The 112,211-nt window shown below is 67.1% G+C and carries 93 protein-coding genes, 2 tRNA genes and 1 pseudogene; 50 read left to right on the top strand and 46 right to left on the bottom strand.

Annotated elements, in window-relative coordinates; genetic code table 11:
* The 4 genes from polA to E1J61_RS05265 all read left to right on the top strand — a co-directional run.
* Positions 1-1,982: DNA polymerase I (gene polA / locus E1J61_RS05280; RefSeq protein WP_133093097.1), on the top strand; the 1,982-nt coding region annotated here is incomplete at its 5' end.
* A 166-nt stretch (positions 1,983-2,148) separates the two neighbouring features.
* A complete protein-coding gene (locus E1J61_RS05275) occupies positions 2,149-3,474 on the top strand; it encodes an NAD(P)/FAD-dependent oxidoreductase (RefSeq protein ID WP_133093096.1) in 1,326 nt (441 codons plus the stop codon).
* Between the two features lie 109 nt (positions 3,475-3,583).
* On the top strand, positions 3,584-4,462 hold the full coding sequence (locus tag E1J61_RS05270) for a dienelactone hydrolase family protein (RefSeq protein WP_133093095.1): 879 nt from the start codon (positions 3,584-3,586) through the stop codon (positions 4,460-4,462).
* Positions 4,463-4,655: 193 nt separating this feature from the next.
* Positions 4,656-5,468 (top strand): ZIP family metal transporter, encoded by an 813-nt coding sequence (locus tag E1J61_RS05265; protein ID WP_218959477.1) that lies wholly within the window; start codon positions 4,656-4,658, stop codon positions 5,466-5,468.
* Positions 5,469-5,481: 13 nt separating this feature from the next.
* On the opposite strand, the gene E1J61_RS05260 is transcribed toward E1J61_RS05265, so the two are convergent.
* From E1J61_RS05260 to E1J61_RS05250, 3 genes are all read right to left on the bottom strand, one after another.
* Positions 5,482-6,339 (bottom strand): sulfurtransferase, encoded by an 858-nt coding sequence (locus E1J61_RS05260; RefSeq protein ID WP_133093093.1) that lies wholly within the window; start codon positions 6,337-6,339, stop codon positions 5,482-5,484.
* A 43-nt stretch (positions 6,340-6,382) separates the two neighbouring features.
* Positions 6,383-7,306 carry a DMT family transporter gene (locus tag E1J61_RS05255; RefSeq protein WP_133093092.1) on the bottom strand — a complete coding sequence of 308 codons (924 nt, stop codon included), beginning with the start codon at positions 7,304-7,306 and terminating at the stop codon, positions 6,383-6,385.
* Between the two features lie 168 nt (positions 7,307-7,474).
* Positions 7,475-8,578, bottom strand: coding sequence for an aromatic ring-hydroxylating dioxygenase subunit alpha (locus E1J61_RS05250; RefSeq protein WP_133093091.1), 1,104 nt, complete (start codon positions 8,576-8,578; stop codon positions 7,475-7,477).
* Positions 8,579-8,969: 391 nt separating this feature from the next.
* Between E1J61_RS05250 and E1J61_RS05245 the strand changes: the two genes are divergently transcribed.
* The 4 genes from E1J61_RS05245 to folE2 all read left to right on the top strand — a co-directional run bounded on the left by E1J61_RS05245 (position 8,970) and on the right by folE2 (position 13,198).
* Positions 8,970-9,281 carry an exodeoxyribonuclease VII small subunit gene (locus E1J61_RS05245; protein WP_133093090.1) on the top strand — a complete coding sequence of 104 codons (312 nt, stop codon included), beginning with the start codon at positions 8,970-8,972 and terminating at the stop codon, positions 9,279-9,281.
* Complete coding sequence (locus E1J61_RS05240) at positions 9,278-10,162, top strand: polyprenyl synthetase family protein (RefSeq protein WP_133093089.1); 885 nt, start codon at positions 9,278-9,280, stop codon at positions 10,160-10,162. Before E1J61_RS05245 ends, E1J61_RS05240 begins: the two co-directional genes overlap by 4 nt.
* A gap of 43 nt (positions 10,163-10,205) precedes the next feature.
* Positions 10,206-12,122, top strand: coding sequence for a 1-deoxy-D-xylulose-5-phosphate synthase (gene dxs / locus E1J61_RS05235; protein ID WP_133093088.1), 1,917 nt, complete (start codon positions 10,206-10,208; stop codon positions 12,120-12,122).
* A 272-nt stretch (positions 12,123-12,394) separates the two neighbouring features.
* Entirely contained in the window at positions 12,395-13,198 is an 804-nt protein-coding gene (folE2, locus tag E1J61_RS05230; RefSeq protein ID WP_133093087.1) for a GTP cyclohydrolase FolE2, read from the top strand.
* Positions 13,199-13,264: 66 nt separating this feature from the next.
* On the opposite strand, the gene tsaD is transcribed toward folE2, so the two are convergent.
* Positions 13,265-14,299 (bottom strand): tRNA (adenosine(37)-N6)-threonylcarbamoyltransferase complex transferase subunit TsaD, encoded by a 1,035-nt coding sequence (gene tsaD, locus E1J61_RS05225; protein WP_133093086.1) that lies wholly within the window; start codon positions 14,297-14,299, stop codon positions 13,265-13,267.
* Between the two features lie 156 nt (positions 14,300-14,455).
* Here tsaD and E1J61_RS05220 point away from each other — a divergent pair, with 156 nt between their 5' ends.
* The 6 genes from E1J61_RS05220 to E1J61_RS05195 all read left to right on the top strand — a co-directional run bounded on the left by E1J61_RS05220 (position 14,456) and on the right by E1J61_RS05195 (position 21,857).
* On the top strand, positions 14,456-15,715 hold the full coding sequence (locus E1J61_RS05220; RefSeq protein WP_133093085.1) for an NAD(P)/FAD-dependent oxidoreductase: 1,260 nt from the start codon (positions 14,456-14,458) through the stop codon (positions 15,713-15,715).
* Between the two features lie 256 nt (positions 15,716-15,971).
* Positions 15,972-16,421 carry a GatB/YqeY domain-containing protein gene (locus E1J61_RS05215; RefSeq protein WP_133093084.1) on the top strand — a complete coding sequence of 150 codons (450 nt, stop codon included), beginning with the start codon at positions 15,972-15,974 and terminating at the stop codon, positions 16,419-16,421.
* Positions 16,422-16,622: 201 nt separating this feature from the next.
* The gene (gene dnaG / locus E1J61_RS05210) at positions 16,623-18,443 is read left to right on the top strand and encodes a DNA primase (RefSeq protein WP_133093083.1); all 1,821 of its coding nucleotides are present in this window, start codon (positions 16,623-16,625) and stop codon (positions 18,441-18,443) included.
* 201 nt (positions 18,444-18,644) lie between these two features.
* A complete protein-coding gene (rpoD, locus tag E1J61_RS05205; RefSeq protein ID WP_133093082.1) occupies positions 18,645-21,188 on the top strand; it encodes an RNA polymerase sigma factor RpoD in 2,544 nt (847 codons plus the stop codon).
* Between the two features lie 10 nt (positions 21,189-21,198).
* Positions 21,199-21,277, top strand: a tRNA-Ile gene (locus E1J61_RS05200).
* A gap of 226 nt (positions 21,278-21,503) precedes the next feature.
* Positions 21,504-21,857 carry a DUF1428 domain-containing protein gene (locus E1J61_RS05195; RefSeq protein ID WP_029045558.1) on the top strand — a complete coding sequence of 118 codons (354 nt, stop codon included), beginning with the start codon at positions 21,504-21,506 and terminating at the stop codon, positions 21,855-21,857.
* Positions 21,858-22,534: 677 nt separating this feature from the next.
* On the opposite strand, the gene E1J61_RS05190 is transcribed toward E1J61_RS05195, so the two are convergent.
* A complete protein-coding gene (locus tag E1J61_RS05190; RefSeq protein ID WP_133093081.1) occupies positions 22,535-22,753 on the bottom strand; it encodes a hypothetical protein in 219 nt (72 codons plus the stop codon).
* 264 nt (positions 22,754-23,017) lie between these two features.
* Between E1J61_RS05190 and E1J61_RS05185 the strand changes: the two genes are divergently transcribed.
* Positions 23,018-24,514 carry a DEAD/DEAH box helicase gene (locus E1J61_RS05185; RefSeq protein WP_195427340.1) on the top strand — a complete coding sequence of 499 codons (1,497 nt, stop codon included), beginning with the start codon at positions 23,018-23,020 and terminating at the stop codon, positions 24,512-24,514.
* Between the two features lie 37 nt (positions 24,515-24,551).
* Here E1J61_RS05185 and gluQRS read toward each other — a convergent pair whose 3' ends face one another.
* The gene (gluQRS, locus tag E1J61_RS05180) at positions 24,552-25,457 is read right to left on the bottom strand and encodes a tRNA glutamyl-Q(34) synthetase GluQRS (RefSeq protein WP_133093079.1); all 906 of its coding nucleotides are present in this window, start codon (positions 25,455-25,457) and stop codon (positions 24,552-24,554) included.
* Between the two features lie 10 nt (positions 25,458-25,467).
* Positions 25,468-26,388 (bottom strand): LysR family transcriptional regulator, encoded by a 921-nt coding sequence (locus tag E1J61_RS05175; protein WP_133093078.1) that lies wholly within the window; start codon positions 26,386-26,388, stop codon positions 25,468-25,470.
* A gap of 161 nt (positions 26,389-26,549) precedes the next feature.
* Between E1J61_RS05175 and E1J61_RS05170 the strand changes: the two genes are divergently transcribed.
* Positions 26,550-27,248 (top strand): pirin family protein, encoded by a 699-nt coding sequence (locus tag E1J61_RS05170; protein ID WP_133093077.1) that lies wholly within the window; start codon positions 26,550-26,552, stop codon positions 27,246-27,248.
* A gap of 166 nt (positions 27,249-27,414) precedes the next feature.
* Positions 27,415-28,407, top strand: coding sequence for a CobD/CbiB family protein (locus E1J61_RS05165; RefSeq protein WP_133093076.1), 993 nt, complete (start codon positions 27,415-27,417; stop codon positions 28,405-28,407).
* 33 nt (positions 28,408-28,440) lie between these two features.
* On the opposite strand, the gene E1J61_RS05160 is transcribed toward E1J61_RS05165, so the two are convergent.
* Genes E1J61_RS05160 through E1J61_RS05150 form a run of 3 tightly spaced genes read right to left on the bottom strand, consistent with a single transcriptional unit; the run spans position 28,441 to position 31,030 of the window.
* On the bottom strand, positions 28,441-28,746 hold the full coding sequence (locus tag E1J61_RS05160; protein ID WP_133093075.1) for a putative signal transducing protein: 306 nt from the start codon (positions 28,744-28,746) through the stop codon (positions 28,441-28,443).
* Between the two features lie 32 nt (positions 28,747-28,778).
* On the bottom strand, positions 28,779-29,786 hold the full coding sequence (gene rsgA / locus E1J61_RS05155; RefSeq protein ID WP_133093074.1) for a ribosome small subunit-dependent GTPase A: 1,008 nt from the start codon (positions 29,784-29,786) through the stop codon (positions 28,779-28,781).
* The gene (locus E1J61_RS05150; RefSeq protein ID WP_133093073.1) at positions 29,783-31,030 is read right to left on the bottom strand and encodes a M48 family metallopeptidase; all 1,248 of its coding nucleotides are present in this window, start codon (positions 31,028-31,030) and stop codon (positions 29,783-29,785) included. Before E1J61_RS05150 ends, rsgA begins: the two co-directional genes overlap by 4 nt.
* A 96-nt stretch (positions 31,031-31,126) precedes the next feature.
* On the opposite strand from E1J61_RS05150, the gene orn reads away from it, so the two are divergent.
* Both orn and E1J61_RS05140 read left to right on the top strand, forming a co-directional pair.
* The gene (gene orn, locus E1J61_RS05145; RefSeq protein ID WP_133093072.1) at positions 31,127-31,795 is read left to right on the top strand and encodes an oligoribonuclease; all 669 of its coding nucleotides are present in this window, start codon (positions 31,127-31,129) and stop codon (positions 31,793-31,795) included.
* Between the two features lie 115 nt (positions 31,796-31,910).
* Positions 31,911-32,792 (top strand): AEC family transporter, encoded by an 882-nt coding sequence (locus E1J61_RS05140; protein WP_133093071.1) that lies wholly within the window; start codon positions 31,911-31,913, stop codon positions 32,790-32,792.
* A 52-nt stretch (positions 32,793-32,844) separates the two neighbouring features.
* Here E1J61_RS05140 and mog read toward each other — a convergent pair whose 3' ends face one another.
* On the bottom strand, positions 32,845-33,492 hold the full coding sequence (gene mog, locus E1J61_RS05135; protein ID WP_133093070.1) for a molybdopterin adenylyltransferase: 648 nt from the start codon (positions 33,490-33,492) through the stop codon (positions 32,845-32,847).
* Positions 33,489-34,094, bottom strand: a complete 606-nt coding sequence (gene yjgA, locus E1J61_RS05130; RefSeq protein WP_276609583.1) for a ribosome biogenesis factor YjgA — start codon at positions 34,092-34,094, stop codon at positions 33,489-33,491. Before yjgA ends, mog begins: the two co-directional genes overlap by 4 nt.
* 66 nt (positions 34,095-34,160) lie before the next feature.
* Between yjgA and pmbA the strand changes: the two genes are divergently transcribed.
* Entirely contained in the window at positions 34,161-35,528 is a 1,368-nt protein-coding gene (gene pmbA, locus E1J61_RS05125; protein ID WP_133093068.1) for a metalloprotease PmbA, read from the top strand.
* 47 nt (positions 35,529-35,575) lie between these two features.
* Here the strand turns inward: pmbA and ilvA are convergent, their stop codons facing one another.
* The 4 genes from ilvA to E1J61_RS05105 all read right to left on the bottom strand — a co-directional run bounded on the left by ilvA (position 35,576) and on the right by E1J61_RS05105 (position 39,509).
* Positions 35,576-37,165: a threonine ammonia-lyase, biosynthetic gene (ilvA, locus tag E1J61_RS05120; RefSeq protein WP_133093067.1), complete on the bottom strand. Its 1,590-nt coding sequence runs from the start codon at positions 37,163-37,165 to the stop codon at positions 35,576-35,578.
* A 215-nt stretch (positions 37,166-37,380) separates the two neighbouring features.
* Positions 37,381-37,881 carry a dihydrofolate reductase gene (locus E1J61_RS05115; RefSeq protein ID WP_133093066.1) on the bottom strand — a complete coding sequence of 167 codons (501 nt, stop codon included), beginning with the start codon at positions 37,879-37,881 and terminating at the stop codon, positions 37,381-37,383.
* Positions 37,878-38,672, bottom strand: a complete 795-nt coding sequence (locus E1J61_RS05110) for a thymidylate synthase (protein ID WP_133093065.1) — start codon at positions 38,670-38,672, stop codon at positions 37,878-37,880. The genes E1J61_RS05115 and E1J61_RS05110 overlap by 4 nt, the downstream gene beginning before the upstream one ends.
* Positions 38,673-38,804: 132 nt before the next feature.
* A complete protein-coding gene (locus E1J61_RS05105) occupies positions 38,805-39,509 on the bottom strand; it encodes a TerC family protein (RefSeq protein WP_133093064.1) in 705 nt (234 codons plus the stop codon).
* Between the two features lie 526 nt (positions 39,510-40,035).
* Here E1J61_RS05105 and egtD point away from each other — a divergent pair.
* Positions 40,036-41,142 (top strand): L-histidine N(alpha)-methyltransferase, encoded by a 1,107-nt coding sequence (egtD, locus tag E1J61_RS05100; protein ID WP_133093063.1) that lies wholly within the window; start codon positions 40,036-40,038, stop codon positions 41,140-41,142.
* A 154-nt stretch (positions 41,143-41,296) separates the two neighbouring features.
* Positions 41,297-42,556 carry an SUMF1/EgtB/PvdO family nonheme iron enzyme gene (locus E1J61_RS05095; protein WP_133093062.1) on the top strand — a complete coding sequence of 420 codons (1,260 nt, stop codon included), beginning with the start codon at positions 41,297-41,299 and terminating at the stop codon, positions 42,554-42,556.
* A gap of 83 nt (positions 42,557-42,639) precedes the next feature.
* Here E1J61_RS05095 and E1J61_RS05090 read toward each other — a convergent pair whose 3' ends face one another.
* From E1J61_RS05090 to E1J61_RS05070, 5 genes are all read right to left on the bottom strand, one after another.
* Positions 42,640-44,538 carry a DEAD/DEAH box helicase gene (locus tag E1J61_RS05090; protein ID WP_133093061.1) on the bottom strand — a complete coding sequence of 633 codons (1,899 nt, stop codon included), beginning with the start codon at positions 44,536-44,538 and terminating at the stop codon, positions 42,640-42,642.
* Positions 44,539-45,397: 859 nt separating this feature from the next.
* A complete protein-coding gene (locus tag E1J61_RS05085) occupies positions 45,398-45,640 on the bottom strand; it encodes a hypothetical protein (protein WP_133093060.1) in 243 nt (80 codons plus the stop codon).
* A gap of 115 nt (positions 45,641-45,755) precedes the next feature.
* Positions 45,756-46,028: a hypothetical protein gene (locus E1J61_RS05080; RefSeq protein WP_133093059.1), complete on the bottom strand. Its 273-nt coding sequence runs from the start codon at positions 46,026-46,028 to the stop codon at positions 45,756-45,758.
* 91 nt (positions 46,029-46,119) lie between these two features.
* Entirely contained in the window at positions 46,120-46,389 is a 270-nt protein-coding gene (locus E1J61_RS05075; protein ID WP_133093058.1) for a hypothetical protein, read from the bottom strand.
* A gap of 50 nt (positions 46,390-46,439) precedes the next feature.
* The gene (locus E1J61_RS05070; protein ID WP_116320898.1) at positions 46,440-46,709 is read right to left on the bottom strand and encodes a hypothetical protein; all 270 of its coding nucleotides are present in this window, start codon (positions 46,707-46,709) and stop codon (positions 46,440-46,442) included.
* Positions 46,710-47,135: 426 nt separating this feature from the next.
* Between E1J61_RS05070 and E1J61_RS05065 the strand changes: the two genes are divergently transcribed.
* Positions 47,136-49,187 (top strand): serine/threonine protein kinase, encoded by a 2,052-nt coding sequence (locus tag E1J61_RS05065; protein WP_133093057.1) that lies wholly within the window; start codon positions 47,136-47,138, stop codon positions 49,185-49,187.
* A 50-nt stretch (positions 49,188-49,237) separates the two neighbouring features.
* Here E1J61_RS05065 and E1J61_RS05060 read toward each other — a convergent pair whose 3' ends face one another.
* The gene (locus tag E1J61_RS05060) at positions 49,238-50,383 is read right to left on the bottom strand and encodes a formylglycine-generating enzyme family protein (RefSeq protein ID WP_371702885.1); all 1,146 of its coding nucleotides are present in this window, start codon (positions 50,381-50,383) and stop codon (positions 49,238-49,240) included.
* Positions 50,384-50,733: 350 nt separating this feature from the next.
* Here E1J61_RS05060 and E1J61_RS05055 point away from each other — a divergent pair, with 350 nt between their 5' ends.
* From E1J61_RS05055 to E1J61_RS05010, 10 genes are all read left to right on the top strand, one after another.
* Complete coding sequence (locus E1J61_RS05055; protein ID WP_133093055.1) at positions 50,734-51,159, top strand: DUF4399 domain-containing protein; 426 nt, start codon at positions 50,734-50,736, stop codon at positions 51,157-51,159.
* Positions 51,160-51,204: 45 nt separating this feature from the next.
* A complete protein-coding gene (locus tag E1J61_RS05050; RefSeq protein WP_133093054.1) occupies positions 51,205-51,639 on the top strand; it encodes a DUF4399 domain-containing protein in 435 nt (144 codons plus the stop codon).
* 332 nt (positions 51,640-51,971) lie between these two features.
* Positions 51,972-52,241: a hypothetical protein gene (locus E1J61_RS05045; protein ID WP_133093053.1), complete on the top strand. Its 270-nt coding sequence runs from the start codon at positions 51,972-51,974 to the stop codon at positions 52,239-52,241.
* 57 nt (positions 52,242-52,298) lie between these two features.
* A complete protein-coding gene (locus E1J61_RS05040) occupies positions 52,299-52,562 on the top strand; it encodes a hypothetical protein (RefSeq protein ID WP_133093052.1) in 264 nt (87 codons plus the stop codon).
* Between the two features lie 234 nt (positions 52,563-52,796).
* The gene (locus E1J61_RS05035; protein WP_165971429.1) at positions 52,797-54,224 is read left to right on the top strand and encodes an efflux transporter outer membrane subunit; all 1,428 of its coding nucleotides are present in this window, start codon (positions 52,797-52,799) and stop codon (positions 54,222-54,224) included.
* Positions 54,225-54,496: 272 nt separating this feature from the next.
* Positions 54,497-57,133 (top strand): FHA domain-containing protein, encoded by a 2,637-nt coding sequence (locus tag E1J61_RS05030; RefSeq protein WP_133093050.1) that lies wholly within the window; start codon positions 54,497-54,499, stop codon positions 57,131-57,133.
* Positions 57,130-58,509: an HlyD family efflux transporter periplasmic adaptor subunit gene (locus tag E1J61_RS05025; protein ID WP_133093049.1), complete on the top strand. Its 1,380-nt coding sequence runs from the start codon at positions 57,130-57,132 to the stop codon at positions 58,507-58,509. The genes E1J61_RS05030 and E1J61_RS05025 overlap by 4 nt, the downstream gene beginning before the upstream one ends.
* Positions 58,510-58,602: 93 nt before the next feature.
* On the top strand, positions 58,603-59,355 hold the full coding sequence (locus E1J61_RS05020; protein WP_133093048.1) for a peptidylprolyl isomerase: 753 nt from the start codon (positions 58,603-58,605) through the stop codon (positions 59,353-59,355).
* Positions 59,336-62,476: a peptidase domain-containing ABC transporter gene (locus E1J61_RS05015; protein WP_240745890.1), complete on the top strand. Its 3,141-nt coding sequence runs from the start codon at positions 59,336-59,338 to the stop codon at positions 62,474-62,476. The genes E1J61_RS05020 and E1J61_RS05015 overlap by 20 nt, the downstream gene beginning before the upstream one ends.
* Complete coding sequence (locus E1J61_RS05010; RefSeq protein ID WP_133093047.1) at positions 62,473-63,825, top strand: sigma-54-dependent Fis family transcriptional regulator; 1,353 nt, start codon at positions 62,473-62,475, stop codon at positions 63,823-63,825. Before E1J61_RS05015 ends, E1J61_RS05010 begins: the two co-directional genes overlap by 4 nt.
* A gap of 29 nt (positions 63,826-63,854) precedes the next feature.
* Here E1J61_RS05010 and E1J61_RS05005 read toward each other — a convergent pair whose 3' ends face one another.
* On the bottom strand, positions 63,855-64,631 hold the full coding sequence (locus E1J61_RS05005) for a PP2C family serine/threonine-protein phosphatase (RefSeq protein ID WP_133093046.1): 777 nt from the start codon (positions 64,629-64,631) through the stop codon (positions 63,855-63,857).
* 81 nt (positions 64,632-64,712) lie between these two features.
* Positions 64,713-65,006, bottom strand: a complete 294-nt coding sequence (locus E1J61_RS05000; RefSeq protein WP_133093045.1) for a hypothetical protein — start codon at positions 65,004-65,006, stop codon at positions 64,713-64,715.
* Between the two features lie 376 nt (positions 65,007-65,382).
* Here E1J61_RS05000 and E1J61_RS04995 point away from each other — a divergent pair.
* Positions 65,383-65,457: transfer RNA gene (locus tag E1J61_RS04995), tRNA-Arg, on the top strand.
* Positions 65,458-65,533: 76 nt separating this feature from the next.
* On the opposite strand, the gene E1J61_RS04990 is transcribed toward E1J61_RS04995, so the two are convergent.
* Together E1J61_RS04990 and E1J61_RS04985 are read right to left on the bottom strand one after the other, a co-directional pair.
* Positions 65,534-67,213, bottom strand: coding sequence for a 4-hydroxyphenylacetate 3-hydroxylase N-terminal domain-containing protein (locus E1J61_RS04990; RefSeq protein WP_133093044.1), 1,680 nt, complete (start codon positions 67,211-67,213; stop codon positions 65,534-65,536).
* 570 nt (positions 67,214-67,783) lie between these two features.
* A complete protein-coding gene (locus E1J61_RS04985) occupies positions 67,784-68,116 on the bottom strand; it encodes a multidrug efflux SMR transporter (RefSeq protein ID WP_133093043.1) in 333 nt (110 codons plus the stop codon).
* Between the two features lie 252 nt (positions 68,117-68,368).
* Here E1J61_RS04985 and E1J61_RS04980 point away from each other — a divergent pair, with 252 nt between their 5' ends.
* Positions 68,369-68,878 (top strand): hypothetical protein, encoded by a 510-nt coding sequence (locus tag E1J61_RS04980; protein WP_133093042.1) that lies wholly within the window; start codon positions 68,369-68,371, stop codon positions 68,876-68,878.
* A gap of 144 nt (positions 68,879-69,022) precedes the next feature.
* Here E1J61_RS04980 and E1J61_RS04975 read toward each other — a convergent pair whose 3' ends face one another.
* Entirely contained in the window at positions 69,023-69,916 is an 894-nt protein-coding gene (locus E1J61_RS04975; RefSeq protein WP_133093098.1) for an amino acid ABC transporter substrate-binding protein, read from the bottom strand.
* A gap of 606 nt (positions 69,917-70,522) precedes the next feature.
* Here E1J61_RS04975 and E1J61_RS04970 point away from each other — a divergent pair.
* Positions 70,523-72,454, top strand: a complete 1,932-nt coding sequence (locus E1J61_RS04970; RefSeq protein WP_133093041.1) for an ATP-binding cassette domain-containing protein — start codon at positions 70,523-70,525, stop codon at positions 72,452-72,454.
* A gap of 972 nt (positions 72,455-73,426) precedes the next feature.
* Here E1J61_RS04970 and E1J61_RS04965 read toward each other — a convergent pair.
* Positions 73,427-74,638, bottom strand: a complete 1,212-nt coding sequence (locus E1J61_RS04965; RefSeq protein ID WP_133093040.1) for an MFS transporter — start codon at positions 74,636-74,638, stop codon at positions 73,427-73,429.
* Between the two features lie 344 nt (positions 74,639-74,982).
* On the opposite strand from E1J61_RS04965, the gene E1J61_RS04960 reads away from it, so the two are divergent.
* The 3 genes from E1J61_RS04960 to parC all read left to right on the top strand — a co-directional run bounded on the left by E1J61_RS04960 (position 74,983) and on the right by parC (position 80,265).
* Positions 74,983-76,974, top strand: a complete 1,992-nt coding sequence (locus E1J61_RS04960) for a DNA topoisomerase IV subunit B (RefSeq protein ID WP_133093039.1) — start codon at positions 74,983-74,985, stop codon at positions 76,972-76,974.
* Positions 76,975-77,040: 66 nt separating this feature from the next.
* On the top strand, positions 77,041-77,853 hold the full coding sequence (locus tag E1J61_RS04955) for a lytic transglycosylase domain-containing protein (protein ID WP_133093038.1): 813 nt from the start codon (positions 77,041-77,043) through the stop codon (positions 77,851-77,853).
* A gap of 69 nt (positions 77,854-77,922) precedes the next feature.
* Entirely contained in the window at positions 77,923-80,265 is a 2,343-nt protein-coding gene (gene parC, locus E1J61_RS04950) for a DNA topoisomerase IV subunit A (RefSeq protein WP_133093037.1), read from the top strand.
* 64 nt (positions 80,266-80,329) lie between these two features.
* Here the strand turns inward: parC and E1J61_RS04945 are convergent, their stop codons facing one another.
* Positions 80,330-82,159: an ABC transporter ATP-binding protein gene (locus E1J61_RS04945; protein ID WP_133093036.1), complete on the bottom strand. Its 1,830-nt coding sequence runs from the start codon at positions 82,157-82,159 to the stop codon at positions 80,330-80,332.
* 181 nt (positions 82,160-82,340) lie between these two features.
* The gene (locus E1J61_RS04940; protein ID WP_133093035.1) at positions 82,341-84,023 is read right to left on the bottom strand and encodes an L-lactate permease; all 1,683 of its coding nucleotides are present in this window, start codon (positions 84,021-84,023) and stop codon (positions 82,341-82,343) included.
* 409 nt (positions 84,024-84,432) lie between these two features.
* On the opposite strand from E1J61_RS04940, the gene E1J61_RS04935 reads away from it, so the two are divergent.
* On the top strand, positions 84,433-85,086 hold the full coding sequence (locus tag E1J61_RS04935) for a LysE family translocator (protein WP_133093034.1): 654 nt from the start codon (positions 84,433-84,435) through the stop codon (positions 85,084-85,086).
* Between the two features lie 36 nt (positions 85,087-85,122).
* On the opposite strand, the gene E1J61_RS04930 is transcribed toward E1J61_RS04935, so the two are convergent.
* The 7 genes from E1J61_RS04930 to E1J61_RS04900 all read right to left on the bottom strand — a co-directional run bounded on the left by E1J61_RS04930 (position 85,123) and on the right by E1J61_RS04900 (position 90,638).
* Positions 85,123-85,767, bottom strand: coding sequence for a glutathione S-transferase family protein (locus tag E1J61_RS04930; protein ID WP_133093033.1), 645 nt, complete (start codon positions 85,765-85,767; stop codon positions 85,123-85,125).
* Positions 85,768-85,800: 33 nt separating this feature from the next.
* Complete coding sequence (locus E1J61_RS04925) at positions 85,801-86,991, bottom strand: PLP-dependent aminotransferase family protein (protein ID WP_133093032.1); 1,191 nt, start codon at positions 86,989-86,991, stop codon at positions 85,801-85,803.
* An 84-nt stretch (positions 86,992-87,075) separates the two neighbouring features.
* Positions 87,076-87,531 (bottom strand): RidA family protein, encoded by a 456-nt coding sequence (locus tag E1J61_RS04920; RefSeq protein ID WP_133093031.1) that lies wholly within the window; start codon positions 87,529-87,531, stop codon positions 87,076-87,078.
* A 15-nt stretch (positions 87,532-87,546) separates the two neighbouring features.
* Complete coding sequence (locus E1J61_RS04915) at positions 87,547-88,470, bottom strand: DMT family transporter (protein ID WP_135705597.1); 924 nt, start codon at positions 88,468-88,470, stop codon at positions 87,547-87,549.
* A gap of 93 nt (positions 88,471-88,563) precedes the next feature.
* Positions 88,564-89,211 carry a LysE family translocator gene (locus E1J61_RS04910; RefSeq protein ID WP_133093029.1) on the bottom strand — a complete coding sequence of 216 codons (648 nt, stop codon included), beginning with the start codon at positions 89,209-89,211 and terminating at the stop codon, positions 88,564-88,566.
* Entirely contained in the window at positions 89,208-89,921 is a 714-nt protein-coding gene (locus tag E1J61_RS04905; protein ID WP_133093028.1) for an alanyl-tRNA editing protein, read from the bottom strand. The genes E1J61_RS04910 and E1J61_RS04905 overlap by 4 nt, the downstream gene beginning before the upstream one ends.
* A gap of 39 nt (positions 89,922-89,960) precedes the next feature.
* Positions 89,961-90,638 carry a VOC family protein gene (locus E1J61_RS04900; protein ID WP_133093027.1) on the bottom strand — a complete coding sequence of 226 codons (678 nt, stop codon included), beginning with the start codon at positions 90,636-90,638 and terminating at the stop codon, positions 89,961-89,963.
* 84 nt (positions 90,639-90,722) lie between these two features.
* On the opposite strand from E1J61_RS04900, the gene E1J61_RS04895 reads away from it, so the two are divergent.
* The 4 genes from E1J61_RS04895 to E1J61_RS04880 all read left to right on the top strand — a co-directional run bounded on the left by E1J61_RS04895 (position 90,723) and on the right by E1J61_RS04880 (position 95,551).
* Complete coding sequence (locus E1J61_RS04895; RefSeq protein ID WP_133093026.1) at positions 90,723-92,261, top strand: PLP-dependent aminotransferase family protein; 1,539 nt, start codon at positions 90,723-90,725, stop codon at positions 92,259-92,261.
* Positions 92,262-92,399: 138 nt separating this feature from the next.
* Positions 92,400-94,301, top strand: a complete 1,902-nt coding sequence (htpG, locus tag E1J61_RS04890) for a molecular chaperone HtpG (protein ID WP_133093025.1) — start codon at positions 92,400-92,402, stop codon at positions 94,299-94,301.
* A gap of 59 nt (positions 94,302-94,360) precedes the next feature.
* The gene (locus E1J61_RS04885) at positions 94,361-94,864 is read left to right on the top strand and encodes a DNA-deoxyinosine glycosylase (protein WP_133093024.1); all 504 of its coding nucleotides are present in this window, start codon (positions 94,361-94,363) and stop codon (positions 94,862-94,864) included.
* A gap of 249 nt (positions 94,865-95,113) precedes the next feature.
* A complete protein-coding gene (locus E1J61_RS04880) occupies positions 95,114-95,551 on the top strand; it encodes a universal stress protein (RefSeq protein WP_133093023.1) in 438 nt (145 codons plus the stop codon).
* Here E1J61_RS04880 and E1J61_RS04875 read toward each other — a convergent pair.
* Positions 95,542-95,835, bottom strand: coding sequence for an HPr family phosphocarrier protein (locus E1J61_RS04875; RefSeq protein ID WP_133093022.1), 294 nt, complete (start codon positions 95,833-95,835; stop codon positions 95,542-95,544). The two genes, E1J61_RS04880 and E1J61_RS04875, sit on opposite strands and share 10 nt — an antisense overlap.
* A 162-nt stretch (positions 95,836-95,997) precedes the next feature.
* Here E1J61_RS04875 and E1J61_RS04870 point away from each other — a divergent pair, with 162 nt between their 5' ends.
* From E1J61_RS04870 to E1J61_RS04860, 3 genes and pseudogenes are all read left to right on the top strand, one after another.
* Positions 95,998-97,128 (top strand): PLP-dependent cysteine synthase family protein, encoded by a 1,131-nt coding sequence (locus E1J61_RS04870; protein WP_133093021.1) that lies wholly within the window; start codon positions 95,998-96,000, stop codon positions 97,126-97,128.
* A 111-nt stretch (positions 97,129-97,239) separates the two neighbouring features.
* Positions 97,240-97,990 (top strand): annotated as a pseudogene (locus E1J61_RS04865) (tetratricopeptide repeat protein).
* Positions 97,991-98,036: 46 nt separating this feature from the next.
* Positions 98,037-98,921 (top strand): spermidine synthase, encoded by an 885-nt coding sequence (locus E1J61_RS04860; RefSeq protein WP_133093020.1) that lies wholly within the window; start codon positions 98,037-98,039, stop codon positions 98,919-98,921.
* Between the two features lie 126 nt (positions 98,922-99,047).
* On the opposite strand, the gene E1J61_RS04855 is transcribed toward E1J61_RS04860, so the two are convergent.
* Positions 99,048-100,673 carry an ABC transporter substrate-binding protein gene (locus E1J61_RS04855; RefSeq protein ID WP_133093019.1) on the bottom strand — a complete coding sequence of 542 codons (1,626 nt, stop codon included), beginning with the start codon at positions 100,671-100,673 and terminating at the stop codon, positions 99,048-99,050.
* A gap of 135 nt (positions 100,674-100,808) precedes the next feature.
* Here E1J61_RS04855 and E1J61_RS04850 point away from each other — a divergent pair, with 135 nt between their 5' ends.
* A complete protein-coding gene (locus E1J61_RS04850; protein WP_133093018.1) occupies positions 100,809-101,486 on the top strand; it encodes a tRNA (guanosine(46)-N(7))-methyltransferase TrmB in 678 nt (225 codons plus the stop codon).
* A gap of 63 nt (positions 101,487-101,549) precedes the next feature.
* Here the strand turns inward: E1J61_RS04850 and E1J61_RS04845 are convergent, their stop codons facing one another.
* From E1J61_RS04845 to E1J61_RS04820, 7 genes are all read right to left on the bottom strand, one after another.
* The gene (locus E1J61_RS04845; RefSeq protein WP_133093017.1) at positions 101,550-102,752 is read right to left on the bottom strand and encodes a DUF2863 family protein; all 1,203 of its coding nucleotides are present in this window, start codon (positions 102,750-102,752) and stop codon (positions 101,550-101,552) included.
* Between the two features lie 108 nt (positions 102,753-102,860).
* Entirely contained in the window at positions 102,861-103,010 is a 150-nt protein-coding gene (locus E1J61_RS37325) for a hypothetical protein (protein ID WP_165971428.1), read from the bottom strand.
* Between the two features lie 203 nt (positions 103,011-103,213).
* Entirely contained in the window at positions 103,214-105,931 is a 2,718-nt protein-coding gene (acnA, locus tag E1J61_RS04840) for an aconitate hydratase AcnA (RefSeq protein ID WP_133093016.1), read from the bottom strand.
* Positions 105,932-106,222: 291 nt separating this feature from the next.
* Positions 106,223-106,798: a hypothetical protein gene (locus E1J61_RS04835; RefSeq protein WP_133093015.1), complete on the bottom strand. Its 576-nt coding sequence runs from the start codon at positions 106,796-106,798 to the stop codon at positions 106,223-106,225.
* A 167-nt stretch (positions 106,799-106,965) separates the two neighbouring features.
* Positions 106,966-108,147 (bottom strand): 2-methylcitrate synthase, encoded by a 1,182-nt coding sequence (gene prpC, locus E1J61_RS04830; protein ID WP_133093014.1) that lies wholly within the window; start codon positions 108,145-108,147, stop codon positions 106,966-106,968.
* Positions 108,148-108,191: 44 nt separating this feature from the next.
* Positions 108,192-109,172 carry a CoA ester lyase gene (locus tag E1J61_RS04825; RefSeq protein WP_133093013.1) on the bottom strand — a complete coding sequence of 327 codons (981 nt, stop codon included), beginning with the start codon at positions 109,170-109,172 and terminating at the stop codon, positions 108,192-108,194.
* A 126-nt stretch (positions 109,173-109,298) separates the two neighbouring features.
* Positions 109,299-110,282, bottom strand: a complete 984-nt coding sequence (locus tag E1J61_RS04820; protein ID WP_133093012.1) for a malate dehydrogenase — start codon at positions 110,280-110,282, stop codon at positions 109,299-109,301.
* 431 nt (positions 110,283-110,713) lie between these two features.
* On the opposite strand from E1J61_RS04820, the gene E1J61_RS04815 reads away from it, so the two are divergent.
* Both E1J61_RS04815 and sdhC read left to right on the top strand, forming a co-directional pair.
* The gene (locus E1J61_RS04815) at positions 110,714-111,667 is read left to right on the top strand and encodes a GntR family transcriptional regulator (protein ID WP_133093011.1); all 954 of its coding nucleotides are present in this window, start codon (positions 110,714-110,716) and stop codon (positions 111,665-111,667) included.
* 281 nt (positions 111,668-111,948) lie between these two features.
* The coding region (sdhC, locus tag E1J61_RS04810; RefSeq protein WP_133093010.1) for a succinate dehydrogenase, cytochrome b556 subunit at positions 111,949-112,211 on the top strand (263 nt) is incomplete at its 3' end.

Here is a 112,211-nt window from a genome sequence, read left to right as displayed (position 1 = left end):
CCTGGCTGCGCGAAGCCACGGGAGAACGCTTACCTGACGCGCGCGCGCAGGCCCGCGCCCGCGCGGCCGCGGCGCCGGCGCCGGCGCAGGGCGGCCTGTTCGATGCGCCGGCGGCGGCCACCGGCAATGTGGTCGAGGCAACGGAAGAGAGCGCGCCCACCGAGATCCGCCACGAGACGGTCACCACCCAAGGCATGCTGGAAGACTGGATGCGGCGCATCGAGGCCGCGCCGCTGGTGGCGATCGATACCGAGACCGATTCGCTCGATCCCATGCAGGCGCAGCTGGTGGGCATCTCGTTGTCGGCGACGCCGGGCGAAGCCTGCTACATCCCCGTGGCGCACCGCGGCCCGGACGTGGCCGGCCTGCCCGAGCACGGGCAGCTCTCGCGTGAATTCGTGCTGGAGCGCATGCGCGCCTGGCTCGAGGACGCCAGCCGCCCCAAGCTCGGCCAGAACCTGAAATACGACATCCACGTCTTCGCCAACCATGGCGTGACGCTGCGCGGCGTGGCGCACGACACCATGCTGCAGAGCTACGTGCTGGCCTCGCACCGCAACCACGGCATGGACAGCCTGGCCGAGCGGCTGCTCAACCTGAAGACCATCACCTACGAAGAGGTGTGCGGCAAGGGCGCCGGCCAGATCGGCTTCGACCAGATCGACCTGGCGCGCGCCACCGAGTACGCCGCCGAAGACGCCGACGTGACGCTGCGCCTGCATCGCAAGATGTTTCCGCAGGTGGAAGCGGCCGCAGGGTTGCGCCGCGTGTATGAAGAGATCGAGATGCCGGTCTCGGTGGTGCTGCAGAAGATCGAGCGCAACGGCGTGCTGATCGACGCCGAACGCCTGGCCGCGCAGAGCGCCGAGCTGGGCCAGCGCATGCTGGCGCTGGAGCAGTCCGCGTACGAGGCCGCGGGCCAGCCGTTCAACCTGGGCTCGCCCAAGCAGATCGGCGAGATCCTGTTCAACCAGATGAAGCTGCCGGTGGTGAAGAAGACCGCCAGCGGCGCGCCGTCGACCGACGAAGAGGTGCTGCAGAAGCTGGCCGAGGACTACCCCCTGCCCAAGCTGCTGCTCGACTACCGCGGCCTGGCCAAGCTCAAGTCCACCTACACCGACAAGCTGCCCAGGATGGTCAATGCGCGCACCGGCCGCGTGCACACCAGCTACGGGCAGGCCACCGCGGTGACGGGCCGGCTGGCATCGACCGAGCCCAACCTGCAGAACATCCCGGTGCGCACCGAGGAAGGCCGCCGCATCCGCGAAGCCTTTATCGCCGAGCCGGGCAGCGTGATCGTGTCGGCCGACTACTCGCAGATCGAGCTGCGCATCATGGCCCATATCTCGGGCGACGAGAACCTGCTGCGCGCCTTTGCCAACGGCGAGGACATCCATCGTGCCACGGCCGCCGAGATCTTCGGCGTGGAGCGCCACGCGGTCGGCAGCGAGCAGCGCCGATACGCCAAGGTCATCAACTTTGGCCTGATCTATGGCATGAGCGCGTTCGGGCTGGCCAGCAACCTGGGCATCGAACGCGACGCGGCCAAGCACTATATCGACCGCTACTTCATGCGCTACCCCGGCGTGGCGCACTACATGGAAGAAACCCGGCAGACCGCGCGCGAGCAGGGCTATGTCGAGACCGTGTTCGGCCGCCGGCTGTGGCTGCCCGATATCAACGGCGGCAGTGGCCCGCGCCGCCAGGCCGCCGAGCGCGCCGCCATCAATGCGCCGATGCAGGGCACGGCCGCCGACCTGATCAAGCTGTCGATGATCGCGGTGCAGGGCTGGCTGGAGCGCGACGGGCTGCAGACGCGCCAGATCATGCAGGTGCACGATGAACTGGTGCTGGAAGTGCCCGAGCATGAGCTGGAACTGGTGAAGGCGCGCCTGCCGGAGCTGATGTGCACGGTGGCGCAGTTGCGCGTGCCGCTGGTGGCCGAGGTGGGCAGCGGCGCCAACTGGGAAGAAGCGCACTGAAAGCGCAATGAAGTTGAGCTGACAACCTTCGCCCCCCCCGCGTTTGCATGGCGGTATCGATTGAAGCGACTGCTGAGTCGTGTTATGCGGCTTGCCATGTATGCTGCAATGCAGCAGACTGTGGCCATGCCTCAGGCACGGATTTCACAATACGCACGGGTAGACCATGACAGAAGCAAAGGCGCACCGCATCGTTGTCGTCGGCGGCGGGGCAGGAGGGCTGGAACTGGTAACCAGGCTCGGCGACAAGCTTGGCAGGAAGGGAACGGCGCAGGTGGTCCTGGTGGACCGCTTGCCTACCCACATCTGGAAACCGCTGCTGCATGAAGTTGCCGCCGGCAGCATGGATCCCAACACGCACCAGCTCGAATACGCGGCGCAGGCGCGCTGGCACCATTTCGAGTTCCAGCAGGGCGAGCTGACCGGCATCGACCGCGCGCGCAAGACCATCGCCGTATCTGCCTGCAATGACCAGGACGGCGCCGAGCTGCTGCCCGCGCGCGAGTTGCCGTATGACACGCTGGTGCTGGCGATCGGCTGCGTCACGCATTTCTTCGGCGTGCCGGGCGCCGCCGAGAACGCCATCGCGCTCGATACCGTGGCGCAGGCCGAACGCTTCCGCAAGCGCCTGATCGCCGCCTGCGTGCGTGCGCAGAACGGGCGCGGGCGCATCGGCGAGGACGGCCGTCCGCGCGTTGACGTGGCCATCATCGGGGCCGGCGCCACCGGTGTCGAACTGTCGGCGGAGCTGCGCAACACCGCGCACGTGCTCAGCGCCTATGGCCTGCACCGCCTCGACCCGCGCCGCGACGTGCGCATCCACGTGGTCGAGGCCGGCCCGCGCATCCTGCCGGCGCTTTCGGAGCGCGTCTCGGCCGAGACCGCCAAGCTGCTGAAGAAGCTCGATGTCGATGTCTTTACCAGCGAGCGCGTGACCGAGGTCACGCCGCAGGCCGTGCTGACCGCCAGCGGCAAGACCATCGATGCCGACCTGACGGTGTGGGCCGCGGGCATTACCGCGCCGCAGGTGCTGGCCATGCTGGGCCTGCCGACCAGCCGCCAGGGGCAGATCGTGGTCGGCCCGACGCTGCAGAGCGAGGGCGATCCCGACATCTTTGCCTTCGGCGACTGCGCCAGCTGCCCGTGGCCGGAGAAGCAGACCTCGGTGCCGCCGCGCGCGCAGGCGGCGCACCAGCAGGCGACCTTCCTCTACCAGGCGCTGTGCGCGCGGCTCGAAGGCAAGCCGCTGCCGTCGTTCGCTTTCAAGGATTTTGGCTCGCTGGTGTCGCTGGGGCACTTCAGCGCGGTGGGCAGCCTGATGGGCGGGCTGATCGGCGGCTCGATGTTTATCGAAGGACTGATGGCGCGCGTCATGTACACCTCGCTGTACCGGATGCACGTGATGGCGCTGCACGGCGCGGTCGGGATGGCGCTGGACACCGTGTCGCACTGGCTGCGCAGCAAGACCAGCCCGCGGGTGAAGCTGCACTGAGGCAGCACTGGGAACATCGTGCAGGCATGAGCACGAAGCGTCATGTCTGCTTAGAATCGGTGGCTGGCGATTTTTGGCGCGCCAGCCACCCATGTTCCTGGAGACACGCATGCTCAAACCCGAAGTGGAAAGCCTCGTCCCCGGCCAGACCTTCGACCGCCGCGGCTTCGTCAAGATCGCGCTCGGTTCCGCCTTTGCCGCGGCTGCCTTGCCGGTGATGGCCCAGCAAGCCATCAAGACCGATTTCGCCGGCCTGACCGCGGGCGAGGTCGCGATCCCGTCCGGCGGCTTCAGCATGCCCGCCTATCGGGCCCAGCCGGAAGGCAAGAAAAACCTGCCGGTGGTGCTGGTCGTCAGCGAGATCTTCGGCGTGCACGAATATGTCGCCGATATCTGCCGGCGCTTCGCCAAGCTCGGCTACCTGGCGATCGCGCCCGAACTGTTCGCGCGCCAGGGCGACCCGCAGAGCTTCGGTTCCATCCAGGAACTTCAGCGCGAGGTGATCGCCAAGGTCTCGGACGTCCAGGTCATGGGCGACCTCGACGCCGCGGTGGCATGGGCGGGCGCCAATGGCGGCGACCGGTCGCGGCTCGGCATCACCGGCTTCTGCTGGGGCGGCCGCATCACCTGGCTGTTCGCGGCGCACAGCCGGCAACTGAAGGCCGGCGTGGCCTGGTACGGCCAGCTGTCGCCCGAGCCGACGCCGCTGAAGCCCAAGAACCCGATCGACCTTGTCGGCCAGCTGCATGCGCCGGTGCTCGGACTCTACGGCGGCAAGGACACCGGCATCCCGCTGGAGCATGTGGAGAAGATGAAGGCGGCGCTGGCGGCGTCGGCCGACCGGGCCGCCAAAGGCTCGCGCTTCGTGGTCTATCCCGAGTCCGGCCATGCTTTCCATGCCGACTACCGGCCCAGTTACCGCGAAGCGGACGCCAGGGACGGCTGGCAGAAGGCGCTGGCCTGGTTCAAGCAGCACGGCGTGGCGTGATCCGTTCGGGGTGGCCCGGCCGACAGCAGGATTGCAAAGTCCCGGCGGATACGTACAATGCGGCCTTTGAGTTATTGCAACATTGTTGCGTTAGCCGCCCGGCGCAATGCGGGCGGAACGGCGGAGCTGCTTGCTGGATGGCTGAAAGGCCGCCAGCGTCGCCACCTGGGAGCCCATCATCCATTCGACGCTTTTGTATATCCTGCTCGCCGCCACGATCTCGGGCGTGGGCAGCATCTTCGGGGCGGCGCTGCTGTCGCTGACGGTGGCGTCCCGCGTGGTCGAGCGCATGGTGAGCTTCTCGGTGGGCGTACTGCTCGCCACGGCGCTGCTGCATTCGCTGCCGGAGGCGTTCGAGTCCGGCGCCGACCCGCGCGCGCTGTTCGGCACGCTGCTGGCGGGGCTGCTGGGCTTCTTCCTGCTGGAGAAGATCTCGCTGCTGCGCCACTCGCACCACCACGAGGGCGACGGGCACCACCACCATCACGGCCATGACCGCGAAGAGGCGGGGCGCAGCGGCCTGACCATCCTGGTGGGCGATACCTTCCACAACTTTGCCGACGGCATCGTGATCGCGGCGGCCTTCCTGGCTGACCCGCATATCGGCGTGGTCACCGCGCTGGCCATTGCCGCGCACGAAATCCCGCAGGAAGTGGGCGACTTCATCGTGCTGCTCAACGCGGGGTTCTCCAAGGCGCGCGCCTTCGCCTTCAACCTGCTGTCGAGCGTGGCGGCCATCGCCGGCGGCCTGGTCGGGTACTTCCTGCTCGACGAGATGAGCGGCTGGATCCCCTACGTGCTGGTGATCGCCGCCAGCAGCTTCCTCTATATCGCCGTCAGCGACCTGATGCCGCAGATGCAGCGCAAGCCGCGCTGGCGCGAGTCGGCGATCCAGGTAGTGCTGGTGGCGGCGGGGATTTCGGCGATCGTCTTTATCACCAACGGCGTGCACGAGCGGCACGGCCACGCGCACGGCAGCGCCGCGCCGGTGGCCACTTCGCACTGAGGGGCCGCTCGCGTCAGGCGGCGCCGGTCGCCACCGGGCGCGCCGGATCAGCGCACCATTCGCTCCACGAGCCCGGGTAGAGCGCCGCGCCGCCCAGGCCGGCTGCTTCCAGCGCCAGCAGGTTGTGGCAGGCCGTCACGCCGGAGCCGCACTGCATCACCGCCTGAGCGGGCGCGCGCTGGCCCAGCACCGCGCCAAACTCGGCGCGCAGCGTTTCCGGGGACTTAAAGCGACCTTCGGCGTCGAGGTTGTCCTTGAAGAAGCGGTTGACCGCCCCGGGGATACGGCCGCCGACCGGATCCAGCGTTTCGTTCTCGCCGCGGAAGCGGTCGGGCGCGCGTGCGTCGACCACCAGCAGCGCGGCGCGGCCGAGGTTGTCGAGCAGGTCGGCGGCGTCCACCGTCGGCACCAGCGACTCGCGGCGCGAAATCTTGCCGGGAAACTCCGGCTCCGGGGTGGCCTCATGCTCCAGCGGCATGCCTGCCTTGACCCAGGCGTCCTTGCCGCCATCCAGCACCGCGACCTCGTCATGGCCGATCCAGCGCAGCAGCCACCACAGCCGCGCGGCGAACATGCCGCCCTGCGCGTCGTAGGCCACTACCGGGGTGTCGTCTTCCACGCCCAGCGCCTGCAGCCGCGCGACGAAGTCGTCGGCATCGGGCAGGGGGTGCCGGCCGTTGCTGCCGGTCTTGCGGCCCGACAGTTCGTTGTCCAGGTGCAGGTAGAACGCGCCCGGCAGGTGGCCGACGTGGTACGCCTCGCGCCCGGCGGCGGGGTTGGACAGGTCGAAGCTGCAGTCGATCACGACGCAGCGGCCGTTGCCGGCCAGCAGCGCCTGCAGTGCGGTGACGGAAATCAGCGGTTTCTGCATGGGAATCCTGTAGCGAGCGAAGGGAACGAAAGCTTAACGGATGCTACACCTCGGGATGCACTTCCGCCTCGGGCGACTTGACCGGCGTGGCCGGTGTCGGCTTGGCGTCGGTGCCCTGGCGCGCGCGCATCAGCGTGGTGGCAATGCCGCTGGCAATGATCAGCCCCATGCCCAGCCACGACAGCCAGTTGAGCTTGTCGGACCAGATCAGCATGCCCCACACACTGGAAAAGACGATGCCGGCATATTGCAGGTTGGCGGTCAGAAGGGTGTTGCCGCGCTTGTAGGCGCGCGTCATCGCGGTCTGGCCCAGCGTCGCCAGGATGCCGATGGCCAGCAGCAGGCCAACGCCATACCAGGTATGCGGGCTGACGCCGGAAATCAGCATCCAGGCCAGGCCGGCGATCATGCCGACCAGCGAGAAATAGAACACGATGCGGCCCTCGGGCTCGCCCAGCTGGCCGAGCTGGCGTACCTCGACGTAGGCCAGCGCGGTGAAGACCCCGGAGATCAGGCCGACCAGGCCGCCGGTGAGCTGGTCCTTGCCGACCGAGGGCTGCAGCAGGCAGATCACGCCGGCGAAGGACAGCAGGATCGCCAGCACCAGGCGCCGGTCGGCATTGCCGGCGGTGCCGGCCAGGGCGGCGCTGGCGCCGAGGATCAGCGCGATCCACACCGGCGACATGTAGTTCAGCGTCATCGCCGTCGCCAGCGGCAGCAGCGTGATCGAGGTGAACCACAGCATCAGCGCGGTCACGCCGAACACGCTGCGCTTGATATGCGACAGCATGTAGGGCGTGCGCACCGGCACGCCGCGCGACGACAGCAGCACCCACATGATGACCACGCTGATCAGCCCGCGGTAGAACACGATCTCGCCGGTGGTGTAAAGGTCGGATGCCAGCTTGACGCCCACCCCCATCAACGAGAACGAGAAGGCGGCGAACAGCATCCAGAGCGATTGCATGGCGGGGGCGGAGCGTGGAGTGGCGTGGTGTTGCGGGGACTTGCGAAAGGCGCGGGCGGCGACGCCGCCGGCATTGCGGAGCAATGATTCTATCAGCGCACATCGCGCCCTAAAGCAAAACGGACCGCCGTGGCGGTCCGTGATGGCGCAAGCCGTGCGGTTATCGCACTAGCCCTGGTATGACATGGCGCGGCGATACCACTCGTGGAAGTGCTGCATGCCGTCTTCCATCGGCGACTGGTACGGCCCGACCTCGCTGGTGCCGCGCTTCAGCAGCGCCAGCCGGCCGGCATCCATGCGCTCGGCGATCTCGTCGTCCTCGACGCAGGTTTCCATATAGGCGGCGCGCTCGGCCTCGACAAACTCGCGCTCGAACAGCGCGATTTCCTCGGGATAGTAGAACTCCACCACATTGCGGGTCTTGCGCGGGCCCAGCGGGTGCAGCGTCGAGATCACCAGCACGTTCGGGTACCACTCCACCATGATGTTGGGGTAGTAGGTCAGCCAGATCGCGCCGTGCTTGGGCAGCACGCCGTTGTTGAAGCGCAGCACCGCGTCGTGCCATTTCTGGTACGTCGGGCTGCCGGGGCGCTTCAGGCCCGCGTGCAGGCCCACGGTCTGCACGCTGTGCCATTCGCCGAACTCCCACTTCAGGTCGTCGCACGAGACAAAGCTGCCGAGCCCCGGGTGGAACGGCACGACGTGGTAATCCTCCAGGTAGACCTCGATAAAGGTCTTCCAGTTGTAGTCACAGTCATGCACTTCGACGTGGTCGAGCATGTAGCCGTCGAAGTTCAGGTCCTGCGCCACGCCCAGCCTGGCCAGGTCGGCGCGCACGTCGCGCTTGCCGTCGAACAGCAGGCCGTTCCAGTTCTGCAGCGGCGAGCGCTTCAGGTGCAGGCATGGCTGCTGGTCGAAATGCGGCGCGCCGAGCAGTTCGCCCTTGAGGTCGTAGGTCCAGCGGTGCAGGGGGCAGACGATGTTCTGCTTGTTGCCGCGGCCATTGAGCATGATGGCCTGGCGGTGGCGGCACACGTTGGACATCAGTTCCACGCCGGCGGCATTGCGCACCAGCATGCGGCCCTCGTCCTCAGCCTTGAGCGTGTGGTAGTCGCCGACCTCGGGAACCATCAGTTCGTGGCCGACGTAGCCGGGACCTTGCCTGAACAGCAGTTCCAGTTCTTGTTGGTGCAGCGTTTCGTCGAAGTAGACGCCGACGGGCAGTTGCGTATCAGCCGGCGCCAGCTTAAGCGCGGTGCTGAGATTGGACATTATCCCCACTCCCAGATGAACAGGTGAAAGCAGTGAACAACCCAACCATCGAAAATTGAATCGATTTGGGAAAGACAGCCGCGGGTTGGCGAGGATGCGTCAGACCCTCGCGGCGAACGGGGGATTGTACCCGAGCCAAAAAGTTAAGGGACTGATTTTTTTGCCTTTTTAGCGAAAAAGTCGACCCGGGTCGTCATCGGGGTGCCGTACCGGCCGCATTCGGAAAGACGACCCAAGCGCACAAGTCACATATGCCCCGGCTGCACTCCGTCGGCACGCGGTTGGCGTCCACTCCCGCATGCTCAAGGATGGGGCAAGCGCCGGCTTTGGCGTAAAATCCGGGCTTCATCATCCGGGTTTTGCCCCCGGCGCCATATTCTCAGGGCCCTACATGCCAAAGACGACGACCGCTGCGGTCCAGACCGAAGACACCACCACGGCCTCCGTGCCGCCCGCTTCCTATGAAGCGGCGATGGCCGAACTCGAGACCCTGGTGGCCAGCATGGAGAGCGGCGAACTGCCGCTCGAGGCCTCGCTGGCGGCCTACCGCCGCGGCGCCGAGCTGGTGCGCTACTGCCAGCAGAAGCTGGAGCGCGTCGAGCAGCAGGTCAGGGTGCTGGAGGGCGAGGTACTGAAGCCGCTCGCCGGCGAAGGCAACGGCGGCAACGGGATCAATGGCGCGCAGGGGGCGGACGAGGCATGACCGATTTCGCCCAGTGGATGCAGGGGCAAAGCGCCCGTACCGAAGCCGCACTGCAAGCAGCGTTGCCAGATGCCAACACCGTGCCGCATACGCTGCACGAAGCGATGCGCTATGCTGCACTGAGCGGCGGCAAGCGCGTGCGGCCGCTGTTAGTGCACGCTGCCGGCGAGGTCAGCGGGGCCGACCCCGCCGCCTGCGATGCCGCGGCCTGCGCGGTGGAGATGATCCACGCCTACTCGCTGGTCCACGACGACATGCCGTGCATGGACGACGATGACCTGCGCCGTGGCCGGCCTACCGTGCACAAGGCCTACGACGAGGCCACTGCGCTGCTGGTGGGCGACGCGCTGCAGACCCAGGCCTTCATCGTGCTGGCCGGCGCCGAGGTGCTGACACCCGCGGCACGGCTGAAGCTGGTGGCGGAGCTGGCGCAGGCGTCGGGCTCGACCGGCATGGCCGGCGGCCAGGCGATCGACCTGCAGAACGTGGGCCGCGCGATGACGCGCGACGCGCTCGAGGCCATGCACCGGATGAAGACCGGTGCGCTGCTGCGCGCCAGCGTGCGCATGGGCGCGTTGTGTGGCGAAATCGACGCCGGCGGGCTGGCCGAGCTGGACAAGTATGCGGCGGCGGTGGGATTGGCGTTCCAGGTGGTTGACGATATTCTGGACGTCACCGCGGATACCGCCACGCTGGGCAAGACCGCCGGCAAGGACGCCGCGCACGACAAGCCGACCTACGTGTCGCTGATGGGGCTGGCAGCGGCGCGCGACCTGGCCGGGGCGTTGCGCACCGAGGCGCATGCAGCGCTGGCCGGCTTCGGCAGCCGCGCAGCCCGCCTGGCCGACCTGGCGGACCTGATCGTGCTGCGCACACACTGAAATGACGAGCCGGACGAAAGAAACCGGTGGCCGAACGGAAATCATGACCTACGCACTCCTCAAGAAGATTGACGCCCCCGCAGACCTGCGCAAGCTCGACCGCCGCGAACTCCAGACGCTTGCGGATGAACTGCGCGCCTACGTGCTGGAGTCGGTCTCGCAGACCGGCGGCCACCTGTCTTCGAACCTCGGCACGGTCGAGCTGACCATCGCGCTGCACTACGTCTTCAACACCCCCGATGACCGGCTGGTGTGGGACGTGGGCCACCAGAGCTACCCGCACAAGATCCTGACCGGGCGCCGCGAGCGCATGGGCACGCTGCGCCAGTGGGGCGGCATCTCGGGCTTCCCGCGCCGCAGCGAGAGCGAGTACGACACCTTCGGCACCGCGCATTCGTCGACGTCGATCTCGGCAGCGCTGGGCATGGCGCTGGGCGCGCGCACGCTTGGCGAAAAGCGCGTCTCGGTGGCGGTGATAGGCGACGGCGCCATGACCGCGGGCATGGCCTTCGAGGCGCTGAACAACGCCGGCGTGTACAAGGACCTGCCGCTGGTGGTGGTGCTCAACGACAACGACATGTCGATCTCGCCGCCGGTGGGCGCACTCAACCGGCACCTGGCCCGGCTGCTGAGCGGCCAGTTCTATGCCGCCACCAAGAAGGGCATCGAGAAGGTGCTGTCGGTGGCGCCGCCGGTGCTGGAATTCGCCAAGCGCTTCGAGGAACACGCCAAGGGCATGATGGTGCCGGCGACGCTGTTCGAGGAATTCGGCTTCAACTACATCGGCCCGATCGACGGCCACGACCTGAACTCGCTGGTGCCGACGCTGCAGAACATCCGCGAGCGCGCGCTGGAAGGCGCGGGCCCGCAGTTCCTGCACGTCGTGACCAAGAAGGGCCAGGGCTATAAGCTGGCCGAGGCCGACCCGATCCTGTACCACGGCCCGGGCAAGTTCAACCCCGCGGAGGGCATCCGCCCGGCCGCCAAGCCGGCGCGCAAGACGTATACGCAGGTGTTCGGCGACTGGCTGTGCGACATGGCCGCCGCCGACAAGCGGCTGGTCGGCATCACCCCGGCGATGCGCGAAGGCTCGGGCATGGTCGAGTTCGAGAGGCGCTTCCCGGACCGCTACTACGACGTCGGCATCGCCGAGCAGCACGCGGTGACCTTCGCCGGCGGCCTGGCCTGCGAGGGCCTGAAGCCAGTGGTGGCGATCTACTCCACCTTCCTGCAGCGCGGCTATGACCAACTGATCCACGACGTGGCGCTGCAAGGCCTGCCGGTGGTGTTCGCGCTGGACCGCGCCGGCCTGGTCGGCGCAGACGGCGCCACCCATGCGGGTGCCTACGATATCGCCTACCTGCGCTGCATCCCCAACATGATGGTGATGACGCCGTCGGACGAAAACGAGTGCCGCCAGCTGCTGACCACGGCGTTCCACCAGGATTGCCCGACCGCGGTGCGCTATCCGCGCGGCACCGGCCCGGGCGCGGCAATTGCCGCCGAACTCGCCGGCGTACCGGTCGGCAAGGGCGTGGTGCGCCGCGAAGGCGCTGCGCGCGCCGGCCAGCGCGTCGGCTTCCTGGCCTTCGGCTCGATGCTGCATCCGGCCCTGGGCGCCGCCGAGGCGCTGGATGCGACCGTCGCCGACATGCGCTTCGTCAAGCCGCTCGACGTGGAACTGGTCAAGCGCCTGGCCGCCGGGAACGACTTCCTGGTCACGGTGGAAGAGGGCAGCGTGATGGGCGGTGCGGGCAGCGCCGTGCTTGAGGCGCTGGCCGAAGCCGGCATCGATATCCCGGTGCTGGTGCTGGGCCTGCCCGACCGCTTCGTCGACCATGGCGACCCGGCCTACCTGCTGCAGCAGTGCGGGCTCGACGCGGCCGGCATCGAGCGCTCGGTGCGGCAGCGCTTCGGCCTGGACCAGCCCAAGGTCTCGGTCGCTTCGCGCGTGGCCTGACCGCTGCCGGAGTGATCCCCGGCGGCTGGCCGGGATCACCTGTGCCGGCCAGGGGGATTTGGCCCTCGGTAACGAGTGCGTCCAAATTCCCTTAAACTCCCCCTTTTTGTGTTCGCAGCTGCGGGTCGGCGCGCCCTGTGCCGGGTCCCGTGGTTTCACACTCGTTGCGCGGCATGGATGGACTGCGAAAATGCCGCGACCGTAAGGACCTGTGCCAAGCGCTCAAATGCTCAAGCGCTCAAACGCTGGTGCAGCCCTGGAGGAAACCGTAGATGAATGACATCAATCCCGCCTTCGTAATGCCCGACGTCCAGTCGAGCCTCGACACCCGCCAGATCCCCATCCAGCGCGTCGGTGTCAAGGGCGTGCGATATCCCGTGACCCTGAAGACCCCGGCCGGCATCATGCCGAGCGTGGGTACCTTCAACCTCGACGTGCACCTGCCGGCGGACCAGAAGGGCACGCATATGTCGCGCTTCGTCGCGCTGCTGGAAGAAGAGCGCGCGCCGCTGGAGCTGGCCAGCTTCCGCCTGCTGCTCGGCAAGATGCTGGAAAAGCTGGAAGCCGAGGCGGGCCGCATCGAGGTCACCTTCCCGTACTTCATCAGCAAGATCGCGCCGGTGTCGGGCGTGGAGTCGCTGCTGGACTATGAGGTCACGCTGACCGGCGAAGTGCGCAACGGCCAGACGCGCGTGTTCCTGAAGGCGATGGTGCCGGTGACCAGCCTGTGCCCGTGCTCGAAGAAGATCTCGCAGTACGGCGCGCATAACCAGCGCTCGCATATCACGATGGACGTGGAACTGGCTGCGGAACTGCCGGTGGAAGCGCTGGTGCGGATGGCCGAGGAAGAGGCGTCGTGCGAACTGTGGGGGCTGCTCAAGCGCCCGGACGAGAAGTTCGTCACCGAGCGCGCGTACGAGAACCCCAAGTTCGTCGAAGACCTGGTGCGCGATATCGCGATGCGGCTGAATGCGGATGACCGCATCGTGGCCTATGTGCTGGAGGCGGAGAACTTCGAGTCGATCCACAACCACAGCGCGTATGCGGTGATCGAGCGGGACAAGCGGGTGAACTGATCCCCCAAGTTGCTGAAACGAAGAAGCCACCGCACGCGGTGGCTTCTTCCTTTGGCGAGGGAACCGTCAGGCCGCGGACGGCAGCCGGATATCCGCCAGGTCCCACCTCGGCGTCACGCCATAGCCGTACTCGCGCCGCGCCAGTTCCGGCGCCGCCTGCAGGCGCATCGCGCCGGCAAATGCAATCATCGCGCCGTTATCGGTGCAGAACGCCAGGTCCGGGTAATACACGTCGACCTTGCGCTGCCTGCCGAGCAGGTCCAGCCGCTCGCGCAGCTGCCGGTTGGCGCCGACGCCGCCGGCCACCACCAGCCGCTTGTGGCCGGTCTGCTTCAGCGCCGCGAACGACTTGGCCGCCAGCACATCGACGATCGCATCGACAAAGGCGCGCGCCAGGTTGGCGCGGTCCTGCTCGCAGGTATTGGACAGCTTGCGGGTTTGCGTCAGCACCGCGGTCTTCAGCCCCGCGAAGGAAAAATCGAGATTGCCCGAATGCAGCATCGGCCGGGGCAGCGCGAACGCGCCGGGCGTGCCGAACTCGGCCATTCGTGATACTTCCGGCCCGCCGGGATAGCCCAGGCCGAGCAGCTTGGCGGTCTTGTCGAAGGCCTCGCCGGCGGCATCGTCCAGCGTCTCGCCCAGCAGCGTGTAATCGCCGACGCCGCGCACGTCCATCAGCTGGGTATGCCCGCCGGACACCAGCAGCGCCACGAACGGGAACGGCGGCGGCTCGCGCGTCAGCAGCGGCGACAGCAGGTGGCCTTCGAGGTGGTGCACGCCGACCATCGGCACGTTCAGCGCAAAGCCCAGCGCATTGGCGACCGAGGCGCCGACCAGCAGCGCGCCGGCAAGACCCGGCCCCTGGGTAAAGGCGATGGCGTCGATGTCCCGGCGGGTGCGGCCGGCATCGGCCAGCACCTGTTCGAGCAGCGGCAGCACACGGCGGATATGGTCGCGCGAGGCAAGTTCGGGGACCACGCCACCATAGTCGCGGTGCATGGCGATCTGCGAATGCAGTGCATGCGCCAGCAGGCCGGCCTCGGTGTCGTAGAGGGCCAGCCCGGTTTCGTCGCAGGAAGATTCGATGCCGAGGACAAGCATGAGGAAGAAGCCAAAGGCCGCAGCGAAAGGCGAAACGGCCGTCGAAACAACAGGTTGCAGGAAGCGCGCAGGGTAGCACAGCGGCGGGCAGCGTGCTTTTCGCTACAATCTGCCCTTTCTTGAGCGGTGGCAACAGATGGATTGGCGAGGCAAGCAATGAGCGGGGCGACGGGAACCCGGACGGGCCGGTATGACGTGGCCGTGCTGGGCGCGGGCGCGGCCGGCATGATGTGCGCCGCCGTCGCCGGCCAGAACGGCGCCAGCGTGGTGCTGGTCGATCACGCGACCAAACTGGCCGAGAAGATCCGCATCTCCGGCGGCGGCCGCTGCAATTTCACCAACCTGCAGGCGGGGCCGGCCAACTACCTGTCGTCCAATCCGCACTTCTGCCGCTCCGCGCTGGCGCGCTATACCCCGCAGGACTTCCTCGACCTGATGCGCCGCCACGGCATCGCCTGGCATGAGAAACATCGCGGCCAGCTGTTCTGCAATGACAGCGCCGAGGACGTGATCGCCATGCTGCGCGCGGAATGCGACACCGGCCGGGTACGCTGGCAGACCGGCTGTGCGGTAGCGGAAGTCCGCCGCGAGGGCGATGACTTCGTGTTGCTGACCTCCGCCGGCACGATCCGCGCAGGCGCCCTGGTGGTGGCAACCGGCGGGCTGTCGATCCCCAAGATCGGCGCCACCGACTTCGGCTACCGCATCGCGCGCCAGTTCGGGCTGGGCATCGTCGAAACCCGGCCGGCGCTGGTGCCGCTGACTTTCGACGGCAAGGACTGGACCCCGTTCGCGCCGCTGGCCGGCGTGTCTCTGGAGGTGGATGTCGCCACCGGCAACGGCAAGACGGCGGGCGCGTTCCGCGAAGACCTGCTGTGGACGCACCGCGGGTTGTCCGGGCCGGCGGTGCTGCAGATCTCGAGCTACTGGAAGCCGGGCACGCCGATTGCCATCGACCTGTTCGACGGAGAAGACGCCGCGGCCTGGCTGCTGGAGCAGAAGGGCGGCAGCCGCAAGCACCTTGGCAACCTGCTGGCGCAGCGGCTGCCGGCGCGGCTGGCCGACGCATGGTGCGCCGCCGCTGGCGTGGATGCCGCCATGCCGCTGCACGATGTCACGGACAAGGGACTGCGCAAGCTTGGCGCATCGCTCAACGGCTGGCGCATTGTGCCGTCGGGCACCGAAGGCTATCGCAAGGCTGAGGTGACGATCGGCGGCGTCGATACGCGCGCGCTGTCCTCGGCCACGATGATGGCGCGCGAGGTGCCGGGGCTCTACTTCATCGGCGAGGTGGTCGATGTGACGGGCTGGCTGGGCGGCTACAACTTCCAATGGGCCTGGGCGTCCGCCGTCGCGGCAGGCAAGGCGGTGGCGGAGGCCAGCCGCAGCGCTGCCGCGGGACAGTCAGTGGCCTGACCGCCGATCCTGTTTGTACTCAGGGCCCGCTTTTTCCGTGCCCGTTGCGCGCCACTTCCGTGCTCGGGGCTTGGTGCTACAATCCAGAACTTCGTAAAGCCGCTATCCCGAAAATCGAAGCTGTTCTGAACCGGGCCTCGCGCTTGCACCAACCCGCTGTGGCGCCACGCTTCGGCGGGTTTTTGCGTTATGGGCCTTGCAGTGGGCGGCTCTCGCCGCCACCTGTGAGTGTCCGCACACTTTCTGGAAGATCACGATGTCCCTCAAAGCCCGTATCAGCGAAGACATGAAGACCGCCATGCGCGCCCGCGAAACCGAGCGCCTCGGCACCATCCGCCTGCTTCTGGCCGCGATCAAGCAGCGCGAGGTCGACGAGCGCACGGAACTTGACGATACCGCCGTGCTGGCCGTGGTCGAGAAGCTGATCAAGCAGCGCAAGGATTCAATCTCCCAGTTCCAGCAGGCCGGCCGCAACGACCTGGCCGACAAGGAACTTGCCGAAGTCGAGGTGCTGAAGGTCTACATGCCCGCCGCGCTGTCCGAGGCCGAAGTCGCCGCCGAAGTCCAGCAGGCGGTCGCCGCCACCGGGGCTGCCGGCCCGCAGGACATGGGCAAGGTCATGGGCGTACTCAAGGGCAAGCTCGCCGGCCGTGCCGACATGACGGCCGTGTCGGCGCTGGTCAAGGCAGCGCTGGCTCCGAAGTAAGTGCTGATTTAATCAGATATAGGCGTGATGCGCGCCGGATCGTCGGGATTCGGCGTAAATGCACGGAGTTGATAAACATTGCGGGCGGCCTGAGCGCGCTGCACTACAATATTCCGATAGCAACCGGGCGCAGCACCGGTCACGCATTCCTAGAAATTGCCTCCCGTCGCGGGACGGCCAAGCCTCAGGACGGTCAGTCGGGTGATTCCGCAATCCTTTATTCAGGACCTGCTCAACCGTGTCGACATTGTCGATGTGGTGGGCATGTATGTGCAGCTGAAGAAGGGCGGCGCGAATTTCATGGGGCTGTGCCCCTTCCATAACGAGAAATCGCCGTCGTTCACGGTTTCGCCGACCAAGCAGTTCTACCACTGCTTCGGCTGCGGCGCCCATGGCTCGGCCATCGGTTTCCTGATGGAGTACTCCGGCCAGTCCTACCCGGAGGCGGTGCGCGAGCTGGCGCAGTCGGTCGGCATGACCGTGCCGGAAGAGCGCGACCGGCTGCCGCCGGGGCAACGCGCCGAACAGCAGGCCCGCTCGGTGGCGCTGTCCGACGCCATGACCCGCGCGACCGACTTCTACCGCCGCCAGCTGCGCACCGCGCCGCAGGCGATCCAGTACCTGAAGGGGCGCGGGCTGACCGGCGAGATCGCCGCGCAGTTCGGCCTGGGCTATGCGCCGGACGACTGGCAGGGGCTGGAAGCGGTGTTCGGCAGCTATCGCGACGACAATATCGCCGCGCCGCTGGCCGAATCGGGCCTGCTGATCGAAAGCGACAAGCGCGACCCCGACGGCAAGCCGCGGCGCTATGACCGCTTTCGCGACCGGATCATGTTCCCCATCCGCAACACCAAGGGAGCCGTGATCGGCTTCGGCGGCCGCGTAATGGGCCAGGGCGAGCCCAAGTACCTGAACTCGCCGGAAACCCCGCTGTTCAGCAAGGGGACCGAACTATACGGCCTGTTCGAGGCGCGCCATGCCATCCGGGAAACCGGATACGTATTGGTGGTCGAAGGGTATATGGACGTCGTGGCACTGGCCCAGCTCGGTTTTGCCAATGCCGTCGCTACCCTCGGCACGGCGTGCACCCCCGTGCACGTGCAGAAGTTGCTGCGCCAGACCGACGCGGTGGTGTTCTCGTTCGACGGCGATGCCGCCGGCCGCCGTGCGGCGCGAAGGGCACTCGAAGCCTGCCTGCCGCACGTGGCCGACAACAAGACCATCCGCTTCCTGTTCCTGCCGGCCGAGCACGATCCCGACAGCTATGTGCGCGAAGAGGGCACCGAAGCCTTTGCCACGCAGGTGCGCAATGCCATGCCGCTGTCGCGCTTCCTGCTGCAGTCGGTGACCGAGGAGCTTGACCTGCGCCAGCCCGAGGGCCGGGCCCGCGCCCAGTACGAGGCCAAGCCGCTGCTACAGGCGATGCCCGCCGGCGGCCTGCGGCTACAGATTGTGCGCGAACTTGCCGATGCCACTGGTACGACACCTGCCGAGATCGAGGCTATCTGCGGCTTGCGCAGCGATCCGGCCCGCGTGGGCCGTTTCGAGAAGCCGCGCCCGCGGGCAAGGCGGCAGGCGCCCACCGGCCTGGAGCAGCGCGTGATCCAGTTGCTGATGTGCTATCCGGCACTGTCCGCCCGGCTCGACGAAGACGCGCGCGCCTTGCTGCTGGATGGCGAGGGCGGCACAGGCGGAGAGAGCGAAGTGCTGACGCACCTGGTGTCGACATGCGATGGCCTGAAGGGCGAGGTGAATTTTGCGGCATTCAGCGAGCAGCTGGCCCAGTCGCCATATGCCGAACTGTACGCGGCAGCGCGCACCGCCGTGCTGAAGGAAGAGATCGAAGAGGCGCCTGCCACGCAGGAGTTCGATGCCGCCATCACCAAGCTGCTGGCAGAGCCGTTGCGGCGCGAACTTGACATGCTGCAGGCCGAAGTCGTGGCAGGGACCGCCGATGAGGCGGCCAAGCAACGCATGCGCTGGCTGGTGGGCGAGATCCACCGGCGGCGTCAACTTGGCTGAAGCGCGGCGGCGCGACGGCTATCAACCGGGAGGCAGGTTCAGGCGTTGGATGAGGGACTAGGCCGGCACCGCCGAGCTTAAGCCTTGATTTTTCAGGTGAAAACCTCACCTGACAGGAAGCTGGCTATCCGTGGCGTGCTACAATAGCCGGTTTGGATTGCGAAATCTTTCTTCCCAGTTCTGGTGAAAGTGAGCGTGCCAATGGCAAAGGCCAAAGCAACCGAAAAGGTTACAACGAAGGCTCCCCAATCAGGGAGCGGCAAGGCGTCTGCGAAAACGACGGCGGCGAAGACATCGACCGCGCCAGTCAGGACACCAGCCCGGTCTGCGCCATCCAAGTCCGTGCGTAGCGCGCAAGCGCCCGCCGTGACCACTCCTGCCAGGACTCGCACATCCAAGGAAACACAGGCCTCGACTTCGGCACGCGAGGGCGCCAGTACGAGCGGCAAGGTTGCCGTGTCTGCACCAGTGAAAGGCAAGAGTATCACCGTGGCGAAACAGCAGAATACCGAAGTCGAGAGCAAGCGAGCGGCAGCAGCCGGCGCCAAGAGCGGGGCCGCCAAGGCGGACAGCACCGCGACGGCATCCAAGGCGCGCACCGCGACCCCTGCATCCGTTGCATCCGAGCGTCCCGCTGCCCCGGCAATCAAGCCGGAGCCGAAAAAGCGCGGCCGCAAGCCCAAGGCCGAGATGCAGCACGACGACAGCACAACAGACGACGTGACTGAAGAGTTTTACGAGAACGACGTGCGCGCTGCGACGCCCGCAGCCGCGCCGAAGACCGAAAAGCAGAAGGCCAAGGACCGCAAGGCCAAGGAAAAGGCGCTGCTCAAGGAGTTCGCCTCGACCCAGCAGGGGACGGAAGAGGAGCTCGAGCTGCGTCGCCAGAAGCTCAAGGCGCTGATCAAGCTCGGCAAGTCGCGCGGCTACCTGACCTACGCGGAGATCAACGATCACCTGCCGGACGACATGGTCGATTCGGAAACGATCGACACGCTGGTCGCAACGCTGAACGACATCGGCATCGCCGTCTACGAACAGGCGCCGGATGCCGAGACGCTGCTGCTCAATGACAACGCGCCGTCCGCCACCAGCGAGGAAGAAGCCGAGGAAGAGGCCGAGGCGGCCCTGTCCACGGTTGACTCCGAGTTCGGCCGCACCACCGACCCGGTGCGCATGTACATGCGTGAAATGGGCACGGTCGAGCTGCTGACCCGCGAGGGCGAAATCGAAATCGCCAAGCGCATCGAAGCCGGCCTGAAGGACATGGTGATGGCGATCTCGGCATGCCCGGTCACCATCTCCGAGATCCTGGCCCACGCCGAGCGCGTGGCCAACGACGAGATCAAGATCGACGAGTTCGTCGACGGCCTGATCGACCCGAACGCCGATGAAGCCCCGGAAGCCCCCTCGGCCCCGGCGGCGGCGTCCGAAGACGAGGAGGAAGGCGACGAGAACGACGACGAGGAAGGCGACGAGGAAGACGACGACGAAGGCGGCGCCGGCGCCGGTGCCTCCGCGCGCCAGCTGGAAGAGCTGAAGCAGAACGCGCTGGAAAAATTCCGCGTGATCGCCGAGCAGTTCGACAAGATGCGCCGTGCCTTCGAGAAGGAGGGCTACAAGTCCAAGCCTTACGTCAAGGCCCAGGAAGCCATCCAGGCCGAACTGATGGGCATCCGCTTCACCGCCCGCAATGTCGAGCGCCTGTGCGACACGCTGCGCGGCCAGGTGGACGAAGTGCGCAAGCTCGAGCGCTCGATCCTGAATATCGTGGTCGACAAGTGCGGCATGCCGCGCTCGGAATTCGTCGCCCGTTTCCCGGGCAACGAGACCAACCTCGAGTGGATCAACACCGTGGTGGCCGATGGCAAGGGCTACAGCGCCATCGTCGAGCGCAACGTGCCGGCCGTGCATGAGCTGCAGCAGAAGCTGATCGATCTGCAGTCGCGCGTGGTGCTGCCGCTGAAGGAACTGAAGGGCGTCAACCGCAAGATGGCCGAGGGCGAGCGTCGAGCCCGCGAAGCCAAGCGCGAGATGACCGAGGCCAACCTGCGCCTGGTGATCTCGATCGCCAAGAAGTACACCAATCGCGGCCTGCAGTTCCTCGACCTGATCCAGGAAGGCAACATCGGCCTGATGAAGGCGGTGGACAAGTTCGAATACCGCCGCGGCTACAAGTTCTCGACGTATGCCACGTGGTGGATCCGCCAGGCCATCACGCGCTCGATCGCCGACCAGGCGCGCACCATTCGTATTCCGGTGCACATGATCGAGACGATCAACAAGATGAACCGCATCTCGCGCCAGATCCTGCAGGAAACCGGCAATGAACCGGATCCGGCAACGCTGGCCGAGAAGATGGAGATGCCGGAAGACAAGATCCGCAAGATCATGAAGATCGCCAAGGAACCGATCTCCATGGAAACGCCGATCGGTGACGACGACGACTCCCATCTGGGCGACTTCATCGAGGACACCAACACGCTGGCCCCGGCCGAAGCGGCGCTGCACGGCTCCATGCGCGACGTCGTCAAGGACGTGCTGGACTCGCTGACGCCGCGCGAAGCCAAGGTGCTGCGCATGCGCTTCGGCATCGAAATGAGCACCGACCATACGCTGGAAGAGGTCGGCAAGCAGTTCGACGTCACGCGTGAACGGATCCGCCAGATCGAGGCCAAGGCACTGCGCAAGCTGCGCCACCCGAGCCGCTCCGACAAGCTGAAGAGTTTCCTGGAAGGCAACTAAACGCTTCCAAGGGCCTCTAGCTCATGCCTGGTTAGAGCAGCGGACTCATAATCCGTTGGTGCCGTGTTCGACTCACGGGAGGCCCACCAATGCTGTTAAAGAAGGGGTTACGGTGAATGCCGTAACCCCTTTTTTGCTTTGTCGCCAGTGACTTCCAGAAGCCCGCATGTGGCAACGCCGCTTCCAATGGCCAGCACACCACACGTTGAGGTGCAGGGCGCGATCCCTGGAGGAACCTCGGCCCGTGTAGCGATGGACTAAGGTAGTCGGATGCAACCCGTTCGCACCCGTTCAACCCGAAGAGGAGTCAAATCCATGTCCTATATCGACGGATTCTTGCTGGCCGTGCCGCAGGCCAATCGCGAAACCTACCGCCAGGTGGCGCAGAAGGCCGCAGCGGTGTTCAAGGAGCACGGCGCGCTGAAGGTGGTGGAATGCTGGGGCGATGACGTGCCGGAGGGAAAGGTGACGTCCTTCACCATGGCGGTCAAGCGCAAGGACGATGAAGCGGTGGTGTTCTCCTGGATCGTGTGGCCGTCAAAGGAGAAGCGCGACACCGGCATGAAGGCGGCGATGGAAGACCCGCGTCTGAAGGAAGGGATGGACCCGATGCCGTTCGACGGTCAGCGGATGATCTACGGCGGCTTCGAGGTGATTGTCGACGAGTAAGGTCGCAGGGCGCCGTCGTAACGAGCACCGCGCCGGCGTGGCAGCGCCGGCGCCAGGCATGCCGGTTCAGATCAGGTGGAAGACCATGCCCAGGGCGATTGCGCCGCCCAGGGTTTCCACTGCTGCGAGGGCGAGAAGGTTCTTCAGTACGAATGCGTCTTCTTTTTTCGTCACCATGGTCTGTCTCCCGGTCATTGGAATCGTCTTGGTGCTCCATTGACTGCGGCGATGTGCCGCGTTGGCTGTGCCGTATCAATGTGATACCAGTAGACCCCATGCGCGGCGCGACCGGAAGCTGGCGGAAACCCGCTCGGAGAAAACCCCGATTCCTGGCTGGGCGAGTGCGAGTGATGATTGACAGGCTTTACAGGTGACGCCAGGCGCGCGCCGCCCGGCGCTCTGTTGTCGGCCGTACGAAAACCCACATTTGGGTGATGTGGGCCTTGGCGCGATCGGACAAGATCACCGCGTGGGTAATCGGAAGGTTGCCCCGCTACCACTTGAGCCCCGCTGCCCTCCCCGGCACCGGGGCTTTTTCCTTGCCAGGCGGCCAGCTGGACCCATGGCAGGCCTCATGTGCGGCGGCTACACGAAGTGGGGCAAGATGATCCAGGACAACGGCATCCGCGGCGACCGAGTCACCTGGACGCCGCGCCGGTGGTGGACGGATCTCCCTGTCAGGCCGCCTGCTGTGCAGGCTGGGCCGGCTGACTCGCCGGCCGCGCCGGCAAGGGCAGGACGGTGGCCAGGCCTAGGAACTGGCTCGAAGTGCGCAGGAACTGCTGGCAGGTCTGGCGGAATTGCTCGAAGTCCATATTGGTCTCGGTGGTCGGAAGGTGGCGTCCGCGCGGCCGGTTCTGGCTCGCCTTGTCAACGGTGCCGCCGGCATCATCCATTGCCGATGTGACAGTTTCTTGAAATCGCCCCGGCGGGGGCCGCGCAGTGTCGCGGCGCCTGCACGCCCGCCCCATGCTGGTCACTCTAGCGGCAGAAATGCTAAAATTTAAGTCTTTGATTCTCTTGGCCAAAAGCTGCAAGCCCTGTGCAAGCGGCATGGCCGCGCCGGCGCCTCCCCGGTGTCAGCCGAGAGCCAGGGCGAGATGAGTTCCAGACGCGTATCCGTTTGTGCCGGGTTCGCCTCCCGCCAGACACCGATACCCATGACCACTACGACCGCACCAGAACCCACCACCGCCGGGCAGACCGCGGTGCAGACCTTCGAAAGCTTTGGCCTGGACGCGCGCATCCTGCGTGCCTTGTCCGACCAGGGCTACACCACGCCCACGCCGATCCAGGCACAGGCCATTCCCGTCGTGCTGCTCGGCAAGGACGTGATGGGCGCCGCGCAGACCGGCACCGGCAAGACCGCCGGCTTCGCGCTGCCGATCATCCAGCGCCTGTTGCCGCTGGCCAATGCCAGCGCCTCGCCGGCGCGCCATCCGGTGCGCGCGCTGATGCTGACGCCCACGCGCGAACTGGCCGACCAGGTCTACGACAACGTCGCCCGCTACGCCAAGCACACCGACCTGCGCAGCACGGTGGTGTTCGGCGGCGTTGACATGAATCCGCAGACCGACGCCCTGCGCCGCGGCGTCGAGATCCTGGTGGCCACGCCGGGCCGCCTGCTCGACCACGTGCAGCAGAAGTCGGTCAACCTGTCGCAGGTGCAGATGCTGGTGCTGGACGAAGCCGACCGCATGCTCGACATGGGCTTCCTGCCGGACCTGCAGCGCATCATCAACCTGCTGCCGGCACAGCGCCAGACGCTGCTGTTCTCGGCCACGTTCTCGCCGGAAATCAAGCGGCTGGCCGCCAGCTACCTGAAGCAGCCGGTCACCATCGAAGTGGCGCGCAGCAACTCGACCAACGAGAACGTGCGCCAGGCGGTGTACCAGGTCGAGGACGGCCACAAGCAGGCCGCGGTGGTGCACCTGCTCAAGCAGCGCGCCGAGCAGTCGCAGTCGCGCCAGTGCATCGTCTTCGTCAACAGCAAGATCGGCTGCTCGCGGCTGGCGCGGCACCTGGAGCGCGAGGGCATCAACGCCGCCGCGATCCATGGTGACAAGACCCAGACCGAGCGCATGCAGACGCTGGACGGCTTCAAGAGCGGCACCATCGATGCGCTGGTCGCCACCGACGTGGCGGCGCGCGGGCTCGATATCCCCGACATGCCATGCGTGATCAACTTCGACCTGCCGTTCAGCGCCGAGGACTACGTGCACCGTATCGGCCGCACCGGCCGTGCCGGCGCCAGCGGCGATGCGCTGTCGATCTACGTGCCGGGCAACGATGAGCGCCTGTTGTCCGATATCGAGAAGCTGATCAAGCGCAGCATTCCGCGCGGCAAGCTGGAGGGTTTTGACCCGACCGGCGAGAAGTCGCGCCAGGACGAGGCAGAGCGCCGCCGCCAGCGCAGCGACCTGCGCCGTGCGCGCGGCAGCGGCGACGAGGAGCGGCCGCGCCGCCACGAGCACAGCGGCAGCCGCCAGGTGTTCCGCCCTTCCGACGATCCGTTCTTCTCGCGCCCGTACGAGCCCAGCGCAAGCAGCTCGCAGGTCAAGCCGTCGGAGGAAATCGCCGCCGCGCTGAGCCGTGGCCGCCAGGCGCCCAAGCGCCCGGTCGCGGCGCTGCTGGGCGGCGTGCCGCGCAAGTCCTAAGTCCTGATTGGGCGACCCGCCCGAGGCGGCCTGCGGGTCAGGCCGCCGCCATTCGCTGGCGCCAGTCCTCCGTGGCGCGCGCCAGCCAGTCCCGCACATTGCCTTCGTGGTTCGCCAGTCCCAGGTTCATGCCGGCCTGGCGCAGCGCCTCCAGAGGAGCGCCGGTGTCGATCGCCTGCGCGCCGCTCTGCTTGCTCAGCTTTTCCCCGATCTCGTTGACCACCACCGGCACGTGCAGGTAGCTCGGCGTGGGCAGGTCCAGCAGGTGCTGCAGGTGGATCTGCCGCGGCGTCGAGTCAAGCAGGTCGGCGCCACGCACGATATGCGTGATGCCCTGCAGGCCATCATCCACCACCACCGCCAGCTGGTAGGCCCACAGCCCGTCGGCACGGCGCAGCACGAAGTCCCCCAGCTCGGTCTCGAGGTCCTGGCACTGGCGCCCCTGCCAGCGGTCGTCGAAGCAGATCGTGGCGGCCGGGCCGTCCGGCACGCGCACGCGCCACGCGCGCGGCAGCTTGCCGTTCAGGCCATGACGGCAAGTGCCGGGGTAGCCCAGCGTCTGGTGCCGCTCGCGCACGTGCACCAGCGAATCGGCGATTTCCTTGCGCGAGCAGCCGCAGGGGTAGAGCTGCCCGGCGGCATCGAGCCGGCGCAGCGCCTCGGCGTAGTGCGTCTCGCGCCGGCTCTGCCACACGGGCGGCTCGTCCGGCGTCATGCCCAGGCGCGCCAGCGTCTGCAGGATGTCCTGGTCGGCGCCGCGCACGCAGCGCGGCATGTCGATGTCCTCGATACGCACCAGCCACTGGCCGCCGTGCGCGCGCGCATCCAGCCAGCTGGCCAGCGCGGTGACCAGAGAGCCCATATGCAGCGGGCCGGTCGGCGAGGGGGCAAAGCGGCCGCGGTAGCCGGCCGCCGAGGCAAACATTGCAGCCGTCACTGCCATGCGGACACCCTCAGCCGGCGAGTTCGGGTTGCAGCAGCAGTGCCTGCGCCAAGCGCGGGTCTTCCAGCTTGCCGGCCCACCACTGCAGCGCCTTGCCGCGGTTGCTGGTGCGCCACGCCACCTTGAAGTTGCCCGGGGCGCGCACCTCGACGGTCTCGCGCGCCTGCAGCACGCCGCTCTCGATATGCGGCTGCGCCATCGGCGCCGGCAGCCAGCCGCAGCCCAGGCCCCGGATCTGCGCTTCCAGCTTGTCGCGCATGGTCGGCACCACCAGCACGTCCTGGCCGGCCAGCACGCCATGGGTGCGCGCGGGCAGGTTGCGCGAGGTATCGCCCACCGCGACGATGCGGTGCCTGGCGATCTGGATGGTGGTGAGCGGGCCTTCCTCGGTGGCCAGCGGATGGTGCGCCGCCACCGCGAACACGAACGGCATCGTACCCAGCGGGCGGATCTGGAAGCCCTGCGTGCTGGGCGCGTCGTAGGCGCCGCCGATCACCAGGTCGGCACGGTTGCTGACCAGCGCGTCCCAGGCGCCGCCCAGCACTTCCTTGGCGAAGCGCAGCCGCGTGGCAGTGTTCTCTGCATAGAAGTCGTGGACCACCGGCAGCAGCGCGCGGAAATTGATCAGGTCGTCCACCACGATGGTCAGCGTGGCTTCCCAGCCGGTGGCCAGCCGCTTGACGCGGCGCGCCAGGTCGTCGGCGGCGTGCAGCAGGTGGCGGCCTTCGTCGAGCAGTGCGCGTCCGGCCGGGGTCAGCTCGGCGCGGTGCCGGCGCCGGTCGAACAGCAGCACGTCCAGGTCTTCTTCCAGCTTGCGCACCACATAGGTCAGCGCGGAGGGCACCTTGCCCATCTCGTGGGCGGCGGCGGCGAAGCTGCCCTTGCGCTCGATGGCGTCCAGGACTTCGAGGGATTCGAGTGAGAGTGGCATATTCAGAAAAACTGAATGAGTGCTTCTAAGGCGGTCCCCGTAAATATACGCGTCGGGGCCTAAACTTCCTAGCATCAACAACGCAATACATGCCATCCAGCGGTCCCAGGCAGTTCGGATGCCGGTGGCGACACGGATACAGGCCAAGGAGGGCCATCAAAATGATTGAAATCAGAAAGTCTGCAGAGCGCGGTTATGCGGATCACGGCTGGCTGAAGTCCTATCATTCGTTCTCGTTTGCCGACTACTACGATCCGCAGCATGTGCAGTTCGGGCCGCTGCGCGTGATCAACGAGGACCGCGTCGCGCCGGGCATGGGCTTCGGCACGCACGGCCACCGCGACATGGAGATCATCAGCTACGTGCTCGAAGGCGAACTGGCGCACAAGGACAGCATGGGCAACGGCAGCGTGATCCGTCCGGGCGACGTGCAGCGCATGAGCGCCGGCACCGGTGTGCGGCACTCGGAGTACAACCACGCCGCGCACGATACGACCCACTTCCTGCAGATCTGGATCATGCCTGCGCAGAATGGCATCGAGCCGGGCTACGAGGAAAAGCACTTCGAGGCGGCCGACAAGCGCGGCAAGCTGCGCCTGGTGGCCAGCCAGGACGGCGCCGACGGCTCGGTGGTGGTGCACCAGGACGTGCGCCTGTACGCCGGGCTGCTCGATGGCGAGGAGGCCGCCACGCTGGCCCTCGCGCCGGGTCGCCGCGCCTATGTCCATGTCGCGCGTGGCCGCGTGCTGGTCAACGGCAAGGCGCTGGAAGCGGGCGATGCGGCCAAGCTGGAGTCGGTCGGCGAGGTCGCGCTGTCTGGTGGCGATGACGCCGAGGTGCTGGTGTTCGACCTGCCCTGACCATCACGCGTAGATTCGCTTGAATATCCTGCCCGCCAACCGGCGGGCTTTTGCTTTTTGTGTCGCAACGGGTAGGGTCAGGTACCGCTGTGCTATCTTCTCGCTATGCATTGCGCCTGCGCCGGCACATCGGGCGGGGCGCCCCCCTTGGAACACCCGTACCAAGATGACCTTTGTTTCTATTCTCCTGGCGCTGATCGCCGAGCAGTTCCGCGCCCTGGGCCGCAACAACCCGATCCACGAGATCGTGCGCGCGCTGGGCGACCGCGCCGAGCATGCCTTCGATACCGGCCGCCCCCGCGATGCGGCGCTGGCGTGGTTCACCGTGGTGCTGCCGCTGACGCTGGCAGTGGTCGTGGTGCACTACCTGCTCGCATCGATCAGCGTGGCGCTGACGCTCGCCTGGAACGTGCTGGTGCTCTACATGACGCTGGGCTTCCGCCAGTTCAGCCACTACTTCACCGATATCCATGAGGCGCTGAACCGCGACGACGTCCATACCGCGCGCACGCTGCTGCATGAGTGGACCGGCATCGACACAGTCGATATGCCTGTCACCGAGATCGTGCGGCACACGCTGGAAGCGGCGATCATCGCCGTGCACCGGCATGTGTTCGGCGTGTTCTTCTGGTTCCTGGTGCCGATCGGACCCGGCGGCGTGGTGCTGTACCGCGTCGCGGAATACCTCGGCCGCCACTGGAACGAGCCGTCGACCGAACGCAGCCCCGCGCTGGGCCGCTTTGCCGCGCGCGCGTTCTACTTGCTCGACTGGATCCCCTCGCGCCTGACCGCAATCGGCTTTGCCATCGTGGGCAATTTCGAGGATGCGGTGTATGCGTGGCGCAACCATGCGCGCAAGTGGAACGATGCGGTCAACGGCATCCTGCTCGCCAGCGGCGGCGGGGCGCTGGGCGTGCGCCTGGGCACGCCGCTGGCCGAGGACGATTCCACAGTGGTGCTGCGTACCAGCGCGGTCGGCCCGGCGGTGGACTATGCGCCGGGCATGGAAGAGGACAACGGTCCTGAGCCGTCGGCGCCGGAGTTCGGCGCCGAGCCAGGCGTGCGCACGCTGCAGTCGGCTGTCGGGCTGGTATGGCGTGCGGTGGTGCTGTGGATGCTGCTGCTCGCCATGGTGTCGCTGGCGCTGTGGGTGGGCTGATACCGGCGTCGTATATGAAAGGGCCGCCCGGCGCTAGTCGCGCGCCGCGCCGCAGCGCCAGCAGGCGCCAAATTGCGCCTCATGCCATTCGTGGCAGTGGCGGCATTGCCAGCTTGGCCCTGGCACCGGGTTCGCGGCGGCATTGAGGGCTGCCCACGCCTGCGCTTCCATGTCGTCATCGAGCAGCCAGACCTGCGGCGCACTTTCCCGGAATGGGATCTCGCCGGTGGCGCCACCCAGCCAGGTGTTGCGTAGTTCTGCCCGGATGCCGGCGGCCCGCAGCACATTCTGGCAATGGGCGGCGTGAACCAGCGAGGTGGCGTACAGCAGCAGTTTCATGGCGACTCACCGGTTACCCAGGCGCATTCACCTTACCACGGCTTCTGCTGGCTGGACTCGTGCAGCAGCTGCGCGTAGAGCTGGTGGCGGCGCTCGGCGATCGCGCCCGACGCCACTGCCGCCAGCACGCCGCAGCCGGGTTCGTTGGTGTGGTGGCAGTTGTAGAAGCGGCACGCCGTCAGCAGCGGACGGAACTCGGGGAAGGCGCGTTCCAGCATGCCTTCGCTCAGGTGGTACAGGCCGAATTCCTGGAAACCGGGCGAGTCGATCAGCGCACCATGGCGCCCGTCGACCATGCCCCAGTCCGCCGGCAGGTGATACAGCCGCGTGAAGGTGGTGGTGTGCTTGCCGGAATCAAGCTTGGCCGAGATCTCGCGCGTCTGCGCATCCACCCCGGGAATCAGCAGGTTCAGCAGCGACGACTTGCCCATGCCCGACTGGCCGATCAGGATGCTGGACAGCCCCGCCAGCCGCGGTTGCAGCGCCGCCAGCGCCTGTTCCGGGTTGGCGCGCACCGACAGTTCCAGCGTGTCATAGCCCAGCTCGCGGTACAGCGCCAGGCGCCGGCGCGCCTCGTCCAGCCGCTCGGGCAGGTCGGTCTTGTTGAGCACGATCAGGGGCCGGATCTCCAGCGCCTCGGCCGATACCAGCGCACGTCCCAGCAAGTCTTCGGAAAAGCCCGGCTCGGTCGCCAGCACGATGATGACCTGGTCGATATTGGCCGCCAGCAGCTTGGACTTGAACTGGTCGGAACGGTGCAGCAGGTTCTTGCGCGCCTGGACCCTGGTGATCACGCACTGGTCCGCCGCGGCGCGCTCGACGCTGACATGGTCGCCGACGGCGCTGTCGCTCTTCTTGCCGCGCGGGAAGGCATGCATGCGCGTGCCGTCGGCCAGCTCGACGACGTAGTGCCGGCCGTGCGCGGCGATGATCAGTGCGGGCTCGGCGCTTGTGCCTGCATTTGTGCCTGCATTTGCGCGTGCATTCGCGCCGGCATTATTGGCGCCGCCGGTGCCGCGGTGTCGGGAGGTACGGCTCATGCGTTCGCCAGCAACCGGTCGATCCGCTGCGCGGCGGGCGGATGCGAGTAGTAGAAGGCGCTGTAGAGCGGATCGGGCGTGAGGGTCGAAGCGTTGTCCTTGTACAGTTTCACCAGTGCCGACACCAGGTGGCCGGCGTTGGTCTGGTCGGCGGCGAAGGCGTCGGCCTCGAATTCATGGCGGCGCGACGACTGGCTCGACAGCGGCCCCAGCAGGAAGGTGAACACCGGCAGCGTCAGGAAGAACAGCACCAGTGCCAGCGCATGGTTGGATACGCCCAGGTTGGGCGCCACGCCGAGGCCCGTGTAGAACCACGTGCGCGTTGCCAGCCAGCCCAACAGCGCCAGGAATACCAGGCTCAGCGCAAAGGTGACGGCGATGCGCTTGGCCACGTGGCGGCGCTTGAAGTGGCCGAGTTCGTGCGCCAGCACCGCCTCGATCTCGTCGCCCGACAGGCGCGCCAGCAGCGTGTCGAAGAAGACGATGCGCTTGGCCGCGCCGAAGCCGGTGAAGTAGGCGTTACCGTGCGCGCTGCGCTTGCTGCCGTCCATCACGAACAGGCCCTTGCTGGCAAAGCCGCAGCGCTGCATCAGGCCCTCGATGCGCTGGCGCAGCGATTCGTCGGCCAGCGGCTCGAACTTGTTGAACAGCGGCGCGATAAAGGTCGGGAACACCACCAGCAGGAACAGGTTGAAGCCCATCCATACCAGCCACGTCCACAGCCACCACAGCGAGCCGGCGCGTTCCATCAGCCACAGCACCGCCAGCAGCAGCGGCAGGCCCAGCACGCTGGCGACCGCCAGCATCTTGACCATGTCGGCCAGCCACAGGCCGAAGGTCATCTTGTTGAAGCCAAAGCGCTCCTCGATGCCGAACTGGCCATAGAGCGCGAAGGGCAGGTCGACCAGCCCCCCGATCACCGCCACGCTGGCGACCAGCGCCACGCCATACGCATAGCCCGGGCCGAAGGTCTCCAGCCAGAACTGGTTGAGCCACTGCAGCCCGCCCAGCATGGTGAAGCCGATCAGCACCGCGGCGCCTGCCAGCACTTCAAGCATCGACAGCCGGGTGCGGGCGACGGTGTAGTCGGCCGCCTTCTGGTGCGAGGCGAGCGAGATGGTGTCGGCAAACCGCGCCGGCACCGCGTTGCGGTGCTGTGCCACATGGCGCACCTGGCGCGCGGCCAGCCAGAGCTTGGTCAGCACCATCAGCACCAGCGCGGCGAGGAAGACAAAGGTGAACATCGGCAAGAGCCTTGGAACGGATATGCGAGAATTATAAGTTGTTCGCGTCCGCCTCCGCCGCGGACGCTTCCCCAAATCCCTTTCTCAGCAGTCCCGATGACCACCCACGCCACCGCCAAATCCGTCAAGAGCGAACACAACCTGATCTGGCTCGATATGGAAATGACCGGCTTGCAGCCGGATACCGACCGCATTATCGAAGTGGCGATCGTCATTACCGACTCCGAGCTCAATATCCTGGCCGAAGGCCCGGTGCTGGTGATCCACCAGAGCGACGCCGTGCTCGACGGCATGGACAACTGGAACAAGGGCACCCACGGCCGCTCCGGCCTGATCGACAAGGTCAAGGCGTCCACGCTGACCGAGGAGCAGGCCGAGGCCGAGCTGCTGGCCTTCCTCAAGCGCTGGGTGCCGGCCGGCAAGTCGCCGATGTGCGGCAACTCGATCTGCCAGGACCGCCGCTTCATGGCGCGCTACATGCCCAAGCTGGAGGCGTTCTTCCACTACCGCAACCTGGACGTGTCCACGCTCAAGGAGCTGTGCAAGCGCTGGGAGCCGGTCATCCACAAGGGCTTCGTCAAGCGCCAGCTGCACACGGCGCTGGCCGACATCCTGGAATCGGTGGAAGAGCTGCGCTACTACCGCACGCACTTTATCCGTCACACGCCGCCGGGCGCACCGGCCGCCGCTACTCCGGCCGCCGCTACTCCGGCTGCTGATACTCCGGCTGCTGATACTCCGGCTGCCGACACCCCGGCGCAATAAGCCGACGCTAATAAGCCGGCGCTAATAAGCCGGCTTCGCGGCCTCCGACAACAACAACCAACCACCACCGACGGGGCGCGCGCTGCCCTCCCGGGCACCTCCCGTCGAGCCTGCCATGTTCGAGCGCATCGTATCCATCATCACGCCGGTCATCCTGATCATCCTGGTCGGGTGGCTGTACGGGCGCAAGGCCCACCCGGACATGGCCGGGATCAATCGCGCCACCCTCGATGTGATCGCGCCGCTGCTGGTGGTGTCGGCTTTTGTCAGCAAGGACTTCGTGCTGGCAGACCAGCTGGCGCTGCTGGTCTGCGCGGTGGCGGTGGTGCTCGGTTCGGGCGTGCTGGCGTGGGCGGTGGCGCGGCTGCTCAAGGTCGATCCGCGTACCTTCGTGCCGCCGATGATGTTCAACAACTGCGGCAACATGGGCTTGCCGCTGTCGGTCTTTGCCTTCGGCCACGCCGGGCTGGCCCCGGCGGTGGCGCTGTTCGCGGCGTCGAACCTGATGCACTTCACCCTCGGCCTGAAGATCGTCAACCGGCATGCGTCGATGGCACAGATAGCGCGCAACCCGATGGTGCTGGCCACGGTGGCCGGTGTCGGGCTGTCGCTGGCGCGGCCCTGGTTCACCTTGCCGGACCCGGTCTACCAGTCGGTCAAGCTGCTGGGCGATGCCACTGTGCCGCTGATGCTGTTCGCGCTGGGCGTGCGCATGAAGGACGTGAGCCTGCGCAACTGGGGCATGGGCGTGGTGGGCGCGGTGGCGTGCCCGCTGACCGGCGTCGCGGTGGCGCTGCTGCTGGCGCAGTGGGTGCCGCTGACGGAACTGCAGCGCGGGCTGCTGTTCGTTTTCGCGGCGCTGCCGCCGGCGGTGCTGAACTTCCTGATCGCCGACCATTTCCGGCAGGAGCCCGACCAGGTCGCGTCGATCGTGCTGCTCGGCAATATTGCCGCGGTGGTGTTCGTGCCGCTGGGGTTGTACCTGGGATTGCGCTGAGGCGCGGGATGGCTGCCGCCGGCAGGCGCCGGCGGCGCGGTTGGGGTGTGACTTACGCAGCAGGCTTGACGCGCACCGCGTTTTTCGGCCGCCAGGCCTTGACCACGGCCTCGTCGGTTTCCATGTAAGGCCCGCCGATCAGGTCGATGCAATACGGCACCGCGGCAAAGATGCCTTGCACCACCGGCTTGCCGTCGGCATCGCGCAGGCCTTCCAGCGTCTCGCGGATGGCGCGCGGCTGGCCGGGCAGGTTGATGATCAGCGCGGCGCGGCTGGCGGTCTCGCGGATCACCGCCACCTGGCGCGACAGGATCGCGGTCGGCACGAAGTGCAGGCTTACTTGCCGCATCTGCTCGCCGAAGCCCGGCATTTCCTTGGTCGCCACGGCCAGCGTGGCCTCCGGCGTGACATCGCGCCGCGCCGGGCCGGTGCCGCCGGTGGTCAGCACCAGGTCGCAGCCGGCCACGTCCACCAGCTCGATCAGCGTGCGCGAGATCTGCGCCTGCTCATCCGGGATCAGCCGCTCCACCGCCTGCCACGGCGTGGTCAGCGTGCGGCCGAACCACTCGCGCAGCGCCGGGATGCCTTCATCCTGGTAGGTGCCGGCCGAGGCGCGGTCCGAGACCGAGACAAAGCCGACGACGAGTTCGTCGGGATGGTTGCGGGATACCGGCTGCGTCGACTGCGTGGTCTGGGTCATGCCTCGGGCTCCGGTGAAGGGGCTGCGTCGGTGGAGGCAGCGCCGTCCTTGGCGTCGAGCGCTGCCTTGATGGCCTGGAACAGTTCGCGGAAGTAGCGCGGCGGCTTGGCCTGCTCCTTCTCCTTGCGTGCGTTGCGGATGATGTTGCGCAGCGACTGCACGTCGGCGACCGGGTGCTCGCCGAGGAAGCGCGTCAGCGCCGCGTCGTCGGCCAGTAGCAGCTCGCGCCAGCGCTCGATCAGGTGCATGCGGGCGGTCTCGGCCTTGCTGGTGCCCTTGAAGCCTTCCAGCGCGGCGCGGATCGCATCGACCTCGTCGTCGTCCAGGCCGCGCATGACCTTGCCCACGAACTGCATCTGGCGGCGCTTGCCTTCATGGCTGGTGATGCGGCGGGCCTCGTGGATGGCGTCGGCCAGCGACTCGGGCATGGGCACGCGCGCCAGCCGGTCCTTGGGCAGCGCTTCCAGCTCGGCGCCAAGGTCCTGCAGGGCGGTCATGTCGCGCTTGCGCTGCGACTTGCTTTTCGGTTCGTCGTCTTCAGGCTCCGGCGAAAACGCGCCGGGGAAGCGCGAGCCTTGGGAATTACGGGAATTTCGCGTCATGACCGGCATTTTATCTTGCTATGATTCCCGCTTGGACTTTTGATGACCCCCAGGCACGGATCCCCCATGGACCAGATCGCAGAACAGACCGCGCATTTCACCTACACCCAGGCCCAGCTCAGCGAGATGGCCGCCGATGTGCTGCGTGTGGCACGCGAGCTGGGCGCAACGGACGCCGCCACGGAGATCTCCGAAGGCAGCGGCCTGTCCGTATCGGTGCGCAAGGGGCAGGTGGAAACGATCGAGCAGAACCGCGACAAGGTGGTCGGCGTCACGGTCATGATCGGCAAGCGCCGCGGCAATGCCAGCACCTCGGACTTCTCGCCGGCCGCGCTGCGCGCCACTGCCGAGGCAGCCTACAACATCGCCCGCTTCACCGCGGAAGACGAGTGCGCGGGCCTGGCCGAGGAAGAGCTGCTGGAGCGCTCGCCGCAGGACCTGGACCTGTTCCATCCGTGGACCATCGATGCCGAGGCCGCCATCGACATCGCCACCCGCGCCGAGGCCGCCGCCTTCGCGGTGTCGCCGCGTATCCGCAACAGCGACGGCGCCAGCGTGTCGGCGCAGCATTCGCAGTTCGTGCTGGCGACCACGCGCGGTTTCTCGGGCGGCTATCCGTATTCGCGCCATTTCATCTCGTGCGCGCCGATCGCCGGCAGCGGCAGCGGCATGCAGCGCGATGACTGGTACTCGTCCAAGCGCGCGCCGCTGGCACTGGCCAACCCCGAGGACATCGGCCGCTACGCCGCCGAGCGCGCGCTGGCGCGGCTGCAGGCGCGCAAGCTGTCCACGCGCCGCTGCCCGGTGCTGTTCGAGGCGCCGCTGGCCGCCGGCCTGCTGGGCGCCTTTGTGCAGGCGGTGTCGGGCGGCGCGCTGTACCGCAAGTCCACCTTCCTGTGCGATACGCTGGGCAAGGCCGTGTTCGCGCCGCACGTGCAGATCCACGAGCAGCCGCACACCCCGGGCGCGATGGGCAGCGCCCCGTTCGACGAAGAAGGCGTGCGCACGCGCGAGCGCGACGTGGTGCGCGACGGCGTGGTGCAGGGCTACTTCCTGTCGACCTATTCTGCGCGCAAGCTCGGCATGAAGACCACCGGCAACGCCGGCGGCTCGCACAACCTGACGCTGCACAGCAACCTGACCGAGCCTGGCGACGACTTCCCGGCGATGCTGCGCAAGCTCGGCACCGGCCTGCTGGTGACCGAACTGATGGGGCAGGGCGTCAACTACGTCACCGGCGATTATTCGCGCGGCGCGTCGGGCTACTGGGTCGAGAACGGCGTGATCCAGTACCCGGTGGAAGAAATCACCATTGCCGGCAATATGGCCGAGATGTTCCAGCAGATCGTTGCGATCGGCGCCGATTCGCTGATCCGCGGCACCAAGGAAACCGGCTCGATCCTGATCGAGCAGATGACCATCGCCGGCAACTGATCGGCACTGACCGACTGGCGAGCCGCCTGCGGGCGGCTCGCTTGCGTTTACGCGAGGAACATGCGGTACGCCGGGTTGTCGCTGACTTCCTGCCACGGATAGCCCAGCGTGGCCAGCCGCTCGCGGAAAGCCTGCACCTGGCCGTCGGTCACCTCGTCGGTCACCTGAATGCCGGCCAGCACCGATCCCGTATCGCCGCCCTGGTTGCGGTAGTGGAACAGGCTGATGTTCCAGTCCGGCGCCAGCGCCGACAGGAACGCCATCAATGCTCCCGGCTTCTCTGGAAATTCAAAGCGGAACAGGCGCTCGCCGCGCGCCAGCGGCGAGCGGCCGCCGATCATATGCCGCACATGCTCCTTGGCCACCTCGTCGGCGGTCAGGTCGATCGCCGGGAAGCCGTCGGCGTGCAGCGTGTCGAGGATCTCCGCCGCCTCGCCGGAGGCGCGCAGCTGCATGCCGACAAAGACGTGCGCGGCCTGCGCATCGGCGATCCGGTAGGTGAACTCGCTGATCTGCCGGTCCCCAACCCGGGCGCACAGGCGGCGGAACGCGCCGCAGGCCTCGGGCAGCGTGACGCCGAACATGGCTTCGCGCGCGTTGCCCAGTTCGGCGCGGTCGGCGACGAAACGCATGCGCTCGAAGTTGATATTGGCGCCGGAGGTCACCGCCACCAGCGTCTGATTGCGCAGGCCCTCGCGCGCGGCGTACTGCTTGGCCGCTGCAACCGCCAGCGCGCCGGCGGGCTCCAGCACGCTGCGGGTGTCCTCGAACACGTCCTTGATCGCCGCGCACAGCGCGTCGGTGTCGACGGTGACGATCTCGTCCAGATAGCGCCGGCACAGCCGGAAGGTTTCTGCGCCGACCAGCTTGACCGCGGTGCCGTCCGAAAACAGTCCCACTTCCTCCAGTTCGACGCGCCGCCCCGCGCGGAGCGATTGCGCCATCGCGCACGAGTCCTCCGTCTGCACGCCGATGACCCTGATCTCCGGCCGCACCGCCTTGACGTAGGTGGCCACGCCCGCGGCGAGGCTGCCGCCGCCGATCGGCACGAAGATCGCGTGGATCGGGCCGCGGTGCGCGTTGAGGATTTCCGCCGCGACGGTTCCCTGGCCGGCGATGACATCGGGGTCATCGAATGCCGGGATGAAAGTCAGTCCGTGCTCGGCCTGCAGCTGCATCGCATGACGGTAGGCGTCGGTATAGGAGTCGCCGGCCTGCACCACCTCGACGGTGGGCCCGCCGTGCGCGCGCGCTGCGTCGACCTTGACCTGCGGCGCCGTGGTCGGCACTACGATCAGCGCGCGCACGCCGAGCCGCGCCGCGGACAGCGCCACGCCTTGCGCATGGTTGCCGGCCGAGGCGGTGATGACGCCGCGCCGCAGCGCTTCCGGGCTGAGGTGCGCCATCTTGTTGTAGGCGCCGCGCAGCTTGAACGAGAACACCGGCTGGGTGTCTTCGCGCTTGAAGTAGACCTGGTTGTGCAGTCGCGCGGACAGGTGCCTGGCAAAGTCCAGCTCCGTCTCGCGCGCCACATCGTAGACGCGCGCGGTCAGGATGCGCTTCAGGTAGGCGTGATGGTCGGCGGAGGTGGCGACTTCGGTGGCGACTTCGGTGGTCGCTTCGGCAGTGGCTTGCATGGAGTGGCTCCGGGATTCATTGTCGATTGCCCTGGAGCCGGAAAACAAAACACCCGCCTGCAGGGCGGGTGTTTGCGGAAATCTGGTTCTGGACGCGCGTTAACCCACCATTCGGAGAATGGTGCGAATAATTCGCGCGATGGGGAGGTGACGGCGGTCCATGGGGCAGACTTTGGGCGATGCGGCGGGATTTGTCAATGCCGGGGGCATCCGGCTCAGGACTCTTCCGAAGGCGGCCGATCGTAGGTGACGAACGCATAGTCGAAGCCGTTGGCCTCGGAATGATGCGTCTCGCGCGCGGTTTCCAGCCATTGCGTGCGGTCGATCGGCGGGAAGAAGGCGTCGCCTTCCACGTCGGCATCGATTTCGGTCACGACCAGCCGGTCGGCGCTTGGCATCGCCTCGGCATACAGCTGCGCGCCGCCGATCAGGAAGATCTGGTCGACGCCCACGCACAGGCGCTGCGCGTCTTCCAGCGACGTTGCCACCTCGGCGCCTTCGATGCGCAGGTCCGGGTTGCGGCTGACCACGATATTGCGCCGGCCCGGCAGCGGGCGGCCGATCGAGTCCCAGGTCTTGCGGCCCATGATCACGGGCGCGCCCATGGTGGTGCGCTTGAAATGCGCCAGGTCTTCGGGCAGGCGCCACGGCAGCGTGTTGTCGCGGCCGATGGTGCCGTTGCGGGCCTTGGCGACTACCAGCGTCAGGATCGTCATACGGCCACCGGTGCCTTGATGGCGGCATGCGACTGGTAGCCGTCCAGTTCGAAGTCTTCGTAGCGGTAGTCGAAGATGCTGTCGGGCTTGCGCACGATCTTCAGTCGCGGCAGCGGCAGTGGCTCACGCGCCAGCTGGGTCTGCACCTGCTCGAAGTGGTTGTTGTAGATGTGGCAGTCGCCGCCGGTCCAGATAAAGTCGCCCACTTCCAGCCCGGCCTGCTGCGCGATCATGTGCGTCAGCAGCGCATAGCTGGCGATATTGAAGGGCACGCCCAGGAAAATATCGGCGCTGCGCTGGTACAGCTGGCACGACAGCTTGCCGTCGGCCACGTAGAACTGGAAGAACGCGTGGCAGGGCGGCAGCTTCATGCGCGGGATATCGGCCACGTTCCAGGCCGACACGATCAGCCGGCGCGAGTCCGGGTTCGCGCGGATCTGCGCCATCAGGTCGGTGATCTGGTCGATATGGCGGCCATCCGGCGCCGGCCACGAGCGCCACTGCGAGCCGTACACCGGGCCCAGTTCGCCGTTCTCGTCGGCCCATTCGTCCCAGATGCTGACGCCGTTTTCCTGCAGCCAGCGCACGTTGGTCGAGCCCTGCAGGAACCACAGCAGTTCCAGGATGATGGACTTCAGGTGCAGCTTCTTGGTGGTCACCACCGGGAAGCCTTCGCGCAGGTCGAAGCGCATCTGGTAGCCGAACACCGAGCGCGTGCCGGTGCCGGTGCGGTCGGCCTTGTCGGTGCCATGCTCGTACACATGGCGCATGAAGTCGAGATACTGTTTCATCGGCGCGGGGCAGGGGATGTGACGCGGGCGCTGGGACCCGCAAAGCAGGCATTTTAAAGCAAGAAGGGCCACCCTTCCGGGCGGCCCTTCCTTCAGCGGGCCGGGGCGGCTGCCCCGGCACGGCGGCAAGCCTTAGTGGCTGCCAGCCGGTTCCTGCTGGTCGCGGCGCTTCTGCACCAGGTAGCCGGCACCCAGCACGCCGCCGATGATCAGCACGTACAGGCCCCAGTTGACCACCGGGTTGGCCTCGAAGAAGGCCTTGACCAGCGGCTCGTGCACGATCATCTTGACCGCCGTGAACGCCAGCACGCCCGCGCCCACGTAGATGATGGCCGGGAAGCGCGACATCAGCTTAAGCACCAGGCTCGAGCCCCACACCACGATGGGGATGCTGATCAGCAGGCCCAGCACCACCAGCAGGAAGCTGCCGTGCGCGGCGCCGGCCACGGCCAGCACGTTGTCCACGCCCATCACCGCATCGGCGATGATGATGGTCTTCATCGCGCCCCACAGGGTCGCGGCGCCCGAGCCGTGCCCTTCTTCACCGCCTTCGTCGGAGAGCAGCTTGTAGGCGATCCACACCAGCGCCAGGCCACCGACCAGCAGCAGCCCGGGGATCTTCAGCAGCCAGACCACGCCGATCGTCATGGCCGAACGCACCACCACGGCACCGATGGTGCCCCAGATGATGGCCTTCTTTTGCAGGTGCGGGGGCAGGTTGCGTGCCGCCAGTGCGATCACGATGGCATTGTCGCCGGCCAGCACCAGGTCAATGACGACAATCGACAGCAGCGCCGTCAGGAACTGCATCGTGAACAGATCGGTAAACCACTCCATGAACTCTCCTCAGGGTACAAAACAGCGCAAACGCGCACGCTTAACGTTGGTTCGCCTGGATTCGCGGAGCACGGGGCATGGGGGGCGCCTTTGCAAACCATGAAGTCCAGGTTGCAAAGGTCTTGCTCGACCACAAGCGCGGTATGCGCACCGGTGGTCAGCACAACCGGGGACGGAATCCCGGAATGACGATTGTGCTAAGGGCATCAGGCCCCGGAGCTACTCCCCTTTGAGGGTCGCGGGCCACTGAGGCCGCGCTGGGCGGCATTATAAACGAACTATTGCCGGTGTGGCTTATTGGGGGAGATACCGACTCAAGTTGCGGCGTGTGCTGCATCATGCCCATCCTGGCATGCAACGGTGCGCAATCCGCCGGATGCACCTATCCTTGAAGCTCGGCTCCGCCCGATGCGCGCCGGACAGCACAGGGGCGGGTTGCGGAGACCGGCGCGCACGACATGCACAGCGCGACCTTGGGGAATACGCAGTGAAGCAGTGACCATTCGCGACCACACAAGGAAACGTCATGCCGGCTGTCCAGAACCCGCCGAACGCCTCTTCCCAGCAGACCCCGCAGACCAATTCCCGCAACCACCACCACAACGGCCATGCCGTATCGCCGGCGCCCGGTGCCCAGCCCGCGCTGGTCGCACTGGCCAACGGCCCCGCGTACCGTCCGTCGCCGCAGCCCGAGTTCGTGCAGCAGTATTGCGAGGACAGCGGCGCCCTGCGCCGGCAGCTGCTGGCCGGGCTGTGCGCCGAGCCGGCCGCGATCAGTCCCAAGTTCTTCTACGACGTGCTCGGTTCGCGCCTGTTCGAGGCGATCACCGACCTGCCCGAGTACTACCCGACGCGCACTGAGGCGGCCATCTTTGCCAGCGCCGCCCCCGCCATCGCGGCACGCGCCGGCAGCGGCTGCGTGCTGGTGGACCTGGGCGCCGGCAATTGCGAGAAGGCCGCGCGCCTGTTCGGCAGCCTGCGTCCGGCACAGTACGTGGCCCTCGATATCTCGGTCGATTTCCTGCGCACGACGCTGTCGGCGCTGCAGCAGCAACATCCCGGCATCCCGATGCTGGGGCTGGGCGCCGACCTGTGCGCGCCGTTCGACCTGCCGCGCAACGTCAGGCGCGGCAGGCGGCTGTTTTTCTACCCGGGCTCGAGCATCGGCAATTTCTCCCCGATGGAAGCGCTGGCGCTATTGCAGCGGCTGCGCGGCGCGGCAGGGCGCGGCGATGGCGTGCTCATCGGCGTCGACCTGCACAAGGATGAGGCGGCGCTGGTGTCCGCCTACGACGATGCGCTGGGCGTCACCGCCGCCTTCAACCGCAATATGCTGCGCAACGTGAACCGGATCGTCGGCACCGACTTCGAGCTGGCGGACTGGCGCCATGTGGCCAGCTTCGACCGCGAGGCGTCGCGCATCCAGATGCACCTGGCGGCATGCCGCGACGTGCGCGTGCAGTGGGAGGGCGGGGCGCGCGAGTTCGGCGCGGGCGAGCGCATCCATACCGAGGATTCGTACAAGTACAAGCCTGACGATTTCGCGCTGCTGCTCGAAGCGGCCGGGTTTGAGGACCCGGTCTGCTGGACCGATCCGCGCGGCTGGTTCGCGGTGTTCCACGCGCGCGGCTGAGCCTGCCGGCCCTGCCCCGGGTTGCCGCCGGGCTGCTCCGGGCAGGGCCGGCAGGTGGTGTCATAATGGCCGCACCGGCGTGCGCTGCAGGCTGCACGCCGGTGCGGCCATTGCCTTCCCACTCCATCTAACTGCGAACTGCGCGGACTTGTCGATGAGCGGCTTTCCCATGCTTCCCGATCTCTATTTCACCGGCGGCAAGGCGGCCTGGTCCGACCCGCGCCGGCTGCCGCGCGAAGGCCTGGCGCAGGCGCTGGTCGAGACGCGCAACCGCACGCTGGCATGGCTGGCTGCGTTCGGCCAGACCCGCCGCGCCTGGGATGTGCCGCGCCAGTACGATGCCGACCCGCCGCTGTGGACGCTGGGCCATGTCGCCTGGCATGCGGAGTGGTGGTGCCTGCGCGGCGTGCGCCAGGTTGACCGCGGCGGCGTGCCGGTGCCGGTGGCGTCCGAGCCTGCGCTGCTCGATGGCGCCGACGAATGGTTCGATCCCGACCGCATCGGCCCGGACGAGCGCTGGGAAGTCACGCTGCCCGACGTGGCCGTGGTCAAGCGCTATGCCGCCGATGTGCTCGACGGCTTGCTGCGCCGCGTGGCATTGCTGCCCGACGACAGCGACCTGACCCTGTACCCGTACCGCCGCGCGCTGTTCCATGAAGATGCGCAGGGCGAAGGGCTGGCCGCGCTGCTGCAGGCGCTCGGCATGGCGCCCGCGGAATCGGCGCCCGCCGCCGGCAGTGCCCGGCTGGCCGGGCAGGGCGGCACGCTGCAGTTCCCCGGCGGGCGCTTCACGCTGGGCTGGAGCGAGCCCGACGGCTTTGCCTGGCCCGACGAACTGCCGCCGCAGCCGACCTATGTGCCGGCCTTCGAGATGGATGTCGCGCCGGTCAGCAACGCGCAGTTCCTGGAATTCATCGAAGACGGCGGCTACGAGCGGCCCGCGTGGTGGTCGGCGTCGGGCCGCCAGTGGCTGATGACGCAGGAGCGCTCATCCCCGCGCTACTGGTCACGCCACCCTGACTCGCGCCAATGGATGGTGGAGCGCTTCGGCACGCTGCGCACGCTCAATCCCGACGAGGTGGTGCGCCACGTGACGCTGTTCGAAGCACAGGCGTGGTGTGTGTGGGCCGGCCGGCGCCTGCCGGCGGAATCGGAATGGGAGCTGGCAGCCACGCAGAACCGCGGGCTGCAATGGGGCGCGTTGCGCGAGTGGACGGCGACGCCGTACGAGCCTTACGCGGGCTTCAACGCGGCGCCGTCGGACGGCGAGTTTGTCGGCCGCTTCAGCACGCACCAGGCGGTGCGCGGCGTATCGTTCGCCAGCCCGTCGCGGCTGCGCCATGCGCGGGCGCGCTGGGCGCTGCTGCCGGAGGATGACCTGGCGTTCGTCGGCTTCCGGACCTGCGCGCTGTAGCGTCTTTCGCGCGCATGCAAAAAGGGCACCCTCGGGTGCCCTTTTTGCTGCCGGTGGCAAGGTGCGCTCAGCGCACCGGCCCATCAACGCTCGTAGCGCGAGCGGCTGTTGCGGTTGCCGCCATTGCCACCGTTGCCACCATAACCGCCGCCAAAGCCGCGGTTGCCGTCACGGTTGCCGAAGCTGCGGCCTTCGCCGTTGCCGCGGTAGCCGCCGCCGTTGCGGTTGTCGTCGCCGAAGCTGCGGGCGCCATCGCGGTTGCCGAAGCCGCCGCGGTTGTCGTCGCCGAAGCTGCGGCCGCCTTCGCGGTTGCCGAAGCCACGGGCGCCGTCGTTGCCGCCGCGGTAGCCACCATTGCCGCCCTGGCCACGGTAGCCGCCTTCACGGTTGCCGAAGCCGCCGCGGTTGTCGTCGCCGAACGGGCGCGCGCCTTCCGTGCGGTTGCCGAAGCCGCGGCTTTCGCCGCCGAACTTGCGCTCGCCAAAGCTGCGCTCGCCGCCGTTGCCGCCGAACTTGCGGTCACCGAAGCTGCGTTCGCCGCCACGGTAGCCGCCGCCATTGCCACGGAAATCACCACGGCCGCCCGGCTTGCCGCCGAAGTTCGAGCGCGGCTTGGGCTGGCGGCGCGGTTCCAGGCCTTCGATCACCGAAGCGTCGACGCGCTGGTTGGTAAAGCGCTCGATGCGGCGCCACTGGAACACGTCGCCGTGGTTGACCAGGTTGATGGCGATGCCCGAGCGGCCCGCGCGGCCGGTGCGGCCGATGCGGTGCACGTAGTCCTCGGCCTGCTTGGGCAGGTCGAAGTTCACCACGTGGGTGATGTCGGGCACGTCGATGCCACGTGCGGCCACGTCGGTGGCCACCAGGATGCGCAGGTTGCCGCGGCGCAATGCGGTCAGCGTGCGGTTGCGCGCGCCCTGGGTCATGTCGCCGTGCAGCGCGCCGGCGGCAAAGCCGGTGTCGGACAGGCGCTCGGCCAGCGAGTCGGCATCGCGCTTGGTCGCGGTGAAGACGATGGCCTGCTTCAGGCCGACATCGCGCAGCAGGTGGTCAAGCAGGCGCTCCTTGTGCGACATGTCGTCGGTGTAGTGCAGGCGCTGCTCGATATGGCTCTGGTCGGCGCGGGCCGCGGCGATCTCGATGCGTTGCGGATCCTTCAGCTGGCGCGAGGCGAGCTGGGCGATGCGCGCATCCAGCGTAGCCGAGAACATCAGCGTCTGGCGAGAAGCCGGCGTGGCGTTGACGATGGCGTCGATGTCGTCGGCAAAGCCCATGTCGAGCATGCGGTCGGCCTCGTCGAACACCAGCATCTGCAGTGCCGACAGGTCGATGCGGCCGGCGTCGATATGATCGAGCAGGCGGCCCGGCGTCGCCACCAGGATGTCAGGCATCTTGGACAGCGCGGCCAGCTGCTTGGGGTAGGGCATGCCGCCCAGGATGCTGGCGCAGACGATGCGGCGCAGGTTGCGGCCGTACTTGGCGGCGGCTTCGGTCACTTGCAGCGCCAGTTCGCGCGTCGGGGTCAGCACCAGCAGTGCGGGCTGGGCCGGCGACGGACGGGGGCGCTTGCCCTTCATGCGCTTGGCGGGTTCAGTCGAGCGCTGCGGCGCCGGCATTTCACTGATGCGCTGGATCGCGGGCAGCATGAATGCGGCGGTCTTGCCCGAGCCGGTCTGGCTCGACACCAGCAGGTCGCGGCCGGCCAGGAAGGCGGGAATGGCCTGGGCCTGCACCGGAGTCGGCGTGTTGTAGTTCAGTTCGGAAAGCGCGCGCAGGATGGCCGCGTCGAGGCCAAGCCTGGCAAAGCCGCTTTCGGTCGCAGCGGTTTCAGTGGCGGCCTGGGCTTCGGCTGCCGGGCTGCCGTTGAGCATGGCGTCGAGCTTGTCGAGCGGGCTCTCGATAATCTGGGCAGCGTCGGAAGTGATCGAAGCGTCGGTCGCGGAGGCAATAGCTTGCTCCGCACGAAGGTCGTGCTGGGTCATGTCGTAATGATCAAATAAATGCATGGCACCCCGAACGCAGAATGGGGTGGGCGCAGTGCAAAGTCTTAAAAAGGCTTCGGCGCCAATCGGTGAGGCCGTTACGACAGACACAGCTGGCAGTACGGCGGCAGGCAGGGCGTTGGCTGGTTCCGCTGGGCGGTCCGGCCATGTCCCTGGCAGGCAAACAGCTCAGGTTTCAGGCTGTTCAACAGGATCGGAGACGAGGCGACGTCAGGTGAGCGGTGCGTTCTGCTGGGCGGCTGGCGCAAACAACAACTAGGCGTCCGGCAGCGAGGAAACAGAGCTTGGGAGGGCAGCGGATTCGCCGCGGCATTGAGGTGAAGCCGGTGCCGGGCGGTTGGCGGATCTCACAGTTGCGAAACTCACGGCGCGGATTATAGCAGAGTGAGAAAATTTTGTTGCACTGCGAAAACGTAACCAGATATGTCAGCCTGGCGTCACCTGCATGCGCCGCTGGCGACACCCTGGCGCGCCGCAGGCGCCGGCCGGGTTGAAAGGCCGCGGCCCCTGCCTATACTGGAGGCGCGAGCACACAGGATGCCCGCACGGGGCGGACGAAAAACGTTCCCGCTTTGACCTCCTCCAGCGGCATTGGGCCGCTGCTAGCGGCAAGCATTGCGGTCATTGCCCCAAGCGCCAGTCTTCCTGCGACTCTCCGGGTGGTCCGGATGGGCGTCCGCTTCATGGGCGGAATCATGGGAAGCCTGCCTGGCAAAGAATGACCGAACTGTTGACCGCGTGACCGAGAAGGTCCGGGCCCGTCCGCAACCAAGCCCGCCAGTGACTGGCGGGCTTTTCATTTGATCGACCGCTTCTCTCTACCCGTTGCCGCCCGCGCTTAGCCGCCCGTCCCCTTGTCTGCAGGTTTTCGGGGCAACCGGCCCAGCGGGACTTCCCGCGGCATCACGTGGCGATTGCCGGGCAGGCCGCCCGGGTAATCGACGATGCGCGCCGGTCCGCTGCGCCGCAGCCCATGCCATCCCTGGCCGCCGGCGGTGCGCCCGCCGCCCAGGATGGCGGTCATGGCCTGCCGGTCGAGATCCACGCTGTCGGACAAATCCTTGATGACGATTACTGCCATGGCTGTCTCCGGTAATGCGGCGCCACGGCCATGCGGCCGCGGGACCGCTTCAGTATAGGCGGCGGCCCGCGGTGCACTCGCGGGCCGGCCGCCGCTCCCCGTATTACCCAGGCGCTCAGACCGCGGCGAAGTTGCCGGCCCATTGCGACGGGTTGACATCGACGCTCACAGGGCCTGCGCCGTGGCCGACGAAGCTGTTGTTGAGCGTGTTGACATTGATGCTCTGCAGCTGGGCGATGTTCTGGTTGACGTTGACGGTCACGTTGGCCAGCGGGCCGACGTTGCCGACACCGCGGGTGAGCCAGGAATTGCCGCCGCGCACGGCGCGCAGCGAGGCACGGTCGAGGTCTTTGCTGACGGCGAGGTCGCGAACGATGATGGATGACATGATGGCGCTCCTTCAGGTGATTCGATGAGGGTTCCGGAGCGGCTGGCGCGGGGCTTGCATATGGCCACCGCGCGCCGCGGCCGTGGCTGGATCAGCCGTAGATGTTGTTGGTGGCGTTCTGGTTGGTGTGCACGTTCGACTTGACGTGATCCAGGAAGGCCGAGCCGTTGCCGTTCAGGTTGGTAACGGTCTGCATCTGTGCGATCGACTGCTTGGCGTCGATGCTGCCGTCGAACGCCAGCTTGATCGGCGCGTAGACGGCGGCGAAGGGCAGGTAGGCGAGGCCGCCGCGCACGGCGTGCATGCGCTTGCTGTCGAGGGTTTCGGCGGCGGACAGGTCTTTGATGGTCAGCGTGGTCATGATGGTCTCCGGGTCTCGGTATGTGTGAGTGGGCAGCTATGGCGCGGGGCTCAGCCGTAGATGTTGTTGGTGGCGTTCTGGTTGGTGTGCACGTTCGACTTGACGTGGTCCAGGAACGCGGAACCGTTGCCGTTCAGGTTGGTGACAGACTGCATTTGCGCGATTTCCTGCGTGGCGGTGATGCTCTTGTCGATCGACAGCTTCAGCGGCATGTACACCGCGGCGAACGGCATGTAGGTCATGCCGCCGCGCACGGCTTGCATGCCCTTGCGGTCCAGGGTTTCGGCGGAGGACAGGTCCTTGATGGTCAGCGTGGTCATGATGGTCTCCAGTGGCGGAAGGTATTGCGTTTGGGTTTGGATTCGAGCATCGGGTTGGTGTCGCGCTCGGTTGGGATATCGCAGGGAGCGTGCCAGCGCCGCAGCCGGCTGCGCGCGGCGCGCGCAAATGCCTGAAAACAAGGGGTTTTTGACGGGCATGTCGGCTTTCCGGCACCGGTCGTGTGCGCCATTGCGGGCCACTGGATGGCGGTGCCGGGCCAACATGTGTGGCGCCGGTGTTGGCCCCGCAGTGACAGTCGGCGCCGATCGCGGCCGACGAATGCCGGCGCCGCACGCGCACGGCGTTGCGTGCCGGCAGCGCAGCGCAAGCGCACGGATTGCGCATGCCATGGGTGCGCACTAGTATCCATCGAAGACAGGGCAATTTCGCACTGCACACAGCGCGGGCAACCCTGCCCGAAAACCATGTCAGGGCGAGCCGTGGCCAGTCTTAAAGACCTGATCCGAAAGTTCCAGAGCGGCGGACTGTCCGACGACGAATTCGTTGCGTCGTTCGAGACTGCGCTGGCCCAGGACCCCACTTCGCCCAGCCAGGCGGCGCGCGTGGTCATCGAGGAAAACACCCGATTCCCGTTCCCGCCCGCGGTCTATGCCGAAGTGATGCGGCGCATCGAGCGCCGCAGTGCGACCCAGTACGAGGGCGTTACCGAAGCCACGCGCATGGCCACCGGGCCGCAGACAGGTTCGCTCTACGCGACCTCACCCGAGGCCGGCACCTTGCCGCCGGCGGCACATGCCAAGGGCGTGGGCGATACGCTGAACGGCCGCTTCGTGCTGGAAGAGTGCCTGGGCGTGGGCGGCATGGGCACGGTGTACAAGGCGCTCGACCTGCGCAAGCTGGAGGCGTCCGACCGCAAGCCCTATATCGCCATCAAGGTGCTGAACCTGCAGTTCAGCGGCCATCCCAAGTCGCTGATCGCGCTGCAGCGCGAGGCGCGCAAGGCGCAGACGCTGGCGCACCGGAATATCGTTACCGTTTACGACTTCGACCGCGACGGGCCGGTGGTCTTCCTGACCATGGAATACCTGTCGGGCAATTCGCTCAACCACGTGCTGAAGGCGCCCGGCTTCAGCGGCATGCCGATGGCGCGCGCCATGCCCATCATCAACGGCATGGGCAATGCACTGGCCTATGCGCACGAGCGCGGCTTCGTGCACTGCGACTTCAAGCCTGCCAACGTGTTCCTGACCGACAGCGGCGAGGTCAAGGTGATCGACTTCGGCATCGCGCGCGGCTTCCTGCCGCCGGCTGACGAGTCCGACCGCACCGTGTTCGATCCCGGCTCGCTGGGCGGCATGACGCCGGCGTATGCGAGCCCGGAGATGTTCGAGCACCGCGAGCCAGACCCGCGCGACGATATCTACGCGCTGGCCTGCGTGACCTACGAACTGATCACAGGCAAGCACCCGTACCAGCGCATGTCGGCCAACCAGGCGCGCGAGGCGGGCGTCAAGCCGCCGCAGCCGCCGCAGCTCAGCCGCACGCAGTGGAAAACGATGCGCGAGGCACTGTCGCTGAATCGCGCCACGCGCACGCCAACCGTCGCGCGTTTCCTGCATGGCATGAGCGCGGTGCCGATGACCACGCCGTCGCAGCGTTCGCCGATGATGATCGGCGGTGTCGCCGCCGTGCTCGCCGGGGTGTCGGCGATCGGCTACTACGCCTGGCATGCGCAGCGGCAGCCCGCCACGGCGCCGGCCGAGACGCGTGCGGAGGCGCCCCCCACGCAGCCTGTCACACCTCCCGCGCCGCCACCAGAAGCGCCAGCGCCGGCGCGCCCAGCGGTGTTTTCCATGGCCGAGGTTACCAAGGCGCTCGCCGCCGTGCCGTGTTCGCTGCTCAACGCCAGCGAAAAGGCCCATACGCTGCGCGTGCGCGGCTTCCTGGCCGAAAGCGTGGGGCCGGCGCGCCTGCGCGAGCAGTTGGCGAAGTTGCCCGGCGTGAAGGGCGTGACCGTCGAGACGCAGCCGCTTGCGGATGACAAGTGCGAGGTGGCGAAACTGGTCGCGCCGTACTGGTCAGGCAATCGCGAAGGCGGCACCGCCTCGTCGTTGCGGTTGCGTGGCAAGAGCTCGCAGCTGACCGATGGCTCGCCGCTGGTGCTGGAGCTGCGTACGCCGGCGCAGGAGTCCTATGTCTACGTCGATTACTTCGCGGCCGACGGCAAGGTCGCGCACATGGTGCCCAGCTCGCGGGTGTCCGCCCACCAGGCTCCGGCAGGGCACCAGGCGACGATCGGCGAAGGTGGCGCCTGGGTTGTGTCGGCCCCCTTCGGCACCGAGCTGGTGGTGCTGCTGACGACGCCGGTGCCGCTGTTCGAAGGGCGCCGCACGGAGGTGGAAGGGCAGCAGGATTACCTGCGCGCGCTGGAAAAGCCGCTGGCGCAGATGGCGCGCACCTATGGCAACGACCGCATCAGCGCGGACGTAGTGCAGATCTCGACGCGTGCGCGCTGACGGGCGCACGCGTTGGCTTGCGCTTCACCGACGGGCTTCGTGCGCGCACGCTATTTCATGTCGCGCGCCACGCGGAAGCCGTTCTGCGACTGCCGCACGCTCGGGCTGTACTTGAAGCGCGTGGAAGACACCATGTAGCTGGCCCCTTCGCGCCACGAGCCGCCGCGGATCACGCGCGAGCCGCACGCGTTCTCGTTCCAGGCGCGCCCGTCCGCGGGAGCGCCCTTGTACGAGCTGTGCCAGCAGTCGGCCACCCATTCCCACACGCTGCCGTTGACGTCATGCAGGCCCCACGGGTTGGCGGCGAACGAGCCCACCGGCGCCGGCGCATCGTTGCTCCACGGATCGCCGCAGTCCTTGCAGTTGGCGTTGCCCTTGCGCATCTGGTCGCCCCACCAGAACGCGCTGGCGGTGCCGCCGCGCGCCGCGTATTCCCATTCCGCTTCCGTCGGCAGGCGGTAGGCCTTGCCGGTGGTCTTGCTCAGCCACTCCACGTACTGTTGCGCATCGTCCCAGCTGACATCGCGGACCGGTGAGTTCTTCGCGCTTTCAGCAACGGTCGGCACGCGCTGGCAGCCGCCGGCGTCGACGCAGGCATTCCACTGCTCGACCGTGACTTCGAAGCGGCCGATCGCGAACGGCTGGCCGATGGTGACGTGATGCGGCGGCTTCTCCGCCGGGTCGCTGGCACTGCTGCCCATGGTGAAGCTGCCCGCGGGCAGCGGGATCAGCACCGGGCATGTCGGGCAATCGCGAATTTCGCCGGCGCGGGCTGGCGGTGGCGCAACGCTGATCGAGCCACCGGCCGCGGCGCCGGCCTTGGGTGCTGCCGCTGAGGGCGGAGCAGGAGCCGGCGCGGAACGGGCAGCGGCAGGTGCCGACGCGGCCGGCGCTCGCGAAACCTGCCCGCCCGAGGAAGTGCCGGACCGGGGCGGCGGCGCGGCCTGCTTCTGTGCCTTAGACGCGGGCGCAGGTGCCGGCGCCGATGCCGAAGCACGCAGCCGCTCGAGCCGTGACTTGGCCAGCACCGCGAAGCGCCCGTTGGGATATTGCTTCAGGTACGCCTCGTAGTCGGCGGCATAGTTGCTGTTCTTGATCGATTCCCAGAAGCTGAGCTCATACTGCTCGTCGGTGTTCTTGGGCAGGATGCCGGCCAGCAGCAGCGTGTCCGTGGACGCAGCGGACGCCGCACCCATGGAAAGTGCGGTGGAGGCGAGAATCCCGGCCATCGCGGCCAGATGCACGACTGGTAGATTGCGCCACATCTTCACACCTCGTCGGACGGCAGCGAACCCGATTGCATGCCGGCACATGCGTTGCGGACGCTTTGTGGTGTTGCCGAGACCTAGACCGGCTTGCTTCAAGATAGCACAGCGCCTGTGTCCCGGGCCAAGCATTGCAAAGCCGCCCCGCTTCGCCGGGGTCGCATTTTCCGGGCTTGCGTCCTAACCTGAATGACGAATCGCCGAGCGCTGGCCAACAAGCAACAAGAATGGGCTGACGGGACAACGTGATCGGGTTTCGGGCAGATCTCCGGGGAGGGCGTATGTCCAGACGATTCCTGTTCCGCCTGGCGGCGGCCGCCGTGTTCGCGGCCGCGCCATCGCTGTCGCTGTCGACAGCCGCGCCACCCAACGCCGAGGCCTACATCATCTGGCCGCACGACGGCACGGTGATCACCGGCGGCAAGTTCTGGGTGCGCATGGGGCTGCGCAACATGGGTGTGTGCCCCAAGGGCATCGAGCTGCCACGCTGCGGCCACCACCACCTGTTGATCGACGTCGAGCTGCCGCCGCTGGATAAGGAGATCCCGAACGACCGGAACCACCTGCACTTCGGCGCGGGCGAGACCGATGCGCGCATCGAACTGCCGCCGGGCAAGCACACCTTGCAACTGCTGATGGGCGACGCCAAGCACATACCGTTCGAGCCGCCGATCTATTCGAAGAAGATCACGATCACCGTGCGCTAGCGTTGCGTGCGGCGTGGCATCGCACGGCCACCACGGGAGAGGGTTATGTCCAGATCCAGACTACTTGCTGCCGCTGCGCTCGCTGCCAGCGTGCTGGTGTCGTTCGCAGCCCAGGGCGGATCCACGCCGGCGCCGCCGAATGCCTATCTCTATATCGGCTGGCCCAATGACGGGCAGGTGATGCCTGCCGGAAAGCCGTTCAAGGTATGGTTTGGATTGCGCAACATGGGGGTGGCGCCAAAGGATGTGAAGTATGCCAACACCGGGCACCACCACTTGCTGATCGACGTCGAGCTGCCGCCAATGGACAAGGAAATCCCGAACGACCGGAACCACCTGCATTTCGGCGCGGGAGAGACTGAAACCATGCTGGAACTGCCGCCCGGCAAGCATACGCTGCAGCTGATCATGGGGGATGACAAGCACATCCCCACAAATCCGCCCGTGTATTCAAAGCGAATCACAATCTACGTAAAGTAAAACGCCCCCCATGTGACCGGCGCGCAGCGCAGCCGAAGGCGTTCCTGCGTTGCCGTCAGCAGCAGGGTACCGGCCCTGCTGTCACAGCACACCCAACACACACCCTCAACGTGTTGGGTCGAACCCACCAGCCAGTGCCCTTCAAAAGCAGCGGCAACCTGAGCCTGAAGGGCAAGGTCGAATAAAAAACCCCTTATTTTCAGGCGTTTACAAAACGCCAACCCCCAGCCGCACCCTCCTGGCACGCTCCCTGCGATATCCCAACCGAGCGCGACACCAACCCGATGCTCGAACCCCAACCCAGGCAACACCATCCTCACCAGGAGCCCATCATGACCACGCTGACCATCAACGACCTGACCACCATCGACACCCTGGACCAGAAGCGCATGCACGCCGTCCGCGGCGGCTTCGCCTATGTCCCGTTCGTCGCCGCCTACATGCCGCTGAAGCTGTCGATCGACAAGAGCATCACCGCCACGCAGGAAATCGCGCAACTGCAGAACGTCACCAACATGAATGGCAACGGTTCCGCGTTCCTGGACCACGTCAAGTCGAACGTGCACACCAACCAGAACGCCACCAACAACATCTACGGCTGAGCCCCGCGCCATAGCTGCCCACGCACCCACGCACACATCGATACCCGGAGAACGATCATGCTGACCATCAAAGACCTGGCCGCCACCGAAACCCTCGACAGCAAGCGCATGCAAGCCGTGCGCGGCGGTCTCGCCTACATGCCCTTCGCGGCGGTCTACGCCCCGATCAAGTTCAAGCTAGACAGCAGCATCACCGCCACGCAGGAAATCGCGCAGATGCAGACCGTCACCAACCTGAATGGCAACGGCTCGGCCTTCCTTGACCATGTCCGTTCGCATGTGGATACCAACCAGAACGCCAGCAACAATATCTATCGTTGAGAAGCTTGTTGAGATGGCGCCGCGCCGCGAGGGTGTCCTCGCGGCGCGCCTCATGTGCCCATCCATGGCCGACTGCATCGGATTTCGCCTGATGCAGATCGGGGTTGGAGCGCGCGCCCGCGCGCACCACAATACAGACAGACCTCCGCGGCCACGGCACGCCAGTGTGTTCCCCGCCGCGCACGCACGCAGGATCGCACCGTGCCCGTATCCCTTACTGCCGCTCCCCGGGTCATGCCGACCCAAGCCTCGCGCCGCCTGGCCTGGCTCGCTTCCGCCGCATGCGCCGCGCTGCTGGCCGGCTGCGCCGATTTCCGGCCGCCGGTGTACCAGCGTCCGGAAACGCCGGCCAAGGCCGAATGGTCGCGCCAGGATTCGATCACGGTGTCGCCAAAGGACGCGGTGCAGCCCAACTGGTGGCACAACTTTAACGACCCGTACCTCGACGGCCTGATCGACCAGGCGCTGGCCGGCAACTACGACATCAAGGTGCTGGCCGCGCGCATCCGCGTGGCGAATGCGCAGATCGGCGAAGCACGTGCCGGCGGGCTGCCGGTGATCGATATCGGCGCCGGTGCGAGCTTCGAGAAAAGCACCGGGCAGAAATCCACCTGGACCTACAACGCGGGCGCGCAGCTGAACTGGGATATCGATATCTGGGGCAAGGTCGAGAAGGGCGTGCAGGCGCAGACCGCCGAGTTCCGCGCCACCGAGGCCGACTGGCGCGCCGGCTACCTGACGCTGGTGTCCAATGTATCGACCACTTACTTCACGATCCTGCAGTTCGACGAGCAGATCGAGCAGCAGACGCGCACCGTCGCCAAGAACGGGCAGATCCTCACCACTTACCAGGCCATGTACCAGAATGGCCTGGCGCCCAAGATCCGCGTCATGCAGCAGCAGGCTGAAATCAACCGGCTCAACAAGGATCTGCTGGAGCTGCGCCGTTCGCGCGATGTGGCGGAAAACGCGCTGGCCACGCTGGTGGGCGTGCCCGCGGGCAACCTCAAGGTACCGGCGGGACGCCTGCAGGACCGCGTGCAGCCGCCCAGCGTGCCGGCCGGCCTGCCGTCGCAGTTGCTGGCGCGCCGGCCCGACATCGTCGCGGCCGAATATCGCGTGCTGGCGGCCTACAACATCGTCGGCCAGGCGCGGCTGGCGCAGCTGCCCAGCATCAGCCTGACCGCGCGCGGCGGCACCGCCAGCTTTGCGCTGAGCGACCTGCTCAAGTCCTTCACCTTCGGCTTCATGCCGAGCATCAACCTGCCCATGCTCGATCCCAGCGTGCGTGCGCGCGTGAAGACCACCGAAGCGCAGGTGGGCGTGGCGGAAAACGAATATGGCCGCGCCGTGATGACGGCGTTCGAAGAGGTGGAGAGTGCACTGGTCAACGTCGATGCGCACAAGAAGCAGCGCGTCGAGCTGCAGCAGCAGGTGGAGCAGCTGCGCGTGGTGTCGGCACAGATCGAGGCGCAGCTCAGGGAAGGCGTGGTTTCGCAGCTCGAAGTGTTCGAGACCGAGCGCTCGCTGCTGAACGCACAGCTGCAATTGTTGGCGGTCCACCAACAGATTCTGGCCGACACTGTCACGCTGTACAAGGCGCTTGGCGGCGGCTGGCCCGACACCGAAGTGCGCAACACGGCGGCCAGCCAGCCGCAATAGTGCGCTCGCTGCCGCGCGGCGCGGGCCGGTGCCTGCGGTACCTGCCACGACCTTCACGCGCGGCGTGACGCATGCGTACGCAACGCGTTGCGCAATGCCTTGCGCCACGCGTGCAGCCCTTGCCTCTTTCCCTGCCCGACTCAGTGAAAACACGCGCCTGCACGCGAGCCGCAGCCGATTGACTAGCCTAAGCCGTCGCCTACTATGTTCTTAGTCGCTTCACCCCCCTTGGCCGGCCGCTGCGGCAGCCGCGCTGTTGGCTCCCTGGAAACATGGCTCCTGACGAAGCACTGATCATGGAAATGCCGGTGAAAATGGCCCAGGGGATCGCTCGGGAGTCGAGCCAGGAACTGGCAAGGGAATTCGATGTGTTCCTGACGCCGGTCTCGCGGCCGGACCTGGGCGAGATCCGCATCGACGAAGACCTGTTCCCGGTCGGCCGCACCGAGCTGCCATTCGCCGCCTATCCCGAAGACCTCGCGGCGCCGCTGTCGCGGCGCCATGCGCGCATCTTTGCCGAGCAAGGCGTGGTCTATGTTGCCGACCTGGGCAGCAAGAACGGCACGCGCGTGAACGGCGCGGCGGTGGCGCGGCAGCCGGCGCAACTGCGCGATGGCGACGAGCTGGCATTCGGCCCGGCGCTGTCGTTCCGCGTGCGGCTGTCGCCGCGGGCACCGCAGCCGGAGCCGCCGCGGGTCGCGCTGACGCTGCTGCCGGAACGCGACGATGTCGGGCTGCAGCCGATTCATGTCGACGGCTTCCCGTACCTGATCAGCAAGGCCGACGATGCCTTTGCGCGCTATCGCGACAACTATCCGCAGCAGGTCAACTACCTGTCGCGCCGGCACGCGCATGTGTACCTGAAGGGCGGCGTGCCGTTCCTGGAAGACCTGGGCAGTACCAACGGCACCTTCGTCAACGGCAGGCGCCTGGCGGACCACGGCGTGCCGCTGGACAACGGCGACCGCATTGCGTTCGGCGGCAGCCATTTCGTCTACAAGGCCGAGGTCCGCCGCGCCGGCGACGACGATGCCACCGCGACGCGGACCACGCTGGAGCCCGCCGTACCGGCGCAGGTGCCGGCTGAACCGGCCGCACACGACGCCGCACACGACGAAGATGACCGCACCACCTTTGTCGGCGCCGCCGATTCCTTCCTGGACATCTTCTGCGTCGACTACGCCTCGCACCAGGAAGACGAAGTCAACGCCGACGCCGAAGCCCAGGCCGCTGCCGCGACCGCCGCGCCAGACCGCGCGCATCCGCCGCGCAAGCGCGGACGCATTGCGCTGCTGCTGGCGGAGGCGGCGCGCAGCTTCGGCCTCGACGACGGCGCACGCCTGCGGCGCGCCGCGCGCTGGGGCGGCGCGCTGTTGCTGCTGGCCGTGCTGGCCGGCGCGGCGCTTTACTGGCGCGGCGCCGACGAGCGCGCGGTGCAGACCCTGCATGCGGCGGGCGACTACGCCGGCGCGGCGAAGGCGGCCGACCGCTATCTCGCACGCCATCCCGGCGATGCAGAGGTGCAGGCGCTCGGCACCGAAGCGCTGCTGCGCGCCTACGTGCCCGGCTGGGTCGCGAAGCTCAAGGCCGGCGACTTCGGCGGTGCCGATGCCGCGCTCGCGCAGATGCGGCAGCTCGGCGCGAATAACGCCGACGCCCGGCCGCTGGTGGCCGAACTCGAATGGATCGGCCGGCTCGAACGCTATGCCGCGCAGCGGGGTGCCGATGCGCCGATCCGCCTCTACGCCGATGAGGCGCCGATCCGCGAGCTGCTGGCGCACTGGAACCAGGACACCATCGCGCACCAGCGCGCGCTGGGCCGCATTGCCGCCGACGTGCCGGCATTCCGCGACCTCTATGCCGATGCGCTCAGCGACGTGCGCCGGCTGCAGAACGATGCGTCGGTCTACCTGGCGGCGATCGGGCGGCTCGACACCAGCATCGCCACCGAACTCGGCCGCGATCGGCCGGAAGCGCTGCAGCCGGTGATCGCCGACTATCGCGAGAAATACCCGCGGCTGGCGGGCCTGGACCAGGTGCAGGCGGACCTGGACCGCTACACCGCGCTGCTGCAGGCCTTGCGCGCGCGCCGCCCCGGCACGCTGGTGGCGCGGCTGGCGGACAGCCGCTTCGCCACGCCGCCGTTCCAGGCGCAGTTCGCGCAACTGTCGCCGCGGCTGCCGCCGCCGGAGATGGCAACGCAGTACGCCAGTGCGGCCAGCGCGTGGCAGCAGGGCGACAGCAACACCGCGCTGGCGGGATTCAGGCGCATCCAGGGCGGCGCATGGAGCGACGATCTCGCACGCGACCTCGCGCACAAGCAGAAGGTGGCGGCGCAGTTTGCCGAGCTGCAGGCCGCGCGCGGCAGCAAGGGCTATGAAGACCGCCTGCTCGGCTTCTACGCCATGCTCGACGCCGACGAAGACAAGTTCTTCGCCAGCGCGGTGGAAGCCGATGTCAACGGCGTGCGCGACAGCGCGCTGCGGCGCGCGCGCGAACTGATGGGCAGCGCCGTGGCCGCGTGGAAGCAATACCGCAGCAACGGCGTGATCGGCAGCGAGCAGCGGCTCGAACCCGGCATCTCGCCCAGGTTCCGCGCGCAGGCCCGGCTGCTGTCGCAGGCGCAGGACGATGCGCGCCAGGGCATGCGCATCTTTACGCAGCTGCGCGCCGGCGAAAGTGCGGACCTGGCGCAGCTGGCCAAGGTCGAGGAAGAGATCCGCGCCGAGGCCGACCAGCAGCGCCATGCGCTGCGTGAATTGCGCACCGTGCTCGATCCCGCCGTCCTCAAGACCAAGCTCGAGCTGATCGGCGGCGAAGACAGCGGCAAGGTACCCGCGGATGCCGCCCCGAGTGACGCGGCCAACGCGGCGAACCCCGCGCCGCAGCAGCCAGCGAGGCAGCCATGAAAGACGATTCCCGCCAGGCCGGCCTGAAGCCGCTGTCCGAAGCGCTCGAAGACCACAGCGCCGAGGGTATCGGCCTGCTTACCGCCGAACCGTCGCGGCTGGGCATGCTGACCATCGTCACCACGTTTGCGCTGGTGGTATGCGGGCTGGTGTGGTCCTTCGTCGGCCATGCCGATGTCATCGTCACCGCGCAAGGCACGCTGGCACCCGAATCGGAAGTGCGGCGCTTCTATGCCCCTGTCGACGGCGAGCTGGCCGACCTGTACGTCGCCGAAGGCCAGCCGGTGTCCAAGGATGACGTGCTGGCGCGGCTGAACGCGCGCGGCGCGATCGAGGCCGCCGCCAATGCGCTGGAAGCGCAGCTCAAGCTGGAGGATTCCGAGCGCGAATGGAAGCAGTTCCCGGAGAAAAAGGCGCTGATGGAACGCCGCGCCAACGCGCTCAAGCAGCAGATCGACGTGGCCACGCGCCAGCACGAGAACCGCCTTGCCCAGGGCACCACGCGGCTGGCCGAGGAACAGCGCGCGCAGCTGCAGGAGGCGCGCAGCAACCTGGAAAACGCCCGGCGCGCGCGCGAGTTTGCGCGCCAGGAGCAGGACCGCTATGCGCGCCTGCTGGCGCTGCCCGGCGGCGGCGGCGTGTCGCAGTCGCAGCTCGATGCCAAGCGCGCCGCGGCGCAGGACGCCGAGAACAACCTGCGCGTGGCGCAGTCGCGGCTGAGCGAGCTTGATGCCCGGCTGTCCCGCGAGATGACCCAGGCCAGCGCGCTGCTCGAAAGCAGCGGGCAGGACCTGGCCGGGCTGCGCGTGCAGTACGACGCGGCGCTGCGCGAGATCGCCAGCACCGAAGACAAGCTGCGGCTGCAGGTACAGACCGCGCGGCTGGTGGCGGACGCCGCCGCGCGCATCCGCTTCGAGAATATCGACAAGGACAATTTCCTGCTGATCCTGGCGCCGGTGTCGGGCGTGATCACCGATGTCACCTCCACCCAGCGCGGCGACAAGGTGCAGGCCAACACGCCGCTGGGCGGGATCGCGCCCAAGGATGCGCGCCCGGTGGTCAAGATCGTCATTGCCGAGCGCGACCGCGCCTTCCTGCGCGAGGGGCTGCTGGTCAAGCTCAAGTTCAGCGCCTTCCCGTACCAGCGCTACGGGATCATCGAAGGCACGCTGGAATTCATTTCGCCCGCGACCAAGCCGGGCCCCGACAAGCAGCCGGTCTACGAGGGCAGGGTGCGCCTGGCGCGCGACTACTACACCGTGGCCGACAACAAGTATCCGTTGCGCTATGGCATGACCGCCACGGCGGAGATCGTGGTGCGCGAGCGCCGCCTGATCGACCTGGGGCTCGACCCCTTCCGCGAGGTGGCGGGGTAACCGCCGGCAGCACCGGCAGCAGCCGGGGGAATACAGGAACAGCCAATCCGGATGCCCGTGCTAACGCATAGGGCCGTCAAAAGGAGCCTAGACATGACTGGCATTGTCCGTATCGACGACGAGGTGCTCGGCGTCGAGGAATTCGTTCGGCTGCTCAAGCTGACCGGGCAGTTCGAAGGTCTGGTCGAGCAGATGGTGCGCGACAAGCTGACGGTGCACGCCGCGAAGCGTCAGGGCATGGTGGTCACGCCCGAAGAAATCCAGGAGCGCGCCGACCAGTTCCGCCGCGTGCAGGGGCTGCACCGCGCCGCCGACATGAACCACTACCTCGATGCGCTCAATGTCAGCCTCGACGAGTTCGAGGCGTTCATCACCGACAACCTGTACCAGGAGCGGATGATGGAGCAGGTCTGCAGCGACGCCGCGGTGCAGGAGTACTTTGCGCTGAACTCGCCGCGCTTCGACAGCATCGAGGTCAGCCATATCGTGGTCGACAGCGAAGGCAAGGCCAAGGAGCTGATCTCTTACCTGCAGGACGATCCGGACGCGTTCGCCGACATGGCGCGCGAGCATTCGATCGCCGACACGCGCGAGCACGGCGGCGCGATCGGCAAGGTGCTGCGCGGCTCGCTCAAGACCGATATCGAGGCCAAGGTATTCAACGCGGAGCCGGGCGACCTGCTGGGGCCGTTCCCAGCGCCGGACCGCTCTTTCTTCGAAGTCTTCCTGGTGCGCGCCAAGCATCCCGCCACGCTCGACACCGAGGTTGCGGTGGAAGTGCGGCGCCTGCTGCGCGAAGACTGGCTGATGGGCAGGGCGCAGGAACATGTCATCGAAGCCCGCTAGCGAGTCTGGCGAAGGCGCCGCCGCTGCCGCTGCGCCGGCCGCACCGACAGCGCCGACAGCACCGGAACGGCCCGAGGGCGGATCCGCGCTGGCCACGTTCCTGGCCGGCGTCGAAATCCTGTCGGTGCTGACGCCGGAGGAAGTGTCGCGCCTGGCCGAGGCCGCGCAGGTGCTGACCTTCGGCTTTGGCGATACCGTCTGCAATGCCGGCGATGCGGCGCCCGGCCTGTTTATCGTCAAATCGGGATCCGTGCGGGTGTTCAACGAGGAACACGGCAAGGAAATCAGCATGGGCGTGCGCAAGGTGGGCGAGGTCTTTGCCGATATCGCGCTGCTGCGCGAGTACCGGCACGAGTCGTCGGTGCGCGCCTCGGGAAAAACCGAGCTGCTGATGATCCCGCGCAGCGTGGCCGAGCCGGTGGTCGCCGGCAACCCGGCCGCGCTGGCCTTTGTCACCAGCTATGTCGCGATCAGTTCCGCCGGCGGCTTTGTCGCGCGGCTGTTCGACCTGCGCGGCAAGCTCGACAAGCAGGAACTGGCCGACGCCGTGCGCAGCGTGGGCGTCAAGCGCGTCAGCGCCGGCAAGGAAATCCTGAAGCAGGACGGGCGCGAGGACCGGCGCCTGTACGTGGTGCGCCAGGGCACCGTGCGCGTGGTGCGCAGCGAAGAAGGCAGCGAGTTCCCCCTGGCGACACTTGGGCAGGGCGACATCTTCGGCGAGCGCGCCTGCGTGATGCGGCAGGAGCAGCTGGCAGCGGCCGTCGCCGAGACCGACGTGCGCCTGCTGGTCATTCCCGAGAAGACCGTGCAGCTGATCCTGGAGCGCAACCCGCGCCTGCGCGAGGTGCTGGAGGAGCGCATCCGCGCGCTCGACCGCGAGCTACATCGGCAGAAGAAGCTGGCCGAGCGGCGCAAGCGTCCCGTGCTGCTGGACCTGCATTCCAGGCCCGAACTGGGCGAGAAGCTGATCCGCCGCTTCGGCCTGGTCGAGCAGGCCGAGGAAATGGACTGCGGCGCGGCCTGCCTGGCAATGATCTGCCGGCACTACGGCATCCCGATGACGCTGGGCAAGCTGCGCGAACTGGCCAACGTGACCACGCAGGGCGCCACGCTCGACAGCCTGGCGCGCGCCGGTGAATCGCTCGGCTTCACCACGCGCGGCGTGCAATGCACGCGCGACTCGCTGATGGGCTTCGAGCTGCCGTTCATCGTGCACTGGGAGGGCTACCACTACGTGGTGGTGTACGGCATCTCGTCGCGCTGGGTGTGGGTGGCCGATCCCGCCATCGGCTTCCGCAAGATGAGCGCGGAGGAGTTCGAGCGCGGCTGGAGCGGCACCTGCCTGCTATTCTCGCCGGGCGAGAGCATGACGCAGCTGTCGGTGCAGCGCTCGCCGTGGCTGCGCTTCATCGGCTACCTGGCGCCGTACAAGAAGATCCTGGCGCACCTGTTCCTGGCGACCTTCGTGATCCAGATGCTGGGCGTGGTGCCGCCGCTGATCATCCAGAACATCCTCGACGGCGTGGTGGTGCACCAGAACGTGGGGCTGCTGCACCTGCTGATCGTGGGGCTGATCATCTCCAACGTGTTCTCGCAGCTGATGTCGACGATCCGCGCGTACCTGGCCAACTTCATGGTGCGCAACATGGACTTCGCCATGATGTCACACTTCTTCAAGCACACGCTGTCGCTGCCGCTGTCGTTCTTCGCCAAGCGCAAGACCGGCGACATCTTCGCGCGCTTCCAGGAGAACCAGACCATCCGCGCCTTCCTGACCGAGTCGACGGTGACCACGGCGCTGAACCTGCTGATGGTGTTTATCTACTTCACCATCATGTTCCTCTACAACGTCAAGCTGACGCTGCTGCTGATCGCCTTCGTGATCCCGATCGCGGCGCTGACGGTGGTGGTGACGCCCAGGGTCAAGACCTATGCGCGCGAGGTCTTTGCCGCGTCGACCGATGCCAAGGCCTACCTGATGGAAACGCTGGGCGGCGCGGAGACCGTCAAGGGCATGGGCATCGAACGGCCGGTGCGGCTGCGCTGGGAGCGCAAGTACACCAAGGCGCTGGAAGCGCAATACAAGGCGCAGGCTTTCCATATCCTGGTGGGGCTGGCGAGCCAACTGCTCAATGCCGCGACCACCATCGCGGTGCTGTGGGTGGGGGCGACGCTGGTGCTCGAGCGCGAGCTGACCATCGGCCAGCTGATCGCCTTCAACGCCTTCATGGGCAGCGTGCTGGCGCCGCTGATGGGACTGGTGGCGCTGTGGGGCCAGCTCAACGATGCCGGCGTGGCGATGGAGCGGCTCGGCGACGTGCTCGACCTGGAGCCGGAGCAGAAGCCGCAGGACGTGCTGTCGCGCGTGATGCTGCCCGACCTGCAGGGCGAGATCGTGATGAAGGATCTGTACTTCCGCTATGGCGGCGAGGACACACCCTACGTGCTGGAGAACATCAGCTTTACCATCCGGCCGGGCGAGATGGTCGCCATCGTCGGGCGCAGCGGCTCGGGCAAGACCACGCTGGCCAAGCTGCTGGTGGGCTTCTACAAGCCGACCGAGGGCTCGATGTCGGTGGACGGCTACGACCTCAACGTGATCGACGCGGCGTTTTACCGCGCGCAGGTCGGCTATGTGATGCAGTCCAACCTGCTGTTCTCGGGCACCATCGCCGAGAACATCGCCTGCGGCGACGACAGCCCGGACCGGCGCCGCATCGAGGAAGTGGCGCGCATGGCCGATGCCCATGCCTTTATCAGCAAGCTGCCGCTCGGCTACGAGCAGGTGGTGGGCGAGCGCGGCATGGGGTTGTCGGGCGGGCAGATCCAGCGGCTGTGCATCGCGCGCGCGCTGTACCACGACCCGCGGCTGCTGGTGTTCGACGAAGCGACCTCGGCGCTCGACACGCAGTCCGAGAGCAACATCCTGGCGAACATGCAGGAGATCCTGCGCGGGCGCACCGCGGTCATCATCGCGCACCGCCTCAGCACCATCATGCAGGCCGACAAGATCCTGGTGCTGTATGAAGGCGCGATCGTCGAGCAGGGCCGGCATGAAGAGCTGCTGGAACGCAAGGGCATGTATTACCAACTGGTGCAGAAGCAACTGAGCGCAGCATGAAGCTATACAACCAGGGTGCCACCCCCGCCTCGGTCACCTCGCCGGTGTCGTTCGCCGGCCTGATCGAGAAGATCGAGATCCTGCGCTCGACGCTGCGCTGGGCGTCGCGCCTCGACCGGCCCGAGATCGAGAAGCTGCTCAAGCAGGCCACCACGCTGCGCGACGAGGTCATGGGGCTGTCGCACAAGGAACGCTTCGTGCAGGCAGCGTCTTCTGCCGAAACCGGGGCCGACAGCGCGGCCAAGAACGCGCCGCCGCAGCAGGAGGTCGAACGCATGCCGCGCGAGCGGCGCCAGGCGCTGATGGAGCGCAGCTTTATCTTCGAGGGGACCTTCGGCGACAACCCCAAGCTGCTCGAAGCGCTGGAAATCGCCGAGAAGGCCGCGCCGACCGACCTGCCGGTGCTGATCGACGGCGAGAGCGGCACCGGCAAGGAACTGATGGCCAAGGTGATCCACGCCAACGGTTCGCGCACCGACAAGCCGTTCATCTCGGTCAACTGCGGCGCGATCCCCGACAGCCTGCTCGAGTCCGAGCTGTTCGGCCACAAGAAGGGCGCGTTCACCGGCGCCAGCAACGACCGGCGCGGCAAGTTCGAAAGCGCGCATACGGGCACCATCTTCCTCGACGAGATTGGCGAGCTGCCGCTGACGGGGCAGGTCAAGCTGCTGCGCGTGCTGGAAGCGCACGAGATCCAGCGCGTGGGCTCGGACGAGATCATCTCGGTCGATGCGCGCATCGTCGCCGCCACCAACAAGGACCTGCGCAAGATGAGCGAGGCCGGCACCTTCCGCGAAGACCTGTTCTACCGCCTGAGCGTAATCCATGTCAGCCTGCCCGCGCTGCGCGAGCGGCACGACGAGATCCCGCTGCTGGTGTCCTACTTCAGCGACGAGGCCGCCAGCATGCTCAAGCGCGCGCCGGTCAGGCTGACGCCGCGGCTACGCGACTTCCTGCTGCACTATGACTACCCGGGCAATATCCGCGAGCTGCGCAACCTGATGTACCGGCTTTCCTGCCTGGCTGGCGACACCGCCGACCTGGCGCAGCTGCCGCAGGACATCCGGCCCAGGCCGGCGGCGCTGGCGGTGGTGGGGACGGCAACAGCAGGGGGAGCGGGGGCCGACATCGCCATGCCCACCTCGCTCAGCGAGGCCAAGCGCGCGGCCAGCGACGAAGCCGAGCGCGCCTTCCTGGAGCGCGGGCTGCAGGAAGTCGGCGGCACCGTCGCCGAGCTGGCGCGGCGCTTCGACATGAACCGCTCGCACGTGCAGATGCTGCTGAAGAAGCACGGCATCCATTCCAAGGATTTCCGCGCCAGCCGGCAGGCTGACGGGAGCAAGGGGTAGCAAGGGGTAGTAAGGAGTAGGGGCGCTGCTCAGGTGTCCAGCTCGGGATTGACCAGCGTCTTGTCCGAGCCGTACGGATCGGCAGCGCGGATCACCACCACCGAGATGTTGTCGCGCCCGCCGGCATCGAGCGCCATCTGCAGCAGCGTCTGCGCGGCTTGCGGCGGATCCTGTTGCGCCAGCACCGCGGCGATGTCGGGGTCGTCGACCTCATTGCTCAGGCCGTCGCTGCACAGCAGGAAGACGTCGCCATCGGCAACTTCGGTCAGCAGCTGCTCCGGCGCCAGCGTCGCCGCGGCGCCGACGGCGCGCGTGATGGTGTTCTGCGCGGGATGGTGGCGCGCCTGCTCGGGCGTGATCAGTCCGCGCGCCAGCAGGCGCTCGACCTGGTTGTGGTCGCGCGTCAGCCGCACCAGCTCGCCGCCGCGCAGCCGGTACAGCCGGCTGTCGCCCGCCCACAGGCAGCCGCAGCGCCGGTCGCCGGCCAGCAGCACCACCACCGTGCTGCCGATGCAGCGCACCCCCAGCCGCGCGGCTTCGTCGACCAGCGCCAGGTTGACCCCCTGCATCGCCGCGCGCGTGGCTTCCATCCGGTCTTCCAGCAGCGGCTGCGGCGGCAGCGCGGCCAGCGCCTTGACCACGGCCTGGCTGGCGAAGTCGCCGACGGCGTGACCTCCCATGCCGTCGGCGACCGCCCACAGCTGCTGCGCGGGCAGGTCCAGGCACGCATCCTCGTTGCGTTCGCGTACGCGGCCGACGTCGGTACAGGCCGCCGAGGTCCACTGGAAGTGCGAATCGAAACCCAAATCTAGCCTCCGCTCCGCATCGCGCGCCCCTTTATTGCCCCATTCTTGCCCCGTCGCGCCGGGGCGTGCCACGACGCTCGCTCAGACCAGGCGGCCGTCGTTCCTTGCGCCCTGGTCGCCCTGGACGCTGATATTGGAGTTGGGCGCGTTGTTGCGGATATCGATGTTCTGGAACTGGTTGTTCATCTGATCAGCATAGAAGCTGTAATTGATCTCGTAAAAGTTGAACACCGCGCCGGCCGGCAATGGCGATGAAGGCACGAACGGGCGGATCCACCCGAACACCCACTGCCCGCCGGCACCGCGCACGCGGGCCATGGTGTCGGAAGCAAGTTCGCGGCAGCTGGCAAGATCGTGGATAGCGAGGGTGGCCATATTTCTGTCTCCGGTTAGTGGCGGCTTGGTGCCGGGGCGGTACCGGAATACAGCAAGGCGCGTGCCAGCGCTCGCGGCCGTTGCCCGGGTCGGCGCCAGGGCGCCGTGCGGCGCGGGTTGGCGGCTGGCGGCACGGCGACGCGCCATCAGCGGATCGTCGCTATGCGTTGGGCTGGCACCGACACCGGCGCGACCAGCTGTCGGAAATTCCCCGTCACTGTTCTGCACCCCGGCATAACCCCGCTGCAGCCGTAATTTTCCTCCTCTGTCCTCTGATATGTGCCGCGGACCACCGATGCAGCATCTGCGCCGCAGCGGTGTCGGCTGACTCCCGGCAAGAGGATTTTGATATACTCCCCTCCTGCTTCAGGGTCCCCTCGCCGTAGTTCAATGGATAGAACGAGCGCCTCCTAAGCGCTAGATACAGGTTCGATTCCTGTCGGCGGGACCATCCACGCTTCAGCTTTCTTCCCATCCCCAAACAAGCAGGCGGGCGGCCGGAGTCCCAGGGCCCTGGCAGGGCAGGGTCAGCGCCGTCTCGGGCCCGAACAGCCTGGTACGGCGATTGCGCCGTTAGCGGTGGTGCGAGGTGGAGCAGTTCTATTTGGCTTGGCGGTTTTGGCCGCAATGTCATTTATGGCATTGCCACGTTTCTGCCTCGCGGCACGCGGGTTGCGCGGAAGCGCACTGACATCGTCGGGGTTGACCAGGTCTGGAACCGTCCAGCCGGTCAGGTCGTAGTCATCCATTGCCGAACGGGCGAAAGCCTTCATCTGGTCCAGGTTGCCCGTGTTCTGCGCCGCCGACAGGTTGGTCAACCGCGTGGCGTCGTTGCCGCCGATGTAATTGATCTCGTAAAGTTCATGACGTGCGCCGAACTCGGTGCCGATGGCATCCCACAGCAGCTTCATGACCTTGACGCGTTCCTCGGCCGGCGCGCCGCCGGAACCGCGCAGGTACTTGTCGAGATAGGCTCGTATCTCGGGCACGCTGAAGTCGATCGCATGTGAGTTCAGGTAAATCAGGCCGCTGGCTACGACCTGCTCGATGATATTGCGCACGCGCGGCAATGCCTCCTGGTTCAGTACGCGGTAGGCGCCGGCAAAGTGCGGATCGGGATGGACGTGGCCATGCCAGGGCACTTCGCTCTTGGCCATCGCATCAGACAAGGCCCAGAAAGCGTTGCGCCATGCGATCACCTCGCCGAGGTGCACCTGAACGCCATACAGGCCGCGGGTGCCGGTGATCTCCAGCGCGCGGGCCAATAGTCCGATGATAAAGTCGAGCTTGACCGCGACACGCGTACAGCCGTGGAGCGATGCGCGCTCCAGGTATCCGGAGCCGGATTGTATGGCGTCCGCCTGCGGGACCTCTCCGTGCATGAAGACGTTCTCCCACGGCACGAAAACATTGTCCATCACGAGAATGGCGTCGTTCTCGTCCAGGCGCGATGACAGGGGATAGTCGAACGGGCTGCCGAGTACCGCGGCCCGATATTCGTTCGAGACCCGGCACAGAAGCTTCAATCCCGGGGCGTTGGTGGGTACGATGAACTTGGGCCCTCGCGCTGGCGTGGCGTCGACATTGGCAACATAGGTGTAGTGAGTCAGCGCCGCGCCGGTGGCAACGACCTTGGCCCCGCTCACGTAGATGCCGCCATCGTCTTCATGGACCACACGCACAAATACGTCCGATGTGGCCGACGGCGGCAGATCGCGATCCACCGGGGGATTGACTATGGCGTGGCCCAGGTACCAGGTCCGCTCCTGAGCCTTGCGATACCAATGTCGGGCGTTTTCCTCGTAGCCCTTGTAGAACGCCGGGTTGGCCCCCAGTGTGGCCAGGAACGAGCCCTTGTAGTCCGGAGACCGTCCCATCCAGCCCCATGCGCACTTCTGCCAGCCAGCAATCGCATCGCGCTGCGCCACCTGCTCGGCCGCATCGCGCGGGGCGCGAAAAAAGCGCTGGGTAAAGCCGCCCCATTCGGTCGGAACGCAGAGTTCGGTGTGGCGTTCCGGATCGTGCAGCGCCTGGTACATCCGGGCAATCATGCGCGCCATGTTGCGAAAGGCCGGATGCTCGGCGACATTGCGTACACGCTCTCCGTAGATCCACACTTCGCGCCCATCGTCCAGGCTTTGCAGGAATTCCTTGCCGGTGAACGGCACATAGACGCGGTCGTAGGGATTGCGCAGGTCGTCGAACATATCGCTTGGCTTCTCGCGGAAAGAGTATGTGCCGTACCGCAAGGCGGGCACGCCAGAGCTTCGGTGCGCAAACGCGCAGGCCGAAGCTGCATTGACGATACATTGTTATGCCATGGCAATGACGCGGCGTTTGTGTCCGGGGCCGCTTTCGCTATGTCTGAATGTGAATCCGGCCAGATGCAGATTCGATTCTTGGCGACAGCCTCAGGCAAATTCCCCCATCCCGATTCGATCACCAGGGGGCCAATTGCGCCTTGCTTGCCTATACTTCCGCAAAGGCAAAGGTTGCGTTCCCGACACCTGCCGGCAGCGGCCTTGCCCTACAGGGAGATCGCCATGGCACGCGTCAGACTTCTCGTACGTTCACTAGTGTTGTTGCCGCTTCTCGGGCTCGCCAGTTGCATCTCGGTGCAACGCACCGTTTCCGATCCGCCGCCGAGCGGCCGTACCATCATCGTGCCGCCGGGTTCCACCGTGACATGTACGCCCGGGCCGTGCGAGGTGCGGTAAATCGTTCGGCTGCCAGCAGGCCAAGCGGCGTTGCATCCTGCAGTCTGGGCATGGCGTTGTTCAGTGCGCGCTGGACTTGGAAAAAAGCTGAATCACCGCGACGCCGGCAATGATCAGGCCGATCCCCAGGCAAGCGGCCAGATCCGGGATCTGCCGGTACAGCACCACCGCGATCAGCGTCACCAGCACGATCCCGGCCCCGCTCCAGATTGCATACGCGATCCCTACCGGCACGGTCCGCATCACCATCATCAGCAGCCAGAACGCCGCCACGTAGCCGCCCACCACCAGCACGCTGGGCACCAGCCGCGTGAATCCTTGCGAGGCCTTCAGGCTGCTGGTGGCGATGACTTCGGCGACGATGGCGAGGGCGAGGAGCAGGTATCCGTTCATGGTTGGGGCTGGAAAGAGGGGGCGGCAACGCAGCCAGACCGGCATCTTAGCGCCGCCGCCATGTTGCGCCAAAGCCGCGTCCCTCCGTCGTGGTGGTTGTGCGAAGCGGCATTGCGGTTTTCAATGAAGCAAAATACAGAACTAGGCACGCCCCGCGGGCGTGCATTACCAGGCAGTCGCGGTATTGCGGCCTGACCAAGCCGGCACGAACCTTACGATGCCGGCGGCTGGCTTTTGGGTAAGGGGAGCGGTATGAATCACACCGGCATCGAAGACGCGGCCGTCTGGCCAACGACGCAGTCCGGGGAGAAGGCGCTGGAGGCGGACACGACGCCATGGCAGGACACCATCGCCGCGGCGGACCATGCGTTGGAAGAAGCCACGCGCATCCAGCGGGGCGTGCAGCACAACCTCAAGCTGATGCAGGAGGTCCGGTCGCTGCGCGAAGAACTGCGCAAGGCCCATGCGGAAATCGACCGCTACCGGGGCATGCACGCGCGGGTGGTGGTCGGTATGCGCCAGCTGGAAGACGACCACACGGGGACGATGAGCCGGTTCAAGGCAGAAAACGAAATGCTGCTGGTGCGCCACCGGGTCTACAAGCTGATGGCCGAGCACTACGCCCGCATGGCGTTGCGGCTGGACCCGCAGACCTTCGCCACGCACCGCGACCGCGTGCTGCAGCACATCCTGTTCCAGCGCCGCAAGGGCGTGCCGCCGGATGCGGTCAGCGCCGCCGACGTTGCCTTCCTGATGCTGTAGCGGCGCCTGGGGGGACGCTCAGGGTCGTTCAGGGCGCGCGCGGGCGCCTCAGCTTGTCGAACCTCCGGTCATGCCGGTGGCCGCCATCAGCAGCGCGGCCATCAGGAAGGTCCATGCGGCGCGCCTTCTCCTGGCCTGGCTACGTCAGTCCGACACCTTGTCGCTCGGGAACTTGAACGAGTCGCGCAGCAGGTAGCTCATCGGGATATCGAGCCGGATGCCGTGCGGCGGAATCGGCGCCTGGAACCACTTGCGGTACAGCCGCTGCGTGTCCTGGTCATAGATCGACGCCACCAGCGTCTTGTCGACCAGCTGCTTGAAGGCCGCGTCGTGGCGCGACAGCATGATGGCGTAGGGCTCGATGGTGAGCGGGTCGCCGGTGACGCGGTAGTCGTCCGGGCGCGCCGCGTTGGCGCGCAGGCCATAGAGCAGCACGTCATCCATCACGAAGGCATCGGCCTTGCCGGCCTCGACCATGGCAAAGGCCTGGGCGTGGTCCCTGGCCTCGACCAGCCGCAGCTGCAGCGCGCCGGACTCATCCATCTTGCGCAGCGTGGCCAGCGGCGTCGTGCCGGTGGTCGAGACTACGGTCTTGCCGCGCAGGTCCGGCCACCGGTTGATGCCCGACGCCGCCTTGACCAGCATGCGGCTGCCGGCGATGTAATGCGGGATGGTGAAGGCGACCTGCTCGCGCCGCTCGCGGTTGTTGGTGGTGGAGCCGCATTCCAGGTCGGCCTTGCCCTCGACGATGGCCGGGATGCGGCTGGCCGGCGTGACCGGCACCCAGTCCACGCGCAGCGACGGCAGCTTCAGCGCGCCGCGCACGGCGTCGGCAACCTTCAGGCACAGGTCGACGGCATAGCCGACCGGCTTGCCGTCGGCGACGAAGGAGAACGGCACCGAGCTTTCGCGGTGGGCGATGCGGATGGCGCCGGTCTGCCTGATCCGGCGCAGCACCGGCGCGACGTCGGACGGCGCCGCGGCGGCAGGGTCGGTGGCAGTGGTGGATGCGCTGGCGGCGGCGGATGGTGCCGGCATGGCCGCGGCCAGCAGCGCCACTGCCAGCGCGGCCAGGGCAGGGCATGACAAGACGGGCGCGCGCTTCCCGCAGGAAGGCAGGCGCCCCGGACCCGGATCGAACATGTAACCCCCGTACAAAAATGACTGGAACCGGCGCGGGCAGCGGCCGGAGGCCAACCACCCGTTCCGTCTTCTGGCCGGCTGTGGCGCCGGCTCTGCGTTGTCTTGCCTGTCGTCTTGCGTGTCGTCTTGCCTGTCGTGCCGGCACCCCGGGTGTGCAGGACAAGCCATTGTTCCACGCGGCACCGGGTCCGGACAACTGGCGGCGCGGCAAGCGTGCCCGGCGAGCAACGCCGGGTTGACGGGACTTTCCCTTACGGATTTGTCCGACTGGAGCGGGACCGGGCCCATTGATACTCTGTTTGCGTGCCTTGCGAGCAGGGCACCGAGGAGAGACTCTTGGGCCCGCAGTGCGCGGGCCCTTCTTTTTTGGGCCGCCTGCCCGGGGGCCGCGTGTCTGGGGCCGCCTGCGGCCGGGGTCGTCTACAATGCGGGCTGCCGCGCCATGCCCGGCAACCATCCCCGTCCGATCCGGCTCCGTCTTTCCATTCGTCGTCTTTTCCCATGGCCCTGTTTTCCATTACCGACGCCCAGCTCGCCTTCGGGCACGTGGCTTTGCTCGACCACGCCGATTTTTCGCTGGAGTCCGGCGAACGCGTGGGCCTGATCGGGCGCAACGGCTCGGGCAAGTCCTCGCTGCTGAAGATCGTGGCCGGGCTGTCGGCGCCTGACGATGGCCTGATCGCACGCCAGAGCGGTGTGACCAGTGCCTACGTGCCGCAGGAGCCGCAGTTCGAGCCGGGCATCACCGTGTTCGACGCGGTGTCGCAGGGCATGGGCGATGCGCATGACCTGCTGGTGCGCTACGAGGCCGCGGCCGATCGCGTTGCCGAGCACCACGACGACGAAGCCGCGCTGGCCGAACTGCACCGGCTGCAGTCCGAGCTGGACGCCGCCGGCGCCTGGCAGCTGCGCACCCGCGTGGAAACCACGCTGGCCCGGCTGGGGCTCGATTCGCACACCCGCGTCGACGCGCTCTCCGGCGGCCTGCAGAAGCGCGTGGCGCTGGCGCAGGCGCTGGTCGCCGAACCCGACATCCTGCTGCTGGACGAGCCGACCAACCACCTCGACGTGGAGGCGATCCGCTGGCTGGAAGACCTGCTGCTCGCCTTCCGCGGCAGCGTGCTGCTGATTACCCATGACCGCGCCTTCCTGGACCGCGTGGCCACTCGCATCGTCGAGCTGGACCGCGGCCGGCTGGTGTCCTTCCCCGGCAACTTTGCCGCCTACCAGGCGCGCAAGGAAGAAATGCTGGCCGCCGAGCAGGTCGAGCAGGCCAAGTTCGACAAGCTGCTGGCGCAGGAAGAAGTGTGGATCCGCAAGGGCGTGGAGGCGCGCCGCACGCGCAGCGTATCTCGCATCCAGCGCCTGGTGGCGATGCGCACCGAGCGCGCCGCGCGCCGCGAGGTGCAGGGCAACGTCAAGCTGGAGGTATCGCAGGCGGACCGCTCCGGCAAGATCGTGTCCGAGCTGACCGACGTGAACAAGGCCTATGGCGACAAGGTGGTGGTGCGCGATTTCACCGCCACCATCATGCGCGGCGACAAGGTTGGCCTGATCGGCCCCAATGGCGCCGGCAAGACCACGCTGCTGCGGCTGATCCTGGGCGAGCTGGCGCCCGACAGCGGCACGGTGCGCAACGGCAGCAACCTGCAGGTGGCGTACTTCGACCAGATGCGCACCGCGCTTGACCTGGAAAAATCGCTGGCCGACACCATCAGCCCGGGCAGCGACTGGGTCGAGGTCAACGGGCAGCGCAAGCACGTGATGAGCTACCTGGGCGATTTCCTGTTCGCGCCGGAGCGCGCGCGTTCGCCGGTCAAGTCGCTGTCGGGCGGCGAGCGCAACCGCTTGCTGCTGGCGCGGCTGTTCGCGCGGCCGGCCAACGTGCTGGTGCTGGACGAGCCGACCAACGACCTCGATATCGATACGCTGGAGCTGCTGGAAGAACTGCTGCAGGACTACAGCGGCACGGTGTTCCTGGTCTCTCACGACCGCGCGTTCCTGGACAACGTGGTGACCTCCACCATTGCCGCCGAGGGTGAAGGCGTGTGGCGCGAGTCGGTGGGCGGCTATTCCGACTGGGTCGAGCAATCGGCCCGTGCCGCGGCGATCCATGCTGCGCGCAAGCCGGAGCAGAAGGCGGCCGAGCCGGCCAGGGGCAAGGAGTCGCGCGAGGCGCGCGGCGCCAATCGTTCGGTCAAGCTGTCATACAAGGAGCAGCGCGAACTCGACGGCCTGCCGGAGCGCATCGCCGCGCTGGAAACCGAGCAGAAGACGATTTCGGCGCAGCTGGAGGATGGCTCGCTTTATGTCAGCGACGCGGCCAAGGCGGCGCAGCTCGCAACGCGGCATGATGAGATCGAGATGGAATTGCTGGAGGCGTTGGAGCGGTGGGAGGTGTTGGAGGGGAAGGTGAAGGGGGAGGGGATATAAGGAGCGACAGGCTCTCGGCTTGTTCAAGCGCCGGTGTCGCTGTTGGTGACATGCTGTCGGCTGTTTTAGCGTCTTGCTATCGCTGTTGATGACATGCTGTCGGCCGTTGAACCGCCTGGTTCCGCCCTCCTGGGCGGGTCACTTTTTGGCCGAGCGCCAAAAAGTAACCAAAAAGCGCGTCGCCTGCGGCTGGCTGAGCCAATTTGGCGCTTTTGGTGATATTGGCGATTTTGGTCTCAGTGAGGCGTGGTCGCGATTCCAGCCTGCTACGCCAGGTGAGTGAGTGTGGGTGCCTGACGATTCCCGACTTTTGAACAATCCCCAGGACGGGCGTAGGCCGCCTGCTGCCTGCGGTATCGCATCATCGCCTACGGCTGCGCTGCGCGCGGCTCAGTCTCGCCGGTGAAATGCTCGGGCACGGACCTGCATCGCTGCGCTCGCAGGGCGCTGTTGGTGACCGAATCGAAATCGGCCGCTCTGCCACCTTGGGCCCGCGCGTAGCGCAGCCGAAGGCGTCCCACCGATGAGGCTCCTAGCAGGCGGCCTACGCCCGGCATGGGGATCGTTCAAGAGCCGGTTAACGCCAGGCACTATCCCTAACTCACCTGGCGTTAGCAGGTTCGAACGGCCACCCAAGCCCAAACGGAAATCACCACCGCCCGAACTACCCACACCGCCAAATTGATAGCCAGCCGCTCAGGCGACGCGTTTTTTGGTTACTTTTTGTCGCTCGGACAAAAAGTGACCCGCCCAGGAGGGCGGAACCAGGCGGTTCAACGGCCGACAGCATGTCACAAACAGCGAAAGCGGCGATTCCACGGGCTGCCCAACCTCACCCACACCAAGCCAACACCATATTGGTCAGATCGACCATAAACGAAGGCCGCAAATACCCCACGAACCCAAGCACCAACACCCCCGCCAGCACCGCCAGCCCAGCTGCCTTCGCCATGGTCACACGGCCCGCCGCCATCACGCCGCCGCCGGCTGGGCACGCACCAGCGCCTGCTCCCGAATCGGCAAATTGACCAGCGCCGCCAGCACCCCAAGCCCGATCGAGATCAGCCACACCGTGTTGTACCCGCCGGTACGGTCATAGAGATAGCCCCCCAGCCACGCCCCCAGGAAACTGCCGATCTGGTGCGAAAAGAACACCACGCCCGACAGCATCGACAGGTACTTCACCCCGAACACCTGCGCGATGATGCCGTTGGTCAGCGGCACCGTCGACAGCCACAGGAACCCCATCAGCGCTGCGAATACCCAGGTGCTCGCCACCGTCAGCGGCAACAGCAGGTAGCCGGCGATCACCACGGCGCGCGCCAGGTAGATAAACGCGAGCAGGTAGCGCTTGGGCAGCTGCTGCCCCATGGCCCCGGCGGTATAGGTGCCGAACACATTGAACAGACCGATCAGCGCCAGCGCCACCACGGCCACCTTCGGGTCGGTCAGGCCCTGGTCCTTCAGGTACGGCGCAAGGTGCACGCCGATAAACACCACCTGGAAGCCGCACACGAAGTAGCCCAGCGTCAGCAGCTGGTAGTTGCGGTTGCCGAAGGCCTCGCGGATCGCCTGGCCGATGGTCTGGTGCTGGCCGGCGCCGTGCGCCATCTCGCTCGGTTCGCGCAGCGTCAGCGCCAGCGGCAGCATCACGCAGGCCATCAGCGCCATCACGTACAGCGCGTTCTGCCAGCCCAGGCCGGAAATCAGCCCCTGCTCCACCGGGATCATCAGGAACTGCCCGAACGATCCCGCCGCGGCGGCGATGCCCATCGCCCACACGCGCTTCTCGGGGCTGGCCACGCGGCCGATCACGCCGTAGACGATGCTGTAGGTGGTGCCGGACTGGGCGATACCGATCATCACCCCGGCGCCGGTGGCAAAGGCCGTGCCGCTGGTCGCCAGCGCCATCACCACCAGGCCCGCCACATACAGCGCCACGCCGACCAGCATGATGCGCAGCGCGCCGAACTTGTCGGCCAGCGCGCCGGCGAAGGGCTGGCTGGCGCCCCACATCAGGTTCTGCAGTGCCAGCGCGAAGGCGAAGGTCTCGCGGTTCCAGCCGTGCGCCTGCGTGATCGGCAGGTTGAACAGGCCGAAGCCGTGGCGGATGCCCATCGATAGCGTGACGAGCAGGCCCCCGCACACCAGCACGGTGGTCAGGGAAAGTTGTCGGTTTTGCATGTCTTGGCTCGGTGTGCGGCTGGCCGCGCGGTGGCGCGGCGCCGGCATGGATTGTCTGTGCTTGTTGTGAACCGTGCCGGGACGGCAATCTGGCTTGCCGTGGGCGGGGTGGTGGCGAGTTTACCCCGGACGCGGAAAACGCGTACGCCACCCGCTTAATGCCGGCGGCGCGGCAGAAAGTGGCGGCGCCGCGGCAAATGCGGCGCGGGCCCCGGCGGCAGCCGCAAGCGTTTTTCCGCGGGAATACCGCCCCGCGCATCCATTACAATGCAGTGCCCGGTGCCCCGGCGCGTGCACAGTTGTACGCCCGCGGCAGCCGGGACATCCACTTTCGTAGCGACTCCATGGCGAGCAAAACCAGTCAGTACAGCGAATCTTCCATCCGGGTCCTGAAGGGCCTGGAGCCGGTCAAGCAGCGCCCCGGCATGTACACCCGGACCGACAACCCCCTGCATATCGTGCAGGAGGTGATCGACAACGCCTCGGACGAGGCCCTTGGCGGCCACGGCTCCGAGATCCTGGTGACCCTGCACCGCGACGGCAGCGTCAGCGTGGAGGACGACGGCCGCGGCATCCCGGTGGGCATCCACCCGGAAGAAGGCGTGCCGGTGGTCGAGATCGTCTTTACCCGGCTGCACGCCGGCGGCAAGTTCGACAAGGGCAAGGGCGGCGCCTATGCCTTCTCGGGCGGCCTGCACGGCGTGGGCGTGTCGGTGACCAACGCGCTGTCGACGCAGCTGGACGTGACCGTCTGGCGCGACGGCATGAACTCGACGCTGACGTTCTCCGGCGGCGACGTGACCTCGCCGCTGGCCTCGCGCAAGCTCGAGCGCGGCGAGAAGAAGAACGGCACGCGCGTGCAGGTGTGGCCGGACGCCAGGTATTTCGATTCGGCCGCGATCCCGCAGGCCGAGTTGCAGCGGCTGCTGCGCAGCAAGGCCGTGCTGCTGCCGGGCGTCAAGGTGACGCTGGTGCTCGAGAAGAGCGGCGAAACCCAGACCTGGCAGTACGACCAGGGCCTGAAGGGCTACCTGGTCGAAGCGCTGGCGCAAGGCAGCGGCTCGGAGCTGGTGATACCGATGTTCGAGGGCGAGCATTTCGCCGATCCCGACGCCAACCCCGGCGAGGAAGGCTTTGCCGACGGCGAAGGCGCCTCGTGGGTGGTGGCCTGGACCGAGGACGGCGCGCCGGTGCGTGAGTCCTACGTCAACCTGATCCCCACGCCGGCCGGCGGCACGCACGAGTCCGGCCTGCGCGAAGGCCTGTTCCAGGCGGTCAAGAGCTTTATCGAGATGCACGCGCTGCAGCCCAAGGGCGTCAAGCTGATGAGCGAAGACGTGTTCGCGCGCGCCTCGTTCGTGCTCTCGGCCAAGGTGCTCGACCCGCAGTTCCAGGGCCAGATCAAGGAACGCCTGAACAGCCGCGACGCGGTGCGGCTGGTCTCCACCTTCAGCCGCCCGGCGCTGGAGCTGTGGCTGAACCACCATGTCGAGTACGGCAAGAAGCTGGCCGAGCTGGTGATCCGCCAGGCGCAGGCGCGCACGCGCGCGGCGCAGAAGGTCGAGAAGAAGAAGGGCTCCGGCGTGGCCGTGCTGCCCGGCAAGCTGACCGACTGCGAATCCACCGACGTGACCCGCAACGAGCTGTTCCTGGTCGAGGGCGATTCCGCCGGCGGCTCGGCCAAGATGGGCCGCGACAAGGAATTCCAGGCCATCCTGCCGCTGCGCGGCAAGGTGCTCAACACCTGGGAGACCGAGCGCGACCGGCTGTTCGCCAACAACGAGGTGCACGACATCGCGGTGGCGATCGGCGTGGATCCGCACGGCGCCAACGACGAGCCCGACCTGTCCAACCTGCGCTACGGCAAGATCAGCATCCTGTCGGACGCGGACGTGGACGGCGCGCATATCCAGGTGCTGCTGCTGACGCTGTTCTTCCGCCACTTCCCCAAGCTCATCGAGGCCGGCAACGTCTATGTGGCGCGCCCGCCGCTGTTCCGCGTCGATGCTCCCGCGCGCGGCAAGAAGCCGGCGCAGAAGCTGTACGCGCTGGATGAAGGCGAGCTGGTGGCCATCCAGGACAAGCTGGTCAAGGACGGCGTCAAGGATGGCAGCTGGCAGATCTCGCGCTTCAAGGGCCTGGGCGAAATGAGCGCCGAGCAGCTGTGGGAAACCACCATGAACCCCGACACGCGCCGCTTGCTGCCCGTGACGCTGGGCGAATACGACCTGCCGCAGACCGTGGAGATGATGAACATGCTCATGGGCAAGGGCGAGGCCGCGCAGCGCCGCAGCTGGCTGGAAGAGAAGGGCAACGAGGTCGAGGCCGATATCTGACCACTGGAGCGCCGGCCCGCGATTGGGGGGATAATCCCCCAGTCCGCAGACCAGCAGGAACGCACGATGACGACGAGACCCCCCGGCAATCCATGGCGCAGGACGGCAGCCGCCGTGCTGGCGCTGGCCGGGCTCGCCTGCGCGCCGGCGGCCCATGCCGAGCTGTGGGGCTATATCGATGCCGACGGCATCGCGCACTTTGCCGACCAGAAGCTCGACTCGCGCTACAAGCTGTTCATGAAGGACGGCGGCAAGCTCGACAGCGCGCGGCTGGCAGCGATCCAGCGCGGCAGGGCGCCAGCCGGCGCGGACGGCGCTGACGATATCGACCTCGAACAGCACAAGCTCTACCGGTACGTCGTCAACCATCCCAATATCAAGACCGTCGAGCCGCTGATCCACCAGATCGCCAGCAGGCAGGACGTCGATCCCGCGCTGGTCAAGGCGGTGATGGCGGTCGAGTCGGGTTTCAACCCGGGTGCGGTCTCGCCAAAGGGTGCGATCGGGCTGATGCAGGTGATTCCCGACACCGGCGCGCGCTTCGGCGTCAGCGCCGACCAGCGCCGCACGGTCGAACAGAAGCTGGCCGACCCGCGCACCAACATCACGGCCGGCGTGCGCTACCTGCGCTGGCTGATGCAGCTGTTCCCGAACAACCTGGAACTGGTGCTGGCGGCGTATAACGCGGGCGAAGGTGCGGTGCAGCGTTACAACAACCGGATTCCGCCGTACCCCGAGACGCGGCAGTATGTCAGCACGGTCCTGCAGTTCTACCGGTTCTACCAGCCCGCCCAGGGCGCGGGGCCCATGCGCGCCAGTGCCATTGCCGACGGGCCGCGCGTAAAGATGGTGATCGGCGGACGGCGCAATATGCCCTGACCGGCATGACCGAACCACAAGCAACCCGGCGCGCTGCTGCAATATGGCGCGCCGAATTCTTGCCTATCCATGGAACAACAAGACATCACGTTTCAACCTGAAGAGCCGGCCGATTCGCTGACGCTGGCCCGCTACGCCGAGCGCGCCTACCTCGACTACGCCGTCAGCGTGGTCAAGGGCCGCGCGCTGCCGGAAGTGGCCGACGGCCAGAAGCCGGTGCAGCGCCGCATCCTGTTCGCGATGCACGAGATGGGCCTGCGCGCCGATGCCAAGCCGGTCAAGTCCGCGCGCGTGGTCGGCGACGTGCTGGGCAAGTTCCACCCGCACGGCGACCAGTCCGCCTATGACGCGCTGGTGCGCCTGGCGCAGGACTTCTCGCTGCGCTACCCGCTGATCGACGGCCAGGGCAACTTCGGCTCGCGCGACGGCGACGGCGCCGCGGCGATGCGGTACACCGAAGCGCGCCTGACGCCGATTTCGCGGCTGCTGCTCGACGAGATCGACCAGGGCACGGTCGACTTCGTCCCCAACTACGACGGCTCGATGCAGGAGCCGAAGCTGCTGCCGGCGCGGCTGCCGTTCGTGCTGCTCAACGGCGCCTCCGGCATCGCGGTGGGCATGGCCACCGAGATCCCGCCGCACAACCTGCGCGAGGTCGCCGCGGCCACCGTGGCGATGATCCGCAACCCGAGTATCTCGCTGGCCGAGCTGCTGGCGCTGATGCCGGGCCCGGACTATCCCGGCGGCGGCCAGATCATTTCGCCGGCGGCGGACATTGCCCAGATCTACGAGAACGGCCGCGGCAGCCTGAAGGTGCGCGCGCGCTGGACCATCGAGGAAATGGCGCGAGGCCAGTGGCAGATGGTGGTGAACGAACTGCCGCCGAATACTTCCGCGCAGAAGGTGCTGGAAGAAATCGAGGAAATCACCAATCCCAAGATCAAGGCCGGCAAGAAGGCGCTGACGCCGGACCAGCAGCAGCTCAAGGCCACCGTGCTGGCGGTGCTGGACGCGGTTCGCGACGAATCCGGCAAGGACGCGCCGGTGCGGCTGGTGTTCGAGCCCAAGAGCAAGAACATCGACCAGCAAGAGTTCATCCAGGCGCTGCTGGCGCATACCAGCCTGGAGTCGGGCGCGCCGATCAACCTGGTGATGATCGGCACCGATGGCCGCCCGCGCCAGAAGGGCCTGCGCGAGATCCTGGGCGAGTGGATCGCGTTCCGCTTCGACACGGTCACGCGCCGCACGCGCCATCGCCTGGGCAAGGTCGAGGACCGCATCCACATCCTCGAAGGCCGGATGCTGGTGCTGCTCAATATCGACGAGGTGATCCGCATCATCCGCGAGAGCGACGAGCCCAAGCCCGCGCTGATCGAAGCCTTCGAGCTGACCGACCGCCAGGCCGAGGACATCCTGGAAATCCGCCTGCGCCAGCTGGCGCGGCTGGAAGCGATCAAGATCGAGAAGGAACTGAAGGACCTGCGCGAAGAGCAGGCCGACCTGGACGTGCTGCTCAAGTCCGAGACCATGATGCGCCGCCGCATCATCAAGGAGATCGAGACCGACGCCAGGCAGTACAGCCCGGAAGACAAGGATCCGCGCCGCACGCTGATCCAGGAAGAACGCCGCGCCGCGGCCGAAGTGCGCGTGATCGACGAGCCGGTGACGGTGATCATGTCGCAGAAGGGCTGGGTGCGCACGCGCCAGGGCCATGGCCACGATCCGCAGCAGTTCACCTTCAAGGCGGGCGATGCGCTCTACAACACCTTTGACTGCCGCACCGTCGACGTGCTGCTGGTGTTCGGCACCAATGGCCGGGTCTATTCCGTGCCGGTCTCCAGCCTGCCGGGCGGGCGCGGCGACGGGGTGCCCATCACCACGCTGATCGAGCTGCAGTCCGGCAGCCAGGTGGCACACACCTTTGCCGGCAGCGCCAGCCAGCGCATGCTGATCGCCACCGCCGGCGGCAACGGCTTCCTGACCACGGTGGCCGACATGACCGGCCGGCAGAAGGGCGGCAAGTCGTTCCTGATGCTGGACGACGGCGATGCCCCGCTGCCGCCGGCGCCGATCGGCGACGAGGCCACGCATGCGGCCTGCCTGTCCGGCAATGGCCGCCTGCTGCTGGTGGCGCTGGATGAGGTCAAGGTGCTGTCGGCCGGCGGCCGCGGCGTGATCCTGATGGAGCTGGAGCCCAGGGAGAAGCTGCTGCAGGCGGTGGCCGTGGGCGCGCCGGGGCTGATGCTGTCGGGCGCGGGCCGGGGCGGCAAGCCGTCGTCGCAGAAGCTGGCCGGGCAATCGCTGCTGCCGTATGTCGGCAAGCGCGCGCGCAAGGGCAAGCAGATCGAGGCGAAGCTGAAGGAGCCGAGGATCGATCCGGTGCGGGTGGAGGCGCCGGGCAACGGCAACTGAGTTTCGCCGGAGCCAGTGTTTGCTCCCCTCTCCCATTCATGGGAGAGGGGAGCAAACAGCGGGATCAATCCACCCCCACAAATCCCCCCGTCTGATGCGCCCACAACCGCGCATACAGCCCCCCATGCGCGAGCAATTCCGCATGCGTGCCGCTCTCCACGATATGCCCGTTGTCCAGCACCACCAGCCGGTCCATGCGCGCGATCGTCGACAGCCGGTGCGCGATGGCAATTACCGTCTTGCCTTGCATCAGCGTTTCCAGGCTGTCCTGGATCGCCGCTTCCACTTCCGAATCCAGCGCCGAGGTCGCTTCATCGAGGATCAGGATCGGCGCGTTCTTCAGCAGCACCCGCGCGATCGCGATGCGCTGGCGCTGTCCGCCTGACAGCTTCACGCCGCGTTCGCCCACCTGCGCCTCCAGTCCGGTATTGCCGTGGGCATCGACCAGGCCGGGAATGAACTCGTCCGCGCGCGCGCCGTGCAGCGCATTGGCCAGGTCGGCCTCGGTGCTGGAGGGTTTGCCGTACAGCAGGTTCTCGCGGATCGAGCGGTGCAGCAGCGAGGTGTCCTGCGTCACCATGCCGATCTGCGCGCGCAGGCTTTCCTGCGTGACATCGGCGATGTCCTGCCCGTCGATCAGGATGCGGCCGCTTTCCACGTCATAGAGCCGCAGCAGCAGGTTGACCAGCGTCGACTTGCCCGCGCCGGACGGGCCGACCAGGCCGATCTTCTCGCCAGGGTGCACCGTCAGGTTGACGCCCTCGATCACGCCCGAGCCCTTGCCATAGTGGAACCCCACCTGCTCGAAGCGGACTTCGCCTTGCGTCACGCGCAGCGGCTGCGCGTTGGCGCGGTCGGTGACCTTGCGCGGCACGGCGATGGTCTTCATGCCGTCCTGCACCTGCCCGACGTTCTCGAAGATGCCGTTGACCACCCACATGATCCAGCCGGACATATTGTTGATGCGGATCACCAGGCCCGTGGTCAGCGCGATCGCGCCAGTGGTGACATGCCCGGTGCTCCACAGCCACACCGCCAGCCCGGTGGTGCCGGCGATCAGCGCGCCGTTCATGGCGGTGATGGTGACGTCCATGCCGCTGACCATGCGTCCGGCCAGCCGGGTCTTTTCGGTCTGCTCGGCCATGGCGTCGCGCGCGTAGTCCTCTTCCTGCCGGGTATGGGCGAACAGCTTGAGCGTGGTGATGTTGGTATAGCCGTCGACGATGCGCCCCATCAGCCGCGAGCGCGATTCGGTGGCGATCACCGAGCGCTCCTTCACGCGCGGCACGAAGTACAGCAGCGCGGCCACGTAGCAGGCGATCCACAGCAGCAGCGGGATCATCAGCCGCCAGTCCGCCTGCGCGAACAGCACCAGCGAACTGACGGCGTAGATCACCACGTGCCACAGCGCGTCGACCGCCTGCACGGCGGAGTCGCGCAGCGAGAAGCCGGTCTGCATGATGCGCTGGGCGATGCGCCCGGCAAAGTCGTTCTGGAAGAACGACAGGCTCTGCTTGAGCACGTAGCGGTGGTTCTGCCAGCGGATCAGGTTGGACAGGCTGGGATTGATGACCTGGTGCACCAGCACGTCGTGCAGGCCGAAGAAAATGGGCCGCAGCAGCACCGCCACCACCAGCATCCACAGCAGTTCGTTGCGATGCCGGCTGAAGAATTCCGCGCCCGGCGTGGTCTGCGCCATGTCGACCAGCCGGCCGAGGAAGCTGAACAGCGCCACCTCGATCAGCGCGCCGACCAGGCCCACCAGCAACAGCAGCACGAACACGCCCCAGACTTCACGCAGGTACCAGGTGTAGAAGCGCAGGACCTGGCCTGGCGGCTCGCGGTCGGGCATGTTCCGGAAGGGGTCGATCAGTCTTTCCAGGCGACGCAACATGGCAGGTTCCCGTTGTGTGGCACGGCGCGCGCAGTCGCCCCTGTGTTGTCCTTGTGGGATCCCGGGGGCGCTTGCGGCGGATCAGACGCAACATGATACGCGCGTTGCCCAATGGAAAAGCCCCGCCAGGGGCGGGGCTTTGCTGAACTGCCATGCTGAAACTGCTGCGGCGGCAGGGCAATCAGGGATGGTGGATCACCATGTGCGTGAACGGCGGCACGTAGGCCTGCAGCGTCACGAACAGGCCCACCAGGATCGCCAGCACGATCGAGTGGAAGAACACGTAGCGCAGGATGTCGCCCTCATGGCCGTACCACTTGGTTGCGGTCGAAGCGACCACGATGGACTGCGCGTCGATCATCTTGCCCATCACGCCGCCCGAGCTGTTGGCCGACGCCATCAGCACCGGCGACAGGCCCAGCTGCTCGGCGGTGGTCTTCTGCAGGCCGCCGAACAGCACGTTCGAGGCCGTGTCCGAGCCGGTCAGCGCCACGCCCAGCCAGCCCAGCATGGTGCCGAACAGCGGGTAGAGCACGCCGGTGTGGGCGAAGGCCAGGCCCAGCGTGGCATCAAGGCCCGAGTAGCGGGTCAGGTAGCCGACGCCGAACATCGCGCAGATGGTCAGCAGCGAGTAGCGCACCAGCTTGATGGTTTCCCAGTACTCCTTGAACAGGCGCGGCACCGAGTAGCCCATCAGCAGGCCGCCGGCGATCGCCGAGACAAAGATGCCGGTGCCGGCCATCGACAGCACGTTGAAGTTGAACACGGCGCCTTCGATGACTTCCTTGGGCACCACCGGCGGCACCTTGACGATGGCCTTGTCGAGACCCGGGATCGGGAATTTCCAGGCCCACAGGCTATCCATCAGCTTCTTGAACTCGGGGATGCCCCAGACGAACACGAACACCGTCAGGATCACCCACGGCATCCAGGCCTTGGCCACCGAGATGCCGGCCGAGGCGGCGCTGGCGCGCGCATCGGCCTCCAGCGCTTCGGGGTGGTCGACCTTGGAGTCGTCGTGACGGCCGAGGATCTTGGTCGAAGTCCAGATTTCCTTCGGATGCCAGACCTTCAGGAACAGCGTCAGCGCGCCCATCGACACCAGCGCCGCGATCACGTCCACCAGCCACGGGCCGTGGAAGTTCGACACCAGGAACTGCGGGATGGCGAAGCTCACGCCCGCGACCAGGATCGCCGGCCAGATCGCCAGCATGCCGCGGAAGCCGGCAAAGGCCCAGATCAGCCAGAACGGCACGATCACCGAGAAAAACGGCAGCTGGCGGCCGATCATGGCCGACAGGTCGAGCAGGTCCAGCCCCGTCACCGAAGCCAGGCCGATGATCGGCGCGCCCAGCGCGCCGTAGGCCACCGGCGCGGTATTGGCGATCAGCGCCAGCCCCGAGGCGGCCAGCGGCGAGAAGCCAAGCCCGATCAGGATGGCGCCGGTCACGGCCACCGGCGTGCCGAAGCCGGCCGCGCCCTCGAAGAAGGCGCCGAAGCTGAACGCCACCAGCAGCAGCTGCAGGCGGCGGTCCTCGGTGATGCCGGAGATCGAGTTCTGCAGCACCTTGAACGATCCGTTCAGGGTGGTGAGCCGGTGCAGGAAGATGATGTTCAGCACGATCCAGCCGATCGGGAACAGCCCGGAGACGATGCCGAGCCCCGCCGCCTTGCCGGCCATCGCCGCCGGCATGCCGAACACCGTCGATGCGACGATGATGCCGATCACCAGCGCCAGCCCGGCGGCCAGGTGTGCCTGCATATGAAAGAACGCCAGCGCTGCCAGCAGCACGGCGACGGGAATGCCCGCGGCAATGGTCGACAGCGCCATATTGCCCAGCGGGTCATAGACTTGACTCCACACGATCGAAATCCTCCTCAGGTTGGCTCGGGGGCCCGGGCGATCTGCGTGCCCTGGGCGACCCGCTTGCGCTTTGCACCGGCGTGCGGCATCCGCCGCGCGCGGGAAAGAACCAGCGATTGTAGGAACGGGTTCCGTGTTCGCTGCCGTACATTGCGTCATGCCTGGCATGAGCCACATTCAGGGATCAGGGTTTCCCTGGGGCATTACAGAGCACGTGGGACGTACCCGGCACACCGGCCAGAGTACTCTAAACGGCGCCTGTTGCAAAAGTATGCCTGCCTGCGCGTGGCCTGGATGACTGGCTCGGCAGCCATGGCGGGGACTGGCGCGAGCGCGGTGGAGCGGCGCATACTGGCGTTCGCCATGACGCGGGCGCTGTCCGCATCCCAATATCGAACGAGGCTGCCCCATGACTGAATTCCTGCCCGCGTGGCCGCTGCTGACCGCCTTCGTGCTGGCCAGCCTGGCGCTGGCCATCACCCCCGGCCCGGCCGTGGTCTATATCGTGACGCGCACGCTGGCGCAGGGCCGGCAGGCCGGGCTGGCGTCGATCGGTGCGGTGGCGCTGGGCAACCTGGGCAACGCCATCGGCGCCTCGCTGGGGCTGGCGGTGCTGTTCTCGGTGTCGGCGCTCGCGTTCTCGGTGGTCAAGTACGCAGGTGCGGCCTACCTGATCTGGCTCGGCATCCGCGCGCTGCGTGGCGGCGCTGCGGCGGCGGACGGCGGCACGCCCGAGGTGGCGCAGCGCAGCCTGCGCCAGGTGATGCGCGACGGCTTCGTGGTGGCGCTGCTCAACCCCAAGACCGCGATCTTCTTCGCCGCCTTCCTGCCGCAGTTCATGAACCCGGCCGGCTCGGCGCTGGCGCAGAGCCTCGCGCTGGGCGTGGCCTTCGTGCTGATCGCCGCCACCACCGACGCCTGCTACGTCATGGCCGCGGCCGCGGTGATGCCGGCGCTGCGCCGCGCCGGGCGGGCACGCGCATTCGGCCGCTACCTGACGGGGGCGGCGTTTATCGGGCTGGGGATCTTTACGGCGACTTCGGGCTCGCGTGCCGCGAAATAGGCAGCTAGAAGCAGAGGAAGGAAAAACTGCCGCCGCTCAGCGCAGCGGCAGTTCCAGAATGCCGCCGGCGGCAGGGCGGGCACGCATTGCCGCCAGCCAACGCTGCAGGTCGGGCCGCGGCTGGTGCTGGATCGGCAGGCCCATCCAGCGGTGCGCGGCGCAAGCCAGCGAGATATCCGCCATGGTGAAGCGGTCGCCGCCGATGAACTCCCGGCCCGCCAGCGCCTTGTCCAGCAGCGCCGCCAGCCGCTCGGTGCGGGCGCACGAGGCCTGGATGGCGGCTTCGTCGCGCTCGCCGTCGGGCGTGCGCACCAGGTTCAGGAACGCCGTCACCATGGCCGGGCTGAAGGCCGTGGTCTGCCAGTCCATCCAGCGGTCGGCCGAGGCGCGCGCCTTGACGTCTTCGGGCCACAGCGTGCCCTCGCCGTAGCGCGCGCACAGGTAGCGCACGATCGCGTTCGATTCCCACAGCACGAAGGGCTCGCCGCCCACGTCCGTGCCGCGGAAGTCCTCGATCACCGGGATCTGGCGGTTCGGGTTCAGGCGGACATAGGCCTCGGTGTCGAGGTCGCCCTTGTTGACGCCGATATCGACGCGCTCATGGTCCAGGTGCAGCTCGCGCGCGCACCAGACCACCTTCTGCACGTTGATGGAGGAGAGTCGGCCCCAGATACGCAGCATGTCGGCTCCTGGAATGCGCGCGCCCGTTCGGCGTCAGGCCGCGCGCGCTTGCCTGGCGGCAGCGGCGGCGATGGACTCGCGGAACAACTCGCCCAGGATCGCCACGCCCTGCTCGATGCGCTCGGGCGGCACAGTGACGAACGCCAGGCGCAGCGCATTGCGCTTCGGGTTGCTGGCGTAGAACGGCGCGCCCGGCACATAGGCCACGTTGCGCTTCACCGCTTCTTCCAGGATAGCCATGCTGTCCAGCCCTTCGGGCAGCTCCATCCAGATAAACATGCCGCCTTCGGGCGTGTTCCAGGTCACGCCTTCCGGCATATGGCGCTTGAGCGCGTCCAGCATGGTCTGGCACTGCTTGCTGTAGAGCTCGCGGATGGTCGGGATATGGCGGTCGAGCAGGCCGTCGCGCACGGTCTCGTAGGCCACGCGCTGCGTGAAGGTCGGCGTATGCAGGTCCGATGCCTGCTTGGCCTGGCACAGCTTGAAATGCAGCTCGGGCGGGGCGATCACGTAGCCCAGGCGCATGCCGGGAGCCAGGATCTTCGAGAACGAGCCCATGTAGATCACGCCGTCAGGATTCATCGACAGCAGCGTCGGCAGCTGGTCGCCGGTGTAGCTGAGCGCGCCGTACGGATCGTCTTCCACCACCAGCACGCCCAGCTCCTGCGCGCGCGCCACCAGTGCCTGGCGGCGCTCCAGCGGCAGGCGGCGGCCGGTCGGGTTCTGGAAATTGGGCAGGGCGTACAGGAAGCGCGCGCCGGCGGTCAGCTCGGGCGTCAGCGCCTCGGGCACCAGGCCCTTGTCGTCGGTCGGAATCGAGACGAACTCGGGTTCGAACAGCGAGAACGCCTGCAGCGCGCCGAGGTAGCTGGGGGTTTCCACCATCACCTTGCTGCCCGGGTCGATCATCACCTTGGCGATCAGGTCCAGCGCCTGCTGCGAGCCGGTCACGATCAGCACGCGCTCGACGCCCACGCCGTGGCGCTTGGCGATGAATTCACGCAGCGGCAGGTAGCCTTCGGTGGCGGCGTATTGCAGCGCCGCCTGCGGGTTGTCGGCGAATACGCGGGCCGTCGCTGCCTCCATGGCCGCTACCGGGAACGATGCCGGCGAGGGCAGGCCGCCGGCGAAGGAAATGACTTCCGGACGCTCGGTGACCTTGAGGATTTCGCGGATGGCCGAGCTGGTCAGTTGCTGCGCCCGGCGGGAGATGGCCCATTTCATGATGTGTCTCTTGTGGTCTGGGAGGGTGTTTCTGTGTGGCAAGGCCGGCCGGTGGCGGTCGCCCGGGCCGCCGGCCGGCGGAAATTACTGCACCTCGACGATCATCTCGATCTCGACGCAGGCGCCCAGCGGGACCTGCGCCACGCCGAAGGCGCTGCGCGCGTGCTTGCCCTTGTCGCCAAAGACTTCGGCCAGGAACTCGGAAGCGCCGTTGGTGACCAGGTGCTGCTCGGTGAACTCGGTGGTGGAGTTGACCAGGCTCATCACCTTGACGATGCGGGTGACGCGGTTCAGGTCGCCCACGTGCGCGTGCAGCGTGGCCAGCAGGTCGATGGCGATGGCGCGCGCGGCGGCCTTGCCCGATTCGGTGTCGATGTCCTGGCCCAGCTTGCCGGTCCATACCTTGCCGTCCTTGCGGGCGATATGGCCCGACAGGAATACGGTATTGCCGGTCTGCGCGGCCATCACGTAGGCGGCGGCAGGGGCGTTGGCGGTCGGCAGTTCGACGCCGAGGCGGGCAAGGGTGTCGTAGACGGACATGCGTTGGACTCCTGGTCAGTGAATGCGTCCTGGAAGGACAGGGGACGTTTCCGGGGCGGCGGCAGGTGCGCTCTGGCGCACGGCGGCGTTGCGGCCGAGGGCCACGACAGCGATCACCGCCACCGCGAAGGCGATGGTGGGGGCGTCAAGCGGCTCGGCCAGGATCAGCGCGCCCCCCGCCAGCGTCAGGAACGGCTGCAGCAATTGTATCTGCCCGACGCGGGCCACGCCGCCTTTTGCGAGGCCGGCGTACCAGAAAAGGAAGCCGACAAACATCGAGAACACCGAGACATAGGCCATGCCGGCCCAGGCACGCGGCGACGCCGCGGCGATCGCCGGCAGGTCGCGCAGCGCCAGCCAGGCCACCACCGGCACCAGCACCGGCAGCGACGCCACCAGCGCCCAGCTGATCGTCTCCAGCCCGCCCAGCTCGCGCGACAGCTTGCCCCCCTCGGCATAGCCCAGTGCGCCCAGCACCACCGCGGCAAACAGGTACCAGTCGGCGTGCTGCAGGCCGCCGGCGCCTTGCCAGGCGGCAAAGCCGACCACCAGCGCGCTGCCGGCCACGGCCGACAGCCAGAACGCCGGCGACGGCCGTTCGCGCCCGAACCAGGCCGCGAACACGGCCGTGACCAGCGGCAGCAGGCCGACCACGATGGCGCCGTGGCTGGCCGGCACCTCGCGCATCGCCAGCGACGAGAACACCGGGAAGCCGGCCACCACGCCCAGCGCAGTCACCGCCAGCCGTTGCCACTGGCCGCCGCGCGGGCGGCGTGCCGCGGCCAGCGCGCCGCGCATGGCCAGCAGCGCCAGCGCCAGCAGCGCGGCCAGGACGGCGCGCGCCAGCGCGACGAAGATCGGGTCCAGCTCGGCCACTGCCATGCGCGTGAACGGCAGGGTCTGGCTGAAGATGGCCACGCCGATGAAGCCGAGCAGCATGCCGCCTGAATGGGGCGCGGCCGGTATGGAAGCAGGCGAGGAAGTGTGCGAGGGAGCGGACATGGTTGGCGTCTTGTGTTCTTGTCGTTCGGTTCAATGCACGCCGGGCCGGGCGCTGACAGCGATCCACAGCGCGGTCAGCGCCAGAGCCGCGCCCATGGCACGGTTAAACCAGCGCACGCGCTCGCCCTCGCGCAGCCATTGCCGCAGCGCCGCACCCAGCGCGCCGTACACGCCGTTGCTGACGAAGCCCAGCAGTGCGAATACGCCGCACACCAGCAGCAGGCGCTGCAGCGGCGCGGTGGCGCCGGCCATATAGGACGCCGCCACCGCCAGTGCCAGCATCCACGCCTTGATGTTGGCGTACTGCAGCACCGCCGATTGCCACACGTTCAGCGGCCGCAGCACCTGCCTTTCGGCCAGTGTCGTGCCGCGCGCGATCTTCCACGCCAGCCACAGCAGGTAGGCCACGCCGGTTAGATGCACCGCCGATGCCAGCGCCGGCTGGCCGAGGACCAGCGCGCCCACGCCGACCGCGCACAGCGCCAGGATGCTGGCAAAGCCGAACGCTACGCCGACGCAGTGCGGCAGCGTCGCGCGCAGGCCGAAGTTGGCGCCGGTCACCGCGGCAATGGCGGTGTTGGGGCCGGGCGTGAACAGGCCGACCGTCAGCAGCGTCAGCAGGGCCAGGAACTGCGCCGCGGTCAGGCCGGTGAGCAGGCCGGAGGTCACGGCCGTCATGCGAACGCCACCACGACGCGGCGGTTGGTGCGGCTCTTCTTCTCGATTTTGGTTACCGCCACGGTGCCGATCTCGCTGGTATTGCCCACATGCGTGCCGCCGCAGGGCTGGCGGTCGACGCCGGGGATCTCGACGATGCGGATGCTCGAGGTCCCCGCCGGCGGCGCCGCGCCGATGGTGCGCACCAGTTCCGGCTGCGCGGCCAGCTCCTGCGGCGTGATCAGCGTGATCCGCACCGGCGTTTCCGCGCGGATCAGCGCGTTCAGGCGCTCGGTCAGGCCGGCCTTGTCCAGCGTCGACTCCGGCAGGTCGAAGTCGATCCGCGCCGAGTCCGGCGAGATGCCGCAGCCGGTCACCGGCACCGGGATCAGCGAGCCCAGCAAATGCAGGCAGGTATGCAGGCGCATCAGCCGGTGGCGGCGCGCCCAGTCGATGGTGACCGTGACGCGCTCGCCCACGCGCGGCAGCGCGGCGTCCGGCGCAGGCATATGCAGGATGCGGCTGCGGTCTTCGGCATAGATCGTGTCGACGATGGTCACGGTGCGGCCGTCGGGCAGCGCCAGCGTGGCGGTGTCGCCGGCCTGGCCGCCGCTGCGCGCGTAGCACACGGTCTCGTCCAGTTCGATGCCTTCTGCGCTGGCCGCCAGCACGGTGGCGGTGCAGTGAACGAGATAGGGATCGTCGTCGAAACGCTTGCGGGTCGCGGACATCGGTGTCTCCTTGGGATTCTTGTTGCTTGTCTGGTCTGGCTAGCGCAGCGTGCGGATGCCCTGCGGGGTTTCGATCTCGGCCGACAGTTCCGGCTGGCCGTCGCCCTGTTCGATCGCGATCAGGTGGTCCGCGCCCAGCCAGGCCAGGCCCTGCCGCAGCAGTTCGGCGCGTGGATGGCGCCCGGACAGCTTGCGCAGCGCCAGGTCCTGCCGCGGCAGGCTGATGCCAGGGTAGGCGGCCACGTCCCACTGGATCAGGCTGGGGAGCAAGCCGTCGCCGGCGGCATCGGCCTCGCCTTGCCAGCCGGGCAGGGCGCCGTCTTCGGGCACCGTGATGCGCCAGCGCAGGTCGCCGCGCGTCATCGGGATCACCGGCGCGATCCGGGCCGGGTATTGCGACTGCCACAGCGTCAGGTCGGCGGGGCGCTCGACGCGGGCGGCCCAGTGCAACAGGAACGGACCGTTCTCCAGCCGTTGCCGTACCGCCTCGGTGTCGAGGCCGAACCAGCGCGGCCGCGCTGGCGCGGCGGCGGCCGGGTCGATCGCGATCACTTCCAGGTAGATGCCGCCGAACATGCCGAGCACGCGGTTGTGCGTGCCCATGGCGGCATGCGCACCGCCACCCTGGGGAGCAATCCCCAGCAGGTCGGCGACATGGGCGGTGCCGGCGTCCAGGTCGGGCGCGGCGATGACGAGGTGGTCGAGGGCGAGCTTCATCTTGGCTTGATGGTAGACAAGGTAGTCGGTACAGTACCGGTACAGTTCTGCGTATCGTCTTCAGTACAGTTGCAGGAGCAGCACATGGATGCGAACACCAGGGACGCGGATACCACCGCCGCGAATCCCCAGCAGCATAGCGGAAGCGGCGCGCGCGGCACCTCCGCCAAGGCCGGCGGACGCCCGCTGCGCCTGGTGCTGCCGCCCACCGAGCGCCTGCCCGACCCGATCCCGTCGGCCCAGATGACGCTGGTCGAGCAACTGACCGAATGGGCCCGCATGCGCATAGACGAACGCGTGTTCCGCGCCGGCATGCGCATGCCGTCGATCCGCCAGCTGGCGCAGGAAAAGGGCATCTCGCGCTTTACTGTGGTGGAGGCTTATGAGCGGCTGGTGGCGCTGGGCTACCTGGAATCGCGCCGCGGCTCGGGCTTCTACGTGCGCGAGCGTGCGCCGGCCGCGCCCGCGGCGCCGGTGTCGTCCAACGCGGCCGAGGCGCGCAATATCGACGTCACCTGGCTGCTGCGCAGCATGTTCCATACCGCCGAGGCGCACAAGGCGCCGGGGCTGGGCTTCCTGCCCAACGAATGGCTCGATGGCGAGCTGATCGCCAGCGCGCTGCGCGGCCTGGGACGCCAGCCGGGCAACCATTTCCTGGCCAGCGGCACGCCGCAAGGCTTCCTGCCGCTGCGCCAGCAGCTGCGCACCCGGCTGGAGGAACTGGAGATCCGCGCCGGCGCCGAGCAGATCGTGCTGACCTCCGGCATCACCCAGGCGCTCGACCTGATCGCCCGGCTCTACCTGCAGCCCGGCGACGCTGTGCTGGTCGGCGACCCGGCGTGGTTCGTGATGTTCGCGCGCTTTGCCGCGCAGGGCGCGCAGGTGATCGGCGTGCCGTACACCGCCGAGGGGCCGGACCTGGAGGCGCTGGAGCGCATCGTGCAGGCGCGGCGGCCCAAGCTGTTCGTGATCAACTCGGTGCTGCACAACCCGACCGGCACCTCGCTGTCCGCCGCCAAGGCCTTCCAGCTGCTGAAGCTGGCCGAGCAGTACGACTTCCTGATCGTCGAGGACGATATCTACTGCGACCTGTGCCCGCCCGGCCACGCCGCCACGCGGCTGGCCAGCCTGGACCAGCTGCGCCGGGTGATCTACCTGGGCAGCTTTTCCAAGACGCTGGCGGCCAACCTGCGCGTGGGCTTTATCGCCGCGCACCCGGAGATGGCATCGGCACTGACCGACAGCAAGCTGCTGGCGGGCCTGGCTTCGCCCGAGATCAACGAGCGGGTGCTGTACAAGGTGCTGACCGAGGGGCACTACCGCAAGCATGTCGAGCGTGTGCGCACCCGGCTGGACCGCGCCCGCGACGAAACCCGGCGCGAGCTGGAGCGGCTGGGCCTGCGCCTGTTCCCGGGCCAGCATGCCGGCATGTACCTGTGGGCCGATACCGGGCGCGATACCAACGCGATCGCCACCGCGGGGCACGAAGAGGGCTACCTGTTCGCCCCCGGCAGCCTGTTCTCGCCGTCGCAGATGCCGTCGGGGTGGATGCGCTTCAATGTCGCCAGCAGCGGCGACCCGGACATGCTGCGCTTTCTCGGGCGCCAGCTGGAACGGCTCTGAGCCCTCGTTGCCCTGCACGCGTTACATTCCCCGGGCCTTGAAAAATGGCCCGGGCGGCCCTATTTCTGGCGTCACCGGCCCCCGACGGCCACCCGACCATCCCAGATTCGCCTGTTTTCGAGATTCAAAAGGAGAACCATGACCGCACCGCACGAGACGATGAGCTTCCAGGCGGAAGTGAAGCAACTGCTGCACCTGATGATCCACTCGCTGTACAGCAACAAGGAAATCTTCCTGCGCGAGCTGGTCTCGAATGCTTCGGACGCCACTGACAAGCTGCGCTTCGAGGCGATCGCGAATCCGTCCCTGCTGGAAAACGACGCCGACCTGGCCATCCGCATCGAGGCCGATGCCCAGGCGCGCACGCTGAAGATCACCGACAACGGCATCGGCATGAGCCGCGACGAGGCCATCCGCAACCTCGGCACCATCGCCCGTTCGGGCACCAGGGAATTCTTCCAGCAGCTGTCCGGCGACCAGCAGAAGGACGCCGCGCTGATCGGCCAGTTCGGCGTGGGCTTCTATTCGGCCTTTATCGTCGCCGACAAGGTCACGGTGGAAACCCGCCGCGCCGGCGTGGGCGCCGAGGAAGCCGTGCGCTGGGAAAGCACCGGCGACGGCGAGTTCAGCGTCGACGCGATCGCGCGCGCCGAGCGCGGCACCACCATCACGCTGCACCTGCGCGAGGGCGAGGACGATTTCCTGTCGGCCTGGCGCCTGAAGAGCATCATCCAGAAATACTCGGACCATATCTCGCTGCCGATCCGCATGCCCAAGGAAGTGTGGGACGCCGAGGCCAGCAGCTACAAGCGCACCGACGAGTGGGAAAGCGTCAACCAGGCCAGCGCGCTGTGGACCCGCAACAAGTCCGACATCACCGACGAGCAGTACACCGCGTTCTACCAGCACATCGCGCACGACAACGAAACGCCGCTGGCCTGGACCCATAACCGCGTCGAAGGCCGCAGCGAATACACCCAGCTGCTGTACATCCCGGCGCGCGCGCCGTTCGACCTGTGGGACCGCAACCACAAGGCCGGCCTGAAGCTGTACGTCAAGCGCGTCTTCATCATGGACGACGCCGAGCAGCTGCTGCCGGGCTACCTGCGCTGGGTCAAGGGCGTGGTCGATTCCGCAGACCTGCCGCTGAACGTATCGCGCGAACTGCTGCAGGAAAGCCGCGACGTCAAGGCGATCCGCGAAGGCTGCACCAAGCGCGTGCTGTCGATGCTGGAAGCGCTGGCCGACAGCGAGGACCAAGCCGAACGCGCCAAGTACGACACCTTCTGGCAACAGTTCGGCCAGGCGCTGAAGGAAGGCACCGGCGAGGACCAGGCCAACCAGGAGCGCGTGGCGAAACTGCTGCGCTTTGCCTCGACCCACAACGACACCGCCGAGCAGAACGTGTCGCTGGCCGCCTATGTCGGCCGCATGAAGGAAGGCCAGGACAAGATCTACTACGTCACGGCCGATACCTGGTCCGCCGGCAAGAACAGCCCGCACCTGGAAGTGTTCCGCAAGAAGGGCATCGAAGTCCTGCTGCTGACGGACCGCGTCGATGAATGGATGCTGTCGTTCCTGCGCGAATTCGACGGCAAGGAACTGGTGTCGGTGGCGCGCGGCGACCTCGACCTGGGCAAGCTGGCCGATGAAGCCGAGAAGGCCGAGCAGGAGAAGGCCGAGGCCGACTGGAAGGACGTGGTCGAGCGCGCCAAGACCGTGCTGGCCGGCAAGGCCAAGGACGTGCGCGTGACGCTGCGCCTGACCGAGTCGGCATCGTGCCTGGTGTCGGACGAGGGCGACATGAGCGGCTACCTGCAGCGCCTGCTCAAGCAGGCCGGCCAGAAGGCGCCGGACGCCCAGCCGATCCTGGAGCTGAACCCGGAGCATGCGCTGGTCAAGAAGCTGCGAGATCTTCCGGAGGGCGATGCCTTCAGCGACCGCCTGCAGGTGCTGTTCGACCAGGCGCTGCTGGCAGAAGGCGGCATGCTGGAAGACCCGGCCGCCTACGTGCAGCGCGTCAACAAGCTGCTGGCCTGACGGCCGGCGACCGACGCAGCGGCCCCGAAGCAGGTAGTCGGGGCCGCTGCGTTTCTGCCATGCCAGACCCCATCCCGCCCCAGGCCGACCTGCACCAGGGCCTGCCGCCTGTCATCGACCGCAACACCCGCGTGCTGGTGCTGGGCAGCTTCCCCGGCGCCGCCTCGTTGGCCGCGCGCCAGTATTACGCCCATCCCCGCAACCAGTTCTGGCCGCTGATGGCCGCGCTGACCGGCGAACCGATGCCGGCGCTGCCGTATGCCGAACGGCTGGTGCGGCTGCTGGCGCATCGCATCGGCGTCTGGGACGTGCTTGGGGCGTGCATGCGCGAAGGCAGCCTGGACAGCAATATCCGCTACCCGCAGGCCAACGATTTCACACGGCTGCGCCAGCTGGCGCCGGCGCTCGAGCGCATCGGCTTCAACGGTGGCACATCGGGACGGTTCGCGCCGCAGTTTGCCGCGCAGGGGTATCAGACGGTGGTGCTGCCTTCGTCCAGCCCGGCGCACGCGGCGCGCAATTTCGAGCAGAAGCTGGCGCTGTGGCGCGCGCTGATGGCGTAGCGCCGCGGCCCTGCGCGCGGCCGGCGTGCCCGGGAACATGGCTGCGCCGGCGTTTCGAATGCGGGCGAGGCAATGTGACGCCCGCCGGATTGCCGTGTGCCATCGCGCACCTATACTGGATCAGGGTGACAGATGATTCGAAACCGAGGGTATCGGTCGCTCCTTGTTGTGCGCCTTGCGGCTCCCACTTTCGGACGCAAGGCGATGTCGCATCGGAAGTGAGCGCAATGCGCAGGCGAGGAGGCAATCATGTTCAAGCATCTCCTGCTGGCGGTCGATGGCTCCGACCTGTCCGAATCCGCATTCCGCAAGGCACTTGTGCTGGCGCGGGAGATGGGCGCCCGTGCCACCGTGGTGCGCGTCTGTCCGAACTACCATGTGTTGACCTACCAGGTCGAAATGCTGGAGGACACCCGCGAGACCTACGTCAAGCAGGCCTGGGAAGACGCAACCCGCTACTTGCGCGGCCTGGCCGACGAGGCCGGCGCAGCGGGCGTGGCCTGTGACACGACCTACGCGGTCAATGACCATCCGTACGAGGCCATCATCAAGGCGGCCGAGGACAAGGAATGCGACCTGATCGTGATGGCGTCCCACGGGCGGCGCGGGGTCAAAGGGTTGGTGATCGGCAGCGAGACCCTCAAGGTGCTGACCCACAGCAAGATCCCGGTGCTGGTCTACCGGTAGGCGCGCGGCCGCCGGCCCGCGCCGTGGGCTAGCGCCGCCGCATCCGCGCCGCCAGGCGCGGCAGCGGACCGGCCGATATCCGGCCCGTCAGCCCGGATGCGCAGCGGCGTGCCGGGCGGCACGCGCAGCCGCATCACGGCCATGACGTCGCGCGCGTTGGCCGAGCCCGAGGCGGTCGCCAGCATGATGCTGCTGGCAAAGCGGCTGGCGGCCAGGCTCAGGCGTGCGGAACTGCGGCCCTGGAAGATCAGGCCGGCGAGCCCGTCGATCGTTGCTTCTACCACAGACAGTCACATCCACACGGCGGCCGGGGCTGTGGCGCCAAGAGCGCATTGCAGTGCCTGCCGATCGTCGCGCCGGATCCGGGAAACTGGATTTGGGCAGCACGCTTCTGGCATCCTGAGGGCCTGATCCAATGCCCCGGCCGCCGCGCCCGCAAGCCACCCATGCCACTTTCCGCCTGGACCCACGAAGCGATCCGCAAGATCGAAGCCGACTTCAACCGCTCCGCCGATACCCACCTGATCCCGCTGGACCTGCCGGGCTACCCCGACATCCGTGTCTACTTCAAGGACGAATCCAGCCACCCGACCGGCAGCCTGAAGCACCGGCTGGCGCGCTCGCTGTTCCTGTATGCGCTGTGCAATGGCTGGCTGCGTGAGGGCAGCACGGTGGTGGAAGCGTCCAGCGGCTCGACCGCGATTTCAGAGGCGTATTTCGCCAGGCTGCTAGGGCTGCCGTTCGTGGCGGTGATCCCGGCCGGCACGTCGCGCGCCAAGGTCGAGGCGATCGAGTTCTATGGCGGGCGCTGCCACCTTGTCGACAGCCCGTCGGAGATCTATGCCGCGTCGCACCGCATCGCGCAGGAAACCGGCGGCCATTTCATGGACCAGTTCACCTACGCCGAGCGTGCCACCGACTGGCGCGCCAACAACAATATCGCCGAATCCATCTTCAAGCAGATGGCGGAGGAGGAGCACCCGGTACCGGCCTGGCTGGTGTCCAGCGGCGGCACCGGCGGCACCATCGCCACGCTCGGCCGCTACGTCGCCTATCGCCGCCACAAGACGCGCGTGCTGTGTGCCGATCCGGAGAACTCAGTGTTCTTCGATTATTTCCGCAGCGCCCTGGCGGGCAAGCCTGAACCGGACCTGTCGCTGCCGACCGGCTCGCGAATCGAGGGTATCGGCCGGCCGCGCGTGGAGCGCTCGTTTATCCCCAGCTGCATCGACGCCATGCTGAAGGTGCCCGATGCGCTGTCGTTCGCCGCCATGCGCTACCTGGCCAGGCGCTTCGGCCGCCGCGTCGGCGGCTCGACCGGCACCAACTTCGTCGGCGTGCTGTACCTGGCGCAGCAGATGCGGGCGGCAGGGCAGGCGGGGGCCATCGTCGCGCTGCTGTGCGACAGCGGCGACCGCTATGGCAATACCTACTACGACGAAGACTGGTATGCCGAGCAGCGCATCGCCATCGACGCCGCCGATGCGCTGGTGGCGCGCGCGGTGAAGGGCGAGGCGGTGCTTACGCCGCAGGCGGTGGCCGGGCTGCAGCCGGCCGGCGCCGGCATTCCGGGCTGAATGCAAGGGAATCGCGCCGCCGTCTTTCTGTCAAAATGCCGGCGGCCAGCGCTTCGGCGCCGACCCTTTGCCCACTGATGACCTCATACGATCCCATAGGTTGACTTATCCATGCGTATCTTCGGTATCAGCATCCATATCATCGTTGCGCTGTTCTTCGCCGTGCATGCGGTGCGCACGCACCAGAACATGTACTGGCTGCTGATCCTGTTCCTGTTCCCGGGGCTGGGCAGCCTGGTCTACTTCTTTGCCATCTTCCTGCCCGAGCTGCGCCAGTCGCGCGGCGCGCGCGCGGCCACGCGCGCCATCTCGCAACTGGTGGACCCCAACCGCGCGGTGCGCGAGGCCCGCACCGACTTTGACCGGGCGCCGACCGTGGCGCACCGCATGCGCCTGGGCGCCGTGCTGCTCGAAGCCGGCGAGCCGTCCGAGGCGCTGCAGCACTACCAGGCCGCGGCCAACGGCCCGTTCGCGTCCGATCCGGCGCTGCTGCATGGCCTGGCCCAGGCGCAGTTCGCCACCGGCGACGCGGCCGCCGCGCTGGCGACGCTGGAAAAACTGTTCGGCGCCAGCCCGCATGCGCGCCAGCAGCCCGACCCCGCCTTGCTGTATGCTCGCGCGCTGGCTGCCACCGGCGCGCCCGGCACGCGCGCCGCGTTCGAGCAGGCACTGACCAGCGCCAGCGACGCCGCGCCGCGCTGCCTGCTCGCCGACTGGCTGGCGGCGCAGCCCGATGCCGCCGACCGCGAACGCGCGCGAACTCTATGCCGAAATCGTCCATGACGCCCGCCACTGGCCGCGCCATGCCCGCGAGCACAACCGCGAGTGGCTGCAGCGCGCGCAGGCGGCGCTGGGCAAGTAAGGCGCGTTCCGGCCCGTTGCATGGCCACCGTGTATTTCTCGACAATATGACCCTACTGAAACGCAAATCGATTGAAGCCGTGGCCTCGCGCCGTCCGGCACGTGGCACACGCAACCGTGGCCAGGCGCCAGACTCGCGCGCGGCCCGCGAAGAAAAACGCATGACGCCGCGCTTTGCGCCGGTGACCTTCTCGGAGCTGGACGGCGTGCGCTACCTGCATTTCGGCACGGAGTGGGTGCAGGGCGCGATGCGCCTGCGCAAGCCGGATGCGATCGAGCTGGAATACGCGCAGCAGATGATGGCCTGGCTGCTGTTCCTGTCGCCTTCTGTGGATGAATTCCACGTGGTCCAGCTCGGCCTCGGGGCGGCGGCGCTGACCAAGTTCTGCCACCGCCAGTTCAGCCGCGCGCGCGTGACCGCGGTCGAGCTGAATCCGGCGGTGATCATCGCCGGGCGCAGCATGTTCGGCCTGCGCCAGGATGACGCGCGCCTGACCGTGCGCGAGCAGGACGCGTGGGACTACGTGATGGACGGCACCCACGCCGATGCCATCGACGTGCTGCAGGTGGACCTGTACGACGCCACCGCGCGCGGCCCGGTGCTCGACACCACCGCGTTCTACCGCGCCTGCCGCCGCACGCTGAAGGAGCCGGGCGTGATGACCATCAACCTGTTCGGCGACCACGACAGCTTCCCGAAGAATATCGAGCGCATCTGCGAAGCCTTCGATAACCGCGTGCTGGTGTTCCCTGAGGTCCATGACGGCAACATCATCGCACTGGCGTTCAACGGCCCGGAGATCGATGTGGCGTGGGAAGTGCTGGAAGCGCGCGCCGACGTGGTCGAGAAGACCACGGGGCTGCCGGCGCGGGACTGGGTGCAGAAGCTGCGCGCTGCGAACGCGCGGCAGGAAGAGCGGTTGAGGATCTGATCCAAACGCGCCCAAAGAGGAGGTTTGGGTGCTCCAAAGCCGCCTGAACTAGCCCAAGCAAGGTGTTCTCCCTCTCCCGCAAGCGGGCGAGGGAGAACACCGCGAGCCGATGACCAGCCGCCGACCTCACTCCTTGTGGAAAAACTGCGCCAGCGACCACTCGTCCGTCCGCGCCTCATACTTCAGTCCCTTCTTCATCGCCCACATCGCCAGCTGGCTGTGCGACGGAATGATCGCGTGGTCGGCCAGCGCGAACCTGGCCGCCGTGCGCGCGTTCTCCTCGCGCGCTTTCTCGCTGGAAACGGTGGTCAGCGATTTTTCGATCAGCTGGTCCAGTTGCGGGTTGCTGTACTTGCCCCAGTTCCAAGTGCCATACCCGGTCTTGGGATTGGGCGTGCCCGTGATCGAGCGCAGCGCCACATCCGCGGCTGCCGAACCCCACCCCAGCATCTGGAAGGCAAAGTCGCCCTGGCGCGCGCGCGTGAAGTAGGCCGCTACCGGCATGGTCTCGACCCTGGTCTGGATGCCGATGCGCGTCAGCATGCTGGCGGTGGCCTGCGCCACCGCGGCGTCGTTCAGGTAGCGGTTGTTGGTGGCATGCAGCGTCAGCCCGAAGCCGTCCGGGTAGCCTGCCTCGGCCAGCAGCTTTTTGGCGCCTTCGGGATCATAGGCGTCGGGTTTGGTGCCCGGATGCCCGAAGATCTGCGGCGACACGATCGACGATGCCGGCACCGCCAGCCCCTCCATGATGCGGTTGACGATGGCGTCGCGGTTCAACGACTTGCTGATCGCGGCACGCACGCGCGCATCCTTGAACGGGTTCTTGCCCAGCGGCTTGCCGGCCTTGTCGGTGACGAAGGGCGGGTTGTCGCGCGAGTGGTCCATTTGCCAGAAGATGGTGCGCCACGAAACCTGCTGCTCGATCTTGAACTTCGGGTTCTGCCTGAGCTTGGCCACGTCGGCCGACGGCACGCTCTCGATCACGTCGACATCGCCCGCCAGCAGCGCGGCGCTGCGCGCGCCGTTGTCGGTGATGATGCGGAACACGGCGCGGTCCCACTCCGGCTTGGGCCCCCAGTAGTTGGGATTGCGCTCCATCACGATTTCCTGCCCGCGCGCGAAGCGCACGAACTTGAACGGCCCGGTACCGATCATGGCCTTGCCCGAGTCGAAATCGGCCTGCGTCAGCGTGGCGGCGACCTTTTTCGGCATGATCGGAACGCTGTTCAGGTCGTTGGCCAGGTTGGCGTAGTTGGGCACGCTCATGGTCAGGCGCACCGTCAGCGGATCGGGCGTGTCGATGCGGGCGATCGGCTTGGTGTAGCTGGTGAACGAGCCGGGGCTGTTGGTCAGCTTGTCCGGGCGCTCCAGCGACGCCTTGACGTCTTCGCTGGTGAAGGGCGAGCCGTCGTGCCACTTCACGTTGGGGCGCAGCTTGATTTCCCAGGTGATGGCATTGACCGGCTTCCACGACAGCGCCAGGCCGGGGATATAGCGGGCGTTCTTGTCCATGAACACCAGCGACTCGAAGACATGCAGCGCGATCGCGTTGTTGGGGCCGGAGTTGTTCCAGTGCGGGTCCATCGAGGTGACGTCGGCGGCCAGCCCGATGCGCAGGTCCTCGGCATGGGCGGCGCCGGCCGGCACCAGCGCCAGGGCGGCACAGGCGGCACTGCCCAGCACCAGCGCGGCGGTGGCGTGGAGCAAGGTGCGGCGGGCGGGCTGGCTGGGCGTGGCGGTTGTCGATGGCATGGGACTGGCTCCTCGTACAGGTCCGGCGCTTGCGGACGGGTTCTCAGGCGGTTTGTCCCGCATTGTGCCGCTAAAGTGGCATGGTTGCAGCGTCCGATGCAAGGCTGCCGGGTCCGGCCCCGGTAAAATGGGGTCATGTTTGCCAATTCCCGCACCATCGTCTCGGCGCAGTCCGATGTCCACGAACACCTTGCCGCGCGTGTCGCGCGCCACCTGGCCGAGCCGTTCCGCAAGCCCATCGGCGAAGCCAGCCGCCGCGCGCTGAGCGCGGCGCTCGACAATTGGCAGCAGGCCGGCGGCGCGCCGCTGATCCTGGATGCCGGCTGCGGCGTGGGCGAAAGCACGCTGCGCCTGGCGACATCATTCCCGGACCACTATGTGATCGGCGTCGACCAGTCCGAAAAGCGCCTGGCCGCTGGCAAGGACTGGTGGGGCGAGGCGCCGGTGCCGGCCAATTTCTGCTGGGCGCGGGCCGACCTGGTCGATGTCTGGCGCATGCTGCAGGCCGACGCGGTGCCGGTGGCGCGCCACTACGTGCTGTACCCGAACCCATGGCCAAAGATCGGCCACCTGGGGCGGCGCTGGCAGGGCCATGCGGTGTTCCCGGCGCTGGCGGCGTGCGGCGATTACCTGGAATGCCGCAGCAACTGGCAGGTCTACATCGACGAGTTCGCGCAGGCGCTGGCGCTGGTTGGGCGTCCGGCGCAGGTGGTCGAGCCCTGGCAGCCGGCGCAGGCGATGACGCCGTTCGAGCGCAAGTACGCGGCATCGGGGCATGGGCTCTGGCGCTGCGTCAGCGAGCGGGGTGCCTGAAGCCAGCCAGGAAAACAAAAACGGCCCACGATGTGGGCCGTTTGCTTGCGTGGGCGCGGGAACTCAGTGGAACAGCGGCTGCTGCGTGGGCGCGTCTTCCGGCAGCTCCGCATGCACGATCTCGCCATTGCGGTCGGCATACAGCGGCGTGCCGCAATCCTCGCAATATTCCGGATCGAACAGCGCCGCGTGGCGGAAGATATCCTCCACGCCGGCGTTGCGCAGCTCTTCGCAGATCTGTTCGAGCGGGTTGCCCTTCTCGTCGGCATCGACTTCGCCGGCTTCGCGGCCGTAGACCGGCCAGACGATGCCGTAGATCACGTCCTTTTCACCGCGCATGGTGAAGCCGACGCGGTATTCCTCGACCACTTCCTCGCCGAACGCGGCCACCACCGCGGCCAGCTGGCCGGCGGAGATATCGAGCGTGCCGGCCAGGTAGTTGACGGCGGCGCGCACGGTCAGAGGACGGATGCTCTTGTCGGACTCACGGCACGACAGGAAGAAGGCGTCGGGGAGCAGCAGCTCGAACTCGCAGCCGGGCAGCAGCAGCGCCACCGACGGCTGGACCTGGGTGCGCCATTGTTCCAGGCACACCGAGCGCTCGGCGTGGTGCTCCTTGGCATCTTCCTGCCAGCGGAACAGCGCCTGCTCGTGCGGGGCTACCACCACGGCCAGCAGGTAGCGCGGGTCGGCCAGGATCGGCGCGGTCTCGGGCAGGTCGCGCAGGTCGACCTTGGGTACCGAGCCGGCCAGCGCGGCCGCGGCCAGCTTGTGCGTCAGCGCAAAGGTGTCGCTGTGGGTGCGCGGCAACTGGTCGATGCTGTACAGGTACGGCGACAGCGCCACCTTGGTGTCGGAAGCCAGTACATGTGCCTGCAAGTGCACGGCGAGCGTCTGGGCCAGCTCCGGCTTGAGCGCGCCCGAGGGGATGGCGTAACGCGTGTGCGCCAGGATTGGCGCGGCGATCAGCAGCGCGTCGTAGCGCTGGCCATCGACCTCGATGGTGGCCGATTCGGCCAGTGTCTCGGCCTGCTCGGCCAGCACGTCGGAGGCATCGGCGTTGTGCTTGAACAGGTGCTCCAGCGCCGCGTCCAGCGCGGTCTGGCTACCGTTCTTCAACAGGCGGCCCAGGCGCTGCGAGAGCCGCCGTTCCCAGTAGCCATCCTCCATGCGGCTGCCCGATGCGTCGAGGGCGAGCGCATCGGCCACCAACCGCTCGGCGTCGGGGGAAAGACGTGGGGAAGCCTTGGGGCGAAAACCTGCCATAGAAAGAAACCGTTCGTTTATGCGTAAAACGGTATTCTACTCGTTGCGTTGACAAGGCGGCCGCGCGATGCGGCGCGACTTGCCACCGGCGAGGCCGAAGACTTCTTTTTATTTCTGTCCGCCGGCTGCCGGCGCCGCCGGTGCGTGGGTCTCGACGCCGTGCTGCTCGCCGGAAATCGACACGTCGCTGCCGCCCTTGGTCAGCAGGTAGAGGGCTGCGCCGGCAACGACGACGAATGCGATGATGATCTTTGCCATGTTGTCTCCAGTGTATGTCTGAAGCGGGGTGGCCCCGCCTCCGGGCCATTGCGGCCCATGTTGTTTGGGACACAGTGTGGCAGCACTGCCTTGCGTGGAACTTACACGCGCGGGATGGCGCCGGGTGATTCCGGGGCCGCATCATGCGCACCATGACAAACGCCGCCCGGGAAGGCGGCGCTTGCATGGACCATCCGCGGGCGTCAGGCCGCCAGCAGCTGGCGCAGCACGAACGGCAGGATGCCGCCGTGGTTGTAGTAGTCGACCTCGATCGGCGTGTCGATGCGCAGCAGCACCGGCACGCGCTGCACGTCGCCGTTGGCGCGCTTGATCACCAGCACCAGGTCCTGCTGCGGCTTGAGCTCGCCCGGGTTGTCCAGGCCCGTGCCTTCGATGTCGAAGGTCTCGTTGCCGGTGATACCCAGTGCCTGCGCGCTGTCGCTGCCCTTGAACTGCAGCGGCAGCACGCCCATGCCGACCAGGTTGGAGCGGTGGATGCGCTCGAAGCTGCGCGCCACCACGGCCTTCACGCCCAGCAGCTGCGTGCCCTTGGCCGCCCAGTCGCGCGACGAGCCGGTGCCGTACTCCTCGCCGCCGAACACCACCGTGGGCGTGCCCTCGGCGATGTACTTCATGGCCGCGTCGTAGATCGACATCTGCTCGCCGGTGGGCTGGTGGATGGTGATGCCGCCTTCCACGCGCGCGCCGTCCGGCTTGGGCGGGATCATCAGGTTCTTGATGCGCACGTTGGCGAAGGTGCCGCGCATCATCACCTCATGGTTGCCGCGGCGCGAGCCGTAGCTGTTGAAGTCGGCCTTGAGCACGCCATGCGCCTGCAGGTACTTGCCCGCGGGCGAGGTGTCCTTGATCGAGCCGGCCGGCGAGATATGGTCGGTGGTCACCGAGTCGCCGAAGATGCCCAGCGCGCGCGCGTCGCGCACGCTGGCCGAGGCGCCCGACGGCTCCAGGCTGAAGTCCTGGAAGAAGGGCGGCTCGGCGATGTAGGTCGACTTGGGCCAGTCGTACACCTGGCCCTTGGTGCCCTGGATCGCGCCCCACAGCTTGCTCGGCTTCTTGACCTGCTCGTAGTTGCCCTTGAAGGTCTTGGCGTCCATCGCGAACTTCATCAGCGCGTGGATTTCCTCAGAAGTCGGCCAGATATCGCCCAGCCAGACGTCACGCCCGCCCTTGCCCTTGCCGACCGGCTCGGTCATCAGGTCGCGCGTGACATTGCCGGCGATGGCATAGGCCACCACCAGCGGCGGCGAAGCCAGGAAGTTGGCGCGGATGTTCGGGTGGATGCGGGCCTCGAAATTGCGGTTGCCCGACAGCACCGCGGCCGCGACCAGGTCGTTCTTGACGATGGCCTCGTTCAGCTCGGGCGTCAGGTCGCCGGCATTGCCGATACAGGTGGTGCAGCCGTAGGCGGTCACGCCGAAGCCCAGCTGCTCCAGGTACGGCAGCAGGCCGGCGGCCTTCAGGTATTCGGTGACCACGCGGCTGCCCGGCGCCAGCGAGGTCTTGATGTGCGGCGCCACTTCCAGTCCGGCTTCCACCGCCTTCCTGGCCAGCAGGCCAGCCGCCAGCAGCACGCTGGGGTTGGAGGTGTTGGTGCACGAGGTGATCGCGGCGATCAGCACGTCGCCGTTCTTCACTTCAATGCCGTTGCTGGTGCGGTAGGGCCGATCCAGCTCGGCCGCATCCTTGTTGAAGCCGTTCTCGGCCACCGGCTTGCTGAACAGCGACGCGAACGTGCTCTTGACGTTGCCGATCTCGATGCGGTCCTGCGGGCGCTTCGGCCCGGCCAGCGACGGCGCGACCGTGGACAGGTCCAGCTTCAGCGTCTTGCTGAAGTCGATGTCGCCTGCCTGCGGAATGCCGAACATCTGCTGGGCGCGGAAATAGCCTTCGAACGCGTCGATCTCCGCGTCGGTGCGGCCGGTGCCGCGGAAGTAATCGATGGTCTTTTCGTCGACCGGGAAGAAGCCCATGGTGGCACCGTACTCCGGCGCCATGTTGCCGATGGTGGCGCGATCCGGCACTGACAGGCTGGCCGTGCCTTCGCCGAAGAACTCGACGAACTTGCCGACCACCTTCTCCTTGCGCAGCATCTCGGTGATGGTCAGCACCAGGTCGGTGGCGGTGACGCCTTCGCGCAGGCGGCCGGTCAGCTCCACGCCGACCACGTCCGGCGTCAGGAAGTACACCGGCTGGCCCAGCATGCCGGCCTCGGCCTCGATGCCGCCGACGCCCCAGCCGACCACGCCGATGCCGTTGATCATGGTGGTGTGCGAATCGGTGCCGACCAGCGTGTCAGGGTAGTAGACCCCATCCTTCTTATGAACGCCGCGCGCCAGGTATTCCAGGTTGACCTGGTGCACGATGCCGAAGCCCGGCTGCACCACGCCAAAGGTGTCGAACGCCTGCATGCCCCACTTCATGAACTGGTAGCGCTCGTTGTTGCGCTGGAATTCCAGCTGCATGTTCAGGTCCAGCGCCCTCTTTTCGCGGAAATGGTCAACCTGCACCGAGTGGTCGACCACCAGGTCGACCGGCACCAGCGGCTCGATCTTCTTGGGGTCCTGGCCCATCTTCTCGGCCACGTTGCGCATTGCGGCCAGGTCGGCCAGCAGCGGCACGCCGGTGAAGTCCTGCAGCACCACGCGGGCCACGACGAACGGGATCTCGTCCACACGCTCGGCATTCGGCTTCCAGCCGGCGAGTTGCCTGACGTGTTCTTCGGTAACTTTCTTGCCGTCGCAGTTGCGCAGCACGGCTTCCAGCACGACGCGGATCGATACCGGCAGGCGCCCGAGATCGAGGTCCAGTTCCTGCGCGAGTTGCGGCAGGGAATAGAACTGGCCCTTGCCGGAAGCGCCGATCTTGAATTCTTTTAGCGTGTTCTTGAGGTTATGGGGCATTGCCGTACTCCGATCGAAGGATGATGCGATGGCATTTGGCTCGGACCTCTGAAACCGGATTCAGACCCCGGTGCGCTGCCGCGGCGTATGACCGCGGTCCGAGGTCGGCAGCGCACTGCAACTGCATACTCTAACCGCCGCGCGGCCTTGCCGCCACCCGGTCTCGATCGGCCGGGCCCCGGCCATGCCTTCCCGCGGCGCGACAGCGTGCCCGCGGCGGGTTGGCCCGCCCGCAAGGCAAAAGGGTGCCGGCGGCCGGAATTCAGGCGGCCGCCGGCACCCTGTACGGATTTACTGCTTCGGTGCCGCGCTTTGCTGGGTCGCGTCAGGCTGCTGCGCCTGCTGCGGCTGGACCGTCGGGCCGCCCGGGGGCGTGGCCAGCAGCGGGGCGCTGACCGGGGCGCGCAGGCCGCCGGCCTGGGTCGGCGCCGCGGCGCCTGCCTGCATGGCGGCGCTCTGGCAGTCGTCGGCCAGGCGCTGGCCCAGGTTCTTGTTGAACAGCATGGCCTTGCTCGGGATCACCACCAGGTCCAGGCCGGTGCGGGCGTCGTAGTAGCGGTCGGCGCCGGTCACGGTGGACTGACGCGGCAGCTTGTAGTCACGGCCTTGCCAGTGCACGGTCAGCACTTCGTCACGCAGCATGTCGCCGGAGATATAGATGCTGTTGCCCAGTTCGCACTGCCACTTTTCACCGGTCGGGGTGACTGCGGCGGCGGCGCCGGCAGCGGCGGCGGTGCCGGCTGCGGCCTTCTTCTTGGTCGAGGACTTCTTCTTGGTGGTCTGCTTGGCCGGCTCTTGCGCCATCACGGCGGTGGCGGTGGTCAGGCTGAACGCGCCGATGCAGGCGGCAAGTACGAGATGTTTCATTTTGTGAGTGCCTCTCGGATTTTGAAATCTGGTCTGTTTGTCGTTCGCCGCCGTCACATCAGGCGGCGCCTGGAAGGAAAGTCCGCCGCTATTCTCTACGATTTGCCGGAGCCCGCGAAGTGCGCTGGCCTTTGGTTACATAATCGGGGTGTCCGGTTAGTCCGGGTTCACTTACGCTTGCCGATCGGCACGAATTTGAGGTTTTCGGGGCCCACGTAGTTGGCGCTGGGGCGGATGATCTTGTTATCGATGCGTTGCTCGATGATGTGCGCGGCCCAGCCGGAAGTGCGTGCGATCACGAACAGCGGCGTGAACATTGCCGTCGGCACGCCCATCATGTGGTAGCTCACCGCGCTGAACCAGTCCAGGTTCGGGAACATCTTCTTGACGTCCCGCATGACCGTTTCCAGGCGCTCGGCAATGTCGAACATCTTCGTCGAGCCGGCGTCCTTCGATAGCGTCTTCGCCACTTCCTTGATGACCTGGTTGCGCGGGTCGCCCGTGGTGTACACCGGGTGGCCGAAGCCGATCACGACTTCCTTGTTCCCGACGCGGCGGGTGATGTCGGCCTGCGCCTCATCCGGGTTGTCGTAGCGCTTCTGGATCTCGAACGCGACTTCGTTGGCGCCGCCGTGCTTGGGGCCGCGCAGCGCGCCGATCGCGCCGGCGATCGACGAATACATGTCCGAACCCGTGCCGGCGATCACGCGCGCGGTGAAGGTCGAGGCGTTGAACTCGTGTTCCGCGTACAGGATCAGCGAGGTATGCATGGCACGCTCCCACAGCGCCGACGGCTGCTCGCCGTGCAGCAGGTGCAGGAAGTGGGCGCCGATGGAGTCATCGTCGGTCTCCACCTCGATGCGGCGGCCGTTGTGGCTGTAGTGGTACCAGTACAGCAGCATCGAACCCAGGCTGGCCATCAGGCGGTCGGCAATGTCGCGCGCGCCCGGGCCGTTGTGGTCGTCCTTTTCCGGCAGCACGGTGCCAAGCACCGACACGCCGGTGCGCATCACGTCCATCGGGTGCGCGCTGGCCGGGATCCATTCCAGCGCCAGCTTGACGTTGGCCGGCAGGCCGCGCAGTGACTTCAGCCTGGCCTTGTAGGCGGCCAGTTCGGATCTGGTCGGCAGCTTGCCGTGCACCAGCAGATGGGCGATTTCCTCGAACTCGCAGGTGTCGGCGATATCGAGGATGTCATAGCCGCGGTAGTGCAGGTCGTTGCCGGTACGGCCAACGGTGCACAGCGCGGTATTGCCGGCGGCAACGCCGGACAGCGCGACGGATTTCTTGGCTTTCGGCGCCGCGGGCTCTGCCGCGGCGGCCGGTGCTGCGGTCTTCGAAGCGGACATCCGGGTCTCCTTCGGTCGCGTCCGTGCTTTGTTGTTGTGGCGGGTCAGGCGAAGAACAGCGCTTCCACGTTGTCCGGCAGCGGCGTGCCGGTGGCCTGGGCGCGCTGCAGCAGCGACCAGTAATAGCGGTAGCTGGCGCGGTCGTGCAGCTGGCCGTCGTGGCGGATCGGTGCCCAGTTGTTCTCGTGGGCCGCCAGCAGGATCTGGCTGGCGGCGCCGATTTCATCCGCGCCCGGGCGGAAGGCGGCGACGATCGGCGCTATCTGGCCCGGATGGATGCTCCACTTGCGCAGGTAGCCGAACTCGGCGCGCGCGCGCAGCGCGTCATCGCCCGCCCGCTGGGGTGCCTGCACATCGGTGCTGACGTTGTGCGACGGAACCTTGCCATGGCGGTGGCAGGCGGCGGAGATTTCCAGCATGGCGCGGCGGATCAGCGGGTGCTCGAACTGCTGCGGCGAGCGCATGGCCTCGCCGGGAATCGCGCCGTGGTGCGCCGAGACGAAGTCCATCAGGCCGAAGCTCAGGCACTCCACCTGCACCAGCGCGGCGATGTCGAAAGCCTGTTCGAGCGCGGCGTGTGTCTCGATCAGCACATGGATCGGGATATGGCGGGCGATGCCGGCATTGCGCGCCACCTGGTTGACATGGTCGGTCACGCGCGCGACCTCGACCACGTCGGTCACCTTGGGCACGACCACGTAGGCCAGCCGCGCGCCGGCGGTGCGCACCAGCACGTCGACATCCTGGCGCCAGCTCGGGTGGGCAGGGTCATGAATGCGCACGCCGACGCGGTTGTGCGCGTTCAGCGGGCTGTTGACCAGTTGCGCGCACAGCTCGGCGTGCTCGCGCTCGTGGCCGACGGCGGCGCCGTCCTCGCAATCGAAGGTGATGTCGAAGACCGGCCCAAGCTCTTGCTGCAGGGCAAGCGACTTGCGCATCAGCTTTTCGCTGCCCGCATAGTGGTCACACACCGGCAACTGGACCGGGATGGCTTCGCCCTGGAACAAGACCTCGGATGGATGCACGGGAATTCAGGTGGGTTGGGGTTGGACGGGAAGGCACATCATAGCGCCCCAATATGAAAAAACCGGGGTCCGCGCCGATTCTTGAATCGTTGCGGAACCCCGGTCTTTCCCGGAACGCGCTGAAGATCAGCCCAGCAGGTGCTGCACGCCGGCCTTTTCTTCTTCCAGTTCGTTCAGGGTGATGTTGATCTTTTCCTGGCTGTAGGCGTCGATCTCCAGACCCTTGACGATCTCGTACTTGCCGTTGGCGCAGGTCACCGGGTAGCCGAACATGGTGTCGGCGGGGATGCCGTACTCGCCGTTCGACGGGATGCCCATGGTGACGACCTTGCCGTTGGTGCCCAGCACCCAGTCATGCACGTGGTCGATGGCGGCGTTGGCGGCCGAGGCAGCCGACGACAGGCCACGGGCCTCGATGATGGCGGCGCCGCGCTTGCCGACGGTCGGCAGGAACACGTCGTTGTTCCACACCGGGTCGTTGATCATGTCCTTGACGCTCTTGCCGTCAACGGTGGCATAGCGGTAGTCGGCGTACATGGTCGGGCTGTGGTTGCCCCACACGAACATCTTCTCGATCGACGACACCGGCTTGCCGGTCTTGGCGGCGATCTGCGACAGGGCACGGTTGTGGTCCAGGCGCAGCATGGCGGTGAAGTTCTCGCGCGGCAGGTTCGGTGCCGACTTCATGGCGATGTAGGCATTGGTGTTGGCCGGGTTGCCGACCACCAGCACCTTGACATTGCGGCTGGCGACTTCGTCCAGCGCCTTGCCCTGCACCGTGAAGATCTGGGCGTTGGCCTCGAGCAGGTCCTTGCGCTCCATGCCCTTGCTGCGCGGACGGGCGCCAACCAGCAGGGCCACGTCGGCATCCTTGAAGGCGACCTTGGGGTCATCGGTGATGACCACGCCGGCCAGCAGCGGGAACGCGCAATCTTCCAGTTCCATCACCACGCCCTTGACGGCGGCCTGGGCTTGCGGCAGGTCGAGCAGTTGGAGGATGACCGGCTGGTCTTTGCCCAGCATGTCGCCGTTGGCGATGCGGAACAGCAGGGAATAGCCGATCTGGCCAGCGGCGCCGGTCACTGCGACGCGCATTGGGGCTTTAGCCATGAGTAAATCTCCAAACGATAGAAGGGGGTAACCGGTCGGCGGCACGCAGTCGCCAACTCAAGGCGGCGTGCACGCCGGATGCTGGTTGTCGCCACAGCGGGGAGCGGCCGTCCGCCGGAACCAGGTGGCGGGGCCACGGGGCGGAACCGGTGAGGATGAGCCACAACGGGTCATGGTGATGCAACGAAGCGTAAGTCTACTGCGAAGCGAGCCGCCATTTCCAGACCGATTTCCAGTCCGGGCCGCGGGGGAGGGTGCCGGGGACGGCATCCGCCGGCGGCACGAGCACGGCATTCACGACATTCGCGGGCGTGGACCAGCGCGAGTGTAGGCCCGGCCTCACTGGCTGTCAATTCATATGTCTTATATAAGACATAAGACAATTAACGTCAGGCTGGCGCCCGCCGCCCTTTTATGGTGAAATCCCGCCTATGTCCTCCCTGTCTACGTCCCTCTCCGGCGCTGCCGCCCACGGTGCGCAGGACTCCGGCGCGGCCACGCCTGGCGCCGGGACGCAGGCGCCTTCGTCGACCCCGCCTTCGTCGACCCCGTCTTCGTCGGCCTCGTCATCGACTCCGTCGTCGACCCCGCCGTCGAACTCTCCCGCGCCGTCGTCATCTACTGCGCCCCAGGCCGCCGCCCAGCAGCCGGGCCCGCAGACCGCCCCGTCGCCCACCTTCAGTCCGCTGTACCAGCAGATCAAGGCGCTCATCATGCGCAGCCTGCAGTCCGGCGAGTGGAAGCCGGGCGAGATGATCCCCAGCGAAATGGAGCTGGCGGCGCGCTACAAGGTAAGCCAGGGCACAGTGCGCAAGGCCATCGACGAACTCGCCGCCGAGAACCTGGTGGCGCGGCGGCAGGGCAAGGGCACCTTCGTGACCACGCACCATGAGGACGTGGTCAAGTTCCGTTTCCTGCGCCTCGTCCCCGACGAAGGCGAGCCCCACTACGGCGCCAGCCACGTGCTGGAGTGCAAGCGCCTGCGCGCGCCCGCCGAAATCGCGCGGCTGCTCGATATCCGCACCGGCGACAGCGTAGTGCAGATCCGCCGCGTGCTGAATTTCTCCGGCGAGTCGACCGTGCTCGACGAGATCTGGCTGCTGGGCGCCAACTTCAAAGGCCTCACCGCGGAAAAGCTGACCGAGTGGAAGGGGCCCATGTATGCCTTGTTCGAGGCCGAGTTCGGTACGCGCATGATCCGCGCCTCGGAAAAGATCCGCGCCGTGGCCGCCGACGAGACGGCGGCCGAGCTGCTGTCCGTGCCGGTGGGTTCGCCGCTGTTGTCGGTCGAGCGCGTTTCATATACCTACGGGGATCGCCCTGTCGAGGTGCGCCGCGGGTTGTATGTGACGACGAAACACTATTATCAGAACGACCTGAGCTGAGTCATGGGGCCGGCGCGGTCCCTGCGTTGGCTGCGATTATTGCGGGTTTTGTGATGGTGGTGCGGGTTGTTGCGCAGCGCCGGTGAATATTGCTTGGCAATCGCCGTGTCATGTGTATGGTGTGCGATTGTCGGGCGGCGCCTGTTGGGCGCGATAGCTGAAAATTATTGGTGCAGCGCGCAACAAAGGCGCTAAAATCTCGTGGATTTGCCTCAATGCATCCCGTTGCATGCAGGCAATGGCAGTCTCGTTTCTTTGTTTACCGCTAATTGGGGTCTCGCATGGCTGAAGCCGTCAAACAAGCCAGGCCGGAGTTCCGGAATATCGGTATCTCGCAGATCGCGAAATACCGGTTGCCCTGGGCCGGCAAGGTATCCATCCTGCATCGCGTGAGCGGTGCCTTGATGTTCCTCCTCCTTCCCTTCGTCCTGTACCTGTTCGAGCAGAGCATTACCTCCGAACTGAGCTTCGCAAAGTTCTCGGCCCTGTTGTCCGGCGGCTTTGTCAAGCTGGTTGTGCTGGCCCTGATCTGGGGTTATCTGCA

This window comes from Cupriavidus sp. L7L, from assembly GCF_004353535.1.
Classification (GTDB): domain Bacteria; phylum Pseudomonadota; class Gammaproteobacteria; order Burkholderiales; family Burkholderiaceae; genus Cupriavidus; species Cupriavidus oxalaticus_A.
This window is presented reverse-complemented; position numbering and strand designations above follow the sequence as displayed.

Excerpts from the sequence above, each read along its gene's own strand:
- E1J61_RS05275 (WP_133093096.1), top strand. The coding sequence starts at position 2,149 with ATGACAGAAGCAAAGGCGCACCGCATCGTTGTCGTCGGCGGCGGGGCA.
- E1J61_RS05270 (WP_133093095.1), top strand. The coding sequence starts at position 3,584 with ATGCTCAAACCCGAAGTGGAAAGCCTCGTCCCCGGCCAGACCTTCGAC.
- E1J61_RS05260 (WP_133093093.1), bottom strand. The coding sequence starts at position 6,339 with ATGCAGAAACCGCTGATTTCCGTCACCGCACTGCAGGCGCTGCTGGCC.
- E1J61_RS05255 (WP_133093092.1), bottom strand. The coding sequence starts at position 7,306 with ATGCAATCGCTCTGGATGCTGTTCGCCGCCTTCTCGTTCTCGTTGATG.
- E1J61_RS05250 (WP_133093091.1), bottom strand. The coding sequence starts at position 8,578 with ATGTCCAATCTCAGCACCGCGCTTAAGCTGGCGCCGGCTGATACGCAA.
- E1J61_RS05245 (WP_133093090.1), top strand. The coding sequence starts at position 8,970 with ATGCCAAAGACGACGACCGCTGCGGTCCAGACCGAAGACACCACCACG.
- E1J61_RS05240 (WP_133093089.1), top strand. The coding sequence starts at position 9,278 with ATGACCGATTTCGCCCAGTGGATGCAGGGGCAAAGCGCCCGTACCGAA.
- dxs (WP_133093088.1), top strand. The coding sequence starts at position 10,206 with ATGACCTACGCACTCCTCAAGAAGATTGACGCCCCCGCAGACCTGCGC.
- folE2 (WP_133093087.1), top strand. The coding sequence starts at position 12,395 with ATGAATGACATCAATCCCGCCTTCGTAATGCCCGACGTCCAGTCGAGC.
- tsaD (WP_133093086.1), bottom strand. The coding sequence starts at position 14,299 with ATGCTTGTCCTCGGCATCGAATCTTCCTGCGACGAAACCGGGCTGGCC.
- E1J61_RS05220 (WP_133093085.1), top strand. The coding sequence starts at position 14,456 with ATGAGCGGGGCGACGGGAACCCGGACGGGCCGGTATGACGTGGCCGTG.
- E1J61_RS05215 (WP_133093084.1), top strand. The coding sequence starts at position 15,972 with ATGTCCCTCAAAGCCCGTATCAGCGAAGACATGAAGACCGCCATGCGC.
- rpoD (WP_133093082.1), top strand. The coding sequence starts at position 18,645 with ATGGCAAAGGCCAAAGCAACCGAAAAGGTTACAACGAAGGCTCCCCAA.
- E1J61_RS05195 (WP_029045558.1), top strand. The coding sequence starts at position 21,504 with ATGTCCTATATCGACGGATTCTTGCTGGCCGTGCCGCAGGCCAATCGC.
- E1J61_RS05190 (WP_133093081.1), bottom strand. The coding sequence starts at position 22,753 with ATGGATGATGCCGGCGGCACCGTTGACAAGGCGAGCCAGAACCGGCCG.
- E1J61_RS05185 (WP_195427340.1), top strand. The coding sequence starts at position 23,018 with ATGACCACTACGACCGCACCAGAACCCACCACCGCCGGGCAGACCGCG.
- gluQRS (WP_133093079.1), bottom strand. The coding sequence starts at position 25,457 with ATGGCAGTGACGGCTGCAATGTTTGCCTCGGCGGCCGGCTACCGCGGC.
- E1J61_RS05175 (WP_133093078.1), bottom strand. The coding sequence starts at position 26,388 with ATGCCACTCTCACTCGAATCCCTCGAAGTCCTGGACGCCATCGAGCGC.
- E1J61_RS05170 (WP_133093077.1), top strand. The coding sequence starts at position 26,550 with ATGATTGAAATCAGAAAGTCTGCAGAGCGCGGTTATGCGGATCACGGC.
- E1J61_RS05165 (WP_133093076.1), top strand. The coding sequence starts at position 27,415 with ATGACCTTTGTTTCTATTCTCCTGGCGCTGATCGCCGAGCAGTTCCGC.
- E1J61_RS05160 (WP_133093075.1), bottom strand. The coding sequence starts at position 28,746 with ATGAAACTGCTGCTGTACGCCACCTCGCTGGTTCACGCCGCCCATTGC.
- rsgA (WP_133093074.1), bottom strand. The coding sequence starts at position 29,786 with ATGAGCCGTACCTCCCGACACCGCGGCACCGGCGGCGCCAATAATGCC.
- E1J61_RS05150 (WP_133093073.1), bottom strand. The coding sequence starts at position 31,030 with ATGTTCACCTTTGTCTTCCTCGCCGCGCTGGTGCTGATGGTGCTGACC.
- orn (WP_133093072.1), top strand. The coding sequence starts at position 31,127 with ATGACCACCCACGCCACCGCCAAATCCGTCAAGAGCGAACACAACCTG.
- E1J61_RS05140 (WP_133093071.1), top strand. The coding sequence starts at position 31,911 with ATGTTCGAGCGCATCGTATCCATCATCACGCCGGTCATCCTGATCATC.
- mog (WP_133093070.1), bottom strand. The coding sequence starts at position 33,492 with ATGACCCAGACCACGCAGTCGACGCAGCCGGTATCCCGCAACCATCCC.
- yjgA (WP_276609583.1), bottom strand. The coding sequence starts at position 34,094 with ATGACGCGAAATTCCCGTAATTCCCAAGGCTCGCGCTTCCCCGGCGCG.
- pmbA (WP_133093068.1), top strand. The coding sequence starts at position 34,161 with ATGGACCAGATCGCAGAACAGACCGCGCATTTCACCTACACCCAGGCC.
- ilvA (WP_133093067.1), bottom strand. The coding sequence starts at position 37,165 with ATGCAAGCCACTGCCGAAGCGACCACCGAAGTCGCCACCGAAGTCGCC.
- E1J61_RS05115 (WP_133093066.1), bottom strand. The coding sequence starts at position 37,881 with ATGACGATCCTGACGCTGGTAGTCGCCAAGGCCCGCAACGGCACCATC.
- E1J61_RS05110 (WP_133093065.1), bottom strand. The coding sequence starts at position 38,672 with ATGAAACAGTATCTCGACTTCATGCGCCATGTGTACGAGCATGGCACC.
- E1J61_RS05105 (WP_133093064.1), bottom strand. The coding sequence starts at position 39,509 with ATGGAGTGGTTTACCGATCTGTTCACGATGCAGTTCCTGACGGCGCTG.
- egtD (WP_133093063.1), top strand. The coding sequence starts at position 40,036 with ATGCCGGCTGTCCAGAACCCGCCGAACGCCTCTTCCCAGCAGACCCCG.
- E1J61_RS05095 (WP_133093062.1), top strand. The coding sequence starts at position 41,297 with ATGAGCGGCTTTCCCATGCTTCCCGATCTCTATTTCACCGGCGGCAAG.
- E1J61_RS05090 (WP_133093061.1), bottom strand. The coding sequence starts at position 44,538 with ATGACCCAGCACGACCTTCGTGCGGAGCAAGCTATTGCCTCCGCGACC.
- E1J61_RS05085 (WP_133093060.1), bottom strand. The coding sequence starts at position 45,640 with ATGGCAGTAATCGTCATCAAGGATTTGTCCGACAGCGTGGATCTCGAC.
- E1J61_RS05080 (WP_133093059.1), bottom strand. The coding sequence starts at position 46,028 with ATGTCATCCATCATCGTTCGCGACCTCGCCGTCAGCAAAGACCTCGAC.
- E1J61_RS05075 (WP_133093058.1), bottom strand. The coding sequence starts at position 46,389 with ATGACCACGCTGACCATCAAAGACCTGTCCGCCGCCGAAACCCTCGAC.
- E1J61_RS05070 (WP_116320898.1), bottom strand. The coding sequence starts at position 46,709 with ATGACCACGCTGACCATCAAGGACCTGTCCTCCGCCGAAACCCTGGAC.
- E1J61_RS05065 (WP_133093057.1), top strand. The coding sequence starts at position 47,136 with ATGTCAGGGCGAGCCGTGGCCAGTCTTAAAGACCTGATCCGAAAGTTC.
- E1J61_RS05060 (WP_371702885.1), bottom strand. The coding sequence starts at position 50,383 with ATGGGTGCGGCGTCCGCTGCGTCCACGGACACGCTGCTGCTGGCCGGC.
- E1J61_RS05055 (WP_133093055.1), top strand. The coding sequence starts at position 50,734 with ATGTCCAGACGATTCCTGTTCCGCCTGGCGGCGGCCGCCGTGTTCGCG.
- E1J61_RS05050 (WP_133093054.1), top strand. The coding sequence starts at position 51,205 with ATGTCCAGATCCAGACTACTTGCTGCCGCTGCGCTCGCTGCCAGCGTG.
- E1J61_RS05045 (WP_133093053.1), top strand. The coding sequence starts at position 51,972 with ATGACCACGCTGACCATCAACGACCTGACCACCATCGACACCCTGGAC.
- E1J61_RS05040 (WP_133093052.1), top strand. The coding sequence starts at position 52,299 with ATGCTGACCATCAAAGACCTGGCCGCCACCGAAACCCTCGACAGCAAG.
- E1J61_RS05035 (WP_165971429.1), top strand. The coding sequence starts at position 52,797 with ATGCCGACCCAAGCCTCGCGCCGCCTGGCCTGGCTCGCTTCCGCCGCA.
- E1J61_RS05030 (WP_133093050.1), top strand. The coding sequence starts at position 54,497 with ATGGCTCCTGACGAAGCACTGATCATGGAAATGCCGGTGAAAATGGCC.
- E1J61_RS05025 (WP_133093049.1), top strand. The coding sequence starts at position 57,130 with ATGAAAGACGATTCCCGCCAGGCCGGCCTGAAGCCGCTGTCCGAAGCG.
- E1J61_RS05020 (WP_133093048.1), top strand. The coding sequence starts at position 58,603 with ATGACTGGCATTGTCCGTATCGACGACGAGGTGCTCGGCGTCGAGGAA.
- E1J61_RS05015 (WP_240745890.1), top strand. The coding sequence starts at position 59,336 with ATGTCATCGAAGCCCGCTAGCGAGTCTGGCGAAGGCGCCGCCGCTGCC.
- E1J61_RS05010 (WP_133093047.1), top strand. The coding sequence starts at position 62,473 with ATGAAGCTATACAACCAGGGTGCCACCCCCGCCTCGGTCACCTCGCCG.
- E1J61_RS05000 (WP_133093045.1), bottom strand. The coding sequence starts at position 65,006 with ATGGCCACCCTCGCTATCCACGATCTTGCCAGCTGCCGCGAACTTGCT.
- E1J61_RS04990 (WP_133093044.1), bottom strand. The coding sequence starts at position 67,213 with ATGTTCGACGACCTGCGCAATCCCTACGACCGCGTCTATGTGCCGTTC.
- E1J61_RS04985 (WP_133093043.1), bottom strand. The coding sequence starts at position 68,116 with ATGAACGGATACCTGCTCCTCGCCCTCGCCATCGTCGCCGAAGTCATC.
- E1J61_RS04980 (WP_133093042.1), top strand. The coding sequence starts at position 68,369 with ATGAATCACACCGGCATCGAAGACGCGGCCGTCTGGCCAACGACGCAG.
- E1J61_RS04975 (WP_133093098.1), bottom strand. The coding sequence starts at position 69,916 with ATGCCGGCACCATCCGCCGCCGCCAGCGCATCCACCACTGCCACCGAC.
- E1J61_RS04970 (WP_133093041.1), top strand. The coding sequence starts at position 70,523 with ATGGCCCTGTTTTCCATTACCGACGCCCAGCTCGCCTTCGGGCACGTG.
- E1J61_RS04965 (WP_133093040.1), bottom strand. The coding sequence starts at position 74,638 with ATGCAAAACCGACAACTTTCCCTGACCACCGTGCTGGTGTGCGGGGGC.
- E1J61_RS04960 (WP_133093039.1), top strand. The coding sequence starts at position 74,983 with ATGGCGAGCAAAACCAGTCAGTACAGCGAATCTTCCATCCGGGTCCTG.
- E1J61_RS04955 (WP_133093038.1), top strand. The coding sequence starts at position 77,041 with ATGACGACGAGACCCCCCGGCAATCCATGGCGCAGGACGGCAGCCGCC.
- parC (WP_133093037.1), top strand. The coding sequence starts at position 77,923 with ATGGAACAACAAGACATCACGTTTCAACCTGAAGAGCCGGCCGATTCG.
- E1J61_RS04945 (WP_133093036.1), bottom strand. The coding sequence starts at position 82,159 with ATGTTGCGTCGCCTGGAAAGACTGATCGACCCCTTCCGGAACATGCCC.
- E1J61_RS04935 (WP_133093034.1), top strand. The coding sequence starts at position 84,433 with ATGACTGAATTCCTGCCCGCGTGGCCGCTGCTGACCGCCTTCGTGCTG.
- E1J61_RS04930 (WP_133093033.1), bottom strand. The coding sequence starts at position 85,767 with ATGCTGCGTATCTGGGGCCGACTCTCCTCCATCAACGTGCAGAAGGTG.
- E1J61_RS04925 (WP_133093032.1), bottom strand. The coding sequence starts at position 86,991 with ATGAAATGGGCCATCTCCCGCCGGGCGCAGCAACTGACCAGCTCGGCC.
- E1J61_RS04920 (WP_133093031.1), bottom strand. The coding sequence starts at position 87,531 with ATGTCCGTCTACGACACCCTTGCCCGCCTCGGCGTCGAACTGCCGACC.
- E1J61_RS04915 (WP_135705597.1), bottom strand. The coding sequence starts at position 88,470 with ATGCTGCTCGGCTTCATCGGCGTGGCCATCTTCAGCCAGACCCTGCCG.
- E1J61_RS04910 (WP_133093029.1), bottom strand. The coding sequence starts at position 89,211 with ATGACGGCCGTGACCTCCGGCCTGCTCACCGGCCTGACCGCGGCGCAG.
- E1J61_RS04905 (WP_133093028.1), bottom strand. The coding sequence starts at position 89,921 with ATGTCCGCGACCCGCAAGCGTTTCGACGACGATCCCTATCTCGTTCAC.
- E1J61_RS04900 (WP_133093027.1), bottom strand. The coding sequence starts at position 90,638 with ATGAAGCTCGCCCTCGACCACCTCGTCATCGCCGCGCCCGACCTGGAC.
- E1J61_RS04895 (WP_133093026.1), top strand. The coding sequence starts at position 90,723 with ATGGATGCGAACACCAGGGACGCGGATACCACCGCCGCGAATCCCCAG.
- htpG (WP_133093025.1), top strand. The coding sequence starts at position 92,400 with ATGACCGCACCGCACGAGACGATGAGCTTCCAGGCGGAAGTGAAGCAA.
- E1J61_RS04885 (WP_133093024.1), top strand. The coding sequence starts at position 94,361 with ATGCCAGACCCCATCCCGCCCCAGGCCGACCTGCACCAGGGCCTGCCG.
- E1J61_RS04880 (WP_133093023.1), top strand. The coding sequence starts at position 95,114 with ATGTTCAAGCATCTCCTGCTGGCGGTCGATGGCTCCGACCTGTCCGAA.
- E1J61_RS04870 (WP_133093021.1), top strand. The coding sequence starts at position 95,998 with ATGCCACTTTCCGCCTGGACCCACGAAGCGATCCGCAAGATCGAAGCC.
- E1J61_RS04860 (WP_133093020.1), top strand. The coding sequence starts at position 98,037 with ATGACCCTACTGAAACGCAAATCGATTGAAGCCGTGGCCTCGCGCCGT.
- E1J61_RS04855 (WP_133093019.1), bottom strand. The coding sequence starts at position 100,673 with ATGCCATCGACAACCGCCACGCCCAGCCAGCCCGCCCGCCGCACCTTG.
- E1J61_RS04850 (WP_133093018.1), top strand. The coding sequence starts at position 100,809 with ATGTTTGCCAATTCCCGCACCATCGTCTCGGCGCAGTCCGATGTCCAC.
- E1J61_RS04845 (WP_133093017.1), bottom strand. The coding sequence starts at position 102,752 with ATGGCAGGTTTTCGCCCCAAGGCTTCCCCACGTCTTTCCCCCGACGCC.
- E1J61_RS37325 (WP_165971428.1), bottom strand. The coding sequence starts at position 103,010 with ATGGCAAAGATCATCATCGCATTCGTCGTCGTTGCCGGCGCAGCCCTC.
- acnA (WP_133093016.1), bottom strand. The coding sequence starts at position 105,931 with ATGCCCCATAACCTCAAGAACACGCTAAAAGAATTCAAGATCGGCGCT.
- E1J61_RS04835 (WP_133093015.1), bottom strand. The coding sequence starts at position 106,798 with ATGAAACATCTCGTACTTGCCGCCTGCATCGGCGCGTTCAGCCTGACC.
- prpC (WP_133093014.1), bottom strand. The coding sequence starts at position 108,147 with ATGTCCGCTTCGAAGACCGCAGCACCGGCCGCCGCGGCAGAGCCCGCG.
- E1J61_RS04820 (WP_133093012.1), bottom strand. The coding sequence starts at position 110,282 with ATGGCTAAAGCCCCAATGCGCGTCGCAGTGACCGGCGCCGCTGGCCAG.
- E1J61_RS04815 (WP_133093011.1), top strand. The coding sequence starts at position 110,714 with ATGTCCTCCCTGTCTACGTCCCTCTCCGGCGCTGCCGCCCACGGTGCG.